This is a genomic window from Bradyrhizobium sp. ISRA442 (genome assembly GCF_038085055.1).
Taxonomy (GTDB): domain Bacteria; phylum Pseudomonadota; class Alphaproteobacteria; order Rhizobiales; family Xanthobacteraceae; genus Bradyrhizobium.
This window is the reverse complement of sequence record NZ_JALGCN010000009.1, coordinates 1-115,343: the sequence shown is the minus strand read 5'-3', so window position 1 is coordinate 115,343 and position 115,343 is coordinate 1. Positions and strand designations below refer to the sequence as shown.

The window sequence follows — 115,343 nt, the reverse complement described above, 5'->3', positions numbered from 1 at the left end:
CGATGCGAAGCTGCGCGGGCAGGTGCGGGCCGAGATCAAGGCGCTGTCGCAGGAGCTCAAGACCACGATGGTGTTCGTGACCCACGACCAGATCGAGGCCATGACCATGGCCGACCGGATCGTGGTCCTGCAGAGCGGTACGATCCAGCAATACGACACTCCGGAGACAGTCTACGAGCGGCCGGCAAACCAGTTCGTGGCCGGCTTCATCGGGTCTCCGGCGATGAACTTCTTTCCGGTCGAATGGCAACAGGAGCGCGCGATCCTTTCGCAAGGCGGAACGGTGCTGCCGTTGGATGGCGCGGCCGCAGACCGGCTGCGGCAAGCCGGCAGCGCCGTGCTCGGCATTCGTCCTGAACATTTTGCCGTTACCACCGATATGGCCGACGGCATCGCCGTGACGGTCAAGCTGGTCGAGCCGCTCGGCTCGGATACGCTGATCCATTTCGATCTCGCCGGCGTGTCGGCCATCGCGCGGATCGATCCGGCGCTGCGGCCGAAGGTCGGAGATCGGCTCAGCCTTCGTTCGCAACCGGGCAAGACGCACCTGTTCGACGCAGCCAACGGGCAGGTTCTGCGGTGAGCTCGCCAGTGAACATTGCAAATCTGTCGGCGCTGGCGGACGTCGCGTCCAAGACGCGTCGCGTTCAGGTCATTTGCCTCGGGCTGTCCGCGCTCGACCAGATCTGGCGTGTCGATCGGCTCTTTGCCGGTGGAAGCGAGAAGATCAAGAGCCTCGACTATGCGACGCTCGGTGGCGGCATGGCCGCCAATGCTGCCGTCGCGGTTGCGCGGCTCGGCGCGTCGGTCGCGTTCTGGGGGCGGGCGGGGAATGATGCGGCCGGGCAGGAGATGCGGTCGGCTTTTGTCGCTGAAGGCGTCGATGTCGAGAACTTCCGGCTGTTTGTCGATGGCCGTTCGTCAGTCTCCGGGATCATCGTCGACAGGTCCGGCGAACGGCAGATCGTCAATTTCCGTGGTCTCTATCCGGAAGCTGCGGATTGGCTGCCGCGGGAGGTGGTCGCCCGCGCTTCTTGCGTGCTGGCCGATCCGCGCTGGGCGGAGGGAGCCGCAACCTTGTTTCGCGAAGCGCGCGCCCGGGGCATTCCGACGGTGCTCGACGGCGACGTGGCCGATGCCGAGGTGTTCGAGCGGTTGCTGCCGCTGACCGACCACGCGATCTTCTCCGAGCCCGCGCTCACGCCCTTCGCCGGGTCGGCGGGGGATGACTCGCTGGCCGCGCTCGCGCGCTTCAATTGCCGCGTCATCGCGGTGACGCGAGGAGAGGACGGCGTGAGCTGGTACGAGAATGGCCGTCTGCATCGGCAAGCCGCCTTTGCCGTCGATGTCGTTGACACCACGGGCGCGGGCGACGTCTTCCACGGCGCCTACGCGCTTGCGATCGGCGTCGGCCTCGACGTGCGCGAGGCGATGGCGTTTTCGGCCGCGGCGGCAGCGATGAAATGCCGCCACGCAGGCGGCCGCAACGGAATCCCTACCATCAACGAGTGTCTTGCATTCATGAGGACGAAGCCATGAGAACGATTGGAAAGAACCGCGGCCTGGCGCGTCTGGCTGACGCGGATGGTCACTTCCGCATGGTCGCGCTGGATCAGCGGCCGCCACTGTTCGACGCCATCGCGAGGGCGAGGGGGATTGCACGGGACAAGGTCGAATACTCCGACGTCACGGCCGCGAAGCGTCTCCTCGTGGAGAACCTCGCCCCGCACTGCAGCTCGATGCTGTTCGATCCGAACTTCGCGGTGCCCGCGGCGATCGATCTCTTGCCGCCGCGCTGCGGTCTCATCATGACGCTCGAGGAGCACCGCGTCGACGAAACCTCCGGCGGACGCAAGTCACGGGCGATCAGCAATTGGAACGTCGAGAAGATCCGCGCCATGGGCGGCGACGCCGTCAAGGTTCTGGCCTGGTACCGGCCGGATGCGGACCCCGTGGTGAACGAGCATCAGAAGCGCTTTGTCCGCGAGATCGGACAGGATTGTGCCCGGCACGACATTCCTTATGTCCTGGAGTTGTTGGTCTATCCGTTCCTCGGCAGTGCCAATCACACCGCGGACTACGTGGAATCGCCCGGCAAGCTTCCCGGTCTCGTCATCGAGAGCGTGCGTGAGTTTGCCAAGCCGGAGTACGGCGTCGATCTTCTGAAACTGGAGAGCCCGCTTGCGGCCAACAGCCTGCCGGCCCGCGACGGCAGCGCGGAGGCGAAAGCCGCGCAGAAGGAATTCGATGCGATCGGCGATATCTGTCGCGAACGAAGCATCCCGTGGGTGCTGCTGTCGGGTGGTGCTGCACCGGAAAAATTCGAACGCGTGCTCGACTTCGCCTATGCCGCGGGCGCGGGCGGATTCCTTGCGGGCCGTACGATCTGGCTCGACGCCGTGCTGAAGAACTTCCCCGACCGCGCGGCAGTCGCCGCGAGCCTGCGCAAGGACGGCCTTGCCGTGCTCGAGCGGCTCAACGATCTGACGACGGCCAAGGCAAGCCCGTGGAAGGCACGCTTTCCGGTGTTCACCGACATCAAGCAGGAAGGCGACTTCGCGCGCGCCTATTGAGACACACGCCCGGCCTCATCGGGCGCAAATTCGATGGTCCGGCTCGAGCCTTCGAAGCCCTGACGAGAGGGACCGAGGTTCTGGCGCTTCAATGCGGAGAACCCGGTCCGTTCGTTATTTGTTGGAGCCGGAATCCTTGCTCCGAAGCTCGGCAGCTCTCTCGAGGTCCCACGCCCGCTGCAGGCGCTCGGTGCTCGTCGAACTCAATATGCGGGTCCAGGCGCTGCCAAGTACCTTGATGCCGTCGCGCAGAGTAGGAGCATTTCCGGCCGACCAATCAGGCAAGGCCATCGGGACGCTTATCGACCAGGACCAACTGTCTCCGGAACGATACACGCTGCCGATCACATGCCCCTCGTAAATGACGACGTAATGGTCCTTGACGTCCGGCCACCGAAGCTTCGCGTTGAGGGAGATGGTTTGTTTCATGAAGCAAGACTTGTGTCGTGGTGACTGGTGACTGAATGACTTCGGTTGCAATGATCCGAGCGGCTCTCGCAATTGGTGCCGAGGTCCGTCAGCAAGTTCGGTCCGAATAATCCGGTCCGTATTCGGGGCGTGCGACACGCCCAAGTCTTGGTTCTTAGGAACGTCTCGGTCTTAGGAAGATCTTGGTCTTAAGAATAGTGATCGTTGGGCAGACGCAGCTACATTGGCGCGCTGCGGAAGAATGAGATCGCGACTTTGGCTGGGGTTTTCCGAACTTGATATGGATGTAGCGATTTGACACTATGCCGGCACATTCGGAGAAAGTCATGTATAAGTCATGCCTTATTGCGATTGCTGCCGCCGCCTGCATGTATGCATCTTCCGCCAGCGCTCTGGGCGGTCCATACCCCTTTGGTGATGAGCCGTACCGGCTGAACTGGTATCCCGAGCCCGAGCCCGAGATCGCGAACGGCTGCTGGAAGTGGAATTGGCAGCAATACCAGTGGGACGACTACTGCCCGGTTTACGTCCGTCCCAAGGCTTACATGTACCCTCGCGCGAGGGCGATCGTCGTTCGCACCAAAGGCTAGCGAGCGGAGCGGATGCGCGGCGCCTCGCGGAGGCGCCGCTTGGGCCAGTCGATCAGTAGTTCTCGATCGTGCAGGCGATCTGGCTGTGCTTGCCGAAGTTGAGCAAGGCATTGCCGCGGAAACCGTCGACCCAAACGCCCGGACCGGCATAGCGATATCCAACCCCCATCGGGACCAGGCGCACATGCACGCCGCCGGAGCGGCCGGTATGTAGCGAGGCCGTAACGACCTCGCCTTCGATCGATACGGCGATCGGACACAGGGGATACTGCCTGCCGTTCTCGCAGGTGAAGACGAGCTCCGAGCAACTGCCGACCGCGCCGGGCGAAGCCTTCAAGGCCATGTCGGCCGCGACGGCCCCGCCGGGATTGCCAGCCAGTCCGGCTCCGAAAAGAACCGCCGCTGTGAGACATTTGGCCGTTAAATTGCGCATCGCCGCCCCCAAAGACATTTTGAAATCACACGCTAAGAGAGCAAAAATCGCCAACAGCGTCAAACGGCGGCGTTGCCGCGACGCCGAGAGGTCGCACTTGGCCTTCACCTGTTGCCGTCACGCGACAGGTCAGGGCGCCGCATCCTGCCCCGTAGCAGGGTATCCGAGGGCAGCTCGCCGAACTCGCTGCGGTAGTCGCGGGCAAAATGGCCGAGATTGCCAAAGCCGCATTTCGCACAGACCTTGGTCACTGTTGTTCGCGAGCCGGCCGCCGCCAGCATGTCGTAGGCGTGCACCAGGCGGATGCGCTTCAGGAATTCGGCGACCGAGGTCCCCCGCAATGCAAAATGCTTCTGTACGGCGCGTAAGCTGACGCCGTGCTGGCGGGCGACGTCGGCGATGACAAGGGGTTTGTCCCACTGGGTTTGCAGATGCTGGATGAAGTGCAGCATCTTCTCGGACGTCCTGCTGCGCTCCCTTCGCTCGGTGATGTCGACATCTATTCCGATCAGATGCGTCACCTGTCCTCGGTCGTCGCCAACCGGGTTCACCGTCTGTCGGGTCCAGCGCACATCGCCATCGCTGGCGAGTTCTCGGTAAGCCAGCATGCCCGCTGCGCCGCTGAGCCCTCGTCTGAGCAGTCCTTGCGCCTGATCGAGATCGTCGGGATGGACGGCTTCGGTCAGCATATCGAATGTGGCCTCAGAGGAGGCCGGAGGCGGTCCTGCGAGCACGCGATATGCGCCCAGTCCGTCGGGCCGTCCCGGCACGCTCCACCGCCAGATCGTCACGCCCGCAAGATCCGAGGCGGCCTCGTCATGCGCCGCAGGCACTTGCTCGAGCAGGCAGCCGATCCACTTGACCGTGCCGTCATCATTCGCGACGCCGGACTGCACGGTTTTCATTCGCACGAAGTGGCCGTTCTTCGCCAAGTAAAGGGCCTCGAAGCGGCACGGATCGGTCGTGCGATTCACGACGCGGCGCAAGTTGGCAAACCACGCGTCACGGTGCGCGGGATGCAGCAGATTGTGCAGGGTGAGCTGATGGAGCTCTTCCGCATCGTACGCCAGAGCCCGTCGCGCAGCATTGTTCGCATACGCGATCCGGCCTGACGCGGCATCGAGCAGCACGGCGCCGATCGAAATGCCATCCAGCAACAGCCGCGGCATGGAGCCGAGATACTCCGGCTTGCTCATGCGGACGCGCAAGAGTTGATATCTGCGTGGCCGACGAGCACACGCAGAGGCCGAATCGCGGTGACGCCGAGATGCGCATTGCTGTATCGGGTTCGAAGCATGAAGGTATTTAAATGCTGTCTGATAGGGAATTAATGCCGCGACGTTGCGATGCGTTGGCTCAAGTTGAGCGAAGCGCATCGTTTTGAGCGAACAAAATCGAGGTACTACTATTGCCTCAATGCAAACGCGCACGATAGCCTTTGGCTAATATTTGGTTAAAGCGATTGCTGTGGGGCTGGGGTGCGTTCTTCGCGAGGCGACTTTATTTCCGCGCCTGATTTGGGCGCCGAAGCGATTTGTGCTCGCGGCACTATCTCCACGTCCGCGCGTCCACGGACGGTGTGTGAGTACGCTCAATCCAGTTCAGCCATTCGCTCGCCAGCCGTTAGTCGCGGCTGCGTCGATACGTATCTTGTGCCGCGTTCTCCAAATTCGAAATTTCAGACACTCTCTCTTAACGGCCGCGCACGTCGGTCGGTCCAACATCGTATCCATTTTCAATAGGGCGGGCGCTCTCAGCAAACAGACAGAATTGAAGGACCAAGCAGCGGGCGCGCCGGGTTCTACGAGCGCTCGCGAATTTCATCGTTACTAAATCTCTCAAGCAGCCGACGAGGCGAGCGCTTTTCGCGACATCGCTCCGGCGTGCTGCCGCATCACCTCTGAGGAGTTAAATTATGGGAACGGCAAAAGGCGGTTTGACGGTTGCAGTCAAATTCACCCCGCAGGCGCAGAACGACAATCTACTTCTGCAGGAAGATGATTTGAGCGACGGAACGCAGTCACTCAGCACCGGCAGCGACCCGAACGAGAACATTCTGGCGAACGACGGTGGCGGAGCGGCCGCCACGATCATGGGAATCACCTCCGACACCGTCGCTCAGGTTCAGGGCAATTTGGCGCACTACGTCGACCTGTCGAACTTCGCCGCGCCGCTGCCCGGATCATCGAGTGTGTCTCTGACCGGACATTCGACCGTCGGGGATATGACCGGAAAAGTCTTGCTCGACGCCACACACAACATCAATTTCGTTTTGGACCCGGCGAACACTGCTCTTCTGCAGCATCTCTCTGCTGGCGAGACCATCGACTTTGGTCAGTTCACTTACATTATCCGCATGTCGAACGGCGCGTTCAGCGTAGCGCAGGCCGACATCAAGGTTGCGGGCGACAACGATGCCGCAGTCATCGTCGCGGCGACCAACACGAGCGGCCCCGACAACGGACCGTTCACGGCGGTCGGGGTGACCGAGGACGCGCAGGGGGACGAGACCGGGAGCGAAACCTCGATCGGTACGCTGAACTTCACTGACGCCGATTGGCACGATAGCCATACGGCTTCAGTCGAACTCAGCGGCAATCTCGGTCATCTCGATGCGATCGTGACCACGGACAGCCAGAATGGCGCGACCGGCGTGATCAGCCTGTCCTATTCGGTGGCCGACAGCGACATCAACTATCTCGGTCAGGGCGAAACCAAGACCGAGACCTTTACGGTCGATCTTGTCGAGAAACACCCCGACGGTACAACCACCACCGACACCACGACGGTAAGTTATACGATCACCGGCACCAATGACGCGGCCGTCGTGACGGCCGGGAGCGACATGAGCGGCGTTGTCGGTCACCCGGTCTCATTCGCTGGGACGGCCGGGGTCACCGAAAATGCAACCGGCGATGACACCACGGGAGTCGAGACTGAGAACGGGACACTCGCGTTCACCGACGCCGACTGGACCGACACTCACTCGATTGACCCGACCACAGGCGTCGTGGCGGCGGCCGGCGATCTCGGTACGTTGACGGCGACCGTGGCGACCGACAGCGGCAATGGTGCGGTTGGTGAGATCGATCTTTCGTATTCGGTGGCCGACAGCTTGATCAATTACCTCGGTCAGGGCGAAACCAAGGTCGAGACCTTTACGGTCAATCTGGTTGAGCATCATCCGGGTGACAACTCGACCACCATCGACCCGATCACCGTCACGTACACGATCACCGGCACCGACGATGCGGCGGTGTTTGCATCGAGCTACGATGATGCGGGCAACCACACGGAAGCCACCGTCACCGACGCTTATACCAGCGACACCACGTCGCCGGTGGTATTCACGGCCGATGGCACGCTCTCGTTCACCGATGCCGATATCCACGACACCCATACGGTGTCGATCGACAACACCAATCATCTCGGCACACTGACAGCAACCGTCGATGACAGCACGGGCACGGTCAGTTGGCACTATTCGATCGACGATGCAAAGATCGATGGCGTTCATACGTCCGACACCTTCCAGGTCGTGTTGAACGACTACAGCATTACAGATCCGCTGCACGCGCATGCGCCGGTCAGCACGACGACCGAGTACGTGACCATCCATCTCGATGGCTCGCTTGATGTCGCCGCGGACACCGGCAAGCCGACCAACATCCTGTTCGCGCCGGATCAGACAGGAAACACCGGGAACAGCCTCGGTCATTTTGTTGCCGTCGATAAGGATAGCACCGACACGTACGCCTGGTCGCTGGCCAGCAACAGTAATAATCAAGGTATCAGCATCGACTCGGCTGGAAATCTGCTCATTGCAGGTAACGCATCGGCCGGCACTCACGACCTGCAGGTGACAGTTACTGATGCTGACGCGCCCGATGGCACGTCGACCACCGTCGAGTTTACCCTGCTGCTCGGCACAAACACGCCTTCGGGCGATACCATGCCGTCTGTACCGCCTTCAACGGCCTACGTACTTTCTCCCACCAACAATATTGAGGCTGGACAAAACGGCGCCGACGGCCTGACCGGCAGCGCTGGCGTCGACTACATCCTTGGCGGATCTGGAAACGACACCATCAAGGGTCTCGGTGGCGCTGACTTGATGGCGGGTGGCAACGGCAATGACAACTTCGTCTTTACCGCTCTTGTCGACTCGACCCATAGCGCGTCGGACACGATCATCGACTTCACGCATGGAAGCGACACGATTAGCTTCCTGAATGGTCTCGGGTTGACCGCTGTCGATACCACCTTCAATTCGACCTTGGCGGCGGGACATGTAGAGTTCGTGCAGAATGGCAGCAACGCCACCATCTACGCTAACGTCGGCAGTGGCAGCGAGGACGCCACGTCCGGAGCTCACGTGATGGAAATTCACCTGACCAATGTCTCGGGTACTTTGAGCTCGAACGACTTCGCCCTGCACGCGTAAGCGGAGGGGACGCTGACTGATCGATGCGGCCAGCTCGATGGTTCGCAAGAAAGTCCGGCCGGGAATATACCCGGCCGGATTTTTGCTGTTAGCGATGCGCGTCTACGCGCTACGCCGTGGGCGAGATCAGGCCCTACTGGCACCTGCGCGCGGTAGGTCCGCCCCCACCTAAATCTTCTGCTGCGTGCCCGGACCGGTCACGTTGACCGTGATCTTCTGAATTTCCGTTCGGCCGCCGGCATATTTGACCTCGATCGTCAGCACGTCGTCGCCGATGAAGTCGGGCTGCGACTTGTAGAACGCGACGTAGGCCGGCACCTCCAGCGCGAGGCAAGATTTGTAGTTGGTCGCTTTCACCTTCGCCGACTTGACGGTCACCTTTCCGGATACGGGCGGATTGACCAGGCGGATCGTGGGGAGGGGCCCTGACGTGCAGTCCGGCAGCACGTTGATGTAGACGCCGATTCGCGTGTCCCTGTTGGGCGCCGATTTGACCGTTCGCTCGACCGGAGCGGGTGCATCCTGGGTCCGTGCCGGCGTGGCGAATCCACACAGCATTACGACGACGGCGGACAATAGTACCTTCATTGTCGCTCCCGATTTGGTGCAACTTTTCCGATCAATTCGCGGCAAGATATTCATTTCTAATGCCTTTTCGGGCGACGCTCACCCATATCAACCAATTTACCACGGTCGACCAAAAAGTCTTCGTTAACTAGTTGATTTCGTTGACCGCTGATGCAGTTAACAATAGCTTAATACCTAAGTTTTTCGGCTTACTTTCTGTTTTTCAAGCGCACAGAGTGTTTGGCAGGGGCAATTAATGAATGCTCAATTTCAGGTGGCTCAGGCCACCGGTTCCGCTGTTCCGACCAATTCCACCCCAGTTCGAACTTTCTCGCTATCGAAGCCGCTGACAGATCAGGCGGTGGTCGTGCATCTTGGGTATGACCAGAAGGTCAAGCTCGATTTTTCGGCAATCGCGAATGAGAAGATCACGCTCGTCCATGTCGGCGAGAAGCTGATCATTCTGTTCGACAACCAGTCGACGGTCACGGTCGATCCCGTCTTCGACTCCCGGCATGACGATGGCGGGCTCCTGTCGATCGAGCTCGCGCCCGGGCGCGATGTCAACGTGCAGGAGTTCGCAAGCCTCTTCCCGATCACGACGGATCAGTCAGTGCTGCCCGCAGCCGGCGACGGCAACGGCAACGCGCAAGCAAGCGGCGCCCACTTCACCGGCAGCGCCGTCGATCCGTTGGTTGCGGGCAATCCGCTCGACCTGCTGGGTCAGGAAGAGCTCGGCAATTTCGCCCTCGGTCCGGAGACATTCACGGCACTGCCTACAACGATTCCGCCGAGCGCTGGCTTCACGCTTTCGGGCACGATAGTCATCCACGACGAAACCGTCGACGTGCAGACCCTCAACGGCGCCAACGATCGGGCCATTGCCGCATTGCCTGCGGTCTTCTCTCCCGTCGGATTGATCGGATGGGCCGAGAGCGCCGTTTCGGAGATCGCATCGTCGAGCGCCAGTTTCGGGAGCGGCGGCACTGGAACGATCACCTATGCACTGACGACGTCGACCGGCGCGGCGTTCGCGGGCGTCGATTCCGGTCTGCAGGCCACGGTGACCGGCCACGCAATCTTCCTGTTCACCGAAGGCAATCTCGTCGTCGGCCGCGAGGGCACCGCCGGTGGTGCGGCAGATGCGAACGGTGCGATCGCTTTCGAGCTCTATCTCGATCCCGTGACCTTCAAGCTTGACGTGGCTCAGTATGAAGCCATCAAGCACGGTACCGCGTCCGAACCCGACACGAGCGAAGGCGCCCAGCTTGCCGACGTCGTGTTCGTGCAGCAGACGGTGACGGACGGCAGCGGCAACACGGCCACTGCGGTTTCGACCGGTTCGCTCGGCGTGTCTTTCCTCGACGACGGTCCGACCGTCACGCGCGGCGAGGGCAGCGAAATGCCTTCCCTCGGGGTGTTGAATCTCGACGAGACGATTGGGCACGGCGATAGCCCGCAGCCCGACACCTACAACACCGGCGAAACAGAATCGAACGGTGGCTTTCCGAACGGCACTCTGGACGACACCGGGGTGACCACCATCACGGTGTCGACTGCACCGACGCAGGCCCAGGCGATCGGGGAGTTGTCGACGCCCGCTGGCGGGCTCATCAATCTCTTCCCCGCGGCGCTCGTCGATTTCGGAACGGATGGTCCCGGTCCGGACGGCGGCATCAGCAACGTCATGAAGCTGGTGCTGTCGAGCGCGACCGTCGGCACGAACCTGACCGCGACGGCGCTTGCCAATACTCCGCTGGAAGGCCTCGACGCAGCGGCCCGATCCATCGTGCTGGTCCAGGTCAACGATACCACGATCGAGGGACGTATCGTCGGCGACGGCGTCGCCAACAATGGCGACGAGTACGTCGCGTTCCGCATCACCCTGGAAAACGCCAACGATCCTGCGACGGCGCACGTCACCGTCGACCAGTTCCTGGCGATCGATCACGGCGATACATCGCTGTTCGACGAGCAGACGCTCCTCCAGCTCACCGGCGCCGGCACGCTCGACCTGCAACTCACGACGACAGTCACCGATGGCGATGGCGACCATGCCAGCTCGACGACCCAGGTCAACCTGATCGGCAGCGAGAATTCATTCGTCGCCTTCGACGACGACGGTCCGACGATCACGCGGGAAGAGGGCGAACATCCGTCGAATCTTGACCGGCTCAATCTCGACGAAACCATCGGCCACGGCGACGGCCCGCAGCACGACACCTACAACGTCGGCGAATCCGAGTCAGGCGGCGGTCTGCCGAACGGCACGGCCGATGATACGGGTGTCACCATCGTCACCGTCGCGACCAATCCCACCCAGGAACAGGCCATCGGCGAACTGTCGACCCCCGCGGGTGATATCGCGGATCTGTTCGACATGGCCATCGTCGACTTCGGAACGGATGGTCCGGGCGCCGGCGGTGGTATCAGCAACGTTCTCACGCTGGTGCTTTCGAGCGAGACGGCCGGTACGAACTTGACTGCGACCGCGCTGGTCGGCACGCCGCTCGAGAACCTCACGGCGGCACAGCGCGCCATCGTGCTCGTTCAGGTCGACGACAACACGATCGAAGGGCGCATTGTCGGCGACGGCATCGCGAATAACGGCGACGAATATGTTGCCTTCCGCATCACGCTGGAGAATGCAAGCGATCCCGCCACGGCGAAAATCACCGTCGACCAGTTCCTGCCGATCGACAATGGCGGCTCGGAGAATCCGTCCCTGTTCGATGAGCAGGCGATCCTGCACATGGCCGGGAACGGGACGCTCAAGCTTGAGCTCACGACCACTGCGACGGACGGCGATGGCGACCAGACCAGCTCGTCGGTTCAGGTCACGCTGATCGGCAACGAGAAATCGTTCATCGCCTTCGACGACGACGGTCCGACCGTCACGGCGTCGGAGATGCAAGGCTTTCAGGTCGTTCACGACGAAACTCTGTTTCTGCAGAGCCCGCCATTCGGCGACGACAACGATATTCTGTTCACGTCTGTCTTCAACGGGGTCGCCAATCCGGGGCACGACCCGCAGGGCCTCTTCGGTCTTCCGCTGGGCTATGCGCAGAGCACCGTCGCGGCGCTCACCATCAACAATGTGGACTACGGCACCGACGGCGCAGCCAAGACGGGCGCCCAGGTGTTCTCGCTGACGCTCACCGATACGCAGGGCAACAGCACGACCGGTCCGGTCGATTCCAACATCACCACGACGGAAGGGAAGGAGATCTTCCTGTTCCTGGAGAACGGCCTGATCGTCGGCCGTTACGACGGATCCGATTCAGGCTCCGACGTGACCAACACCGGCAGCGATCCGGCCGCATTCGCGATCGCTATCGATCCGGTCAGCGGCAAGGTGTCCGTCGTCCAATACGTTTCGCTTCACCAGGACAGCGCCGATGTCGGCGTCGATTCCGATGAGGCGGTCTCGCTGGCAAACGCGCTCGGTCAGGTCAAGGCGACCGTCACGGTCACCGATGGCGACGGGGATCACGCCTCGGCGTCGGCCAACATTTCCGGTGACATTCAGTTCGAAGACGACGGACCGCTGGTGGCGGCTTCCGTCACCCGCGATTTCGGGGTGACCGCGGACGAGACCCCCAGCAACCAGGCCAACGACGTTACTGGCCCGTTGCACGTCTTCGATAACGTGGCCAATCCGGGCAATGATCCGGATGAGCCCGGACCGGTGCTTGCCTATGCGACCAGCAGCAGCGCGGCACTGAGCTTCCTGCCGTATTTTGGTGTCGACGGGCCCGATCCGACGACGCCGGTGAGCTATTCGCTGCACCTCAATTCGTCCGTCTCCGGCGTGAAGTTGACCGACGGAACGGCGATCAGCCTTCATGCGGAGAGCGACGGGTCCGGCAACAGCTGGATCGTCGGCCGCGTCGATTCCGGTGATCTTGAAGGGCAGGCGGCATTCGCGGTCTCGATCGATCCTTCGACCGGCAAGGTGTCGGTCGTCGAATATCTCTCGCTCTATCACCCGAGCAGCTCCAACCCGAACGACACAATCTCGCTCGCATCGGGCTCGATTTCGGCCGTCGTGACGATCAAGGACGGCGACGGCGACACGGCGTCCGCATCGGCAGACATCTCGGGCACGATCCACTTCAGGGACGACGGTCCGACGCTGATTTCCCAAACGTCGATCAACGCCAATGTCGACGAGGACGGTCTCCACACTCCTACGGACCTGTCCAATTCCAATCCGGATCATTCACCTCTGCTGCCCGGTGAAGTGCAGGGCACCAACTCGGCTGTCGCGACCTCGGCCACCTACGGCAAGCTTGACACGCTGGTGAATTTCGGCGCCGACGGCTTCGGCAGTTTCGGCCTGAAGACCATGTTTGGTCCGCAGGACAGCGGGCTGACGTCGAAGGGCGATCACATCCTCATCGTGACCGATGCGAACGGCCTGCACGGCTATGTCGAGAGCGGCACGCCGGGATTCGATTCGAACGATCGCGAAGTCTTTACGCTCACGGTCGGTTCGGACGGCTCCTATGTGTTCGCGCTGCACGACCAGATCGATCATCCGACGCTCAATGGGCTCGCCGGCGACAATACCGAGAACACTGAGGTCATCGATCTCTCGTCCTACGTGATCGCAACGGACGGCGACGGCGACAGCATTCCACTCGGGACCGGGACCTTCACGGTCACCGTGCTCGACGACATTCCCGTCATCACGGCGCGCGCGCCAACCGAGACGGAAGTCACGACAACGGACACCTTCACCTACACGCTCCAGGCCGGCAACACCGACATCCGCGCCATGGACGGTCAGGACAATCACGACATCATTCTGACCGGCGTCGATCTCAACGACAAGGACGACTCCGTCAACACCACGGGCAGCAAGATCGGTGTCGGCGACGGCCAGATCATCGACGGCTACAGCACCAAGCCGCTGTCAGGGCCCGAAATCCTGACGATGGCGTTCTTCGAGAACGTCTCGATCACCGGGAATCCGCAGACTCCGACCGTTAGCCACGGGTCGGCCTACTCCGTCAACACGGCGTCGTTCTCGATCGACGTGGCGGAAGCGCAGGGCGTCGAGACCGCGGTCGTCTTCATCTCGGCGACGGAAGGCGGCCAATTCGTCAACCTGACCTTCACGGTTGACGGTTCGCCCGTCACCGCAACCGCTGTGTTCGACAGCACCACGCACGTGCAAATCGGCTATGTGCTGGACGGCGTGCAGGACCTCTCGACGGTCAAGGTCATCGGAGCGACGCAGTTCGATACGCTAAACGTCGGCAATTACGACAATTTCCAGTTCGACAGCAGCGCCAATGGCAATCCGCAGACGCTGACCGACGGCAATTCGTTCAAGGTCTACGGCATCGAGTCGACCATCACCACGGTCACGACCGTCATCGAGACCTTCAAGGTCAGCGAGGACGAGAGTGCGGGTGTCAATACGACGGCCGATCCGAATCCCGCCAATGACACTTCCGACGCGCCGCCCGCCGCGATCTTCGAGGCAGGCGCCATCGGATATGCCAAGTCCGCGACCAGCGTGCTCGATTCCGGCTCGTTGTTCACCGGCAAGGTGGGCGCCGACGAGCCCGGTACCTATTCGTTTGCCATCACCGACAAGAACGGCAACGCGATTACCGGCCTTGAATCCGGCCTGACCACGCTCGATGGCACGCACATCCTGCTGACCACCGAGGCGAGCGGCGCCGTGGTCGGCATGGCCGGCCAGACCGAGGTGTTCAGGGTCTACGCCGACTCCACCGGATATGTGTGGATCGCGCAGTATCAGGCGATCCACAACGACCTCACCGGATCGAGCCAGGCAGCCTACGACGACATCGCGACCGTCACGGCCGACCTGCACCTCAAGGGCTCGCTGACGGATTTCGACGGCGACACCACCAGTGTGGTTTCGCCGGTCGCCCTGAATATCCAGTTCCAGGACGACGGACCGCTTGCGGTGAACGATCTCGACAGCGTCGCTCATGGCGATCTCGTCGCCACAGGCAACGTGATCACCGGCATCGACATCGCGGGAGGCGATGCCAACACGACGGATGGCGTCGCGGACACCGTGGGCACCGACGGTGCGAAGATCACGGAGGTCGATGGCGTCACGGCTGTGACGACTCCGGTCAATCACGTTTTCACCGTCGCCGGCCAGTTCGGCACTCTCGTGATCAACGAAAACGGCGACTACACCTATACGCGCTTCAACGGCAATCCGGTGGGCGACGTCAAGGATGTGTTCACCTACACGCTGACCGACGGCGACGGCGATTTCTCGACCGCGAAGCTGACGATCAACGTCTCGGACCACGGCGTCAGCATCGCGGACATTGGCGCTCAGAGCGGCGACGAGACGGTGTATGAGGCCAACCTCCCAGGCGGCTCGTCGCCGGACACCCCGGCGCTCACCCAGAGCGGGACGTTCACAATCAACGCGGCTGACGGTTTGGACAGCCTCGTCATCGACGGCCACACGGTCATCAGTGGCGGCGTATTCACCGGCGGCACGTTCACGACGTCGCTCGGAAACACGCTCTCGATTACCGGCTTCGACGGCACCAACCTCAGCTACAGCTACACGCTGGTCAGCAACGAAACTCACGCGCCCATTCAGGGGCCGAACGGCCTGATCGAGAGCTTTGCCGTAACCGCAACGGACGTTGATGGTGACTCGGCCATCAGCTCGATCACGGTCAACATCGTGGACGATGTGCCGACGGCGGCCAATGACGGCCCGTACGGGGTGGTCGAGGACACCCCCAGCAACGCTGTCTCGGGCAACGTGCTGACCAACGACGCGTCGGGTGCGGATGCGCCGGCGAGCTTCGTGGCTTGGGGCGGTGCGGCAGATGCGGCGGACATCGCGGCGCTGAACACCTACGGCACGCTGGTGCAGGACGGCAACGGGCACTGGAGCTACACGCTGGACAACAGCCGTGCGGCGACGCAGGCGCTGACGTCGGCGGATCATCTGAGCTTCACGCTGCACTACACCATGCAGGACGCCGACGGCGACACCTCGCCGGCGACGCTGACGATCAACATCACGGGTGCGGACGACAGCGCTTCGGTGACGACGGCGCAGGCGTCCGGACCGGATGCCACGGTGTACGAGGCCGGGCTGAGCCCGAACGGGTCTGCAGCGGCAACCGATCTGGAGACGACGACGGGCGGCTTCGCGATTTCGGCAACCGACGGGATCAAGGAGATCGTGGTCGGCGGCACGGCGTTCACGCTGGCCGAGATCCAGGCGTTCGGCACGACCCATGGCACGGTGAACACCGGCGAGGGCGTCCTGACGCTGACGAACTACAGCGGCGACAGCTTCGGCGGCACGGTGAGCTTCAGCTACACGCTGTCGGCGACGATCGACAATGACAGCGCGACCCCGACGCCGCCGGACACGGTGGACGGTACCGGGTTCAGCGACCACATCGCGCTGGTGGTGCACGGCATCGGCGGCACCTCGGGAAGCGACGACCTGGTGGTCCGGATCGTCGACGACACGCCGACGGCGGCCAATGACGGCCCGTACGGGGTGGTCGAGGACGCTGCCAGCAACGCTGTCTCGGGCAACGTGCTGACCAACGACGCGTCGGGTGCGGATGCGCCGGCGAGTTTTGTGGCGTGGGGCGGTGCGGCGGATGCGGCGGCAGTTGGCGCGCTGAGCACCTACGGCACGCTGCAGCAGAACAATGACGGCACGTGGAGCTACACGCTGGACAACAGCCGTGCGGCAACGCAGGCGCTGACGTCGGCGGATCATCTCAGCTTCACGCTGCACTACACGATGCAGGATGCTGATGGCGACACCTCGCCGGCGACGCTGACGATCAACATCACGGGTGCGGACGACAGCGCTTCGGTGACGACGGCGCAGGCGTCCGGACCGGATGCCACGGTGTACGAGGCCGGGCTGAGCCCGAACGGGTCTGCAGCGGCAACCGATCTGGAGACGACGACGGGCAGCTTCGCGATCTCCGCGACCGACGGGATCAAGGAGATCGTCGTTGCCGGCACGACGTTCACGCTCGCCCAGATCCAGGCGTTCGGCACGACCCATGGCACGGTGAATACCGGCGAGGGTATCCTGACGCTGACGGGCTACAGCGGCGACAGCTTCGGCGGCATGGTGAGCTTCAGCTACACGCTGTCGGCGACGATCGACAATGACAGCGCGACCCCGACGCCGCCGGACACGGTGGACGGCACCGGGTTCAGCGACCACATCGCGCTTGCGGTGCACGGCATCGGCGGCACCTCGGCGAATGACGACCTGGTGGTTCGGATCGTCGACGACACGCCGACGGCGGCCAATGACGGCCCGTACGGGGTGGTCGAGGACAGCCCCAGCAACGCTGTCTCGGGCAACGTGCTGACCAACGACCAGTCCGGTGCGGATGCGCCGGCGAGCCTCGTGGCTTGGAGCAGTGCGGCGGATGCGGCAGACATCGCGGCGCTGAACACCTACGGCACGCTGGTGCAGGACGGCAACGGGCACTGGAGCTACACGCTGGACAACAGCCGTGCGGCGACCCAGGCGCTGACGTCGGCGGATCATCTCAGCTTCACGCTGCACTACACCATGCAGGATGCCGACGGCGACACCTCGCCGGCGACGTTGACGATCAACATCACGGGCACGGACGACAGCGCCACGGTGACGACGGCGCAGGCGTCCGGACCGGATGCCGCGGTGTACGAGGCCGGGCTGAGCCCGAATGGGACGCATGCAGGAGACGGGTCGGCTGCGACGACGGGCAGCTTCACGATCTCGGCGACGGACGGGATCAAGGAGATCCTGGTCGGCGGCACGACGTTCACGCTGGCTGAGATCCAGGCGTTCGGCACGACCCACGGCACGGTGAACACCGGCGAGGGTATGCTCACGCTGACGGATTACACCGGCACCAGCTTCGGCGGCACGGTGAGCTTCAGCTACACGCTGTCGGCGGCGATCGACAATGACGTGATCCCGACGCCGCCGGATACGGTCGACGGCACCGGGTTCAACGACCACATCGCGCTTGCGGTGTTCGGCATCGGCGGCACCTCGGCGAATGACGACTTGGTGATCCGGATCGTCGACGATGTGCCGACGGCGCATGCCGATACCGACACGACTGTCAGCGGCTCTGCCAGTGGCAACGTCATCACTGCGGTCGGCACCACCAACTCGGGTGCGGATACGCTGGGTGCGGATGGGGCGTCGATCTCGGGCGTCCAGGCCGGCAACAACCCGATACCGATCACCAACAACAGCGGCGTTGGCGCCGGCGTTCACGGGGCGTTCGGCACGCTGACCCTCGGCTCGGACGGCTCCTACACCTATGTCGCCGACGCGAATGCGTCGGGCACGGACGTGTTCTCCTACACGCTGAAGGACGGCGATGGCGATACGTCGGTGACGACGCTGACCATCACCGTCTTCAACAGCCAGCCGACCCTTGTGGCGGCATCGGCGACGACGAGCGACGCGGCGGGCGACGACAATGTCGTCAACTCGAACAGCGATGCGTTCGTGCCGCAGACGCAATCCGGCACCATGAGCTTCAACTTCGGAGGCGACGGCGCCAATCCGACGACGCCGTTCTCCTATGTCTATGACGGTGGATTGGGTAGCGCGTCTGCAACGACGAGCACGAACGGTTTGGGTCAGACCATTCTGACCCTGACGGCCGCAGCCTGGGTGCTGACGCTGAACGAAGCCACCGGCGTATACACCTTCAAGCAGACGGCCGCGTATGACCACGCGGCGGGCACCTCATCGGCCACGGGCATCGTGAACGTCACGCTGACCGACTTCGACGGCACCACGGCCACGAAGGCGCTCACGCTCACGATCAACGACGACACACCGAGCCTCGGCGTGATCGATCACGGCGTGATCGCGAACGAGGCGAACCTGACGCTGGTCGGAAAGATGGCCGTCGATGGCGGCGCCGATCATCCGGTGACGGCGAGTCTTGCCGGCAACGCCGATCCGTCGGGCATTACCTGGAACGGCAACGCCGTCCACTACTATGTCGACTCGGCGAACCCCAGCACGCTTGTGGCGTATACCGGCTCGGATCATACGCTCAACAACGTGTTCACGCTGTCGGTCGATGCAGTGAACGGCGCTTACACGTTCACCGAACTGCAGCCGCTGGATGCTTTCAACAGCGTCAACATTGCGGGTTCGGTAGCAGTCGCCAGTGGGCCGAAGAGCCTTCTGGAACTGACATCAGCAGCGGGGGACAATCTGTCGCTCCTGAGCGGTTGGCACGCCGATGCGGGATTTGTGCTTGCCGACTGGAAGAACGGCATCACCGGATCGACGACGACGGACCATATTTCGCTTCACAACATCAACGGTTCATCTCAGGGATTCGGTGTCGACAGCAACAACATCGGCACCGGCGATATCATGCGTTTCGACTTCGGAACGGTGAACGACTTTGACGGTAGCGGTCCGTACTCGCCGCCGTCGGCGAGCCAGGCCAACGTCACGTCGATTACGCTGACCTTCTCGAAGGTGGCAACGATCGACTACGTCGTTCATTACACAGACGGTAGCTTCGCCTCCAGCAGTTTCACCTCGTCGAGCTCCGGCAACACGATTCCATCAGCCGGAGGAACGAAGTTCATCGACTACGTGGAAATCTACTCGGAAGGCGACGCGGGCAAGGTCACGCTCGCCAAGGAGACGACGGTCACTTCCACCGGAACGAAGGATCTTAGCTTCAACGTGACCGTGACCGACCATGACTCGGATACGACTGCCGGGACGATCAACATCACGGTCGATGGCGATCACTCGTTGACGGGTACTGCGGGAGTCAACAATGACCTCGTCGGCGGCGCGTCGGCCGATACCCTGACCGGCAGCACCGGCAACGACACGCTGACAGGAAACGGCGGGGCCGACAAGCTTACCGGCGGCTCGGGCAATGACACATTCAAGTACCTGGCAACGACTGACAGCACCGTTGCGGCGCACGATGTGATCTCGGACTTCAGCAACACGGACGTGATCGATTTCTCGGCCATCTCCGGGATTACCCACGATGCGACGCTTTCCTCCACGACTCCGACGACTGTGGCGGCCCATTCGATCGTCTACTTCCAGAGCGGAGCGGACACGGTCATCTACGCCAATGCGACCGGCAATACCGAGAACGTTGCAAGCGCCGACATGATGCTGGTTCTGACGGGCATCAACGCCAATACTCTGGCTTCTGGTCAGATCCACCACGCGTGAGCCCGGTGCTTCTGGCGACGTAGGCTGCACGTTTAAATGAAAACGCCGCCGGCACCCACCGGCGGCGTTTTTCTGTCAGCAAGTCCGTCTGTCTCTGCCGCCTCACATCCAGAGCGGCAAGGAGCCGATGCCGCCGCCGCCGCCGAGCGCCTCGTCCCCGGTCCATTCGACCTGATCGCCGCTTTCGGCGGCAGGCGAGGCCGCGATTTCGCCCGTGAGCGGCTGCCGTTTCGCGTAAGGCGTTGCGAACAAGTGGACTCCGTCATGATTGATGGCAAACAGCGGGGTGAAGCTCGTCGCTTCGCCGTCCTCGATCAAGCTGTTTCGCCGGTTGTCCAAAATGAGCCATTGCCCGTCGAGGCGCGCGGCGAGCACGGCGTGGTCTTGGCGCACGGCGCGGTCACGGACCAGCACGAGCCGCAAATCCTCGCGCGGAAATCCGGCTTCGCGCAGCGCGGCATATTTGGCGATCGCGTAGTCCTCGCAATCACCCTTCGTCGTCGCGAAGGTCTCCAGCGGCGAGCTCCAGCGATCGGCTTCGCCGTGCTGGGCAAAGTCGCTGACGTAACGGACAACCATGTTGACCGCCCGGTTGGCCTCGTCCAGCCGCTCGCGTCCCGATTTGGATTTCACCGCGCCGATCAGCCGCAGGAATTGCGCGGCGTTGGAGGGGCAATTGCCGGCATCGGCCTCGCACTGCCTCAGCATCTCCGCGTCCTTGGCGAGTTTGGCCTCGAGCCCCCGCCACTTGCGCCACAACAGCCCGTCGGGCGCGCGGAAGGTGAACAGGCCGAATGGCTCGTCGCCCTTCGGGGCTGCCTGCTTGGGCTCCGGTGCTGCGTCGGTTGCGACGTTGGAGGGCGTCAGCGCCGCAAGGCGGGTCGCATTCGGCCCGCTGCCGCGCATGGCATCGAGCTTCGCCAGCACGTCGTTGATGCGGAAGAACGTCGCCGGAGGACGCGCCGCCGCATCAATGCCGGGCGCGAGATTGTCCTGAGCGTCCGGAGCAATGGTCTCATCGGCCGAGGAGGGCGATGTTGCGCAGGCCACGAACAACGCAACCAGCCCCACGCCGAGCGCGCGCAGGCTTGTTCGCTGCAATTCCAAATGCAGTGCCATAGACGACGTCCCCTGCCGGGAGCGTCGTCAACGTCTATCGCGTCGATCCTCGCCCCGATCCTGTTGTTGGATCGAGACTGCGGTCTGCGACGCTTAGGTGGAGTTAAGGCTGGAGGAGGGCGGGGCGATTGTCGCAAAGGCGGTCAATCGCGCGCTACGAGCGGCCGGCGAATTGTCGGCGAATTGTCGCCCTGGCCTTTGCGTCCTGTTAACCCTGCCGCGGCCTCAGCGCTCGCGCAGGGCTTCGTCCTTCAGGGTACGGGCGGGCTTGAGGATGTAATCCAGGACCGACTTCTCGCCGGTCAGGATTTCGACCGTCGTGACCATGCCGGGAATGATCGGCAGTGGCTTCTCGTCCGTTCCCAGATGGTTCTTCTCCGTCCGGATCATGACGCGATAGAAGCTCTCCTGGCGGTCCGGTGTCTTTTCGGCCTTGTCGTCGACGATGGTATCGGCGCTGATGCGCTCGACCTTGCCCTTCAACGAGCCGTAAACGGACGAGTCGTAGGCGGAGATCTTCACCACGGCGTCCTGGCCGGGCCGGATGAAGGCGATATCCTGCGGCCGGATACGGCCTTCGACCAGCAGCGTATCGTCGAGCGGAACGATGTCCATCACGTTGGCGCCGGGCTGCACGACCGCGCCCACGGTGGTCACGTTCAGCTTGTTGACGATCCCGTGCACCGGCGCCTTCAGGTCGGTTCGCCGGACCCGGTCCTGCGCCGATTTGATGTTTTCATCGAGCACGGCGAGGTCGCCCTTCGACTTCGCAAGATCCTCATCCGCCTGGGAGCGGAAGGAAGAGACCGTGCTCGCGATCTTGGATTGGGCCTCCGCGAGCTGTCCTCTCATCTCCGTCGCCTGACGGTCGAGGCGCAACATCTCGATCTCCGGCACGACCTTCTGCTCGTAGAGCTTCCGCGTCAGCGACAGCTCCCGCTCCAGCAATTTCAGCGTGCCGGTCAGGCGGGTGACCTGCTGGTTCAGGACGTCGACGTCCTGCGCCAGCTTCTGCGCGCGCATCTTGAACACGCTGGTTTCCGTGGCCACGGCCGACGGCACCACCTGGTCGAGTTGATCGGGGAAGCTCACCTCGCTCTTTCCCCTGGCTTCGGCCTCGAGGCGCGCGACGCGTGCGGCCATCGCAGCGCGCCGTTCCCTGATCTCGCCGAATTCGGAAGCGAATTTGGTATCGTCGATGCGCATCAGGGATTGTCCCTGCTGGACGATCGCTCCCTCCTGCACGAGGATTTCGCCGACGATCCCGCCTTCGAGGCTCTGCACCACCTGCATCTGCCGCGACGGCACGACGCGGCCGTTGCCGCGCTTGACCTCGTCAAGGATGGCAAAATGCGCCCAGCTCACGAAGACCACGAGCATGGCGAGGAACGTCATCAGCAGCATGCGCGAGGTTCGCGGCGTGCGCAGCATTGCGGCGGCACGAACGTCATTGGCGAAGGCGAAATCAGAGGACGCCATGGGTTCAGCCCTGTGATTGAGCCCGGGACAAATTGGGGTGAGGCGGGTTCTCGGCGGATGTCCCGTTCGGCTTGCCCTGGAGCAGGGCGAGCACCTTGTCGCGCGGGCCGTCGGCGATGAGGCGGCCGCTGTCGAACAGCAGCAGCCGGTCGACCGCATTGAGCAGCGAGAGGCGGTGCGTCGAGATGATCAGGGTCATGCGATCGCCATGGATCGCCTTCAGCCGCTCGAGAAATTCGGCTTCGCTGCGCACGTCGAAATGCGCGGTCGGCTCGTCCATGAACAGAATGCGCGGATTCCTGATCAGCACTCGCGCAAGTCCGATCGCCTGCTTCTGGCCGCCCGAGAGGCTGCGGCCGCCCTCGGCGATCGGCATGTCATAGCCCATTGGATGTCCGGCGATGAAGCCTTCCACTCCGGACAGACGGGCGGCATGAAGCACTTCTTCGTCGGTCGCCTCGGGCTTGCCGAGGGCGATGTTGTCGCGCAGCTTGCCGAAAAAGAGATCGGTATCCTGCAGCGCAAAGCCGATGCCGGCGCGGAGGTCGGCCGGATCGTATTGTCGCGAGTCGACGCCGTCGACGAGGATCCGTCCCTCCTGCGGTTCGTAGAAGCCCACCAGGAGCCGGCCAACCGTGGTCTTCCCCGATCCGACGCGCCCGATGATGCCGACGCGCTCGCCGCTTTCGATCTTGAACGTCACCTTGTCGAGCGCCTTGCCCGGTGCATTCGGATAGGTGAAGCTGACGTTATCGAAGCTGATGCGCCCCTGGTCGATTTTCCGCGACACGTAGGCGCGCTGTGGCGAGCGCTCCCGCTCCAGCGACATGATGCGGTCGATCGACTTCAGTGCCGACAACGTCTGGGTGCCGCGCGTGATCACCGAGGCGAGGCCGGCGATCGGCGCCAGCACGCGACCGGCCAGCATGTTGGCTGCGACCAGCGCGCCCATCGAGAGCTTGCCGTCCAGAATGAGGAGCACGCCGATCACGACAAGCAGGAGGCTTGTCGCCTGCTGGGCGGTGTTGGTGCTGGTCAGGGCAAGTGAGGCCCAGAAATGCACATCCTCGCCGGAGCGCGCAGTGGCGGCGACGGAGCGCTCCCAGGCCGTTTGCATCCGGGACTCGGCGCCGGTCGCCCGCACGGTCTCGATGCCGGACAGGGATTCGACGAGCACCCCATGCCGCGCCGCCGATTCCGCCTGCAATCGCTTCATGGCGCGATCCAGCGGACGCTGCACCAAAAGGCCGATGATGATCATGATCGGCAACATCGCGAGCGGTATCCAGGCAAGCGGACCCGCGATCGTGAAGAGCACACCGATGAAGATCAGGGCGAAGAGCAGATCGGTCGCCGAAACCACGCTGCCCGAGGTGAAGAACTCGCGGACCGAATCGAAGTCGCGGAGCTGGTTGGCGACGATGCCGACCGACGTCGGCCGCTGCGCCATCTTGACCGACATGATGTGCTCGAAAATGTTCGCAGCCAGCACCACGTCCATGGTCTTGCCGGTCACGTCGATCATCTTGCTTCGCACGGTTCGCAGCACGAAGTCGAACAGGATGGCGAGGCCCATCCCGACCGACAGCGCGATCAGTGAAGGCACGGCGCCATTGGGAACGACGCGGTCGTAAACGCTCATCGTGAACAGCGGCGTGGCGAGCGCGAGCATGTTGACGAGGAGGGCGGCGAGCGCAATGTGGCCGTAGCTGCGCCAATGCACCTTGGCCGTCGACCAGAACCAGTGACTTCGCGGCAGATCGCCGGCGGCGACGGCGCGCGCATTGCTCTCGACCGCGGCCCTGACGAAGAACGCGTATCCGGTATAGCCGGCCGAGATGGTCTGGATCGCGTGAAGCTCCGGGCTGTGGGGCTTCACGGACGGATTGAGGACTTTGACGGCGCTTCCGGACTTGTCGAAGTCCAGGAGGATCAGCGTCGTTCCGTTCTTCATGATCAGGACGGCTGGCAGCACCAGGGCGGGGATGTCGACAATGTCCCGCTTGACGGCTTCGGTCTCGAGCCCTGCACGCCGGGCTGCGCGGTCGTAGAGCGGGACCGACAACCGTCCATCGAGGATCGGGAGGCCGCCCAGCAATGCCTCGCGGGTGACGGCGCGGCCGTGATAGGCGGCCAGGTACATCAGCGATGATGCGAGTGGGTCGTCCCTTTCGAGGTGACCTTCTGCTTGCTTGGGTTCAGCCGCTGCCGTCACCTCAGCAACGGGGCGGACAGGCGCGCGCCTTGACTCGGATGATTGAAACAACAATTGCCAATGCCCAAAATGAAATGATGCGGAGCGAGCAGCGAACCGTCATTCCACCATAGCGGAAAACGCAGAGGAATCATTTGGTTAATCGGCGAAAGCGCGCCTAAAGGTTAATCCCAGGCGCGCCTTACGCCGCTTGGTCAACGTGCCAAGCGCATTCGCGGCCCGACCCCATTCGCTTGGGGGCGGGGCTATCTCTGAACCGGCTCGAATGCCGTCGCCAACCAATGCGGCTTCTTGTCCGCTGCATAGGCGGTGACGGGGGAGGGGGTCAATACGGGCGGATTACTGGTGCTTCGCTGCTGCGTGAGCCACTCGGATGCTCCCGTCATGGTCGGCTGATAGGCCCAACGCTGCCATCTATCCCTGAACAGATCGGCCTCCGGCGTTTCGCTCGCATAGCCCAGGCGCTGCGGAGCCGGTTGGGGTGCAGGCACCGGGACTCTCAGCGGCTCGGAGCCGGTCTGGGGCAGCTTCACGCGCAGCGTGGGTGCCTTGTAGTCCGGGGTGCCGAAAATCCCGAGATCCACCGGTGCCGCATCAACCGGCGGCGGAGCCTTCAGGTACTCGAGCAGTGTACCCATGGCCGCCAGGAGTTGGTAGTCGGCGAACACCACGACGCCGCGCGCCGAGGTCAACGAAACCAGCGTGTTGAAATACTGGTTCTGGGCATTCAAGAGATCGATCAGCGAGCGCTGGCCGAGCTCATATTCCTTCTGGAACGCCGCAATGGTCTTCCGATCAGCCTCGAGTTGCCGCAGCAGCGCCGTGATCCGTGTTGCGGTGACCGTGCGTGCGGCCCAGGCCTTGTCGATGGACTCGATGGCATCACGCTGCAGTCGTGCATGTCGCGCGGTCGTCTCGACATAGCGTTCGGCCATCTCGGACCGCCGCCAGACATCCTGACCGCCCCGGAAGATATCCCAGGACATGACAACCTTGCCGCTGTAATCGTCGTGAGTGACACCGAGGTAAGGATAGGTGTTGTCGTTATGCGTCGCCCGGCCCTCGAGCGAGAAGGTCGGAACGAAAGCGCCGTCCGTCACACGAAACGCGTGCTTTGCGGCGTCGGCGTCGGCCTGTGCGGCCTGAATGGTGGGGTTGAAGCGGACCGTGGTTGCAAGGGCCTCGTCGCGGGTCGATGGCATGCCGCCCAACGGCGCCGGGAAGCGAACGTTGATGGGTTCAAGTCCCACGACCTTGCGGTACTTGGCGCGGGCTTCCTCCAGGCTCCGGCGGAATTCGATGAGCGTCGCTCGCGCAGCATCAACGCGTTCGCGCGCCTGTTCGAGATCACCTTCGCCGGCGCGTCCACCGGCAAAGCGGGCGTTGACGTTGGAGAAGATCTTCTCGTGGGTGGCGACGTTCTGCTCGCCGAGCGTGACCAGTCGCAGATAGCGCGTGACGTCGACATAGGCTTCCGCCGCGTCCAGCGCGATCAATTCTGTCCGCTCACGCACGCGGAAAGCCGCCGCGTTCACGCGGGCCGTCTGTCGCCAGATGTCCTGGATCGATGCGAAGCCGTCGAACAGGATCTGCCGGACGACGACGGATTCCTGCGATCCGTTTCGCCACGCACCATTTCCGGCCACCGGAATGGGTAGGGCGGTACCGCTTGCCACGGCAGCGCTCTGGTCGAATTTCTCGGGCCCCCACCGGGCTTCGACGCGGACTTGCGGAAGCAGTGTGCTCTGGGTCTGTCGAAGCTCACTCTCGGTCGCCCGACGATTGGCAGTCGCTTCGCCGACCCCCGGATTGGTGTGTACCGCCTGCTTCAAGGCATCGTTGATCGAGAACTGCTCCGCCAACGCGCTGCCGCATGGGACGAGAAACAATGCACCGGAAATGAGAATGCGCCCAAACAATTTAACCTCCACCCGCCGCCGCCTTCTACGGACGCGGGGCCCCTGGAAATGCAGGTAAGCTTTGCAGGGACTGACGCGATAATCTAGGCCGAACGCGTAAAAGTTGCGCAAATGGGGCGGGATTGTCGCATTTTTGCCACGTCGGAGACGCCTGGTTGGTTGTATGATACCTCATTACCGGAGAGGTGGCGCACGGCAACTTTATGACTTCATCCAATCTGCCGCGCCGACCAGGATTCCATTGATTCTCTTGCGCTGAATGATAAATCCCATAAGCTATTGATCTAAAAAGAAAATATTTGCGCGCTGATCGTGGATCAGAGCGGGCATTCCAAATGCTGCAAGTGGTAAGAGATTGGCCCAGCTAGGAATGAATACCGTTGCTCCGTAGCCCGTGATGCTTCTCTCGCTACCACCACCGCATTGTCGGAACTCTCTCGGGTGGTACCCGGCGCATACTGCCGGTGAGTCCTAGGAGCCATGTTGTTATTGGTCGTCATTGGCTGTGCCCTCGCTGTTGTCGAAACTGCTTTTCAGTGCTGATGCGCCTGTAGCGTGATCGAAGCAATTCGATCCGGCTCGCATCGTTCGCCGCGCATAGCGATTATGCCAATATTCCTTACCTGTCCGTCGGGGCCACCTCAGGGCCTCCCAGTCGCAAATATTCGACTTTACAGAAATTCGGATTTGTCGTATGTCTCGCCTATCCCGGTCCACCAAGAGGGGCGATCGTACGTCGTCGCGATGCGCGGGCCGGGTTGCGGTGGACGCGGCAGCGTCGGCACGAGAGGCGCGGGTAGGGCGGGTCGTCCCTGTGAGCCTGTGGCTGCGTGCGGATGAGCGGCGCTGTAGGGTTCGTCTCGCCAACATTTCGATGGCTACGTGCACGGCGCCCTCGAACCCTGTGGCGATCAGCGAACGCGCGTACGGCAAAACCGTGTGGTCCTGACCGTCGTTGCTACGGTCAAGCTCTAGCGAAGGTGCACGCGAGCCCAACCGGGCGGACGGCACCGTCAATTTGCAGGGAGCGAGGGAGGCCAGAGGGAAATCGGCTCCCGGGAGAGCACGGCATAAGCCGTCAAACCACTGCGCAGGGAAGGCCGTGTGTTGGGCTTCACCTGTTTGCCGCTGTGCATCTCCTTTGCGCTACATGCGCACAGCGGACCTATGGGTGCCAGCCGGCACCCGGCCTTCCCTGCGCCCTCTTGGCTAGAAGGGGGTGACGAGATGAAGCAAAGCTCGGGCGAAATCCGCCGCGGGATGGCGAAGGTGTGTCTGCGGTTGGATGCGATTTGATCGTGAGTTGGACTAGTCGTTACACCGCACCTTAATCCGTCATTGCGAGCGCAGCGAAGCAATCCAGAATCCCGCCGCGACGATAGTCTGGATTGCTTCGCTGCGCTCGCAATGACGATGTGGAGAGAGCGTGCGCCATACCTCCCCAACGTCGTCCTGGCGAAAGCAAGGACCCCCCGCGCGAGCGCTTTTGCGCTCGTCGATAACCCCAGGCGTAATTTGGCCAAGACCCTCATCGCCACGGACCCCGTGCTGAGGTCCTGGATGAGATCGTTTGGAGTTATCTTGAAGAGTTCTATGCAAGGGGCCGGCAGCTCTGAACAAATCCGGTCTTGCTGCTACGCACAACAGCAAGGTCTCGCGCTGGACAGGCAAACGCCTTGACAGGAGAAATGGTCCGCGCGCAAATTCTTACACTAAGTAAGAATTAGGACAGGGACGGAAATGTCTGAGCAGCCGAGAAGTCGGCGGCAGACGCGTGCGGCCATCTTGGGGCATCTGCTTCAATCGGGCGGCATGTTTCGGCCACCTCTGGCCAAGGCAGTGCGCCTATCCGAGGCGAGCCTGTCGCGCATCCTGTTTGACCTGAAGGCGGAGGGTCTGATCGAAGAGATCCGGCGGCCTGCGCCTTACGTGGGCGGGCCGACAGGCCTCGTATCCTTCGATGGTTCGGTTGCGTTGGCCGCCATCGAGCTCGCGGGTCAACGGTTGAGTGTGGGTGTCGGCGGAATGTCGGGCGAACTGCACTACACCGAGCGGCTGCCGCTGCCGAAAGCGCCGACCGTTGAATCTGTAGACCGCGTGTTTCTCGATGCGCTGACATTGCTGGGTGACTGGACGCGGCGGTGCCGGGTCCGGCTGTCGCAGATCGGCGTCTCCGTCCCCGGCCTTGGCCGGTTGAGCGTATCGGGCAATCCCATCATTCCCTGCGACGTCGGGCGCATTCGCGGCCAGCTTGGCGAGATGTTCGCGGACGTGCCGGTCGCGTTCACCAACTCGGTCGTAGCGCACGCCACGTTTCATCGCTGCCGCACGGAAAACTATCCGTTCAGCGGCGCGCATTTGTTCGTGTTCGTCGGCCAGGGCGTTGCCGGCGCCTGGATGGACGACGCGATCGACGCCGATGCCTTGCAGCCCGTCGAGCTCGGCCACATGGTGTTCGGCGAGGGCGGGCCGCGTTGCCGCTGCGGTCATCATGGCTGCGTCGAAGCCTATACTTCGCTTCCCGCCTTGGCCGGGCTTCTCGGCACGTCGGAGCCGGAGCTGCTCCAGCTCGGCAGCGATTGGGTGACCGTGATCCCGATGTCGCCCCGCGTGCGGCAAGAGCTGCGGCACCGCCTGTACCGGCTTGGCCTCGCGATCGGCAACACGCTGAACGTCAAACCCTGCCGCGGCGTGGCGATCTCCGGCTGGCCGTCGCTTCTTGCGGAGGACGATCGAAAGGCCCTGATCGACGGCATCGACGCCTGCCTGCTCGGCGGGCGCAAGCTCGCGCAGGTGTCGCTTGCTTTCGTGCCGCCGTCGAACGGTAATGATCCAAGGGCTGCACTGGCGTTCGCCGCCTTCTGCCTTGCTTGCCGCGGCGGCATGCCTGCCGCTTCGACGGAGGCCGCCTGAGATGCCGTAAGGCCGCACGGCTTCGCGCCACAGAGTTCACACCCGGGAGGAACCTGCCATGCCGATCACAACAACAAGGCGTCATATGCTCGCTGGATCTGCTGCCACGCTGGCACTGCCGGCCTTTGCCCGTGCGCAAAGCGCGGTCAAGCCGCGCCTGACCGTGATCTCGCAATGGTCTGCAGGCAGCGATGGGGCGGCCATCACTGCGCTCGGTAAGAAATTCGAGGAGAAGGGCGGGATTTGGCAGCACTCGCCCGTCCCCGGGTTCACCACCGAGATGATGAACAAGCTACGCGCTCAGATCATGGCCGGCGATCCGCCGGCCTGTTCGCAGCTCAAAGGCCCCGAGATTGCGGCCTGGTCGAAGATTGCCCCGACCGTCGATCTCGACGCCCTTGTCGCTGCCGCCGGCTATGAAAAGGTTGTCGCTCCAGACCTTGCACGATTACATAAGCCGGGAGGCAAGTGGATCTCATTGCCGTTGCAGATCTACAGCACGAACATGCTGTTTCTCTCCAAACGCGCGATGGATAAAGCCAAAGCCGACAAGATCCCCGCCACATGGGCCGACTTCAACGACCTTGCCGAAAAGATGAAAGCGGGCGGAATAACATATCCGATCGCCAACGGTGGCACCCGCCCCGACGATGGGCAGAAATTCGAGGCCGCTTTCGCCGGCATCAGTCCCGCTTCATACCGCGCAGCCATCATGAACCTCGACGATAAAGCCTTGAAGGGCCCCGAGATAAGGGCTGCCTTCGCACAGGTGCGCAAGATTGCCGACTGGATGAACCCGAACATCGGCGCCCAACACTATTCCACCAACCTGAAGCGCTTCGTCGACGGGGATATGGGCATAATGATCCAGGGCGGGTGGGCGCAGGGCGTGTTGCGCAACGCCGGCTTCAAATTTGACGACTTCATCATCGCGCCGGGCCCCAGCGACAATACCAAGCCGGTTTTCCTGCTAAATGCCGATGCTTTCATATTCTGGCAGCGCAACGAGCCCGATCTGCAGGCCGGCCAGACGCTGATGGCACAGCTTGTCATGGATCCGGCGATCCAGACAATGTATTCGCAGATCACGGGATCGATCCCCGTGCGCACCGATGTCGACCTTTCCGGTGCCGGCTGGTCGGACGGTCAACGGCGAACCGCAAGCGCGCTCAAGGACGCTGTCGCCAACAATCAGGCCGTCCTCAGCCTCGCGCACAACATGGCGCAGGAAAACGGCTTGACCGCAGCGATGATCGACGTGATCACCGAGTACGTGAAGAACAAGACGATTACGCCAGAGCAGGCGGTCACCCGCCTCGCCGAGGCCGTCGAGGGGGCGCGTTGACCGACGCTCTCTCCGCGGCAGCGCGCCCGGGCCATCCGGCGATTTCTGGGGTGGTGCGCCGGCTGCCCGAGTATCTGATGATCTGGGTGCCGCTGCTGCTGTCCGCCGGGCATCTCGTCTCGTTTGCGCTGTGGACGATCTGGATTTCGTTCACGCCATCCACTCTTGTCCCGGTTTCGGGCTGGGTGGGCTTGCGCAACTACACGGCGGTCATGGCGACGCGGAACTGGCACATCGCCTTCAACAATCTGCTGCTGTTTGGCAGTGCTTTCGTGCTGCTGAGTGTGGTGACCGGCCTCGTGCTTGCGATCCTGCTCGATCAGCGTATTCGCGGCGAGAACGTGCTGCGGTCTATCTTTCTTTACCCTCTTGCGGTGTCGTTCGTCGTCACCGGCACCGTCTGGAGTTGGCTTCTCAATCCTGGCATTGGGATCGAGAAGCTCGTCCACGACCTCGGCTGGACCTCCTTCCGGTTCGACTGGCTGGTCGACCGCGACATGGCAATCTGGACCATTGTTATCGCTGCGATCTGGCAATCCTCGGGCTTCGCCATGGCGCTCTTCCTCGCCGGCCTACGGTCCGTCGACGCCGACCTTATCAGGGCCGCGCAGATCGACGGCGCTGGACCGATCCGAACGTACCGGCGCGTCATTCTGCCGACGCTTTGGCCGATCACCGTGACTGTGATCGTCATCCAGCTTCAGTTCGCCATTTCGACCTTCGACCTCGTCCGTGCGCTCACCAACGGCGGGCCCGGAATCGCGACCCAGTTGCCAGCCCTTGTCGTCTACGACCTTATGTTCCAGCGCAGCCTCCTCGGCCGCGGTGCGGCGGCGGCGGTGCTCATGTTGCTTATTCTTCTCGCAGTGCTGCTGCCGTATGCAGCTTGGCGATATTTCCAGCGACGCCGGGCCGCCCATGCGTGACCGAACCTTCGCGCCGAGCCGAATTTTGATCTATCTCGTCGTTTCATTGATCGCTGCAGCCTATCTCGCGCCGCTGGCTGTTGTCGTGCTGAACTCGCTCCGTACCAACGAGGAGATCGCGCAGGCCTCGATGATCGGCTGGCCGAAGCAGTGGGCCTGGAGCAACTACGTCGCTGCGTGGAGCGGTTTCTGCGTCGCGGAGACCTGCGCCGGCATACGGCCGTATATGCTGAACTCCGCGCTCGTCACGATTCCCGCGACGATCATCTCCACCGTGCTCGGTGCGGTTGCCGGTTACGCCGTGTCGCTCTGGCGTTTTCGCGGCGATAGCTGGATCTACGGCATCGTGACCCTTGGCCTCTTCCTTCCCCAACAGATGCGCTTGCTTCCCTGGACCATCGTGCTGCGGGACATCGGTCTCATCAACACGCTGGCGGGTCTTGTGCTGGTTCACACGATTCAGGGGCTCTCCTTCACCACACTATTCTGCCGAAACTACTATGTCGCCATTCCACATGAATTGATCAGAGCCGCGCGCATCGATGGCGCAGGGTTCTTTCGTATTTTCTGGCGCATCATCCTGCCGCTCTCGCCTCCCATCCTGATCGTCACCGTGATTTGGCAGTTCACGCATATCTGGAACGAGTTCCTCTATGGTGTGACGTTCACGACCGGCCAACAGCAGCCCGTCACGGCTGCGCTCATCGCGCTCTCCGCCGCAGTCGCGGACATCCCGCAGCATGGCGTACAAAGCGCCGCGGTGATGATCGCGGCGCTGCCCACTTTGTTGGTCTATCTCCTCGGCGGCAGGTACTTCGTACGCGGCCTTACCGCCGGTGCCGTAAAGTAGGGGCCCGCATGTCAGCTCTCACTATTCGCGATGTTCACAAGAGGTTCGGCGCCATCGAGGTGCTGAAGGGAATTAGCCTCGAGATTGGCCCGGGCGAGTTTACCGTACTGGTCGGGCCATCCGGTTGCGGCAAGTCGACGTTACTCAACATCATCGCCGGCTTGGAGCGTCAAAGCTCCGGCGCCGTCGAAATCGGCGGAAGGGTCGTCAACGACATCCCCCCGAAGGATCGGGACATCGCCATGGTGTTCCAGTCTTATGCGCTCTATCCGTCGATGACGGTGCGCCAGAACATCACCTTCGGCATGGAATGCCGTCATGTTCCGAAGGCGAAGCAGGATGCTGCGGTCGCGAATGTGGCCCGCCTGCTCCAGATCGAGCCGCTGCTCGGTCGCAAGCCGTCGCAGCTCTCCGGCGGCCAGCGTCAGCGCGTGGCGATGGGGCGTGCCCTGGTGCGCGATCCGCTGCTCTTCCTGTTCGACGAGCCGCTCTCGAACCTCGACGCCAAGCTGCGCGTCGAGATGCGGATGGAAATCAAGCGCCTGCATCAACGCATCGGCGCCACCATCGTCTATGTCACCCACGATCAGATCGAAGCGATGACGATGGCGACGCGGATCGCGGTGATGCATCATGGACAGGTGCAGCAGTTCGCCGATCCCGACACCGTGTACCGCTATCCGGCCAATCTGTTCGTCGCGCGCTTCATGGGCTCGCCGCCGATGAACACGATGCCGGCGCGGCTCGAAGCCGAGAATGGCGGACCGGTGGTCGTGATCGGCGCGGGGCGGCCGGATGAGGTCCGCCTCCGCCTGCGGGGATACGATGCGGCGGCTTCGTTTATCGGCCGGGAGGTGGTGCTTGGGATCAGGCCCGAATGCATCGCCGAGGGCAGCCGGGTATTTTCCGGCGATGCGCCCATCGTAGTTAGCGCGCCGGTGGAGATGGTCGAGCCCACGGGTGCCGAGACGATCGTGCTGCTGCGCCTCGGCGGCGAGCCCGCGATGGCGCGCATCACGCCGGATATCCGTCCCAGCTCTGGTGCGTCCGCCGATTTCGCACTCGACACGCGCCGCATCTGCCTGTTCGATCCCGAGACGGAGCGGCTGATCGCATGACCGAGACGAGCTATTCCGGCCTTGCGGGCCGTGTCGTCTTGATCACGGGAGGGGCGAGCGGGATTGGCGCGGCCTTCGTGCGGGCCTTCGCGGCTCAAGGGGCCCGCATTGCTTTCCTCGACATTGATACTGAGGCAGGCGAGGCTCTGGTGGAGGAGGTCGCGGATGCATCCGGCTCCGTGCCGTTGTTCGTGCCGTGCGACCTCCTGGACATCGAGGCCTTGCGGATCGCCATGACGCAGGTTCGCCGAGCGCTTGGCGATGCGGCGGTCCTCGTCAACAACGCGGCCAACGATCAACGTCAGATTCTCTCCGAAGTGACGCCGGCAGAATTCGACTGGATGATCGGCGTCAATCTCAAGCACGTCTTCTTTGCCGCGCAAGCGATCGTGCCGCAGATGCAGGCGCGCGGCGGCGGGTCGATCATCAACATGTCGTCGGTGGCGTGGATGCGCGGCGCGCCGGCGCTGCCGGCTTATGCGGCGGCGAAGGCGGCGATCGTCGGCTTCACCAACTCGCTCGCCCGTCTCGTCGGCCCCGACCGCATCCGCGTCAACGCCATCGCGCCCGGCATGGTCATCACGGAGCGCCAGCGCCGGCTCTGGTTTCCGGACGACCAGAAGATTGCCGAACTACGTGCGCGTCAGGCCATTCCCGACGCGGTGACGCCCGACGACATTGCACGCATGGCGCTGTTCCTGGCGTCCGACGAGAGCCGGCGCATCACGCGGCAGTGCTTCCAGGTCGATGGCGGCCTCGGTTAGACAGGCGACTGCTGTCATCCGGCGGGTTCGGCGAGGGGACGCGGATCCCATGCGGCGAATGACTGAGCCAGAACGAGCGCGGCATCTCGGCACGGAAGGACGCCGGCGGCACGGACGACTTGCAACGTGTTGCCGTGGCTCAATTGCCGAGACGGCGCACCTTGACATGGTTCGTCAGCGGTGCGGGCACCTCCATCGGAGGCGACGCCTCGATCTGCTTGATGTCGGAAGCGACCTTGAGCGTGTCGAACGGCCGTTTGCCGATCTTGACGGTCGGAGGCGTAGGCGTGCCCTCCACATTGGACGGCCGCGCGAAACACCAGTGGTTCATCCCCCAAATCGCCGCCTGGGTCCGGTTCTGAACCCGGATCTTGCGAAGGATCGCCTTGACGTGAGCCTTTACGGTCGCCTCGGCGATGTCGATCTTGCGCGCGATCGACTTGTTCGAGTCGCCCTCGATCAGGCACTGCAGGATCGACTTCTCGCGCGGCGACAATTGCTGTGCCATCTGGCCGTCGGGAAGCCCGGGGTGGCCCTTGTCCTGCCGCTCTGGCTTTCGGTGAGGGTCGCTCCCGGGTTCGAGCGCAAACGACATCAAAGATGCCTGCGGGAAAACGGTTTCGCCCATCATCAGCAGTTCGACGGATTTGATGAAGACGTCGCACGTCATGACGTCGACGAAATAGCCATTGGCACCCGCGCGAAACGCCGCAACCACTTCATCCAACCGATAGTGATCGCTGACGATCGCAATGCGAGCTCTTGGATTGCGATCCCGCAGCAGTTCGAGTTGCTCAATCACCGCATCGAAATCGCCGCCCGTGTGTACCATCAGAGCTAGCTGATCCTGGGGCTGCAGCTTGCTCGGCGGCAGGTCGTCGACACATGATACGGAGCTTAGAGTGCGAAAATTCGCGGATCGCAGAATTCCAGCGATGCCCTCTCTTATTAATACACTTTTGCCAATAACAACCGTTGCGATAAATCGTCGCCTCTGCATTCTACTCTCCCAGCCCTTGACGCAATGACAATCTAGACGGGGCAGTCGACATCCGGCTCTTTATCGAGGGAATGATGTCGTCGTCTTGAAATCCGATATCGGTTCTTGAAATCAGTATTGGTTCTTGAAATCAGTTCTTGGTGGCGAAATCAGTCCATCGGGTAAGATCGACGGCTGTCCTCTCTTCTCTCCTCTGCCTTCCTCCCTTCTCTCATTTTGCCAGAACTCGAACGCTCCACGCGCTGCACTCGTAGAGCAATTGATAAATGTTAGATTCGAATTCCCGATATCCATATATATCTTTGGTTATAGTCGCTTCGATCGCGCGCGATCGAGGGCGATTGTTGGTGCCACGACTTCGGACGGCATAACGTTACCGCTACAGACATGGTGCTGCACTCCCCATGCGTGAGTTAACGACATTGCGACAAACATAGATTGTGTGTCCTTCTTCACAGAACCGGCGAACCTCGTGTGCTATTTCACAAAAATGGGGCGGTTGACCGTGCCGATTTTGCCTTCGAGAGATGCGCCGCCGGCGGGGACGTGGCAGTATTTGCGGAATGAGCGGGGCTGGGGCGCGGTTGATCACGCTAGGGGAGGTGGGGGATCGCCCAGATGGGTCGTATCAGCGTTGTCATAGCGGACCGGCATCCGGTGGTGCTGCTGGGTTTGAGCGGTCTGCTCGAAGCTCATCGCGACTTCAGAATCGTCGCATCCTGCAGTGATGGCGCGCGCTGCATAGAGGCGCTGCGCAATCTCAGGCCGGATATTGCCATCGTCGATGTCGCGCTGCCCGGCCTGTCCGGTCTCGAACTTCTTTCCATTGCGAACTCTGAAGAACTTCACACGCGATTGGTGTTCTTCACTTCATCGGACCGAGACGGCGAATTGGTCGCATCGTCTGCGCTCAACGGTCACAGCATCCTCTTGAAAGAGACAGCGCCGGAGGCGCTTCTGCAGACCTTGCGCCGGATCGCGGAAGGTCGCGCTCCCTTGCCACTGCCTTTGTCCGAGCGTCCGGCGCCTCACGACTTGGCTTCGGAGAATGCCTTGAAGACGCTGACGGATCGCGAACGCCAGATCATGCGTCTGGTGTCGGAAGGATTATCGAACAAGGCAATCGGGCGCCGGCTGAATATCGCGGATGGCACGATCAAGGTGCACCTTCATCACGTCTTCCAGAAGCTCCAGGTCTCCAATCGCACCGTGCTGGCGGCGCTCGCCCTTGCGCGGGTCGGCACCTCGAGTGCACTGGGTCCAAAGAAGAGGCGGCCACGCTTTCGCCGTAGCTGAGTAGCGTTCGTCGCCAGCAGCCCATCCCTCCGATTCTGTCGTGTTCATCGAGCCGACGGCATTGCGTCGCGCGGCGGCATCTTCGTCGCTCTCGGCGACAATTGACGTCGCGTCAAGACCGCACCGTGGCTGTGCGATGACGTGGAACGCGATGCGCGAATGCCGGCCGGTGTCACGGCGGCGAGCGCGCCCGGAAACTCTGACGCGCAACAGGGTTTCCCGTTGGACACGTCACCCGTTTGGCCTTGTAGTGGCGCATCAAACCGGGAGGCGGGGTTTAGCTGTCCGTCAAGATCTCAGCATTTCGCAATTTCGAACAATTCAGGCCCTTTGCGAATACATCGCGCCGCAATACGCGGTCATGCGAGTCAATTGCTGCGGCACGATGATCTAATCTGAGGGATCACATCCATGCCGACAAAGATTGGAAACCGGATCACTCTCGACGGCGATTTCAGCGATTGGACGCTGGCCGATCTCGTTGAAGCACCTCTCAACAGCGTGACGGACTATCAGGTCTTCGGTGCGCTCCTCGCTGATGGGGCGGTCAAGACCTACGTGATCGGCATCGAGGCGGCGGTTGCTACCGATCCGGCCCTCGCCGCCTTCACGCTCATTTATCTCAATACGGATCGAAACACCGCAACCGGCAAGCAGGTGTTCGGCAGCGGCGTGGGCGCCGAGTACTACGTGCAGTTCAACCTTGATCCGGACGGCAAGCTGCGCCCCTACCTGTATGACAGCGCAGGGACCGAGCTCAACAACAATGCGCCGCTCGATTTCGGTATGTCCGGCGACGGAAAGAGTGTCGAGGTCGCGATCCCACAGGCGCTCTTGACGCCGTCGGGCGGCACTGCGCCCACTTCGATTGGTTTCTCGGTCTTGGTCAACAATGGCGCGGGGGAAGCTCTGCCGGGAAGTTTCACCACCGAGCCACTCTACGTCATCACCGATCCCTCGGTTCCGGCAAGCCCCGTCACGATCGGAAACGTGATCACGCTCGATGGTCAGTTTGCGGATTGGCCGGCGGCCGATTCCCTCGAGAGGCCGGGAAACACCGTCGCGAACTACCAGATCGACGGCGCCCTGATCAACGATGCGACACTCGGCAAGAATTATGTAATCGGCATTCAAGCGACCGATGCGACCGATCAGGTGATCGGATCATCGACCGTCATCTATCTGAATACGGATCAAAACTCTGCAACCGGCTTCAAGGTGTTCGGCAGCGCGATCGGAGCGGAATATGAGGTGAAGTTCGAGCTTGACCGGAGCGACGACAATCTCCTTAAGCCCTATCTGTATTCGATCACGTCGGGCGGTATCGAGACCAAGCTCAATAATGGCGCGCCGCTCAATTTCGCCATGTCGGCCGATGGCAAGAGCGTCGAACTGGCGATCCCGCAGGCGCTGCTGGCGCCCGCCGGCGGTACCGCGCCTACCTCGATCGACTTTGCCGTCCTGGTCAACAATGGTGCGGCCCTACTTCCTGCCGGTTTCAGCGGCCCGCAATACACCATCACCGATCCCTCGACGCTGGTCCCGGTAGACCACACGGTCAAGAAGGTCGCCATCATCTATTCGGCAACCACGGCCGCCCTGTATTTCGGCGGTACAGCGGCAGGTCAGACCGCCTATGCCGATCTGTTCATGGCGGCGCAGCATCAGGCGGCGGCTGCCGGCGTCTCCTATGATCTCTTGACCGAGGCCGACCTGACCAATGTCGCGAAGCTGTCGCAGTACAGCGCGCTGATCTTCCCGAGCATGGAAGACGTGCAGTCGAGCCAGGTGTCGGCGATCGTCAGCGCGCTAACCCACGTGGTCTACGACTATCATGTGCCGATCATTACGGCTGGCAATTTCCTGACCAACAATGAGACCGGCGCGCCGCTCCCCGGCGATTCCTACGCCAACATGAAGTCGCTGCTGAACGTCGCGCTGAACTCGTCCGGTACGGCGACCTATTCCGTCACGGCAGATCCGGCCGCGCTCGCCAATCACAATCCTGTGGTCAGCGGCTATACCGCGGGCCAACCGATCGGCGGCGCCAGCGGCCAATTCGCAGGAACAACCCAGGGCCTTTACACCAACACGGGCTATCTCAGCTTCGCCGGCGTGACGCAGCCCGCCACGGTCCTTGCGGACATCAATATCCAGGGCGGAAGCACAATCGCTGGCGTCGTGCAGACCACCACGGGCGGCACAAACACCGTGTTTGGAACCACGGGCATGCTCGGCGACAGCAATCTGCTGCAACATGCAATTCAGAACGCCGTGTTCGGCACGACGCCGAGCCTGACGATCGACATCACGCGGATGGCCGGTATCGTCGACTCCCGCACCGACCTCGATCAGTCCCAATTCCTGTCGGACGTGTCGCCTGAAGGCGGCGGCCCGGGCATCTACGACGCTCTGATCCCCATCCTGCAGCAGTGGAAGCAGCAGTATAATTTCGTTGGCTCGTTCTATGCCAACATCGGCGACCATCCTGCCCAAGGGGAGGCCACCAACTGGGCCGTCTCCGCTCCCTACTACAAGGCGATCATGGCCATGGGCAGCGAGATTGGCAGCCACTCGTATACCCACCTGATCAATCCACCGGACCCCAGTTGGAGTGAGAACACCAACACGCTCTATGTCAGCGCGCCAGCCAATGCGCCGAACTGGACCTTTGCCTACGAGTTCGGGCAGTCGAATACGCTTCTGGATCAGAATCTCGGCATCAAGGTCGCCGGCGCAGCGGTGCCTGGCGCCAACGACACTATCGGAACGTCGGCCAATATCCTGCAATATTACCCGAGCGGCGGCGGCCTCACTGGCTATGTGAACGGCGGCTGGACCGGCGTCGGTTCCGGCTATCCGAACGCGTTCGGCTACATCGACCCGAACCACACCGGCTCGGTCTACATCGCTCCGAACATCACCTTCGACTTCACGGAGATCGAATTCCAGCACAAGACGGTCGACCAGGCCCTCGCCGACTGGGAATCGCTGTTCAATCAGGTCTCGGCAAATTCGCAGACGCCTATCGTCGTGTGGCCCTGGCACGATTATGGTGCGACCGACTGGGATACGAACGGCACCGGCGGGGCGGGCCATGGAGCCGGTTACACCACCCAGATGTTCACCGACTTCATCGCCTATGCCTACAACGCGGGCTATGAGTTCGTGACCTCGGAGGACCTGGCCGCGCGCATTGCCGCGCAACAAAAGGCAACGCTGTCGGAAACCACTAGCGGCAACACGATCACCGCGACGATCACACCCGATCCCAGCGCGCCCGACCTGGGCGCGATGGCATTGAACGTCGTCAACGGCGCCACCGGCCAGGTCATCCAGAATGCCGGCAACTGGTACGCCTACGACAGCAACAGTATCTTCCTGCCTTATGGCGGCGGCCAGTTCACCGTCACGCTCGGCACCACGCAGGACGACGTCACGCATATCGACCTGCTGCCGATGCGCGCCGACCTGTTGTCCGTGACCGGCGACGGATCGAATCTGTCGTTTGCAATGGCGGGCGACGGCGTCGTCGACGTCCACGTCAAGACACCCGGCGCAAATGTCGTGTCGATCCAGGGCGCGCCGACCGCGACGCTGAGCGGAAGCGATCTCAAGTTGACATTCAACGACGGCGCGCTGGCGATCAATCCGAACGGCCCGCAGGGGCTGGCGGTCCAGCACAATGTCGCGGTCTCCGACGGTGCGGTCGCGGTCACTTCCGCTGGCAATGATTGGATCTTTGGCGGGACTGCCGATGACGTCATCACGGGCGGCGGCGGCAACGACGTCATCGACGGCGGTGGCGGCACGAATACCGCGGTCTATTCGGGAAAGACGAGCGACTACAGCTTCGCGCTGAATACGAGCAACGGTGCTTTCACCGTGACCGACTTGCGCACGAACTCTCCCGATGGCACGGACACCGACACCAACATCCAGTTTTATCGGTTCGGGAACGGGACTTTCAGTGAGGCGCAGTTGCTGAACCGCGCCGCCGTGGTGACGGCGCAGGCGACTGGCCCGGATGCGACGGTGTCCGAATCCGGGCTCAGTCCGAACGGTTCGGCTGCCGGGTCGGGCAGCGCGACCACGACGGGCAGCTTCACGATCCTTGCGATCGACGGGATCCAGGATCTCGTGATCGGCGGGACGACCTTCTCGCTCGCGCAGATCGAGGCCTATGGCACGACCAACGGGGTCGTGAACACCGGCCAAGGCATTCTCACCTTGACCGGCTACACCGGGGACGGTTCCGGCGGCACGGTGAACTTCAGCTACACGCTATCGGCACCGATCAATAATGCCACCACTCTGCCCGCCGGCAGCAACGACACCGTCGATCCGAGCGGGTTCAACGACAGCGTCTTGCTGACGGTCGACGGCGTCGGCGGTGTCGCGAAGGCCAGCGACAACCTGGTGATCCGGGTGCTCGACGACGTGCCGACCGCGGTCGCCGATGGCCCCTATGGGGTGGTGGAGAACGGCGTCAGTCTGGTGTCGGGCAACGTGCTGACCAACGACCGCTCCGGTGCGGATACGCCGGACAGCTTCGTCTCGTGGAGTGCAGCCGATGCGACCACGATTGCCGCGTTGAACACCTACGGTACGCTGGTTCAGAACAATAACGGCACCTGGTCGTACACGCTGGACAGCAGCCGTGCGGTGACGCGGGCGCTGACATCGAAAGATGTTCTATCCGAGGTGCTCAACTACACGATGACGGATGCCGACGGCGATCAATCGTCGTCGACGCTGACGATCACCATCACGGGTGCGGACGCCACCGCCGCCGCCGCGGTGGTGACGGCGCAGGCGACCGGCCCGGACGCCACGGTATATGAGGCTGGACTCGCTCCGAACGGCTCGGGGTCGGGCAGCGCGACCACGACGGGCAGCTTCGCGATCTCGGCAAGCGACGGGATCAAGGACCTCGTGGTCGGCGGGACGAACTTTACGCTGGCGCAGATCGAGGCCTTTGCCGCCGCCAACCAAGTCGTGAATACGGGCCAAGGTAATCTGACGCTGACCGGCTACACCGGCGACAGCCTCAGCGGCACGGTGAGCTTCAGCTACACGCTGTCGGCAGCTATCAATAATGCCACCCCGGTGCCCGCCGGCAGCAACGATACTGTCGATGCGACAGGGTACAACGACAGCGTCTTGCTGACAGTGGATGGATCCACCGGCGCGAAGGCCAGCGACAACCTGGTGATCCGGGCGGTCGATGACACGCCGAAGGCGGTCAACGATGGCCCGTCCACCGTGGTGGAAGGCAGCCTCACTCCGCTGACGGGCAACGTGCTCAGCAACGACGCTTCCGGGGCGGATGCGCCATTGAGCTTCGTGTCCTGGGGAGCGAACGATGCGACGGCGATCACTGGGCTGAACACCTACGGCACGCTGGTGCAGAACAACGACGGCACGTGGAGCTATGCGCTTGACAGCAACCGTGCAGCAACGCAGGCGTTGACGTCGACAAGTAACCTGTTCTTCACGCTGAACTACACCATCAAGGACGCGGATGGCAGTCAATCCTCCGCAACGCTGACGATCAACATCCAGGGTGTGGACGGCAGCTTCATCATCGGGACCGCCGGCAATGATACTCTGACCGGCACCTCGACAGCGAATGCGGGGCAGACGATCCTTGGCCTCGGCGGCGATGACATTCTTACGGCTGGCACCGGCGGCAACACCACCCTGGACGGCGGTGACGGCAACGACACGCTTCGCGATGCCGGCAGGACCGCGTCCGCCAGTATCATCGACACCATGATCGGCGGAGCCGGCAACGACACCTATATCGTTACCAGGACAAACGACGTCATCATCGAGCAGGCGACGGGAGGCACGGATACGATCCGGACAAATCTTTCCACTTTCGTGATGCCGGATTACGTCGAGAACTTCGTGTACACGGGCAGCACCGGCGTCACCGTGACCGGCAACGCCTCGGACAATACCTTCAGCGGCTTTGACGGGACCAGCAGGATCAACGGCGGCGACGGAACCGATACGGCCATCTTCAGCGGCCAGCTCGGCCAATATACCGAAACCACAAATTCGGACGGCAGCATCACGCTTACGGACACGCGATCAGGTTCGCCGAATGGCACGGCCACGTTCTCCAATGTCGAACTGTTCCAGTTCAGTGACGGTCTGGTCATGACCGCGGCGCAGCTTGCCGCCGCAGTGATCGTCAACGGAACGGGATCTTCTGACAACCTGACCAGCACATCGCCGGGCGCGATCATCAATGGTCTAGGAGGCGCCGATACACTGACGGCTGGAGCTGTCAATCAGACCCTGAACGGCGGCGCCGGCGCCGATATCCTGAGCGACAACGGTCAAACCGGAATCACCCTGATTGGAGGTACCGGTAACGACACCTTCATTGTCAGCAGTGCGACCACCGTGATCCAGGAGGATCCCGGCGAGGGCACCGATACTGTGCAGACGAACCTGCCGAGCCTGCAGCTCTCGGCCAATGTCGAGCGCTTGGTCTACACCGGAACGGGAAGCTTCAGCTCGACGGCGACGGCCGCAGGAGAAACGATCACCGGAGGGACGGGCGCAGATCAACTCGGCGATGGCGGCTTCGCCAACGTTACGCTTAGAGGAGGCGGCGGCGCGGACACGTTCACCGTGACCAATGCCCAGACCATTGTAACTGAGACAGCCGGTGCGACAGGTTCGACGGTTATGACCTCGCTGGCCAGTTATTCGCTGCCCACGAACGTCCAGAACCTGACCTACACCGGCTCAGGCAACTTCGTCGGCAACGGCAATGGTTTGGCGAACACCATCACCGGGGGCGCCGGCAACGACACGCTCTCGGGCGGAGGTGGCAATGACAGGCTGATCGGTGGTGCTGGCAACGATCTGCTGACCGGCGGCAACGGCAGCGACACCTTCGTTTTCGCGCCGGTCAACCCCAGCACCGCCGGTGGCGTATACGTGGCAGGCTTCGGCAAGGACGTGATCACCGACTTTCTCGCAAACGGCACCAACGCCAGTCACGACGTGCTTGAGCTCTCGTTGTCGATGTTCATGGCCGGCACCACCGCGACCGCACTCGTCAACGGCACCGCCCAAAACGCCGCTGGCGGGTTGGTCACGGTGGCGCAGCAGGGCGCCAATGTGGTGATTACGGTCGATCCGACGGACTCGATCACTCTCAACAATGTGACGCTTGCAACGCTCAAGGCAGGCGCTTCTGTCGACTTCCATCTGGTCTGATGACGGACTTGGAGGAAGAGGGTGGTGCACAAGGAGGGAAAGAACGCGTTGCCTGCTCACCGGAATATGCCCACAATGCGTTGGGGCAAGGGACGTCGTGGAAGCGAGCTATGGCCATCTCAGCACGTCTTCGCTTAGGCCTGCTCGCAGCCGGTCTCTTAGCCGTTCTTGCCAATTGTGGTGCGCTGGCCGCCGCAACGCAGGAGCCGATGCCGGTCAAGCGCGAGATCCTCGCGCTCTATGATGGCGCGCAAGAGGGCAGTGCCGAGCTCTCGCGGATTCATCGCTTTGCCGAACTGCCGCTCAACTATCTGGGCTTCATCGTCAGATTTCGAGACATTGGCACAGGGTTGCCAAGTCCGGCCGAGATGGAGCGCTACCGCGGCGTGATCACCTGGTTCGCCGGACCGGTTGCGAACGGCGATGCTTATCTCGCTTGGGCGAACCAAGTCTCGCGCCAGAACCTGCGCTACGTCATTCTGGGCGACATCGGTGTTACGCCGGACTCGGCCAACCTTCTGGCGGTGAACCGGCTGCTCAGCGGACTCGGTATCCGACACACCGGTGACACCATCGGGCCGACGCTGGGAACGCGCATTGCGTACCGGGATGCAGGCCTGATCGAGTTCGAGTGCCGCCTCGACCCGGTCATCCCCGATTATCCGGTCATTGCGGCGAGCGGACCCGGTACGCAGATCGGACTAATGCTCGAGACGCCGCCCTCCGACGGACGGAGACCGGCGGTTCTCGTGGCGCTCGGTGGGCGAGGCGGATATGCCGCGTTGGGGTATGAGTTCTGCCATCAACGCCCCCCGTTGTTCCAGGGCAGGTGGCTGCTCAATCCGTTTGCGTTCCTTGCTGCGGCGTTCGACGCAAATGGCGAGCCGGTGCCTGATGTGACAACCGCATCGGGCAATCGGCTATTCCTCGGTGTGCTCGACAATGAAGGTTGGACCCGATCGAGCAAGATCGAAGACGCCCGGGAAAACTCTCTGGCGGCTGGCGATGTCGTCCTACGTGACCTGATCGAACCGTTCGACGGCTTGTCGACGACCGTCGAACTTCGCGAGGAGGCGGGCACGAATTTCGGCAGGAGCGCCAGGCAGGCGCAAATCCTGCGGGAACGCCTGCTGGCCTCCAGAAACATCGTTCTGCCGCAACGCCATCTGCGCGCGACGCTCTCACGGTTCGATGCGGAGTATCCGTCGATTTCAAACCTTGCGCCGTTGACCGCTGCAAGCCCCGATCAGATCATCAATATGCCGGTCAGTGATGATAGCTACTACATCAAGGAGGGGCCGATTGGTCAAAATGGGTTTGTTGCGCTGAAGGAAACCCTTCTCAACACGGAAGCACCACGTCGCCTCAAGCCGTTCACCGTGAGCTATCATGCCTATGTCGGCGAATATCCGGCCCCGCTGCGTTCGGTGAGGGATCTGTTGCGCGAGGCGAATTCCGGCGCCCTCAGCCCCGTGTCGGTGGACGGCTATGCGGCCATAGTCGACGGGTTCTTCCGCACGCGAATAGATCGCGTAGGCAGTGAGGCCTGGCGGATTAGCAATCGCGGCGAACTGCAGACGATCCGGTTCGACGCCGCTGATGACCGTGAAGTGGACCTTGAGCGCAGTGTCGGTGTCGTAGGGCAAAAGCGGGCCGGCGCCGCGCTCTATGTCGCGCTCGACCGGACGTTCGAGCAGGCCACTGTCGTTCTACGCCCGGCCGGCACAGGCGCTCGGAGCTTGTCTCTGGTCGAAAGCCGATGGCTCATCGGTCACCTCGTGAAAGGCTCATGTGCGGCGAGTTTCGAGGCGCGCGGCTACGGTAGTGGCTCGTTTCTCTGGTCGGGTGCCGTGCCCGGACACTACACGATCAAGGTCACTCGGGCGGGCGAGGACGTCTGGCAGCAAATTGTGGACGCCGATAATGCCGGAAATTTGAAGTTCGTCGTTCCGGCCAGCGCGATCAATGCGGTCGAGATCAATATGAACTGCGTCGAGCCCGTTCGCGCGCAGGAGCAATAGTCTCGCAGCCGGCACGGTTTATCGTGACCAGACGGTCTGGCTCTCTGCTCTTCGGGATCGCCGACTGGTTGAGGACGATTGTGGCAGCGAGCAGGGCGATGCAGGCAAGAGGAAGGGGGCCTTCAAAGCCCATCTGATGCAAATCAGATATTGGCGTTGGCCGTTGGTGCATTCGATAAGTTAAAATCCATGACATTAAAGGTGATCATCGAAAGACATTTCCTGATTTCGAGCGCTGCTGGAACGTCGACGAGAGCGAAGTTCCTGCGGCGTGACCAATTTCGAAACTATGCGTCATCAGCATGCGGCGGCACCCCGCCCCAATCGCGAATGTGAGGGTGACCGTCGCCGCAATTATGGAGACGGCGAATGAATGAGCTTTCCTTTCCTGGATCTCGGTCTGCGATCAGCCACGCCTATCCTATCTGCGAGCAGCCACCGGCTATCGTCCGCCAGGCGGTGATCATGGCAGGAGGGAAAGGGACACGCCTCCATCCCTATTCGGCCCTGTTTCCTAAGCCGCTGATGCCGCTCGGCGATATGCCAATCCTGGAGCTCCTTCTCCGGCGGATGAGAGCCGCTGGCGTGCGCGAGGTGATCATTGCCGTCAATCACCTTCGACATCTGATCGAGGTCTATTTCGGCGACGGTTCGGATCTCGGACTGAAGCTGTATTACAGCGATGAGGACAAGCCGCTGGGCACCGCAGGCGCGCTCGGCAACATGCTGCCTCACCTGGACGATACGTTCTTCGTGACGAATGGAGATCTCCTGACCACGATGAACCTCAGGAATATGGCGCTGCGTCATATCGCCGAAAATGCCGACGCATCGGTCGGCGTCTACGAGCGCGAGAACAAGATCGACTTCGGCTTGATCGAATTCGACGCCAGGAATCGGATGTGCGCGTACCGCGAGAAGCCCACCAGCAAGTATCACGTCAGCATGGGTGTCTACATCCTCCAGCGCGAGGCGGTGCGGCCTCACGTGTCCAACGTCGATTATCTCGACATGCCAAATCTCTTGCTGAAGATCAACGGCAGTAACGGCAACGTCGTCTGCTATCAGGACGATTGCGTCTGGCTTGATATCGGTCGACCCGACGACTTTGCACTTGCACAGAAGATGTTTGAGGAAGATCGCGAGGCGTTTTTGGGTCATGCGTAGCGCCGTCGTCACGGGCGGTCAGGGCTTCATCGGACGGCATCTTGTCGCCGCGCTTCGCCAGCGCGGCGTGGCCGTCACAACGATCGGTCGCCGGCCGGCGGCCGACGTCACGCATGTTGTCCTTGACGATGCATCCTGGGATTCAGCAGCTCTCGACTGGGCTCTCGAGGATGCGGAGCCCGACTGCATCTTTCATCTCGCAGGGCAGGCGCGCGGAACGCCCGCCGAGCTTACGCACACCAATGCCGATCTGGTCCGTGCCCTGTTTCGGGCGCTCAAGCGGACGGGTCTGCGGCCGCGATTGATCATGGCCGGAAGTGCCGCGGAGTACGGCAGCGCAATCCGGGACGGCGAACCCGTCCCGGAAACGGCAACTTGCGCACCGCTTTCACCCTATGGCGTCAGCAAGCAGGCTCAGACCCGTGCGGCGCTTGCTTACGGCGATGCGACCGGCACACCGGTGCTGGTGGCGCGTATCTTCAATGCGCTGGGGCCCGATATGCCTGCGCACTTGGCGATTGGGGATTTTGCCAACCAGATTGCGGCCATGCCGGGCCATTGCGGGACGCTGCATGTCGGCAACATCGACGTGCGGCGGGACATGATCGACGTCGAGCACATTGCCACGCTGCTGTGCCAGCTCGCGGACAGGCGGGATGTTCGCGGCGTCGTGAACATCTGCAGCGGCCAGGCGCCGCTTCTGCGCGATCTGGTCGAAATGCTGATCGATTTCTCCGGGCGAAAGGTAGACATCGAGGTGGACTGGTCGCGGGTACGAGGCAACGAGCCGCGCACCATCATCGGGAGCACCGATCTGCTCGAAAAGCTCGGCTGTCCGCCACCGCCGACCGACTTCCAAGGCGTGATCGCGCGCATATCTCGCGCAATGGAACAACGCGCATTGCGGGTGTCATGATCGAGGCACGATCCTTGATCGGCCGGTTCGCAGCCGGCCTACGTCGGCCGACACGCCGACGATTTCTGGCCGCGGGTGCAGCCTTCCTGTCTGCGGGGACCAGAGCAGCCCGCTCGATCGAGGCAAGCGCCGTTGCGCCGAAACCCATACGTTGGCTGGCATTCTACGGAGCGACAGCCGAGGAGGCGGTGCTGGCAACCTACGACATTGTGGTGCTGGACCCTGCGTTTCAGGGTTCGATCAGCCTGGTCGCCGACGCTGGCGGAAAGGTTTGCGGATATCTCAGCCTGGCGGAAATCAGGATGTCGGATCCGCTCGTCGCGCGGCTCGATCCCGCGGCGTTGCTTCCGGAGAATCCGGATTGGCCCGGGACCCACCGGGTCGATATCAGGAATCCGACGTGGCGATCGCTCATTCTGGACGTTCGGATCCCGGCGCTCGCAGCGCAAGGCTTCACCGGTCTGATGTTCGATGCTCTCGACACGCCGCCATATCTCGAAAGCCGGGACCCGGTCCGCTATCGCGGCATGCGTGCTGCCGCGATCGAGCTGGTGGCGTCCATCCGTGCCCGCTGGCCGGACATGATGCTGATCATGAACAGGGGCTATGCCTTGTTGCCGGATCTCGCCGGGCAGATCGACGCGGTGATTGCCGAGAGCCTGATGACCTCACCCGGGCCTCGTGGCGAAGGCTTTACCTGGGTCGATCGTCACCAGCTCGACCTGCAACTGGAGTTGCTCCAGCCCGCGACGCGCAGAAATCCGCCGTTGCCGATTCTGAGCCTCGATTATTGGAATCCCGATGACGCCAGCACGATTGCGGAAATCTATCGTCGGGAACGCGAGCTTGGTCATCATCCCTACGTCGCGACGCGATCGCTGGACCTGATCGTGCCTGAGAATCGCTGATTTCCGGACAGTCGCGCGAGAAAGACCGGCCACCGATGGCGCTGACGGCGATCTGATACAGGTCAGAGTTCTTGGTTGGCGTTCTCCAAAATCAGCCGTTACACCAGTGATCAGGCGCTCGCACGTGCCGTCAGATGCGTGCTTTGCGCGATGATCGCATGTGGCCTGAAAAAGGAGTTTGCATCGTCAGGCCGCTGGCGCTCTCTGGTGAGTATCCGGTCATGTCGAGCACTTCGATCAAGAGTGATCTGGCGGTTCCGGCCTCTGTGAGGAATCGCGCTGAGGATCGAAGCGTGAAGACCGGCGACGGCGGCGTGCCGCACCGGGAGCTGCCCCTGCTCGAAATTCTCTCGCTCAAGGAGTGGCGGAGGCTGCTCCTGGAGACGTTCTCGATGCTTGGCGTCATCACGGCCTTGCAGCACTGGCTCGGTACGGTCGACGTCCTCGGGCTGCCGCATCCCTACTGGCTTCCGGTCCTGCTGGCGTCCTGCCAGTACGGTGTCAACGGCGGCCTGATCGCGAGCGTTGCGGCGTCCGCGATATACCTCGCTCAATTGTCGCCGCCTTCTGCGGTCCAGGACTACTACGCATATGCCCGGATGGTCGCGGTCCAGCCCGCAACCTGGCTGGCGACGGCCCTTGTGCTCGGCGGCCTGCGCAACCTGCACATTCACCAATTCCAGGAGCTGGCCGACCAGCTCGCGGCCATGCGTCGGCGCGCCAACGACCTCAGCGGCGGCATCGAGCGCGCCGCCATCGAGATCTACGCGCTTGAACGCCGGTTGGCACTCGAAACCGGCAGTGCAGCGGCGTTCTCGCGAAGCCTCGCACTGATCGATCTAAGCAGTCGGCGGTCCGCAGCGCAGAGCTGTGGCGAGTTGTTTCGCGTCGCGACCGGCGCCTCAACCATGGCGGTCTATCTGAGGGACCGAGGCGGCTACGTGCCGGTGTGGGCCATCGCGGACGACAACATCCGCCCCACCGGGTCGATGCAGTCCCTTTCCGTTCTCGCAGTCGAGGCCATGATCATCGAGGACGAGAGTCGCGAACTCCGCCCTAGCGCGAGCGACCTGGAGCCGCGCCTCGAGCGTCATGTCGTTCGCGTGCCGCCGTCCGGTGATGCCGCGGCGCAGTTGGCGGTGATCGTCTGCGACCTGGATGAATCACGTGATGCAAGCGAGTTCTATCGCCGCGCCGACGAGATCGGACGCGCCTTTGCGACAATTCTGTACGCGTGCCCGGATGCAGCGCCGGAGAAGCAGTCATGACGTCCGCGGCGGCCCTCCAACTCACGGTCGGCCGAAGGGGAATTGGCCAGTTCGTGCGGCGCCTCCGCTGCCTTATCCGATCGACGTGCTGGCTTCTCGTTTTCGGTATTGCGCTGCTCGCGTGTCAGATCGCGCTGCTGGGCGCGCTCCTCGACGGCCAGATCGAGCTGGGGACTTACATCGCGGCAGACGTCTTGGGCAGCGCGGCGCTGGCGGCGGTTCTGGTGTGGCGCGCGCGTCGCGCCGGGAGTGGCAATCGCTACTTTGCGGCGCTTCAGATCGTTGCCTGGTCGGCCGTGGCGGGGCCGTTCGGAACGCTCGTTGCCATGGCTGTTGCCTTCTCGTCGCCGCTCCAATTGGGGATGGCGCGCGACCAAGGCATTGTGCGGATGACAGCGGAGCATACCGAGGTCGAGTACTGCGAACGCGTCCACATCGCCTTGCTCGACCACCGCATGCGCATTGAAGGTGCCTCTCTTATCCATCCCCTGATGGACGCGATTGCCGATGGATCGCAGCCGGCGAAGCTCGAGGCATTAGGCGTCGTTTGGCGGAAGTTCGAGACGCGGCTGGTCGGCGTCCTGAGGCGCGGCCTGCGCGACTCGGACGCGTCGGTGCGCGTGCTGGCGGCGACCGTCATATCCAAGCTCCACGCCGTGTTTGTCGGCAAGGTCGGCGCCTGCCAGACCGCAGCCGCCGCGCACCCCCTGACGGCCCTGAATTGGCGCAATCTCGCGGAAGCCCGTCTTGCCTACGCCGCGAGCGGACTGCTGGAAGGCGAGCAGGCGCGTGCACAGATCGAATCTGCCGTCGGTGACCTGTCGCGCGCAACGGAGCTGGATCCCGCCGATCAGGCGTCTGCCGATCGCCTGGACGCCGCGCGGCGCCAACTATCAAGCCGGAGAACGTGATGTCGTCGTCGTCATCCGCGCATCAGACCGTTTCGACACCCGCGCCAGCGACAGGCACGGCTGACGTTTGCCTGATCGTCGAAGGAGGCTACCCCTATGTGCTCGGCGGCGTGGCGTCATGGTCCGACGCGTTGATGCGCGCCTCGCCGACCCTGACGTTCCACGTCATTGCGATCAGCATTTCCAGCCAGCCACGGCGCCGCAGCTTCGTGCTCCCGGACAACGTCCTTGGCGTCACCGACATCCTCCTTGACGTCTGTCCTCGCGGCCGCATTCCGACCTCGCGCGACGCGGACAGCTTGAAGCGCATCTTCAAGGGCTTGCGGAGCGCGCTGACCACCGGAAACGGAGACGAGTTCGCAGAATTGATCGAACTCGTGCGGATCACAGGCTTCGGGCGGGCAGCCCTGCTGGATTCCAAGGAAGGCTGGCGCGCGATGGAGGAGGCCTATGAGAGCCTTCTGCCCAATGGTCCGCTTCTCGATTTCTTTTGGTCATGGCGCTTCCTCGTGTGCAGCGTGCTCGCCGTGATCACGACCCCGTTGCCACCAGCTCGCGTGTTTCACGCGGTGGCAACGGGGTTCGCCGGGATCGTGGGCAGCTATGCCCGGGTGGCCGCGAAAGCGCCGTTACTGGTCACCGAACACGGAATCTACACGAACGAGCGCCGGATCGAGCTCGCGGTGTCCGACTGGCTGTTTGACTCGGGCGCCGGCGGTTACGTGACGGCCGAGCCGATCGAGCTGCGCTCCACTTGGCTGGAGGCATTCAAGTCCTTCTCGAAGATCAGCTACGACGTCGGCGACGTCATCACGACGCAGTACCGTGCCAACCAGAATTTCCAGCGCAATGACGGCGCGCCTGACGAGAAGTTGCGGATCGTCCCCAATGGCATCGACGTCGCAAAGTTCGCGGCTGTCCCGAAAAGCACGAAGCCACGGCCGCCGACGGTGATCATGATTGGCCGCATCGTGCCGATCAAGGATGTCAGAAGCTTCATCATGGCCGTCGCGCTGCTCAAGGAGCTGGTGCCAGACGTCGTGGCCATTCTGATCGGACCGGAGGACGAAGATCCCGAATATGCGGCAAGCTGCCATCGGCTCGTCGACCAGCTTGGGGTCGGCTCGTCGATGCAGTTTCCTGGCAGGGTACCGGACGTCCTGGCTTACCTCGCCGCGGCCGACGTGCTGGCGCTATCGAGCATTAGCGAAGCCCAGCCCATCGCCGTGCTGGAAGCGGCCGCGATCGGGATTCCGATCGTGTCGACCGATGTGGGATCGTGTCGCGAGATCCTCGAGGGCTTCGACGGCGATCCGGTCAAGGGGCGGGGAGGGTTCGTCGTCGAGCCCTGCAATCCCAAGGCGATGGCTGAGGCACTGGCCACTGTCCTGCGCGACCGCAACATGCAGGCAGACATGGCGGACGTCATGCGCCGCCGTGTCGCCAATTATTACCATAAGGACCGCGTCCGGGCTCTGTATGAAGGACTTTACGCCGATCTCGCGGCGCGATCCGTTTCCGATGGCCAGAGCGATCATGACCGGCATCAACGTCACCATTGAGGCGATGACACGGCGCGGGACGCTGTCGGGCGTGTTTGGCGCCTACACATATGCCGCGCTGCTCGTCGCCGGACCCTGGATATTCACCGTCCTCGGCCTGTTCAGTCTGGGCACCGAATGCACGGGGAACTGCATCGACCTGACGATCTTCCGCTCCGTCGTCATCTACAATTCGATGTATGCGCTGATCGTTACGAGCCCGCTTGCGTTCCTGTGTGGCCGGTTTGTGGCGCAGCAGGTACAGGGCGGATGCTGCGACAACGTGTTTTTCGCGCTCGTCGTTTCGGTCGGTGCTTTCAGCCTGCTCACACTCGTGAGTGTTGCACCATTCTACATTTTTGCAACCACGCTGGACGATACCGAGAAGGTGGTAAGCATCCAGAACGCGATCATGATCGGCTGCTCGTGGTTGCTGATACCGTTCCTCGGTGGGGTACGGGCATACAACGCCGTGCTGGTTGCGTTTGGCGCAGGCGCGATCTCGATGGTGCTTTTTGGCAATGCGCTGCACGAGCCGCGAGCCGCAGCGCTTCTGCTGGCATTCAACGGCAGCTTCGCGATCATCAACCTGATCATGCTTGGCAACGTGGTGTATCGCTTCGGTAGCAGTATAGTCGTCGATGGCAAGTTGAAGGCTAGTTTGATTAGGCACTGGGAACTGCCAGTGGCTGGCCTCACATATGCATGCGGCCTGTGGATCGACAAGATCATCATGTGGCATGCCGCGCCGTCTGGCGGGTTGGTGGTAGCCGGCGCGCTGCAGACCATGCCGAGCTACGATACCGCGATGTTTTGGGCGCAGTTGTCCTCGATTCCGGTCATTGCGGTGTTCTTCGTCCATGTGGAGACACGGTTCTCGGTCATGACCCACAACTATCATACGCGAATGCAACAGCGCGCGACGCTGCGTGAGCTGAATGAGATCGTCAGCAATGTCGGGACTTACGTACTGTCGAGCATGTTCGCGCTGTTCTCGGCACTCGCCATCGTTGCCGGAATGATGATCATGTTCTCCCTGGTATTCATGCCGGAGCTTGGCCTGCGTCCGGCCTACATGGGCACGCTGCGCATTTCGTTGTGCTCGATGGCGTTCTACACCAGCGCGATGTTCTGCTTCACGTTCCTGCTCCATCTCGATCTGCGCCGGCCGGCATTGCTCATCGTGCTCACGTTCCTCGTGCTCAACGCCGCTCTGACTCTGGCGTTCCTGCCCCTCGGTTCGGATTTCTACGGCTACGGAAACATGGCTGCGGCTGCCGTCAGCCTTCTGGTGGGCTTCAGCCTCGTCCTGAAAGAACTGTCCTGGCTGCACTTCCACGCCTTTGTCACCAACAACCCGTCATTGTGAGGAGTCGACAGGGATGTAACTTTCGCCATCCGGCAGCTCGATTGCCGGCTCTTCCGAAAACTTTTCATCACGTATGCGATTTCTGGAGCGGAGGTAAACGATGTGGAAAGGTAAGAAAGTTCTGGTAACTGGTGCGGGCGGCTTTATCGGCAGTCATTTGACCGAAGCGCTCGCTCAGGCGGGGGCGATCACGACTGCCATGGTTCGATACAATTCCTCGTCGTCGATCGGCAATCTCGCGTTTCTCGATGCGAAGACCCGCGACGCGATACGGATCGTCAGCGGGAATGTGGAGGACAGCGACTTCGTCAACCGGGTTGTCGAGGGGCAGGATACTGTATTCCACCTAGCCGCGCTGATCGCCATCCCCTATTCCTATGAGGCGCCGCGCAGTTACGTGCGCACCAACGTCGAAGGCACGTTGAACGTGCTGGAGGCCGCCCGGCGCTACGGCACCGAGCGGGTGGTGCATACCAGTACCTCCGAAGTCTACGGCACCGCACTCAGGACGCCGATCGACGAGAACCACCCGTTGCAGGGACAATCACCGTACTCGGCGACGAAGATCGCCGCCGACAAGCTGGCGGAGAGCTACTACCGGTCGTTCGGGACGCCGGTCACGACGGTGCGGCCCTTCAACACGTTCGGGCCTCGCCAGAGCGCCCGCGCATTCATTCCGACCATCATTTCGCAGGCACTCGAGCGCGACGAGATCCGGCTCGGCTCGCTCACTCCCGAAAGGGACATGACGCTCGTCAGCGACACGGTCGCCGGCTTCATGGCGGCAGGCACAACCCAGGGACTTGAAGGTATGACGATCAATCTCGGCACCGGCAGGACCTACTCGGTCGGCTGGTTCGCCGAACGGATCCTCAAGCTGATGGGCGTCCAGAAACGGCTCGTCCAGGACGACGCGCGGTTGCGTCCGGCACTGAGCGAGGTCATGAAGCTGGTTTCGGATAACACGCGGGCGCGGGAAGTCATGGGCTGGACGCCCACGGTATCGCTCGATGAAGGCCTGCAGCGGACGATTGCATTTTTCCGCACGCATTCGCTGAGCAGCCAAGTGGGGAGCTATGTCAGGTAAGTTCCTGACCGTGCTGCGATGCACGACCGTCTGCCCCGGGTGGCGACACGCGACGTATGAGGTGTCGACATGAAGACCTCGCGACAATTCATTCTCATGGTGGTTGTCGCACTCGTTGTCGCCGCCGTCGTGTTGTTGCCCCGGCGCGAAGAACATACCGCCGTGCTCGCCAGCGAGGGGCGACATGAGGAAGCGATTGCGCTGCTCGAGCGCCAGTCGGCGGACGCTCCCGGGGATCCGGAACCGCTGGCGGCGCTTGGCCGCTCCCGCGCGGCGCTCGGCGACCTGCCGCGTGCAGCCGAAGCGCTTGATGCGTATCTGTCGGTGCGTCCGAACGATGTGGCGGCGCTGCAGAGCGAGGCACAGCTCCTGCTGCTGAGTGGGGCAAGGGATCGCTATCTCGACGTTCAGGCGCGCCTGGTCGCGGCGCAGCCCTCTCCGGCAAGTGTCGCCCGGCTTGTCGCGCTTCTTCGTCTGGACGGACGGCACGAAGACGAGCTGTCAACGTTGCAGACCTATGCGCGCAAGGGGATGCTGGAGGAATCTCAGCTCGAGCGGCTGGGAACGATGCTCGCCGAACGCGGGGATTGGCGCGAGGGGCGCGAGTGGCTGGAATTGGCGGATCAACGGGCGCCGGCCGAAGCCAGCGCCGGGCGTCTCTTGCTGCTCGAGCTGCTGATCGAGGCCAAGGAGAACGCCCGTGCCATCGAACGCGTACGGGCCTGGACGAAAGCCTGGCGTAGCCCCTTCCTGTGCGGGAAGCTGATCCTCAGACTTGCGCGATCTGGCCTCAATACAGGCGCGTCCGAACTGGCATCGGACTGTGCAGAGCTGATGCCGGACGACACGCCGGGAATGATCAATTACCTCGCCAGCAAGGGACGCAGGGACCTTGCGCAGCGGATGCTGCTGCGCTGGGGCGATCGCATGTCGAAGCCCAGCGGGCAGCAATTACGCGCGTTCGTTCAGGCGTCGGCTGCGGTCGGCAATGTCGGTGCACCGCTGACGAAGATCGCGCAGCTTGCGCGTAGCGGCACCGATCCGATTGCGCAGAGTGTGCTGGCCGAGGAAGTGGCAAATGCGTTCGGCAAGCCTGCCTTGGCTGCGATCCGGCCCTTCCTGTCCACCGAGGCGCTGCTCACGCGACCGCTGTTTGCTGCAGAGCTGTCATTGTTCGAAGGCAACAGTGAGTTGGCACGCTGGTTCCTGATCCGGGTTGACCCGGCGCAGCTTCCGGCCGAACGGGCGGCCGACTGGCTTGCGATGCTGCACCGCGTCGAGACCGATGCCGAGGTGGTGACGCACTTGACGACGCTGTGGAGCGAGGGACGTCTGCCTCCCGAATTGCTTCCCCAGTTCGCCGATGAAGCGGTCAAACAGGGGCGCGTGAGGGTCCACGACAGGATTTGGAATTCCATCAAGTATCAAGCGGATGGGCGTAATCCAAGGTAGCGCGTTATGTACCGCTTGGGCACGTTTGCGTGCGCCTCCATCGTTGCTGATGCAGGTCAGAGTTTTGCACTCGCTTTGCCGCTCGCAACCCGTCAGTCTGACGCGTGGCCACAGCCCGTGTCTCCGTGCTGAGTTGCTCGCGTGTGACGGGTAGATGCGATGTCGGAGACCCAGGAGGTTGCTGGGCCACTGCAGGAATGGAGCAGTCCGATGCTCGCGATCGTCAGAAGTTGCGCTACAGTTCTGGTCGCCGTCGCCATGGCGGGTGGCGTGGTCCTCGGTCAAACGAGTCCACCGAGTCCGGCTCAGCGAAGCACCCCCGATGCCGCCAGGACCGCGTCGCCAGGTGAGCCATCGCTTGAGATTGGCGACAAGCTCAAGATCTCGTTCTACGAAACGATCGATGTCGGAGCTGCGAAGCAGGGCAGCCGCGACAAGAGCGAACCGCAGGGCGTATTGCGAACCTTCTATCAGCGTACGGATCTCGGCGGCGACTACACCGTCGAGCCGGACGGCGCGATTTCGATCCCGATGCTTGGACGCTTCGCGGTCCAGGGACGCGGGCTTGAAGAGCTGCGGGCCGATATCGCGGTCTCGTTCATGTCGATGATGGGCCGCAGCGCAAATATCGAGGTCAAGATCGCGGAGCGCGCGCCGGTCTACGTGCTCGGTGCGGTCAAGAATCCCGGCTCCTACAAGCACGTGCCCGGCATGATCGTGCTCCATGCAGTCGCGCTCGCCGGCGGACTCGACCGTGGCGAGAGCAATCTGACCAGCGTGATCGAGGGCGTGCGGGAGATGGAGCGGTTGCGCAGCGCGACCGTTCAGGTCAAGCAGTTGCTGGTCCGTCGTGCACGGCTCGAAGCGGAGCGCGATGGCGCATCGTCGCTGTCGGTTCCAGTTCAACTGGCCTCGCTGGGCGGCGAGGAGGCGGTCGCCAAGACGTTCATCGCCACCGAAAACACCATTCTTCGCGCCGAACAAGCCAGGCGCATGCAGCAGGTTCGGGAGGTCGCTTCCAAAGCGGACTCCGTCCGCAACGAGGTGGAAGCGCTGCGACGCAAGCTCGAGCAGGCCGATGCCCAGCGGGACATGCGGCTCGAGCGTCTCAGCGACTTGCAAAAGCTCAAGGATAAGGGCTGGGTGACGAGCAATAACGTCGTCACGTTACGTACGGAATTGTCCGACATCGAAGCGCGCCGGCAAGACTATCTCGTGGAGATCGCACAGGCCGAGACGCGGCTTGCGGACGCGGAGGAAGCCGGTCCGCGACTGTCTTCGGAGGACGCGGCGAACCTTGCGAAGGCGATTGCGGCCATCGACAGGGAGATCACGGCGGCTCAAGAAACCATGACGTCGGCCAAGGCGCTTGCGACCGTCCTTCAGAGAACGAGCAGCGTAGCGCAGGCGGAAGGCTACGAGATCGTGCGTCAGTCCAGGGAAGGCCCCCAGACGTTCCAGGCGACCGAGACGTCATCGTTGATGCCTGGCGACGTGCTCAAGGTGATCGCGAAGACGACGTCTGCGGTCTCGCCGAGCCTGCTCGGTCCCGCACCGCAGTCCGAGCCTCCTCAGAACCGCACGTACACGCTGAACGAACGGTAAGAGCATTTCCAGGCGTGAGCTTGTCCTGCACTTGATGCGCGCAATGGGTTAGGCTGCGATGAATGAGGTGCGTCAAGGCATGGTGGCTGGGCATCGTCGCTCAATACCTCGGCACTGACGCCGAAGCGTCGGTCGGCACGTCGAGCGCTCTTCCCGAGGAGGAGCGCTCGGTTTTTGTTGGCTGCCCGTGTATGCAATCGGACAATTTGCTCTACGTTCTACGAGAGCGATCTCGCAGCCTTGGTCGCGATTGTGCCTGGACGTCGCGGTCGCCATGTCGGCATGTGTCGGAGAGCGGCATCAGCGTGACAAGCGCATGACCGCTATCGTCGCGATTTGGGGCTACCCCCAAAGGATATTCTCGATGTGAGATGCGGCGCATGAGGTACCCACTCATGACCATACAATCGACGGCTGAGCGTGCTACACTCGGCACTCTACTATAGTGTTTATCCATTCATTTATTTTTCGAGCACTCGTCGCTGACGCGACGTCAGCGCCAAGGCTCCCCAAGAGGGTTCCGCAATGATCCCCCGGCGCAAGCCATTTATTGAAGCAATTTCCCCGACGCATCTCTCTCCAACGCAGCAGTGTTCGTCCACCGCCAACCGGTCGCTCAACGAATCCGAGCTTGCAGGATTTATCGAAGACATCTGTGCGGATGGTGACTGCCTGCACCTCCGCTCTCAGCAGCGCGTTCCGCTTCCCCCGCCGGGGAAGGTGGTGGTGCTGCGGGAGGGCATGCTGGCAATCGACGCAATGCCGGCAAAGGGAAAGCTGCAGGTGCTGGACTTTCTCGTCGCCGGCGACGTGCTGTCGGCCGCGACGGTTCTTCCCGCGCCCGGCGTGTCGCTACGAGCGATCACGAGCGCATCGCTGGTGTCCCTGGATCCGCCTCCCGTCAATCGGGTCGTGCCGTCGCATGATTACTGGACGTTCCTGGTCACGCAGTGCCACAATCAAATGGCACGTGCCAACATTCATCAATTGCTGATAGGTCGTCTTGAGACGGAGCAGCGCGTTGCCTCGTTCCTTTTGGCTCTCGCGCTGAGATTTATTCGCAAGGATTCGCGCGGTGTGTCGGTCGAGCTTCCGATGTCGCGTACCGACATTGCCAACTACCTCGTGATCAACTGCGACACGTTGAGCCGCACGATGATGAGGTTCTGTGACAGCGGCCTGATCGAGCGAGAGAGCAGGCACGCGATCCGCGTCGTCGATATTGATGCGCTGAAGAAGAAATCTCCTCTCGCATCTCTGTTGTCGGCGATGTTCGAGAAGCGCGCGGGCCGGGAGGAGTTCGGCCTTGAGCGCCATGCGGAAGCAAGCACGCCGGCGCCTGCAGACGAAGATCACAGCGTCGCTCCCCTGGCGCTGACAGTCGCCGGATTGGCGCGATCGCCCGCGAGATACCCGTACTCTTCGCGCGGCGGATTGTAGATCGTCGGAGATAGATCATGTGTGGAATCGTCGGTTTCGTCGGGCAGGGCCCGGCTACTGCGCCTATTCTGGACGCGTTGAAGCGGCTTGAGTACCGCGGATATGATTCTGCTGGTATTGCGACCCTCGAAGGCGGTTTGCTGACGCGTCGTCGCGCGGTTGGCAAGCTTGTCAATCTCGAGAGCCGGCTTGCATCGGAGCCCCTCATCGGGCGGATCGGCATCGGTCACACCCGCTGGGCCACACACGGCCGTCCCAATGAGAACAACGCGCATCCGCATGCCGCCGACGGCGTCGCGGTCGTTCACAACGGGATCATCGAGAACCATCGTGAGTTGCGCCACGAACTCAAGGAGGCCGGAGCGCATTTTGCCACCGAGACTGATTCCGAGGTGGTTGTGCATCTCGTTAGTCGCGAACTGAAAAACGGATGCGATCCGGTCGGAGCAGTACGCAAGGCATTGCCGCGGCTGAACGGCGCGTTCGCCCTAGCATTCCTGTTTGAGGGGCACGACAATCTCCTGGTCGGCGCGCGAAAGGGCTCGCCGCTTGCCGTTGGCTACGGGCACGGCGAAATGTTCCTCGGCTCCGACGCGATCGCGCTCGCGCCTCTGACCGACATGATCAGTTACCTGGAGGACGGCGATCTTGCGGTGATTACACGAGAAGGAATCGAATTTCTCAACGTGAAAGGCAAGCACCTGCAGCGCACGCCGGCCAGGATAGTCGGTTCGGCAGTGGTCGTTCACAAGGGCGAGCATCGCCACTTCATGGCCAAGGAGATTCACGAGCAGCCGAAGGTGCTCGGACAGACGCTCGCGCAATACATCGATGCTTCGGACGGCACGATCCGGCTGCTGGAGCACTCCGATCTCGATTTCCGCGAGATCAACCGCGTGTCGATCACGGCCTGCGGCACGGCCTTCTATGCTGGGCTGATCGCGAGGTACTGGTTTGAGCGCTACGCCAAGCTGCCGGTTGAAATCGATATCGCGTCCGAATTCCGCTATCGGGACGTACCGTTCGGTGCGGGCAATCTGGCGATCTTCGTATCGCAATCCGGCGAGACGGCCGATACGCTTGCCTCCCTGGAATTCGCCAAGACGCATGGTCAGCGCGTACTTTCAGTCGTCAACGTGCAAACCTCGACCATGGCCCGTGCCAGCCAGATCGTATTGCCGACGCTGGCCGGCCCGGAAATCGGGGTCGCATCCACCAAGGCGTTCACCTGCCAGCTCGCGACGCTGGCCTGCATCGCAATCGCGGCCGGCCGCGATCGAGGCGTGCTCGCGGCCGAAGACGAGAAGTTGCTGGTCGGGGCGCTCGCTGATATTCCGCGCTATGTGACGCGCGCACTCGAGTTGGAACCGAAAATCGGCCAACTCGCGCGCAAGATCTCCGCTTCCCGTGACGCCCTGTTCATAGGCCGCGGGACCAATTATCCCCTTGCCATGGAAGGCGCGCTTAAGCTCAAGGAAATAACCTACATCCATGCAGAGGGCTATGCGGCCGGCGAGCTCAAGCACGGGCCGATCGCGCTGATCGACAAGGACCTGCCAGTGATCGTGATCGCGCCGGGCGACATGACGTTCGAGAAGACCATGTCGAACATGCAGGAAGTGATTGCCCGAGGCGGCCGCATCATCCTGCTGACCGATCAGAGAGGCGCCTCGCTGGCGCCACCAGACGCCTGGTCGGTGCTCGAGTTACCGGACGTGCCGCAGATCGTGGCGCCACTGGTCTTTGCCGTACCGCTGCAGCTCTTGGCCTATCACACCGCGGTCGTTAGGGGAACCGACGTCGACCAGCCGCGCAATCTCGCGAAGTCCGTGACGGTTGAATAGATTGCGCGAAGGAGAGGGAGGCGGCACGCATCATTCGTAGTCCTTCGGCGTGCCGCCAACGGTTTGAAAGGTCGAAACTGCCGATGCTCTTTAGCGCGCGCCCCTCGGTTTCGAGCCGAGCAGGTCGTGCGTCCCGCTGATGCTCACCGTTCCCGAGCACTCGAACCCGCCGAAAATCCCGCAGGAGCCGGTGACCGTGACGCGCAAGTCCTTGCGCTGGTACATGTCGACCGAAATTCCCACGCGCGAAAAGTCATTCGCGCTGTTCGGCAGGATCAGGTCGATGTGTTCGGCCGCCCAACGCGGCAGATGCGGGTTGCTCTTCCAGAACAGTTCATTGCCGGCGTGGTGCGCGAAGTTCGGTCCGACCGTGAGCTCACCGTCGACGCCCTCGAACACGAAGCCCGTTTCGTCGATGTGAACGTTCACCCGATCGGGTGCTACCGCGAAATGCAGCGAGGTGATGTCTTGCGGTTGCGGGTCCTTGCCGAATTGCGAACTGTAGGCGTCGCTCCATTGCCCGCGGTCGCGTCCAAGGCCGAAGCCGTGCCGGCCTGGGAGGTCTCGCGTTGAGAGTGGTCTCTCGGAGAGCGTTGGGCGCCAGATTTCCCGAAACCCCTTGCCGATCGTCGCAGCCATCGACAAATCGAGGGCCCAATGCGACTGTTTCTCCGGGCTTTGCCCTTCGGCGAAGGCGTCGAACCCGTCCGTCGTCTTGGCAATGCGCAACTTCTTGATCAGGTCTTCCCAGTCCCTCGGCAGGAAGGTGACGCCGTCGAGCGTGTTCGTCGCGGCAGCGACACCGTACTTCTCGAGTTGGTGTCGGATGTAGGGCTTCTCGTCGTAAAGGCGCACATCCGGGTTTGGCCCCGCGAAATACTGCGTCAGATCGATCTGCGGCCGAAACATGGTTAGCCGCGCCGCGATCTTCCGGTAAGTATCGGTCGTCGTCGGGTTGGTGGTCATCGCGGGCCGCCTCCGAGTCAAACGTCGTCTCCGATTGGTGTAGCCCTGACGTGTCCGGGTTCAATGCCGGCCCTCATTCGCACTGGATGGCTCCTCGGCCAGCAGAGCGCATCAGGCAATCAACAACCCGAGCTTGCCAACCATCGCAAGCGAACGTTCGACGCTCTGTCGGGTCGACAACAGCAACGGCTCGGCAGGCTGCCCGGCACTATCGGTCTGGACGATCCGGGTGGTTGGGCCAAATCTTTCAGTCATTTCGGCAATGATCTGATCGATGGTCCGGGCTCCATCGAGCAGTTGCAGGAAATGTCGGGTCCGATCGTCCTCTAGCTGCACTGTCTGGTGGAGGAGGTTGGTGACCAGCGGACCAGTTTGCGCCTGTCTTCGCGCGAGCAGGCTCGCTTGCGGACGGTCGGTAGCTTCTTTCAGCAGAAAGGGCCGTGATCCCAGGAAGGAGACTTCGCCGCTGCAAGCCAGGATGAACATCGCCTCCGTCAGCACCCGTTGATCATCGTCCGCGCGCCGGCCGCCCAGCAGCATGCGGGCGCCCTCGAGCAGTTCGTCAAATGACAATGCACGGGGCCAGGCCCGGCCGAGGCACAGATGCGCGGCTTTCAGGAGCGGATTGGTCACCGTGATCCTGCTGCCGTCCTGGTTCTCGAACTCCATCGCAGAATCGTCGGTCACGCAGGCGTCGGGATCAACCGGGCTTGTGGTGCTCAGCAAATGGAACCGGGTGACGAAATCAAGGTCGATCTGACGGGACAGCGAAATGCTGTCGTGGCAGAGCAAGGTACGCCGAAAGCCGTTACCGTCGATAAAATCCTGATACTGATCGCGCGCCATGAACTCACTCTCCGGGAAGCGCTGCAGCGTCGCGCGGACCTCCTCGGAATAGCCGGCGAGATAGCGTCGCGAGAAATCAGCGTCGCTCAGATATTGCAGGCCATGGCGGCCTGCATCGTCGACGACTTCATGCAGCAGGAAGGCCTCGGCGCCCTCGTCGAGATCGTCGTGAAACAACAGCTCGTCGGGGGCCTTGAGAACGCGATTGCACTGGTCGCGCATGACCGCACCGTGCACCGAATTTGCCTTCGAGCCCTCGCTCAGGAACTTCAGGATGGCGCGGGCCTGTCCTACCTTCTCCTTCATGCCGGTGAGGTGGCGGGTGTGATACCGCATCATGTCGCGGACCATGTCGCGAAGATGCGAGAATGGGTGCGCGTTGTAGCTGACGTAGCAGACCCCCCGCGGCGCCAGGTTGTGCTTGAAGATCGTCATCATCTTCTCGCGCACCGCCGGCGGCACCCATGAATACACGCCGTGGGCGATGATGTAGTCGAACTGCCCGAAACTTGCGTCGACATTCATGATGTCGCAATGCAGGAGCTTGATGTTACTCACGCCCAATGTGGCGATATTTCGCTGGCCGCGCTCGATCGTCACGCCGCTCAGGTCGACGCCGATGAATTCGCTGTCCGGATATTGAAAGGCCATCGGCAATAGATTGCCGCCAACGCCGCAGCCGAGCTCCAGAACCCGGCAGCGCTCGACCGGAGCCGGTTGCATGCCGTAAACGGCGGCAATGGTTGCGAGGTGGTTGGGGTGAGTGAGCCCGTAAACGTGGCCGGGGTAGAAGACCTCGTCGTATGGTGTGGGGCCGGTGATCGGCTGGCGATGCTCGGTTTGAATGTTCATCGTCCTCAGGTCCACGAATATGCGAATTTGTGGTCCTCGATCGAGACCCGGGCCTGCTTGATTTCCTCCTTGGCAAGCGATTTGCTGAGAAATTCGCGGGACAGCTCCGGCAGCAGGGTGTTGGTGATGATGTTGTCGATCATGCGCCCGCCGGAATCCGGATCGTTGCAACGCGACACAATGTGCTCCACGACCGCATCGTCGTAGCTGAAGGCCGCGTTGTGATTGTCACGCAGACGCCGCCCGATCCGGTCGAGCTGCAGCCGGACGATCCCGGCGAGCATCTCGTCCGATAGCGGGAAGTACGGAATCGAGACGATGCGTCCGAGCAGCGCCGCTGGAAACACCTTCAGCAATTCCGGTCTCAGCATCCTGGCGAGCTCCTCCGGCTCGTTGCGATACTTTGGATCGCGCGACAGGCCCATGATCAGATCAGTCCCGACGTTGGTGGTCAGAATGATCAAGGTGTTCTTGAAGTCGATCCGCCGCCCGTTACCGTCTTCCATGGTTCCCTTGTCGAACACCTGGAAGAAAATCTCGTGGACGTCGGGATGGGCCTTCTCGACCTCGTCGAGCAGGATCACGCTGTAGGGCTTGCGCCGGACCGCCTCGGTGAGACGACCGCCTTCGCCATAGCCGACATAGCCGGGAGGTGCACCCTTCAGGGTTGAGACGGTGTGTGCCTCCTGGAATTCCGACATGTTGATCGTGATCATGTTCTGCTCGCCGCCGTAGAGGGTCTCGGCAAGCGCCAGGGCGGTTTCAGTTTTGCCCACCCCGGACGGTCCGGCCAGCATGAACACGCCGATCGGCTTCGACGGGTTGTCCAGCTTGGCGCGGCTGGTCTCAATTCGCTTGGCGATCATCGTCAGCCCATGGGACTGGCCGACGACGCGGCGGTTGAGGATCTCCGGCAGCTTCAGCACGGTTTCGATCTCGTCGCGCATCATCCGCCCGACCGGGATGCCGGTCCAGTCAGATACGACGGACGCTACCGACTGCTGGTCCACATGGGCATAGACCATCCGCTTTTCCGGATTGATGCTTTCCAGCGTCTCGAACTTGCCGCGCAGCTCGGCGCGCTTGGCAGCCGGATCCTCGCCTTCCTCGGGTTCGGTCAGGATCTCGCGAATGCTGCGGATGTCCTTGACGAGCTTCTGCTCTGCGGCCCAATCGGTCTCGAGGCTCGTCAACCTTTCCTTCAGTGCTGCGATGTCGCCGTCGATCGCGACAATGCGCTCGCTGTCCTCGACCCCCAGATCGCCATCGCTCACTAGCGCTGATCTTTCCGCCTCTCGAGCGGCAATCGCGACGCGGGTATCCTCGATCAGGGCTGGCGTCGCGCTCTGGCTGATGGCCACGCGCGCCGAGGCAGTGTCGAGCAGGCTGACCGCCTTGTCCGGCAACTGTCGCGATGGAATGTAGCGGTGCGAAAGGTTGACTGCTGCAACGATTGCAGCATCCGAGATGCGGACTCCGTGGTGCTTCTCCATCGGACCGAGAAGTCCGCGCAGCATGGTGCAGCAGGTGTCGACATCGGGTTCATCGATTTGGATCGGCTGGAAGCGCCGCGTAAGCGCGGGGTCCTTCTCGATATACTGGCGATACTCTGCCCATGTGGTGGCGGCGATCGTGCGCAGCGTGCCACGGGCGAGGGGAGGTTTCAGGAGATTGGCGGCGTCCCCGGTGCCGGCCGCGCCGCCGGCGCCTATCAGCGTGTGGGCTTCGTCTATGAACAGGATAGTGGGAGTGGGTGAGCTCTGGACCTCATCGATCACCGAGCGCAAGCGCTGCTCGAATTCGCCCTTCATGGAGGCGCCGGCCTGCATCAGGCCGATGTCAAGCGCGCAGAGCCTTACGTTGCGCAGAGGTGGCGGAACGTCGCCCGCGGCGATGCGCTGGGCGAAGCCCTCGACCACGGCCGTCTTGCCGACGCCGGCCTCGCCGGTGAGGATTGGATTGTTCTGCCGCCGGCGCATCAGCACGTCGATCAGTTGGCGGATTTCCTCATCGCGACCGAGGATCGGATCCATCTGGCCTGATTTGGCCTTGGCGGTGAGATCCTGGGAGAACCGGTCGAGCGGTGTCGTCCCCTTGGGACCCGCCTTGTCCGCACCTTCCGTGCCGGCGCCGACCAATCCCGAGCCGTCCATCGGCCGCATGGTCTCCTCGTCGGAGCCGGCCCAGACGGCGCGACGCTCCGCGGCCAGTGCGTCGACGTTGACCTTGGCGAACTCCTGCGAGATGTTGTTCAGCGTGCGACGGATATCGTTCGATTTCAGGCCTGCCACCAACAGATGGCCGGTGCGGATCTGGGTTTCGCCGAAGAAGAGCGTCGCATAGTGCCAGCCCCGATCGAGGAGATCGATGACCGAATTGGCGACGCCCGGCATGTCGGTTTCGTTCTTGCGAAAGCCATTGATGACGCCGGCGAGGTCCGACAACAAGCGTGCCCGGTCGAGCTTATAGTGATCGACCGAGAGGCTGAGGTCGTTGCGTTCCTGCTGCAGGATATGAAACAGCCAGTGCGCAAGCTCGACGTTGCGGTTACCGGCGCTCTTGGCGTGGCGCAGGGCCTGTATGAAGGCATCATAGCCGGCCCGGTTCAGTTTGCCTGTTACGGCTTCAAGGCTGATGTCGGTCACAGCGGCCCCTCCTGCTCACTTGCTCCGTGGATGCCCGGCATCAAGCGGAGATTTTGCCGCGAATCCCATAGTGTTAGGACGATCGGCGCGGCGGATAGGTTCAAATCGCCGCGGCATCGGCAGCGCTGCTCCGACGGGCCCTCAAGCGCTCGCCGAGCTGAAAGCGCGCATCGCGGCGATATTCTTCGGTAGAGGTCCAGTTGGGCGACACCCATGTGGTCCATCCGAGTCGTCCGCTCTGTCCGAGCCTGACCGGGACGACCTCTCCCGCTGGGATGGCGAGTTCCACCTCCCATTCCAATTCGTCGCCGATATAGAAGAACACGGCGTCCGCCAGTGGCTCCGACAAGTTGCGCGTTTCCGTCGGTAGGAATTGCTCGTACTGGGCAAAATTCTTGACGAAGAGTCGAACCCTGATCTTGTCCTCGACGCTGAACACGCGTGAGCCCAGAAGAGCGTCCCGGCCGAGCCTGGCATGGCTCCCGCCGAGCCGGCTGCAGTGACTCGGGTCGAACGAGAGCCACGTGCCGACAAATTCGTCGATCTCAACCGTGACGTCGAACAGCCCCTGCAGCAACCGCGTCAGCCGTGACGCACACTTTGCCCTGGGCGCGACCAGTCCGGCGAAGCTGAGCTTCGCCATGTCCGGTACGGTATCTCGATTGGCGAAAACGTCGGATCCCAACCCGGCGAAGGAGCCGACATAGGCGATGAAGCGATCCTCCGCCGGCCGGTCATGCTGCGCGATCGGCCGCGCGTCGGCCCAGGCGCGAAAGAAAAGCTGCAGGAAGCGCCCATTGAGGAGGTCGAGAAAGCGCGGGAAGGCGTCGTCCCGCATCAGCCACCAGCCGAGGCTTTCATCGGTGGTGGCGAGCGGCAGCGCGCCCTGAGGGCCCAGCAGGCCCAGAAATTTGACCAGTATCCTCAGCCGGCCATCCTGGCCGTCGACCGCCGCGAGGTTGGACGCGGGAAATTCCAGATAAGGAACCTGGCCGAGGTCGACATACTCCTCGCGGCGTGCGGCGCTGTCACCGATCCGCGGTCGATCCGGATTGGCCCGCTCGAGCTGGCGCAGCGTGTGAAAGAAATCGAACCGCCAGGGCTCGGCCTTCATCTGCTCGATCAGCGTCACAGCGGTCTCCGCGTGCCCATGCGAGGCGGCCACCGCATGATCTCGCCACGCTCCGGTGTTGAGATGACCGTCTGGGTGAAGGTGTTGAAGCCCGAGTATTCGGCGAAGAAGCGCTCCAGCACGGCGCTGAGCAAGAACACACCGCTGCCCTCGAATGCTTTCTCGTCGAGCGTAACGGTGATCTCCAGGCCGCGCGCAGCGCCGCTACCGGTGCGCTCGCGCACCCGCCGTACGACGGGACGGCTTTCTATGCTGCGTACGCCGCGGATCTTGCGTTCCGTGGCGTCGTCGAACTGATCGGCGAACAAGGACAGCATCTCGCGCAGCGCGCCGGCGTTCTTGCCGCCACCGCGCTCGACCAGACCAAGATAGTTCAGGCTCAACATGTTGATCAGCCGCCAACTGACGATTCCGCTGTTGGCGATCTCGTTGCGGCTGCGTAGCTGGGCCACCACCGGCTCGCGTGGACGGGTGGGACCAGCGACGCAGATCAAATCAAGAGAGGTGTCGTCCAGCAGGCGGAAGTCGGCGCCGCCCTGGCCGACCGGCAAGTGCTCGGTGAGATGCCGGTTGGAGCACAGCGCCCGGACGCTGAGTTCGGCGACGGAGCCTTCGCCACTCAGTTCACCGGGCTCGAGCAGTGACAGGAACATGTCCGTCCCGGTGTAGTCGGAGGATGTGCCGTACGTCGTCTCCTCTACAGTGCGGCGGCGGGGCAACCGGCGGACGGTGAAATAGAGCCCTTCGACCGATCCGCTGGTCCGTTCGACGGCGGCCGAATACAGCGAGCGCACCGGCCGCTTGTCTTTTTCCGCCGGAAAATGCGCATAGACTTCGAGCACCTGGTGCGGCTCGTATTCGAGATAGCGGCTGCGATCGGGCACCACATGATACTCGTGGGTATTCGACTTGACAGGGATACGGTCACTCGTCTTCTCGAACAGGTTGATCGCAGGCGCAGTATAGAGCTTGAAGGTATCGGGACGCACCGAGGCGGCAAGCCGCGAATTGTGTTCATCGAAGGCGAAGACGATATCGATCGACTTGCTGCGCAGCCGTGGCATCAGGCCGCGAAGTCCGGTCAGGTTGATGCCAAGGAACTTGCGTGGAAACACGAAATATTCCCGTAGCAGCTCCGAGCCCCGAAAGATCCGATTGTCGTTGGGAAATAGTGACTCGTTCTCGTCGAAGCCGACTTGCTGCACGCAGTCCTGGGGCGCGCGAGTGACCACCGGATCGCCGAAGTCGTCGAGATGGCGGAAGTAGACGCCCCTGCAATTCGAGATCAATTGCTCGTAAAGCGCGATGGCGTCGGATTCCGCGCCGGACAGGTAGATCGGGAGTTCGCTCACGCGGCAACCCGCAAACCAGGTTTCCGGCTTGGTCCGGGCCTCTGCGTCAGGCAGTTCTTCGTCGATCCGGGCTGCGGTACGATGGGTCAGTGATAGCCTGAGCCCGGCGATGACGTCGCCGCCGACCGGAATCCCGAGCGCCTGCAGCGCGCCCGCCGTGGAGAAGTATTCCGCGCCGGTGACGTCAAACGGCCAAAGTACGATTTCGCGGCAAAGTCGAAATCGGCAGGAAAGGCTTCGTTCTCTCTCGCGGTAGGTGGCATCGAAATAGGCGCCGCGCGCGATCTTCCTTCCGTCGCGCAGCGCCGGGTCGGCATAGGGCGGGCGTGCCGTGACGAGCATGGCGGAAGGGGTGGGGGCAAGGTAGTTCGGAACCAGTTGCTCGAGCAGGTTTGCGGTGAATTCCGGGAATTCGTGCTTGAGCTTGAGCTGAACGCGGGCAGCGAGAAACGCGGCACCCTCCAGCAGCCCCGTGATCATCGGATCCGAGCGATCCCGGATCAGGCCGCCAAGGCGCTCTGCGATGCCAGGATATTCTTCGGCGAAATCTCCTGCCTGCTCGTACAGCAGTGACAGTTCACGATTGTAGAAGTCCAGGAATTCGCGGTTCATGTTAAAGTCGGTTGATCTGGATATCGCCGCTGTCGAGGTCGACATCGGCGACGAATTCCACGGGAACGTTGAGCGGCTCGGCCTTCAGGTCGGCGTGAACGATGAAGCGCAGCTTGAGCTGCTCGGGGCCGACAGAGCCGTCGCGGCGGACCCGGATCGTCTTGCGATCGAGCCTTGGTTCGTACGTCGTCAGCGTCGCGCGTAGCGCGTCGTTGAGCTCGTCGTCCGTGACCTCGTCGATCGAACGGTGCGCGATATCGGGGAAGCCATAGTTCAGGATCGATGTTCGGACGCAATTCCGGCCGCTCAGGTCCAGGGTCGATTCCAGAGCAATGGTATTGAGGAGCGATTCAATGTCATGGGAGACTTCGCGCCGAAGCAACGTTTCGGAGATCGGAAAACGGCCTGCGCTGCGCCGCCCGGCAATGACCCGCTCGCCGAACTCATCGCGCAGATTGAGCTTCTTGCGCGCATCGCGCGCTTCATGAGCCGAACGAAAGGCCAGCATCAATGGGGGGCAGAGCCGATCCCTCTTTGGTGTAATGCTCATTTGCGGTCCCCGTGACGCCCAACCCGCATACAATTCCGGGGACGCCCATTGGCGTCCAACTTGACGTCGTGTCAGCAGGCGGTCGGGCCGGCCGACAGGTGCGATCGCAATCGCACCGCTTGGCGCCGGTTCCCGCTATTCGCAACCGGCGCCAGGCGAGGAGCCGACAATCAGGCCCATTCCTTGTTGGCTGCAACGTCCCAGCCGAAGGTCGGCGACGCGCCGGCAGCGCCTTTTTCCGTTTGGGTCTTGTAGATCATCTTCACCTTCTGGAAGTTCAGGCTCACGTTCTCGGTGAGGCGATCTTCGCCGTGCGATCCGCCGGTCGACACGCTGGTGACCAGAACGTTCTTCATCTCGACCTTGAGATATTCGAGCGGGTTTTCGCCGGCCTTGCGGACCGTCAGGATCGCGCTATCGATATGCTTGCCGTTCGCGCAGACCTTGAAAAGCTCCGGCGTGGCCTTGTCGACGAAGTGCGTGAAGTGGAGATCCTGCACGCTGACTTTGCCGGCGCCGCCGCCCGAGCCGCTGTGGAAAGTGCCGGTCTGGCTCTCGCCGAAAGACCAGCTCAAAATATCGATTTCGTCCTTGTGCTTGTCGTCCAACGACTCGCCTTTGATCGGGTCGAGTTTCAAGAAGATGTCGACAGCCATAGCATAGTCCTCTCAAAATTATGCATGTTTGCGGTTGCGATGATGCAACGTCAGGAGCTGGGGCCAGGCAGGCGCGAAACCAGACTGAGGCCGACATCCATCGCTTCCAACTGAAAGTGTGGACGGAGAAAGAAGCGCGCGTTGTAATATCCCGGGTTCTCCTCGTTTGCTATGACCTCAACCTTCGCAGCGGCCAGCGGCTTGCGCGCTTTCTGAGCTTCTGACGACAGGGCTGGGTTGGCATCAACGTACTCGTTGATCCAGGTCTGCAGCCAGACCGTCAGCTCATCCTTCTCCTTCATGGATCCGATCTTGTCGCGAACCATGCACTTCAGATAGTGCGCAAAGCGGGACACTGCGAACATGTAGGGCAGACGTGACGACAGGTTGTCGGACGCGGTTGCATCCACGCCCTTCTCGCCGAAATACTTCTTCGGCTTATAGAGCGACTGGGCGCCGATGAAGGCGGCCTTGTCGGTGTTCTTGCGATGGATCAGCGGGATCAGGCCCGCCTTTGCAAGTTCGTGCTCACGGCGATCGCTGATGGCGATCTCGGTCGGGCATTTCAGATCGACGCCACCGTCGTCGGTCGGGAATGTGTGCGTCGGCAGGTTGATGACCTCGCCACCGGACTGTACACCGCGGATGCGCGTGCACCAGCCGAACTCCTTGAAGGCGCGGTTGATGTTGACCGCCATCGCATAGGAGGCGTTGATCCAGCCGTATTTGTCGCCGGTGTGCCCATCCGTCTCCTCTTCGAAGGCGAACTCTTCCACGGGCTCCGATTTCGCGCCGTAGGGGAGGCGACCCAGCACGCGCGGCATGCACAGGCCGAGATAGCGCGAGTCGTCCTGATCACGCAGTCCCTTCCACGCCGCATATTCCGGCGTGTCGAAGACCTTGCCGATGTCACGAGGGTTGGAGAGCTCGGTCCACGAGTCCATTCCCATCAGCGTCGGCTCGGCGCCGCTGAAGAAGGGCGCGTGGGCGGCGCCGGCGATCTTGCTGAGATCGCGCAACAACTGCACGTCGGTGGGAAGGTGGCTGAAGTAATAGTCGCCGATCAGGCAGCCGAACGGCTCGCCGCCCAACTGGCCGAATTCGTACTCGTAGATCTGCTTGAACAGCGGACTCTGATCCCAGCGCGCATCGGGGTAGAGCCGCAGATTGCGATACAGCTCGTTCTTGGAGACGTTCATCACCCGGATCTTGAGGTTGGCGTCCGTCTCGGAATTGAAAACGAGGTAGTGCAGGCCGCGCCAGGCACTTTCGATCGCCTGGAACTCAGGTGCGTGAAGTATCTCATTCATCTGCGCGGTCAGCTTCTGGTCGATCCGCGCGATCATCTCCTCGATGGTGTCGAGCACGTCCGACTTGATAACGCTGGTATCCTTCAACGCTTCTTGAACGAGCGTGGATACCGCGTTCTCGACTTCGGTCGCTGCACGTTCAGTGCGCGGCTTGAAGCTTTGCTTCAGCAGAGCAGCAAACTCATCAGCTTCGACGGTCCCGACCTGGGTGGTGGGCTCTTTATGGACAGCTTCTTTTGCCATGGTCCCCGTTCCTTCCCTTAGCTCTCGGTGTCGGGTTCAGTAGACTGGGCGCGCTCCCGCAGCGCGGCCATCAGTTGAGGATCGGCGAGAAGTTTCTTGAGCTGATCCTCGGCGGCCACCTTGCCATCCATATAGCGCAGCAGATTGGCGAGCCGTTCGCGCGCCTCGAGCAGCTTGGCCGTAGCCGGCACCTGCCGGGCCACCGCGACGGGGGTGAAGTCGGACATCTTGTTGAAGCGCAGGTTGACGGAGATTTTATCGTCGGACCCTTCGCTGAGGCGATTGGCGACGCGCGCCGTCACGCCGGGCTGGATCGCCGCCATGCGGCTGTCGAAGTTGTCCATGTCGAACTCGAGGAATTTGCGTTCCTCGACTTTCGTCTTCTCGACGCCGGGGTTGTTGCCGGAAAGGTCCGAGAGGACCCCCATGACGAACGGCAGTTCGATTAGCCGCTCGGCGTCGTAAGGGTCTTCGTATGTGATGTGCACGCGCGGTGCGCGGTTTCGCCGAATGAATTTTTGTCCGCTATCGGTAGCCATGGTTCCCCTCTTTACGAAATCGCTTTAGAGGCCGACTTGCACGACGCAGGTTGATAAGGCGCTTCAACTCGCGGTCGGCAAAGCTCCCTTATGTCCAGTTAGTCCCCTCGAGCGAAACGCGGGTTCAATGCGATTTGTCGATTGTCTTCAACGCGCCCTCGGGCAAGACGTCGTTTAAGAGGCTGAGGAAGTCTCGTTGTGCGAGATCGCGCGCGCGATCGACCAAGAGCGGGATAGGGCTGGATGGCTCCGCGGCTCGGAAGAACGCCGCCACCTTCGTCAGCAGGCCCAAGGCCTGCGCTCTATTTTCTACTGAAAAAACAATATCTTGAGTGTTGTCCTCGGTCGTGGATGAGAGCGAGGTGGCGAGCTCCGCCATGCGTTCGATCGGCAGGTCGAAGACTTTGTCTCGTCCAATGTTGATCGCAGCGCTCTCCACGTGGGAGGGCACCAGCATTCGCATCACCTCGATGAACGATTTGCCGACCATCTCCTGTGCCTGACGCACCAGCAGCAGCGCCGGATTGGATGGTTCCATTCGGGCAAAATAGTCGCCCGCCGCGGCAAGTGCTGCGGAGGCCTGCGCCGGCGAAGTCAGCGCGCCGGTCGTGTCCGGCGCGGCTTGTGCGTCGACCGGAGCGGCATCTTCCGCAGGCGCGACGATTGCTGCCGGATCACGCGCCGTGACGAGACCCGCAAGCCAAGCAGCCATGCCGTTCACCAAGCCGGACAGCCTGTCGAGACTGATGGGCTGCCCCGAGTTCAACTTTTCGTGCCAGGTCGCCTTGATGCCTGCGACTTCAGCGGCGACCGCTGAGCACCGCGCGCTGACGGTCTTGAGAGTGTCCAGGTCCGTTTCGCCGACGATGCGCTCGATGGTCGCGAGATCGGGGCCATCGACGTCGGCGTCACCGGCGGGTATTTCGCCCTTGGCAACCTGATAGGCACGGTAGTTGAGGCTGCCGTGCCTGCGGTTCTCGATCAGGGGAAGGAATTGGAGCGGGTTGATCACGGTCGGAAAGACGTCGATGGCTTCGACCGTGACGGCGCGAAGCGCGTAGTCGCCGTCCTCACCCCTCGGATGCACCGCTTCCCACTGCTCGCGCAGCAGCAGGTTGGTCGCCTTCAGGCAGCTCAGAAAGCCGTCGAGATCGCGGTTGAGGATGGAAAACTTGGCCAGCAGCATGTTCAGGCGCAGATCGCGGGTGCGTGCCAGAAGGGGCTGCGCGGCAGCGAACTGGCCTGCAAAATCGACCGCCTTCGGATCGAAGCGTCCGCGCTCTCCGTTGGCGTTGACGACCTCGAAGAACGACATCGGCAGCAGGGATTCCGCACCTGCGAAGAAGTTGAGATATTGGACGTCTCCGATGGCGTCGAGATCCGGCCCGCAGGGATCGTCGGCGGCGATGGGCTGCGTCAGGGTGGCGACATCAAGCATGCGAGATCGTCCATCTGCTCGGCCATGGCCCCTCTGCCGAGCCCGTGACATCTGGCGGATCATGCAGGGGGGATCATGATCCGATTGCCTTATGGGTCAGACGCCTGCTGGTCTCGGTTCATTCCCGATGATCATGACATTTTCGCGTGAACCGGCAAGCTTTTGGAGCCGACTACTTGAGGGCCCGGGTGGTTCTTTGGACGGCTGCTGTGGTGCGTCAGGAGGCCCGGCTCCGGGGCGGACTTGCCGGCGTTGCCAGTGGCGGGCAGGATATCCGCGGTTCTTGCAAGACGCCTGATCTGCTCTTTGCAGCCGATCATGCGGGCGATGAGGGAGTTTAACGCCCACATGGGCCAGCTTACCCAAGATACCCGCCTCTGCGAACTCAAGACGCCTCTCGGCAAGGACGTTCTGGTTTTTGTTGGCTTCGAGGGCTCGGAAGGTCTCAGCGAACTCTTCGAATATCGTGTCGAATGTCTCAGCGAGGATGCCGACCTCGACTTCGACCGTGCGATCGGTCAGCAGTGCACGCTGACCATAAAGCTGCATGAGAAGGAGCGCGAGTTCAGCGGCATTCTGACGGAAGCCCAGTGGCTCGGGGTGAAGAACGACTATTTCAGCTACCGGATTGTCCTGAGGCCATGGTTGTGGCTGTTGTCGCGCACCACCGATTGCCGGATCTTTCAGGATAAGAAGGCGCCCGACATCATCAAGGAAGTCTTCAACGAACGCGGCTTCACTGACTATGAATCCAAGCTGACCGAAGAGGGCTCCTGTCCGAAGCTCGAATATTGTGTTCAGTACCGCGAGACCGACCTGAGCTTTGTTTGCCGGCTGATGGAGCAGCACGGCATCTACTACTTCTTCAAGCATGAGGGCGGCAAGCACACGCTGGTGTTGGCGGACTCCAAATCGTCGCACAGCCCGATCAGCGGTCTTGCCACGATTCCGTACATCCCGCTGACGGGAGCCGACCGTCGAGCGGAGCAGCACATCTACGAATGGGTCTCGGAGCGCCGGTTTCGCACCGGGAAGATTGAGCTCAACGATTACAACTATCAGAAGCCCAACGCGCAGATGATCAGTGACGCCAAGAGCTCCGAGCATTACACGCGGTCGGAGATGGAGTTTTACGACTATCCCGGCAAGTTCAAGGAAAAATCCGACGGTGAGCGCTACGCGAAGATCCAGCTTCAGGCCGAGCAGGCGATGGATCGGCGGCGCCGCGGCAACGGCGACGCCGTCAACCTGTTCCCCGGTGGGCTGACGAAGCTCGAAAAGCACTCCAAGGACTCGCAGAACGTCGAATATCTCGTGGTGCGGGCCACGCATTCGTTCTCGATCGAATCCTACCGCACTGGTGGTCCCAGCGACGCCGGGCAACACGTCTATTTCGGAAGCTACGAGTTTCTGCCCAGCGATCGGCCGTTTCGAGCGCTGATGATGACGCCGAAACCGAGGATCAACGGCATCCAGACCGCCAAGGTGGTGACCAAGGACGACAATTCGAGCGAGGAAATCGACGTCGAGTCGCTGGGCGAAATCTATGTCCGCTTTTTCTGGGATCGGAAGAAGAAGCGGTCGTGCCGGTTGCGCGTGGCCCAGGTCTGGTCTGGCAAGCGCTGGGGCGGTCAGATCATTCCGCGCGTCGGACAGGAGGTGGTTGTCGAATTCCTGGAAGGGGATCCGGACCGGCCCCTGGTGATCGGCACCGTGTACAATGACGAATACAAGCTGCCCTACGATCTGCCGTCGAAGAAGACGATCGCGGGATTGAAGTCGGACTCCACCAAAGGTGGCAGCGGCTACAACGAGTGGAACTTCGAGGACAAGAAGGGATCCGAGAAGATCACGGTGCATGCCGAGAAGGACCACGACGTGACGGTCCGCGACACCGAGACACGGACCATCGGCGAAGCTGCATTCGGCGGCGACACCCGCAAGACCACGCTCAAGAACGGCAATGACAAGCTCGATATTGAATTGGGCGGTCAGCACATCACGCTGGCCATGGACCAGTCTGTGAATGCGGGCATCAGCATCACGCTCATGGCCAATGCCAACATCACGCTGCAGGTTGGTCCCAGCCAGATCATCCTGACCCCGGCGGGCATTGTCATCAACGCGCCGACGATCGCCATGACGGCGCAGGCCGCCATGGCGCTTTCAGCCGGTGGTCCGCTTGCCGCCCACGGCACTCCAACCCTTGTCGGCTGACGGCTATGGCGCAGGTTCGGTTCGGCACGGTTCAGGATCTGCTTCAAGCCTATCCCATGGCGCGCTATGATGTCGGCAAGGCCGACGCCGACAAGCCTTCGCTGGATTTCCTTCAGGAGGCCGCCGACGCGCGCAACTGGCACCAGGCCGTATCCTTCTGCGCTTATTTGCTCCCAAGGCGCGTGGCCATTGCCTGGGGATGTCGCTCGCTGCGACGGATGTTCGACCATTTCGACACCAACGACAGCAGGTCACTTAACTTCGCCGAGACCTGGGTCCGCCAACCGGAGGAGCAATCCCGGAACAAGGCCCTGGCCGTCGGCAATGCCAACGATCCCGAGCAGCCGGCGACATGGCTGGCGCTGGCGGCCGGCTGGTCCGGCGGAAGCGTGGTTCCGGCGGAGTTCGCGCCGGTCGAAGCCAAGCCCGATCAAACCGCGCGGGCGGTGCGTGCAGCCCTGCTGATCGGCCTTTGCCGGCTCCCCCGCGACTCGAGGGACCGGATAATGACGGCGTGCCTGGAGGATGGTATTCAATTAGCTCGCGGTGAACCGCGTCCTTCACGGTAGCGGGACGATGTGATGGTGCTTCGCTTTCATATCGAGAACGAACCGAACCTTCCCGACGGTGGGCCTGTGTCATTTACGGTCACCGGCAGGCGTTCGGTCGACATTGGCCGGGACCGTCACCTCGACTGGACTTTGCCGGATCCGGCGCGGATGATTTCCGGAAAGCATTGCGAGGTGCACTTTCGCGACGGCGGCTATTGGCTGCATGACGTCTCGACCAATGGCACCTTTCTCAATGGTGCCGACCAGCGCCTGCGGGGGCCGCACCGGCTGCGCGATGGCGATCGCCTTACCATCGGCCATTACATCATCGCAGTTTTCCTGGAGGATGAGGCTGGCGCGCGTGCCCCAAACCACGAGGCGCAACTGCAGGCACCTCTCGTCCAGCAGCACGCGAACTACGGGGAGCTTTGGGCAGCCGACCGTGACGTGCCGCCGCCGATCGACCCGCAACAATTGAAGAAGCCACGCGAGGCCGCACGGCCCATCAATCCGGAGTTTCTGGATTGGGCGGCGAGCGTTCCGGCGCCGGTTGTAGATCCTGTTCGACGTTCATCGTCGATGCCTCCGTACCAGCCATCCGTGCAGGATGACATGAGCTGGGCAGCCGGTCCGGTCGCGGCGCCGAAGGCGCAAGTCGAGCGCCCGCCCGCCATGCCGAGCCCACGCCGGCCATCGGTGTGGACCGATGACGAACCAGCGGCTGGCAAGCCGCCGCCATCGCCATCGCCACCGCAGGCCGAAATGCTCCGCCCGGCGCAGGCGGCAGACGAGGGACCCGACACCGCCATGTCAGCCGGTGGTACTGAGTTCGCGCGGCTGGTGGCACGCGCTGCCGGATTGCCCGACAACTTCTTTGCCCGCAAGACCGATGCCGAGCTCGCCGAACAGCTTGGCATCATCTTACGCATGACCGTGGATAATCTGATGGCGCTGCTGCAGGCGCGAACCCAGGCCAAGCAGCTCACCCGCAGTACCAGCCAGACCACCGTCCAGGCCATCGAGAACAATCCGCTGAAATTTTCGCCGACGTCGGAAGAGGCAATGCGCATTTTGTTCGGACCGCCGACGCGCAGTTACCTCGACGCGCAACGCGCCTTTGCGCAGGGCTTCAGTGACCTCAAATCACATCAGTTGAAGACCTACATGGCGATGCAGCACGCGGTCCATGAGCTGATCGCCGGTATCGATCCGACACTGATGGCACGCGAGCTCGAGCTTCAGCGCGGCGCAAGCTCCTGGCTCGGCACGAACAAGAGCAAGCTCTGGGACGAATTTTTGACGCGCTGGAAGGCGCATCTCGGTCGCGACAACAGCGCACCGATCGATACCTTCATGTTGCATTTTTCGGACTATTACGACCGCGCGGACAAGGTCGGTTCAAAGTGAACTATCGGCGGCCACGTGGTCGCCGGAAAATTGCTGAGTGGATGCAGGAATGTCTTGGTATAGCAAGGTTTTCTGGTCAGAAGGTCTGTTTCTGCGACCGCATCATCTGCAGCAGAACGATCGCTACATCGAACATTTGCTGGAAAAGCGCGTTCGCTACACAACGCCATATCCCTGGGGATTTGCCCAGCTCGAGATCGACAAGGACCTTACCGAACAGAGCAAATTCGCGGTGCGCAATGCGTCCGGCGTCATGCCGGACGGAACGCCGTTCGATATTCCTGCAGACAGCCCGATCCCCGAAGCGATCGAAGTGCCGGAGACGGCCGCAGGCCAGATCGTCTGGCTGATGATGCCAGTCGCAGCGCCAAACACCCGCGAGGTGGACGAGGACCGCACCGACAGCGCCAGTCGCTATGTTCGCACGTCGGAGACCTTCATCGACTCGACTTCCGCGCTGCGCATCGAAGAAGAGATCGACATCGCTTATCCCAGGTTGTCGTTCGAACTGCGCAAGACCAGCAAGCCCGGATACATGGGCCTCGGCATCGCACGCATTCTAGAGGTGCGCGACAAGAACGTCCTGTTCGACGACAAGTTCGTACCGCCGATGCTCGTCTGCGCCGCACATCCGATCATCGACGGCTGGCTCAACCGCATCATCGGCTGGGTCGAGACCAAGCTCGACGAGCTTGCGCGTTATGCGGTCGATCCGTCGTCCGGTGGCGGCTTGCAGAGCGTCGACTATCTGGTGCTGCAAGTGCTGAACCGGACCATTCCCGTGCTGACTCATTTCCAGCGTTCCGGCAGCGTGCATCCCGAGCGGCTATACGAGGAGCTGCTGAGGTTCGCGGGTGAACTTGCGACGTTTGCCACGGCGGAGCGGCGCGCGCGCAACTATCCGGCGTACGATCACGACGATCTCGAGAACATTTTCACACCGCTGGTGAGCGACATCCAGGACTTCTTGAGCGCGCGCCTGGGCCGGCGGGCGATCCGCCTGGAGATCATCGAACGCGCACAGAATGCGTTCGTATCGCCGATCCGCGATCGGGCGCTGTTTCGAAATGCGACCTTGGTGCTGGAGGTTGCCGCACGGCGGCCGCTGGTGGAGATCCAGAACGATTTCCCGCACCTGTTCAAGGTCGGACCGAACACCAAGATGAACGAGATCGTGCACGCGAACCTGCCGGGGTTGACGTTGGTGCATTTGCCGACGCCGCCGCCGCACATTCGGGCCATCACGGACCACGTCTATTTCTATCTCGACCGCAAGTCGCCGCTATGGCCGGAGTTCAGCACGGCGGCCTCGATTGGAATGCACTTCTCCGGCGACTGGCCGGAGCTTGAGCTGTACCTTTGGGCTATCCTGGAAGACAGGCCATGAGCGACAGGGACAAGCCGGTCAATCCTTTCGGTCGGGGCGAGCGGACGATCATCCGTCCCAACCCCGGCGGGAAGTTGCCGCCGGCTCCGACCCCTCAGCCTTCGGCGGGCGAGGGACCAGTTGCCCGGCCCGCCTATTCGCCGTCGCCCGTACCTTCTCCCGGCGCACCTGCGCCGTCACCCTTTTCTCCGGTCCCGCAGGGCCCGGGCTATGCCGCCGCGCCAACCAGCCATCCGGCTGAGGAATGGATCTCGACGCCCGCGCCAGCCCAGGCGCCGCAGCCGATGCTGCCGCCGGGGCCACCATTGCGTGTCGATGATCTGGTCGCGCCTAACGCAAATCCGGTGATGCGCGCCGCGGGCCCGCTGCTGCAATTGCTTGGCCGCTTGCGGGTGGCGCTCATGCGCGCGTCATTCGCGAGCCTGATGGAGCAGGTCGCCGACGCCATCAAATTCTTCGAGAAGGATATCCGTTCAGCGGGCATTTCCGAGCACCAGGCCAACACAGCGAAATACATCCTGTGCGCCACGGCCGACGATATCGTGCAGCACATCCCGACCGAGGAGCGCCACGTCTGGACGCAATACTCGATGCTGAGCCGGTTCTTCGGCGAGCGGATCGGCGGCGTCCGCTTCTTCGAGATACTCGACCATCTGAAGGGCGATCCGCTGGTCAACTATCCGGTGCTCGAACTTCAGCACGCCTGCCTTGCGCTCGGCTTCCAGGGCATTCACCGCACGTCGGCGGGTGGGCTTGCGAACCTGCAGGTGATCCAGCGCAACCTCTACGAAACGCTGCGCCGGGTCCGGCCCAAGACGATGAGCGATCTGTCGCCCAACTGGCGCGGGCAGGCGCTGGCTGGTCGCCGGCAGCGTCTGCGTGTTCCGGTCTGGCTCGTGGCGGCCGTGGTCGCCGCGCTGCTGACCGGGTCCTATTTCGTCCTGCGGACGCTCCTGGCCGGCCGGGCAGAGAATGCTGCCGAGGTGGCGCTTGCGCTGCATCCGGCCGATCCGATCGAGCTCAAGCGCCGTGTCGTTGCACCACCGCCACCGCCGCCACCACCGCCGCCACCGGATCGTATCACCCAGCTCCAGCGTATTCGCAACGCGTTGGCCAAGGAGAACACCGCCTGTGCCATGACCGCGGACCAGACCGCGAGCTTCATCGTGATCAGGGTTTGCGACCTCGCGCTGTTCGCGTCGGGCCAGGCCACCATCCTCGACGGCTTCAAGCCGGTCGCAGCCCGCGTGGCGGCAACCCTCGACAAGGAGCCGGGACGAATCCGGGTCGTCGGCCATACGGACAGTTCGCCGATCCGCACAGTGCGCTTTCCTTCGAACTTCGAGTTGTCGGTCGAGCGCGCCAAGGCGGTTGCCGGCGCACTGAAGCCGGGCCTCACCGATGCCTCGCGCGTCGACGTCGAGGGCAAGGGAGCCGATGCGCCAATCGCCAGCAATACGACACCTGAAGGACGCGCCAAGAACCGGCGCGTCGAGATCTTTATCGAACGCAGCGAATAGGCAGATACCGCCAGCTCACGCGGTTTGCGACAGGTATGGTTAGATGCTTGCCAAGGACATTCTCCGCATCGTTCTCTACGGAGTCGGGCTCAGCTCGCTCGGGGCGGTGATCTATCTCGCCGGTCCCTTCGTCGCGTTCGGCGACTGGCGGCCGCTGGAGAACCATATCGTCCGCCAGATCGCGATTCTTCTGCTCACCACGGCCGTGGCAGGCGTCGTGGGCCTCAATCTGTTCAAGCGCCGCAAGAATGCCAAGGAAATTGCCGACGGCATCACCGGTGCGGATCAGCCCGTCAGTGACGAGCCGGTGCTCAAGGAGCGCATGAAGGATGCGCTCGCGACGCTCAAGACCGCCAGCGGCAACAAGTCGGGCTATCTCTACGATCTACCCTGGTACGTCATCATCGGTCCGCCCGGCGCCGGCAAGACCACGGCGCTGGTCAATTCCGGGCTCAAATTTCCGCTCGCGCGGGGGACGACGCCGGCGGCGATTGCAGGGGTCGGCGGGACCCGCTACTGCGATTGGTGGTTTACCGAGGAAGCGGTGCTGATTGATACCGCCGGCCGCTACACCACCCAGGATTCCAATAGCAAGGCCGACAAGGATAGCTGGCTGGCGTTTCTGGACATCCTGAAGAAGAGCCGGTCGCGCCAGCCGATCAATGGCGTCCTCGTCGCCATCAGCATCGAAGACGTGCTGACGCTACCGAAGCAGGAGCTCGCGCTTCACGCCGATGCCATCAGGATGCGCCTGCTCGAGCTGCATCAAAAGCTCAGGGTCAGCTTCCCGGTCTATGCGCTATTTACCAAAGCCGATCTCGTTGCCGGCTTCACCGAGTATTTCGCCTATCTCGGCGACGCTGGCCGCCGACAGGTCTGGGGCGCCACGTTCCAGACCGCGGACAAGACCCAGAATCTGGTCGGGCAGATCCCGCTCGAGTTCGACCGTCTGCTGGAGCGCCTGAGCGAGGAGACGCTCGACCGTCTGCAGGACGAGCCGACGCCGCAGCACCGCGTCCAACTGTTCGGCTTCCCGGCGCAGATGGCGCGGCTCAAGCCCCAGATCCACGATTTCCTCAACCAGATATTCGAGCCGACGCGCTATCACGTGAATGCGAATCTGCGTGGGTTCTACTTCACCTCGGGTACGCAGCAAGGCACGCCGATCGACCAATTGATCGGATCGCTGGCGCGTACGTTCGGCGCGGAGGAGGTCGGTTCCGAATCCTATTCGGGAACGGGCAAGAGCTACTTCCTCGCCGATCTGATTTCCAAGGTCATCATCGGCGAGGCCGACTGGGTTTCGACCGACCGCGCCGCGGTGCGCCGCGCATTGATCCTGAAGACCGCAGCGCTGTCATTGATCGGCCTGGTCTCGATCGGACTGATCGCAGCGTGGCTGACGAGCTACAAGCGCAACTCCGATTTGATCGAGCAGAGCCTGCAGGCGGATAGCGAATATGCGGCCGCCGGAGCACCACTCATCAAGCAGACGCTGATCGCCGATCATGATCTCGACAAGGTGCTGCCGCTGCTCTACCGGCTGCGCAACGCCCCGGCGGGTTACGGATCGCGCAACGAGCCGGTGCCACTGTCGGCGCGCTACGGGCTCAGCCAGCACGCCCGGCTGCTATCGCCCTCGAAGGCGGCCTATCATACGGCACTCGAGCGCATGTTCCGGCCGCGCCTGCTGTATCGCCTGGAAGAGCAGCTCAATGCGCGCATCAACGAGCCTGCCTTCGTCTACGAGGCGCTGAAGGTCTATTTGATGCTCGGCGGGCTGCAGTCGCCGGACCGCGAGCTGATCCGCTCCTGGATGCAACGCGACTGGGCGGACAACCTCTATCCCGGCGCAACCAACGCGGAAGGGCGACGTCTACTCGATGAGAACCTCGTGGCGATGTTCGACCTCGAGACCGAGCAGCCGCCGCTGGTCGAACTCGATGGTCGGTTGATCAAGCAGGCACAGAGCTCCTTGGCGCGCCTGAGCGTGTCGCAACGTGCGTACGAGTTTCTGAAATCGGAGGCGCGTGCATCGACCGCCGGCGACTGGATCGCCAGTCGCCGCGGGGGCCCCGACATGGCCGTCGTGTTCGAGACCACGACGGGGCAGGCTTTGGACGCCGTGCGGGTGCCCGAGTTCTTCACGTATAACGGCTTCCATCAGAAGTTCATCGCCCGGCTGCCCGGCTTGTCCGAGCGGATGAAGCGGGAGCGTTGGGTCCTGGGTGATGCCGGCCAGCAGTCGGCCATCGACCAGCAATACGACAATCTGGCCGGCGATCTGCTCAACATCTATTCCAATGATTTCGTAACGAGTTGGCGAACGGCACTCGGCAGCCTGCGCCTGAAGAAGCTGCTCGCCGACAAGCCGAAATACGAGGTGCTGAGGGCCCTTTCGGCGCCGACATCGCCGATGCGGCAAATTCTGGAATCGGTGCGCGACGAGACGATGTTGACAAAGGAACGGGCGAAGCCGGCCAACGCTGCTGCTGCCGTGGCCGCCGCTGCACCGGCGCCGGCACTCTTCACCAATGCCCAGGATGGACCGCCCGGCGCGACGATCGAAGCACAGTTCAAACCTTACCATGCGGTGCTAGAAGGCGAGAGCACCCATAGGCCGATCGACTCGACCATCGCCAACCTGAACGACATCGCGCAGAACCTGACGCTGATCATCGAGAATCCGCAACTGACCGCGCAGGCGAGTGCTGCGCTCCAGGCCCAGGTCGCAGCGCTCCGCAACAATGCCTCGCGCATGCCACCGCCATTTTCCGACATGTTGCGTGCGGCGGCCGGGGAGTTCGAAGGCAGCATTGCAGCTTCGACCGCCGGACAGATCCTGCAGACGTTGCGCGATCAGGTCACGCCGGTGTGCCAACAGACGGTGACCAACCGCTATCCGTTTGTCCGCAGCAGCAATCAGGAGGTGCCCCTCGCGGATTTCGCCAAATTGTTCAGTCCGAATGGGGTGATGGACAAGTTCTTCACTCAGTACCTGGCACCTTACGCCGACACGTCGCGGTCGGATTGGGTCTGGCGAAAGGAGAGCCCCGTCGGCCGTTCGTTCTCGCCGGACACCCTCAAGCAATTCCAGAATGCGGCCTATATCCGCGATGCCTTCTTCCAGACGGGCGGCGGTGTGCCGGCGGTATCATTCGCGATCCGCCCCCCTGGGGCATCCGGGCCAGGCGTGACCGTCAAGACCGAGATCGGCGGCACCACGATTACCAGCCCAACCACTCCCGGACCGGCCGCTTCGCCCTTTTTCGGCGGTCCGCCACCGCCGCCACCGCCACCGCCGCAGAGCAACGCACCGACGACCGTCCTGTGGCCGGGTCCTTCGCCGCGGACGGCGATTTCGGTCAGCAACGATACCGGCCCGCCGTCCGTGCTCGAGCGCATCGGTCCCTGGTCGTTGTTCCGGATGCTGGAGGCAGGCTCGTTGGTGGCGAAGGCGGAAACCGCCAGCGCGACTTTCATCGTCGCCGGCCGCGAGCTCAACTATCAGATTTCGACCGGATCGTTGCGCAATCCGCTGAACCTGTCAGTGCTCCGCGAGTTCCGTTGCCCGACCGGAATATGACCATGCGTTGCGGTTTATTCGGCAAGATCGGCGCGAAGCGCGATTTCATCGCGATCGCGACCCCGCGCAATTTCCTGGAAGCCTGGGAGCCGTGGCTACAGGCTGCGCTGTCGGCAAGTCGCCACCAGCTTGGCTCAGGCTGGCAGCAGGCCTTTTTGACCGCGCCGGTTTGGCGATTCTGGCTCGGAGCCGCGATCTGCGGCACCACGGTGACAGGTGCAATCATGTCCTCGGTCGACGGGGTAGGGCGGTACTATCCACTGACGCTGCACGCGGTGACGGACGATGACGCCTCGCTGGCGCCGCCGAATGTCGACCCGCAAGACGAATGGTTTGGGCAAGCCGAGACATTCCTGCTCACCACTCTGGATCGGGCCGCAACCTTCGAGCAGATCTCCGACGAACTCGATCGTTTCGCGGTGCCGCGACTGCAGGCGACCGTTGCCGACGGCACGCCGATCGGATCGGCGGCGGGGACGGTCTCGGCGGTCGACGCATTCGCCGGGTCGTTTGCTACACTTTGCTCCACCAATCCACAGGTCTATGCCGCGGCCAGCTTCTGGTGGACCGCCGGAGGCGAAGGCTTTCCACCGATGGCGCTGTGTTACCGCGGATTGCCTGATCCGTATCACTATTCCATGCTGCTGACCGGGAATCTCGATCGCTCGGCATGCGGGACGGGATGACACGCGATGGTACACGTCCCATCCTTGTTCGATGTCGGTAGCGTCACCCATCCCGGACGGGTGCGGGCGCGGAACGAGGATTCATGTCTGGTACGAACCGATGCCGGCCTTTGGGCCGTCGCCGACGGTATGGGTGGTCATGAGGCCGGCGATCTCGCCAGTCGCATCGTGGTGCAGTCGCTCGATGCGATCGGTATGCCGGAGTCAGCCGCGGACCTGTTGGCGGAGTGCGAGGAGCGGCTGTTCAGCGCGAACCAGCAGATATTGGCGCTGAGTCATGAACGCCAGGGTGCCATCGTCGGTACCACAGCGGCGGTTCTGCTCGTGCGCGACGGCTATTATGCCTGCATATGGGCGGGCGACAGCCGGGTCTACCTGATCAACCGCGGCGGCATCAAACAGGTGTCTCATGATCACAGCGAACTGGAGGAGCTGATCGCCGAAGGAGCGCTGTCGCGCGAAGACGTCAAGGATTGGCCTAGCAATGCCATTACCCGGGCCGTCGGCGTCGCCGATGATCCGGAGTTTGAGGTGGTGACGGGGCCGGCCGAGCCGGAGGACATCTTCGTGATCTGTAGCGACGGCCTGACCAAGCACTTGCAAGACGACGAGATCCTTCAACACGCGGCCACGCGGCGTGCCCAAACGGCCTGCGATGAGATGCTCGCTCTGGCTCTTGATCGCGGTGGGCTCGACAACGTGACGATCGTGGTTGTGCGGCTGCTGATGCCGCAATCCCGGGAGCCGACAAGATCGCCGCTCGATTGGGAGCCGCAGCCATGACTGCGAACGATCCGTTCCGATCCCCCTATCACGGCGTGCCGCCCGGCACCCGGCTCAACGGCATCTACGAGATCGAAGCGGTGATCGGCGCGGGTGGCATGGGTGAGGTCTACAAATGCCGCGAGATCCAGACCGGATCGCCGGTTGCGGTGAAAATGCTGCTGCCCGACATGGTCGAAAACGAGGCGGCGCTCGCGCTGTTCCGTCGGGAGGCCGCGGCGCTCCACAACCTTCCGCACGACGCGATCGTTCGCTACTTTCTGTTCACCGTGGAGCCGGTGCTGCAGCGCCCCTATCTCGCGATGGAGTTTGTGAACGGCCGCTCGCTCTCGAACATGCTCGAGGAGGGGCCGCTGACCTTCGAGGCGCTGATCAAGCTGATGCAGCGCGTCGCATCGGGATTGGAGGCCGCCCACGAGCACGGCATCATCCATCGCGACGTTTCGCCGGACAACATCATCGTACCGCTCGACGATGTCAGGCGGGCCAAGATCATAGACTTTGGCATCGCCCGGTCGACCCAGATGGGTGACAAGACCATCATCGGTTCGGGCTTCGCGGGCAAGGATAACTACGCATCGCCGGAACAGGTAGGGCTGTACGGCAATGATGTCACCGCGAAGTCCGATGTCTACAGCCTAGGTCTGGTGCTGTTCCATGCGCTGACTGGACAGAAGCTCGACATGGGCGGCAGCCAGTTTCAACTGGTGGAGAAGCGCCGGCGTGTGCCCGATCTCGGTGCGGTGGACATGCGCATCCGGCCTTTGCTGGAGCAGATGCTGCAGCCTGATCCGGCATTACGTCCGACTATGGCGGAGGTCGCTAACTGGATGCCGGTTGGTTCGGCTCAGATACCCGCCGCGCCGTTGCGTGGCTTCGATCCGCTGCGGCGGCCGGAAAGCGCGCCGCCGGTGCTGCAGGACAGGATGCCATCGACCGCGCAGAGACCGCGCAGCCTCTGGCTGGGTGCGGGTGCAGCAGCGCTGCTCCTCCTGCTCGGCGGCGGTGGTTATGCCTTCTACAAGCTGGTTTGGTCAGCGCCCCGCGTGGCGGTCTTGCCGCCACCTCCGAAACTCGCCGGAACGGTCGCGCCGCCGAAGGTCGAGCCCGCCGGACCTCAGCCCGGACGCCAGGAGCAGGTGAAGCTGCCCGCGCAGCCGACGGCGACGCCGTCTCCGGCACTCGATGGGCCGGGGCGAGCCGAGCGCATCCGCAAATATGTGGCAAATTATTCTGGCGGTGACTGCTTCTTCATCCTGCCGGTTGCCGTGAGCCAAAATGCCGCTGTCATCGAAGGCTTCGGCGCCTCGACCGCTCCGTTCGACACCTTTGACAAGGCGTTCCGGCGCGAACAGGGCTTCGAGGCATCGGTCGGCGTCCGGCAAGTCACTCAGGCGCAATGTCCGGCCGTCAAGTTCTTGAGTCAGGTCGGGAGCGATCAGGCGCGGGCGCCGCGCATCAGCCTGTCAGCGACAGAGCTGAAAGCCGGCGAAGCCCTCAATGGCACCATCGAGAACTTCGCCAACCGCGTGGTCGAACTGCTCATGGTGTCGGATCGCGGCGAGGTCCAGAGCCTGTCTTATCTTCTTAAGCCGGGCATCGACTCGCTTTCGTTCACGCTCCCGACAGCGCGCGCGAGCGGTCCGCAACTGCTGTTGGTCGTGGCAACTCCGCAGGTTCTGGATTCGTTGCGCCAGCCGCGACCGATGGCTGCCGACACGTTCTTCCTGCAGGCGATGAGCGAGGCTCAGCGCAGCAAGGTGACAATCGTCGCAGCCGCGCGCTACGTGCTGCTCACGAACTGATAGACACGCTCAGAATTTTCCGATCACCAGGATCTTCAGGTCGGCATCCGGCTTGAAGTCGCTTGCGGTATATTCAAGCATGCTTCCGGCGGCGGATGCCTTGAGCCGCCCCGAGCAGAAACTCACCAACCGATCGCTGCCGCCTGGGTCGATCGTCAACTTGAACGAGCGGATCGGCCCAGCCCAGTTCGCGCCGGTCTTGAGCACGTATGATATCCGCCGCTCCTGCAGCTTCGCGGTGTTGGCCTGGCTGTTGCCTGCGCGCTTGTCGAGCTCGGTGAGGAACGCATCCTGGACGCAGTACTCCTTCCGATAACGCGCGACTTCCTGACTGAGAGCGCTGCTGCGGCGCAGGCTCGAGCGCAGGATGGTGTCAGGGCTGGAGCCGACGCTCGGCCGATACTGGTGTTCGACGGTGACGGTGCGCGTGGGCGGAAACACCTGCTGGCGCACAGCCGACGTCTTGGTGATCCAGCCTGGGGCATATTGCTGGCGACCGTTGTCGCTCATGCCGGCAGGCATCAGAAGCCCGTCGTCCACGAGCCGGGTTCGGGTCGCCGCGGGCAGGTCGGCCACCCGGATTTCGCGTCCGCCGATCGGCAGCAGCGGCAGCTTGAACTCACGGAGCAGGGCGCTGACATCCTTGTTGCCAACCATCGCACGCTGATCGATGGTCAGCGGCGCCAGGCTGCCGTCGACCTTGGTCTCGAAGTCGACGAAGTTGACCGGATCGTTTGACGGCAGCGCAATGCTCTCCGCCTCCGACAGGTCGATGTCGGGCAGTGGAAAGGCAACGGTAAGCGTGACCGGCTTGGTGGTGGTGTTGGTGAATTGGTAGCGAACACTGATCCTGTCGAGTGCGATACGAAGGTCCTCGCTTTCCATGGCCACGTCATTGGTGCGAACGAGCTGGAGCCCGCCGATCGACAATTCGGCCGCCGAGTCGTTGGCCTGCGCGGGCCAGCCGGTCGCAACCAGCAGCGCGGCCATCAAGGCTCGGCTCCGGAATGACGGCGGGGTGGACGGTCCGTTCACCATGCTAGCCTCCATACGGCGTCGCAGCATATGCCGGTTCCGTCCGGCGATGGGTCAGTCGATCGCCTGGTAAAGATCGCCCCACTCGGACTTCCAGACACCGTCTGGATCGCACACCACGATTGCGAGCTTGACGTCATTGGCTAGCCGGATCGCGCCGCGAAAAGCATCCTGGGCCGGCAATTGGGCGCTAACCTGGTCAGTGGTCAGCCGCCCCCCACTCGCAGCGGCCGGCAGCACGATCGATCCGGAGGCGCCGTCATTGTCGCGTTTCAGGACCAGCGTGATCGCGTCGGGCTGGACTTCATTGACCTGCTCAAATCTATTCCTGGCCATGATTTTGCACCGCAAGCTGGAAGAAGTTCGGACTATCACCGTCCAGTGATAGAATTGAACGCGATTGAGATTGATCACCACTAATTGACGCGCCGCATTTAACGGCATCTCGGATTAGTCGGTCCGACGCGGCGATCGGTTCGGGGTACATTGAGGCGAACATGCTTCGTCCAACTCATTGGATCCGGTTATTCGCCTTTGGCGCTGGCATTTTCTTTGGCGCTGGCATTTTCGCAACCAGAGCGCAGGCTGACGATACTGTCGTACGTAGCTTTGCCGGCGGTTCGGCTGCTTCTATGGTCGGCATCGTCCCCGCCAGCGAGGACGTCGAGCTCGCAGGTCCGCAAGCGCTCAGCGCCGACGGGCAGGGCAACCTGTTTCTGCTCGATCAGGTCAATGGCCGCATCCTGCAGTTCAATCCCAAACAGCCGAATTCTGATCCTGACGTGCTCAGGATGCCGAAGGACGTTCAGCCGACCGACCTCGTCGTCCACAACGACGACATCATGGTTTGGGACGGCGGCGTGCGTACCCTGAAGGCGGCGCCAGGGCAGTCGACGCGCGGACTCGGCGGCGACGTGATCCAGCTTGAGGAAGTTTCGAGCCGTGGTGCGGACGATCAGGTCGCTGTCTCGGCCTTCGCCCAGATGGGATCGCAGGCGCCCGGCAGCGCGATCGACTTGCTTGATCAGAACACCCGGGCGGCCATCGTCAGGACGACCCGGCAGCCCGACCGGCAATATGTTGCTTCCCGAAGCAAGGGCTCGGTGATCGCCGACATCATTCCAGACAAGGGCAATGCCGCCGTCCGGATCGAGATCCAGACCATGGTCACCAACGAGACCATTGGCCAGCTCGGCTTACGCGTGCGCAACCAGCTTGGGACGGTCGAGTTTCTCGAGATTGACAACAGCGACCGCTTCTACGTGTTGGCCGAGGACATTCCGCCATCGGGGAAGAACGCGTCCACATTTGTCGCGCGCTATGCCGCGAACGGACGTCTTGAGGGAATCTACGAGCTGCCGCTGGAAAACACCCCGTTGACCAGGCGGTTCGTTACGGTCTCCGGCGATGGCGACGTCTATTTCCTGCGGACCAAGCCGGACGGCATTGAAGTGGTCGGCGTCGGCTTCCGGTCTCTAGGCAACGTTTCGGTTATCGACGTGCGGCCGTCGCGAACAGCGGTCGCGCCACCGCCGCAGCCTGACGTTAAATTCAACGCGACAGCGGCCGTGCGGCCGTCCAATCGCCAGCAGGCGATCGAGGCTGCATTTGCGTTCGAGGGTATCCAGTGGAAGCTGACGCAGGCGAACTACGGCAGCGATCCGGACAGCCAATGCAGCGGCTTCAATCGTATTCGCCGGCCGTGGTATCTCCAGGGCAAGGTGAACCAGGAGGTGCGAGGCGTACCCTATTGCTGGGGCTGTCACGGTTCCCTTGCGAACTTCCGGCAGCGGATCGAGAGTGGGACGCTGGCTGGCAATGTCTGCACCCGCAACGCACCGCGGCCGGATGTGGCGGGTGTCGACTGTTCGGCATTCGTCAGCGCCGCGTGGGGACTTTCCGTCCACTACACGACTGCTGCCATCCCCGCGATTGCAGCGCCCGTGGCAAATCCCTGGGATCTGAAGCCCGGCGATGCGCTCAACAAGCCGGGCTCGCATGTGATGTTGTTCCTGCGGTTCACGCCTGACCGCAAAGCGGAGGTGATGGAATCCTCGACCGGTGGCTGCAACGGCCGCGTCTGCCGCAACGTCTATCCGTTGGCGAGCCTGCTCGCGCGTGGCTACGTTCCGGTCCGCTTTCGCGCCTTCGCGGATGATCAGACGACAGTTTCGGCGAGCGCCTATCAAGAGACCGAAGCGCCGGCGGGCCGCAGGACGGCAAGCAAGAGGCGCTGAACCCCGTGTGTCCTTGGCGCTACAGAATGGGTAGGCATGAAGTCGAGGTGGATCACGATGCGGGTGCCCAGAGGACTTGATTGCAAGATCGGGTGGCTGTGCGCCACTATCGGGCTCGCTGCGTCGATTGGCCTGACGGTCCCGTACGCACATGCGGCAGGAGGACTGTCGATCAGCAATCCGGACGGGGCGGCCGTACGTGCGCTCGTGATAGGCGTCGACGACTACCAGCACGTGCGCAAGTTGAAGGGCGCGGTCGCCGACGCCACCGACATCGTGACCAGCTTGAAGTCCATGGGTGTCGGCGACGTCGTCGAGCTGACCAACGCCCAAGCCGACAGGGCAAGCGTCCTGCGCGAGATCAGCGCCCTGGTGGAGCGGACAAAGAACAACGACCTCATCTTTCTGTCGATCGCCGGTCATGGCACCCAGGAGCCGGAGCGCGTCAAGGGCTCCGAGCCGGATGGGATGGAGAACGTGTTCCTCCTGCCGGGCTTCGAAACCACGCCGACCGGGTCGGTCGAGCGTATTCTGGGCAGCGAGTTCAACCATTTCATCCGGCAGTTCGAACTGCGCGGCGCGAAGGTGATCTTCGTGGCTGACACTTGCCACGGCGGCGGAATGGTGCGCGACATCGATCCGCGTGCCGAGGAGATGAGCTTCCGGCAGGTGCCGCGCTACACGCTGCTGGTCGATGAACTGAAACCGGTATCGGACAGCAACGATCCGAAGTCTGAGCTCGATTTCGACCACACCGCGTTCCTGGCTGCGGTTGATCGTTACACCAAGGCGCCCGAAGTGCGGATTCCCGGAATCGATGGCCTGCGCGGGGCTCTCAGCTATGCGATCGCTCGGGCGGTGGAAGGCAGTGCGGACATCAATCACGACGGGAAGGTGACGCTCAAGGAGCTCTTCAGCAATGTTCGCCAGGTGGTCTATCAGCTCTCGGATCAGCGCCAGAACGTCGTGACGATATCATCGCCGGCTCAGATTCCTGAAACCGACATCGCGTTCGAACTGACGCGCGGCGTGGTGCTGATCCAAGGGCCGGCCGCGAGAGCGGCGTCTGGTCAGACCGGAGCAGCGGCGCCCGTCGAGGGGCAGGTGCCCGCGCCGTCGGCTGTCACGGCCAAGGCGTCAACCGTTCCGACCCTTGCCGCTGCGACCAATGCCGCTCCGACCAGCGTCGCGCCGACGTCTCTCCGCCCAGCGGCGCCGATCCGACTGGCCGCGCTCGACGGCAAAACGAACTATTTTGCGGGCGTGGCGCCAAAGGATGTCACGGTGCAGGCTGTTCAACCGACGGACAATCCCGACCTGATCTGGGACCCTGTGTCCCACGACGTGATCGCGTGGGGCGATGTGGTCGCCTATGGGGTGGATGTTGCCAGCTTGCCGACTGTGGTTGACCGGACGGCAGCAATTCGTGAGCTCAAGCGCATGGCGACCCGGTCGCCGCAGATCATGCGTATTTGGCCAGACGATCGTCAACAGCGCGCTGGCCAGACCGTCGAAGTGGACTTGTCTGATGTGGCATCACGGGCGGTGCTGCTATTCAATGTCGCCGGCGATGGCACTATCCAGGTGCTGTATCCGGTGGGTTCTGATGCGGCGCTGGCCCGGTCGGCGAGCTTGCGGCTACCGCTCAGGGTGGGCGAGCCGTTCGGTGCGGAGCAGGTCGTTGCAGTGACCTCGCAGCAACGCATGGTTGATCTTGAGACGGTTCTGATGCAGCTCAATCGACGCCGTGCCTCGGGGCAGGTGATCAAGAGCCTCGAGCGTTACTTGCCTGCGGACGCGCGGATCGCCTCGATCGGCTTCTTTAGCGCTCCCTGACTTTTGGGGGAAGCAGGCCATGCCGTCATCGCAGCCGATCCGCACGGAGCGACCATGGTTCGCATTCCTGCTGCTGTTGGGTAGTGGGGCTGCGTCTGCAGCACCGCTGCCACCGGCATCGCTGCATGTCGGTACAGCGCACGCACCATGGCTCTGGTCCGTACAGGCCGCGCGCGGGCAGACCAATGCCGCAAGTGTGTCTCTTGAGATCCTGCCGAGTCAGACCGTCAGCGTCGGCGGCAAGGTGTCTTTCGGCGTGACCGCCAGGAAGCCGGGATATCTCATTCTGGTCGATGTCGATGCCGAAGGGCGCATGTCCCAGATCTTTCCGACTCCCGAGCTGTTGGCGCAGTCGGGCGGCGGCGACATCAATCTCGTCAAGCCCGGCGTCGAATTCGTCGTTCCGACCCCGGCAGCACGGCAGCGGGGATTTGAATATGTCGTCGCACCGCCGACCGGGTCCGCGGTGATGATTGCGATCCTGAGCGAGCGGCGTGTGCAACTGCTCGACTTGCCCGACTTGCCCCGCAAGCTGCAAGGCCAGGCCGAGGCGTTGAGCTATCTTTCTGCCTGGACCAGTGAGCTGCGCGTGCCGGACAAAAGCAGCGGAAAACTGATGTCGAACAATTGGTCGTTCGACATCAAATCTTATTCCATCAAGTGAGCCAAGGATCTGCCAGGCCGGAGCGTGGCAAGGCTACAGTTTGCTCAGCCGGCTGAAGAAGCCGCCCCGGGCGATCATGTAGTGAATGTCCTTCGGAAAGGGGAAAGCGTCGCGAACGTTGGAAATCGCGTGCTGGAGGAATTCCCCGTGCTGTGGCGCCGGCTTATGGTTCAGCCGGGGCTGGTCGGCGACCTGCGGAATCATGAAGCGATCCACGAAGGCCGGATCCAGATCGTTGACCCTGACCATCTGACCGAACGCCGGAAACGAGTCGTAGTGACCCAGGCTTACGCTGAGATTCTTGAGGGCAGGGCGCTGTGGCTGAGCTCGATCGCCATCGATCGTGGCCAGCCCACGTCCGATCAGATCCAGCTTCACAGATTGCGGGAGAGTTGACGGACCATACACGATCTCGAGCGCGCAGCCGTTCTGCCCAGACAGCCATTGATACCAGAATGTCGCATCGTCGGGTTGTGCTCCGGCACCGTAGAGGCAGTCAAATCCCCAACATGCCGTCAGGTTCGACTGATACTTTCCGAGGCTCCCGACAAGATTGCGCATGGCATTACCGCCGCCGGAGTGGCATGCGATGACGAGCTTGCCGACCTGGAGCTGAGGAATGGAATTCGAGGAAGCACCCAGGAATTTTGCAAGAGCCCCAAGGATCTCCTCGAGGTAGCGTTCGCCCCATTTCGGGGCTGCCAAATCCTTCACGTTATAATTTCCGGCAAAGCTGTGGCCGACGGCATATTCGTAGCCCAGGAACGGCGCAATAAGCACTACGTCCTTGCCGGAATCCCGGACCTGTTCGCGCAGCCGTGCAGGATCATTGTGGAACAGGAATTCGTGGTCCCTGACGTAGAAGCCGTGCAGCCAGATCACGACATCGAACTTGGTGGCGGCCGTTACGTGTTTCGGCGGAAGATAGACCGCTGTGGGCTTCATGCCGGGCGCTTGCCGCTTCGTGAAGAGCGTCACACCCGGAAAGGCGTTGAGGTCCTTCTGCTCCAGCTCACAGGCCACCACGCAGGTCGCTCCGCTTCCGCCACGTCAGGTACAGGATACGGCCGAACTGACGTTATGCTCGGTCGTTCGCTGCACTCATGATACCAATTCCGCGCGGCCCAATGGCTGCCGATGAGCCTGCGGCAGCTTTGTGCCGTGCTAGTGACAGACCTCGACATTGCCAGTGTTGCCGCCGGGACCGCCACCGCCACGGTACTCAAGGTGACAGCCGCTCCTGACCTGACGGCACAGATATTGATCACAAACGATCTGGCCGCTCCCGCCGCTGGACTTCGCAGTCGCCTGTCGCCGCGGAACCTCCGCAGTCGGGTTCGGCCTCTCGCGAGGCGAACGGTCTGCACGAAACGGACGCTCGTTGGTATTGCGCTTTGCAACGGGCTTCTTCCCGCGCCGCGTCTCGCATTCATTGTCGTCGTTGAGGAACGAGCCCTCTGCACAGGTGATCCTGCTGCACTGGTCGCCGTCAGCCCTGTAACCATGATCGCAGATCAGGGGACAGACCCGCGACGCTTTGAGCTTGATCGCGTCAAGCGCGTCCAGACTTGCAAGCTTGGCGTCAAATTTGGTTCCCGCGTGCCGATTGAAGAGGGCCAGCGAGCGCTGTGAAGCCGCATTCCATTGACCGTCGATGGCACCGCTGAAACAGCCAACGCGGCTCAATTCGCTTTGGATGGACTTCGCGATATCGGCCTTGGCGATATCAGTCTGTTGCGGTCCCGTGCTCAGCGCAGCAAGCTTGGCGCCCTGGTCATCCTGAACAGGCGCGGCAGCTTCGGAACTAGCCGCGACGTTATTTTCAACGGCCGGCTTAGTCCCGGAGAGCGCGGCGACTATCGCGGCTTCCGATGCGGTCCGCTTTCGCTCGGCCTCGGCTGCCTGCTCCTGCGCCGCTTGCTTTGTCCTCTCGGCAGCAATACGGGCCTCTTCCGCCACCTTCAGATTCGCAGCCGCCTTTTCCTGGTCGGCACGCTGGGCGCCTTCGGACTTGAGCCGCGCTTGCTGCTGCTCGGCCTGCCGCGCCTTCTCTGTCGCTGCGATGCGCGCGTCCTCGGCATCGAGTTGGTTGAGCTGAAGCTTGGCCAGACTTGCGTAATACCCGTCCGGATGCTGGGTCAGGAACGCACTCAGCGCGGCCTTATTGCGGAGCTGCAGGGCCAGTTCGTAATCGCGACGTATTTCCGACTGGGGGTTGGCCGCTTGCGTCGGTTCCTCTGCCATGGGAGCAGGAACCAGCGCAACGTCCTCGCCGCCCAGCGAGCCGTAGACATACGGCTCCTGTCGGTTGCCCGTGGCTTGCAAGACGTCGTCGCGGACGAAGCCGAAAGCCCTGCGCAGGTCGAGTCCCGGCTTTGCGATATACTTCACGAGAGCCGTGGCGTACGGACTATTCTTACTGTTGCCGTCAAGCGCCGTTAATCCGGCCTTTGCCGCAAACGCGATTAGCGTGTTGGACACGGTGGGCTCGACCCTGGCCAGCCCACGGCTGATCGACCTCGAGGCAACCGTTCGTTTCATCGTGTCGGCAAAAGGATTGTTGCGGCATGCGTCGACAATCACAACGCGCAACTGTCGCGCAGGCTCGATCGCCAGCAAGACACGGTCAAGCGAGAACGCCTCGTCATAGATGTCAGTGTCACGTTCAAGCTTGGCGTCTGTCGGGATCAGATAGTTTGTCCCATCGATCTCGATACCGTGACCTGCATAGTACACCAGGGCGATGTCGGCCTCGCGCGCTTGATCGGCGAATTCTCTCAATGCCCGCCGCATGTCGGTCGCCGCAAGGTTGAGCCTCGAGTCAACCACATCAAAACCTGCACCTCTCAACGTTGTGGCGATGGCTGCAGCGTCGTTGGCCGGGTTCGGAAGCAGCGGGGCGTTTTGATAGCTGGAATTGCCGACCACCAAAGCCACGCGCTTTGTCGCCCAGGCGGGCTGAGAGGCCAGGAATAGCGAAGCGGCAAGGAGAAGACAAAATCGGAGACGCCTATAGAAGCTCATGGCGAAACATCCAGCATCTGCCCAAAGAATGGTAGTGTCGCGAAAATGGCCGCGCAGAATTCTCAATTGAATATTCGTAGGCTACTGGCGACTACCAATCTCCGTACAGTAACAATCTCGAGCCCAGTCCACTCTCCTTGTTGTCGTTTGGCGCAATGAACGCGTTCAAGGCCGCGCCGAAGATTGTGGCAGGTCAACTGGCTCGACTAGGCGGTACCCCCGTTCGGTGATCAATCGTTGCGGCGCAAGATGTTGATATAGCTATAGTTTGCGCTCTTGATCGATCCGCTGGGGGACGGCGCGCCCATAGCGAGCGAACGATGTGTCGACGGGGCCATGTGATGGGCTGGAACCGCCGCCTTAGAGGACAGTGCGTGAGGGTTCCCATGCCGGTGATCGGGCCGAGCCAATCTGCGATCGAGATTCATGTCCGCGCAAGCTCGCATGTCGAATGCTGAGTCAGTGCGGCATGCCGAAGCAAGCAGTTCACCGCAGCTTGATCTACAAGTCGTTGTCCAACATCATTTGCTCGCAATGCATGGGAGATGAAGTCGAATCTAACTTTGGAGAACCTTATGTCCATTCCGTTGAAAATTTACATCACGCCATTTGCCGAGAGAGGCGTTCCCGAGTCTGGAAAATGGAGTTGCGACACGGCCAAAAAAGCACTCGATGTCGTCAATACGATCTGGTCGAAGGCCAAGATTGCGTTCGTGATCAATGATTGCCTGATAGACAAGCCGCTCGATATGGCAAAGAGCGCCCGCAACAATGACCAGCGGATGCTGGATGTTCTCAGCCTCCGCCATGCTCCGGATAATGCAGTCCATATTTATCTGGTCAATCCGATCGAAAATCTCTCCGCGGGTGGGAGCTCATACCTTCATAGCGATCCCGAGCCGGCCAGCTTTGTCCAGTGGTATGGCAATGACTTCGCCAATGGACGCGCCTGGGCCCATGAGCTTGGTCATCTCATGAGTGTTGATCACGTCGAGATAGACTACACCAACGAGAGGCAGGCGGCGGCATTGGGCGGCAACCTCATGACGAAAGGATTGAGCGTCGGCAGCGACTTGACCAAGCAGCAAATTGAGACAGCGAAGAGCTCAAAACTGGTCAAGCGATTTGGCGGCTGACGATCGCGTCATACCGCTTGGCTGTCAGGCCTCCGGAGTCAGCCAGCCGGATGCCGCGTCGCCTGCATCGACGCCCACGTGTCGAAGCTGGCAAACCGGGCGGCGGATTGCGGATGATATGGTCCCGCATCGCCGCATGAACATGGATTTCAGGCGAACGCTCCGGGCGCCTCCAGCCAGGCAAACCTAGAGCCGCACGCCGGTCGTAGCAAACGCCTGGGCAACAGGCTCCTGCACCTGATCCAAGATAGCCATTGCCGCAATTGCGATCACAACGGCCGCTCCGCAGCCGAGCAGAAAGGCCTTCATCGGCAAATCTCCATCGTTAAGAAGCTGCATCTTACGAAGGAGGCTTGAGGTGAGCAACTCAGGCGGGCGCTCTAACCTCGTTGTCATGGGCTCTTAAAGATCGGCTCGACCGAGAACGCATCGCTGATCAATCCCAACGATTGAAGTTCGGCACTGTGCAAGTCCACCTCCAAGACGGCGACTAGCAGCCCGAGCACGATGACGGCCATGATGAGGAGAGGCGAGGCTTGTTGTGTCGCAGGATCCGGTGCGACCATGAGCACGCGAACGGCGCGCAGTCGTGAGATCATCCGCAGCAATCGTCCGGATCGCCCCTGCATGCCGTCTTCCTTGACGTGACGAGCAAAGACGTGACGAGCCAAGGCTAGGACTGGCGCCGCCGCCATTCAAGGAAGAAATGCCACGACCGGCTGGCTGATACATTGTACATCGAGGAACGGATAGCGATCCCTCCTCGTTTGAGATGGGGCCACCGAATGAGGATCTCGCGTGAAAGCACCAACAGCCGCCTTATGTTGGGCACGCGTTCGTTCAGTCCGTTCGGGCAGGCTCCGGCTGAAGTCCGCAGGGTCCACTGGAATGCAGACGGCGCCAAGGGCTCACCCCAAAGACAATAGCGGCCAGAGAAGTAGCTGCGGCGCCGCGGACATTTATTCAGGTCAGCACTTCGGGCATTGTTGAGGACATGGCGATAACCGTGGCCGGCAAAGACTGATGGGATTGGCTTCGCGCGCAAGGGTCGCGGTGGCCGTCGTTGCCGCCCTAGCTGCGTTCGCCGCACATGCCGAGATGGCAGGCCACGGCGGCGCCGTTCGGGCACTCGCAGTTTCGCCTGATGGGGAAAGCCTATTGTCGGGGAGCTTCGACACGGCGGCCGTCCGCTGGTCGCTGAAGACTGAAGCGGCCAACGAGGTGCTGCGGTATCATGTTGATGCCGTCAATGCGGTCGCTTTCCTGAAGGACGGTCGGATGATCACGGCGGGCGCCGACGCCCGGATTGCGGTGTGGACGGCGGGCCGGCAGCAGCCCGACCAGATCCTTGAGGGGCATACTGGCCCCGTCGCCGCACTCAGCGTCTCGCCGGATGGATCGGAGCTCGCATCGGCCTCGTGGGACCACAGCGTGCGGCTCTGGTCCTTGGCCGATGGTTCATCCCGCGCATTCGAGGGCCACGCACTGAATGTCAATGGCGTTGCCTTCGCTCCCGATGGCAAGTCGCTTGTGAGTGTCGGCTACGATCTTGCGTTGCGCATCTGGCGTTTGCCGGACGGCCAGTCGGAGACTGTGGCATTGCCGGCGCCACCAAACGCGGTCGCTGTCGCGCCCGATGGCGAGATCGTCGTGGCAAGTGCCGACGGCAAGCTGCGCATGCTGACGGCGGATGGAAAGCCATCCGGCGAGGCAGCGGCAGGCTCGGCACCGATCATCGCCCTGGCGCTCTCCGATGACGGGGCACTGATCGCCGCCGCAGGCATCGGCGGCACGGTCGCCATTGTCGAGCGCAAGTCCCGGAGTGTGCTGCGGACGCTCGTTGGACCTGAGTCTCCTGTTTGGTCGGTCGTTTTCCTGCATGATGCAGCGACGCTCGTCACCGGAGGTGCGGACGGAAAGATCCGCCGCTGGAATGTGCAGAGCGGCGAGCCGGTCGGTTCGAACTTGTTTGGGACGCCAGCCGATCCGCTGGCTACCTATGCAGGCGACCGCGGCGCCGAGGTCTTTCGCGCCTGCGTTGCCTGCCACACCCTGTCGGCGAAGGAGGCGCAACGTGCAGGTCCAACGCTTGCCGGATTGTTCGGCCGAAGAATCGCCTCGCTCCCCGGCTACCGGTTTTCCGAGGCGCTCAAGAAGATGGAAATCGTCTGGACCCCGGAGACCGTCGCAAAGCTGTTTGAAGTGGGGCCGACTGCCTACACGCCCGGAACGAAGATGCCGGAGCAGCGAATTGGCTCGGCCGAAGACCGCCGCGCGCTGACGGATTTCCTCTCCCGCGCCACCTCGCAATAGGCGAGGACGCAGGGGTTATTAGGCAAGAGTCCGCGTCTTAGGTCTTGCTCTCCGATCGGGGCACGTAATCCTCGGCGGTTCGGGGCGGGGCGCGTTCCGGCACGCCCTCGAAGGGATCGAACTGCTGTTCGCTCATTACCGTCACGCGGCAATCCGCGCACATTCTGATGGCGTCGAGGCGCTTGTCGCCGGCCGGATACATCCAATGCCGGCCCTCCAGCTTTGCCGCGATCCGATCGATCGTGCTCTTCACGCCGAACGCCGTGCCACAGCGGATGCAAAACGCAGGCTCTTCCTCCTTGATCACGATCGCGGGCGCGCGGCCGGCGCGGAAGTCGATCTGCGGCTTAAGCGTGATGACCTTCTCGGGACAGGTGCTCTGGCATAACCCACATTGCACGCAGGCATCTTCGACGAATTTGAGTACCGGACGGTCGGGATCGTCGCGCAGCGCACCGGTCGGGCAGGCCGAGACGCAGGAAAGGCACAGCGTGCATCCGCCGGTATCGACGCTCACCGCGCCGATCGGCGCGCCGTGCGGCAGCGCGATGACGTCAACTGGCTTCGGTGCAAGGCGATGCAGTTCGCCCAACGCGAAGCGAAGCAGGTCACGCCGCTTGCCGACAGTCTTGAACGTCGCAGGCGTCTTCACCGCAGCTAATTGTCCGATGTCTTTCAGTTGACCCAGCAACGCATCGGGATCGTCCGTATCGATCGTCGTAACTCGACGCTCATCAAATCCGAGGCCCGCAAGGATGGCCTCCGCCATGCCAATGGTTTGCATGAGGCCGGTCACGTCATGCCGCGGCTTGGCGCGGAGTAGAATCCGCAGCGCGGATGCGCCGTAGGCAAAGGCCCCGATGATGGCCTCAAGCCCAACCTGTGTCACCTCGTTGACGGCCAGCGGGATGACCCGGGCAGGCAGCCCGTCTCCGTGACGGGCGAGGGCGTCGATGAGGGGCGCGCCATGCTGTCCCTCGTGCAGCAACAGGATGGGATTCGATCCGCCCGCCTGGTGGTAGGCGAGCAGCATGGCGCGGATGGTCTGGAGTTGCGCGTCCGCGGGCGGCAACGTGTACGATGCCGCTCCCGTGGGACAAGCCGCGGCACAGTGGCCGCAACCGGCGCAAATTTCGGCGTTGATGGCAACATGATTGCCGGCCGGTGTGATCGCGCTCGTTGGACATAGATCGAGACAGCGATGGCAGCCGATCAAGTTCGAGCGCGCATGAGCGCAAAGGTCGGGCGTGAATTCGATATATTTGGGCTTGTCGAAGCGTCCGACGAGATCTCGGGCGCTCAGGACGACGCGCAGCATGGCGCTCGGGTCCTTGGGATCGGCCCGCAGATAACCATCGCGCAGATCATGCGCCGGAAATAGCGGTCTCGCTCCCGACAGGTCGAGGACGATGTCGCAGTGCGAGGTGGCGCCGCTGCGCGGATTTTCGAAAACGTAATGGTCGCGCGAGGAGGGACGCGGGCGGGCGTAGTCGTCGATCGTGAGCTCGAAAGCGCCCAAATGTCCGCTGGCGGTACGGATTGTTCCCTTGACGACCGGGAAGGGAGTTGCCCCAGGCGGAGTGATTTCGCCCGGCTCGGTCAGCATCACTGTCACATCGAGGTGATCTGAAAGCAGCCGCCCGGCTTCAATCGCCGCCTCGTCTCGGCCGTAGATCAGGACGACCCCATCGCTAGCAAGCGTAACCAATGGATAATCGGGCGCCTGCACCGCGCTCGCAGCGAGCAACGCCGCCATTTTGGGGCCGGCTTGCGCGCCTTCGGACGACCAGCCGGCCGTCTCGCGAATGTTCACAAAAGCGACTGGCGCGGAGCGCTCACCCGCTTCCTCCGCAAACAATGATTGCTGATACGTGCAGGCAACGGTCAGAGGGCCGTTTGCCTTTGCAACTTCGCGAAAGTGGTCGAGCTCGACCCCGCACAGGTGACGAAAGCAACTGATGTCGCTGTTGCCGCATCCGCGCTTGATCGCGGCAACATCAAGCCCCATCGTGTCTTCACACGAGCAAATCAGGACGGTCTTTGCTGGCTGCTCCAGGTTCATGCCTCCCTAGACGGCGGCGGACGACGGACTCGCACCAATCCTTCGCCTCGTATAAATATTGTCAATCAGGCAAAAGGAGAGTGGAGGACGGCCTGCGGTCGACCCCAACCAGCCACGTTTCCACGGCGGAACCGATCCAATTGCCGCCACCCTTTACGCTGGTCCGGTTACGGGAGAGCGGGGACGCGTTTGCTCATGCATGCCGCATTGCACCCGAAAGCGGTGCCGGCACTCTGGTCTATGTCGGGCGCTTCGAGCTTGCCGAGTTCGCCGTGGTGCTGGAGCCGGCCGAGCCGCTGACGACCGCGCGCCGCGCTCTCTACGCCTGCATGGTTGCCCTAACTGACGCTCTGCGCGCCTATGCGCCGCCGACCAAGGAGATTGCGATCGGCTGGCCAGACGCAGTCAGGATCGACGGCGGGCTGGTCGGCGGGGGGCGGATGGGTTGGCCCGCGTGTGCGGACGAAGATGAGCCGCCCGGGTGGCTGGTCTTCGGAGCCATGATCCGAACCGTGGCGATGAGCGACGGCGATCCCGGTGTTTATCCCCTTGCTTCCGCCCTCGATCAGGAGGGATTTGGTGAAGCAGGAGCGGTGCAGGTGACTGAGAGTTTTGCGCGTCACCTGATGCGGGCGTTTCACACATGGCAGGTCGATGGATTTGACGGCATCGGGCGCGAATTTCTCAGCCGCGTCCCACGCGAGCGGCGAATGCAGCGGTGCATCGACGATCGCGGCGATCTGCTCACCCGCCGCACCGGCAGTGACACGACCGAACGAGCGGTCCTTGTTGAGGCGCTAGCCGTGCCATCCTGGCTTGATCCAGCGCTTGGAGGGCCAAGGCTGTGACAAAGGCCGTGAAACTTCTGCGCACCATCGCGCTCGATGCCTCCGACACTTTCGTGTTCGACGTGCCGGCGGTACCGGGCGAATGGGCCGTCTCCGGCGGCTTCCGCTTCTGCGATCATGATCCGGCGAAGCTGAGCGGAAAGGGCCGCGCCGCCTTCCGCGCCGGCTTTCTCGGCGTGCAATCCTGGGGCTGGTCGACGCTGGCGCAGATTGTTCCGGCGACGGGGCACGATGTTGAGGCGCTGATCGAGCTTCTTGCCAGGCAACTCGTCGATCTTTTCGGCGCACCAGATTTGGCAATTGCGAGGGCCGCTGCGGAAGAGGAAGTCGCCTTCGCGCAGTCGCTCTGCACGCATCCGATCGGCTCGCTGATTGCCGTCCACCGCTCGGTAAGCGGAGGCGAAGTCCGCGAGGCCTTCCGCAGGCTGCAACTCCGCGAAGGGCAGGGGCATGGCAAGGCATTCTCGTTCATGGAAGTCGAGGACGATGTCGAAGCCGATAGCGGCCTCAATTTCGCGAACATGGGCCAGGAGCCGCGCCACCGATGAATGATTTCTGGATCGCATGCGGCCATCATCTGCTCGATCGTGACGAGAGCGGCGGACTTCGCGTCACCGACGAATTCTTGAAGGCCTATTTTGCCCGTCCCGAGCTGATGCCGCCGAAAGATGCGTGCCCGATCGAACGAAGCCTGCACCGCGAGATGCTTGCCGATCCGCGCCGGCCGGTCGGCGCGCAGCAAGTCGCTGCAATCGCCGATGAGGACGCGCGGGAGAACTGGCGTTTCGTTCTGGAATTTCGTGATCTCATCCTGCGCCACCCGACGCTCGAAGCTGCGTACCTCGCAACCGTGCGTTCGCGATCGAACGATTTGCCGCCGCTGTTCATCAATCAGCTCGTCCACGTGATCCTGCGTAACGCCCTTGACGGCAGCCAGGACCCATTCGTGCTGCGAGCCGCAGAGCTGTTCTACCGGCCGCAACGGATCCTGCCGCATGAACAGGCTCTCCTGCTTGGCGATGAAGAAACTGTCGGCGGCAGCAGCCCAACACCGATGTTGTCGCTGATCTCAATGCTGGGCGCGCGGACGGACGCTCAGCTCGATGTGCTGAGCGAGGAGAACGCCGCGAGCTATTGGAAGCGGAGCGACCTGTTCGACATGGCGCTCGATCTCACTGCCGACGGGCGAGGCTCGCGGGCGCTGACGGAAGTGATGACCCGATGGATCTCCCACCTGCTCGGGATCGACGTTGCCATCAAACCATTGGCAGAGTTACGCGAGGTAAGGCTGGCCTGGTATATTGGGCTGGACAGTGAGGCCACCAAAATGGGCGATCGGCTCTGGCATGGCGATAAGCTTGACGAGCGCAGCGCAGGGCGGGTGCTCTCGCTATTTCGCCTGACCTTTGCGGATCCGGCCCTGGCCATGGAGATCTTGCAGGGGGAGCCGGTCTATCTGATCCTGGCAATGACCGCCGATCAAAAGCTCCGCATGAAACCGCAGAATCTGTTGACGGGGCTCCCGATCAAGCGCCTGGAAGCCATCTCATGAGCACCGCGGCCCTGCCTCTTCTGCGCATCCCCGTCGGCGTCCTCGTCGAACGTGGCCGGGCGGAGTCGGCCTGGGCGGATTTCATCTGGCGCTCTATAGCCGTATTGCCTGACAAGACGGACACAAAGCCATGGACCATTCTGCGCGAGCAGGACGGCACGACGCTGTTCTACGCCGGCAACGCAACGGTTGATCTGTACGTATCGGAAACCGCGCGTTACCGTGACAATCTCGCCTCTGGCCTGCCGAGCATCTGGGTAATCTTGAGTCCATCCGAGGGGCCTTGGCCTTATGCCGTCGCCGCCGCGACCGCTGATCCCGCGGAGGGTGAGGGATTTACCGAAGCGGCTGACAATCTGGTTGAAGCCGTGCCGATGCCCCAGACGTTGCGCGAGACGATTGAAAGCTTCATCGCCGAACACCACGTCGAGAGGGAATTCGTCAAGCGCGAGCGACGGCGCGCCGATCCCGAGGCCTTGGCACGTCGGCAGCATGAAGGCGGGCATGAATGACTGAGGAACAATTCCTTGCGCGCTGGTCACGCCGCAAGGGCGAGTCAAAAGCGAAGGCGTCGCCTCCAGAGAAGACCAGGCCTGCCCGCGAGGCATCGGCGCCAAGCCCGACCGCTGAAGGCGAGTCCGAGCTCGATCTTTCGAGCCTGCCGTCGATCGATTCAATCACCGCCATGACCGACGTTACCGCGTTCCTGCGCAGTGGTATTCCACCGGAATTGACGCGTGCGGCTCTTCGCCGCGCCTGGTTGGCCGATCCGGCGATCCGCGATTTCGTTGGACTTGCCGAGAACGCCTGGGACTTCAATGATCCGAATGCCATGCCGGGGTTCGGGCCTCTCGACTGCTCGCAGGCCGAGCTGGCCGCCTTGGTCGATCGCATCGTCGGCGGTGTGCGCGAGGCTGCGCAAGTCCTGCCTAACACGCCCACACGGCCGCAAGACTTCCCGGAGACCAGTCCGGATCCGGCGCTTGTGCACTCCGCTGTACTTACAGGGCGACCGGATCAAGCAGTCGTCACGGACATTGCAACGCCCGTCGCATTGCAACCGAACACGGAAGGCGAGCCCGTGCGGCGCCGCACACATGGCGGCGCGCTGCCGCGCTAGTTTCGACCAAAGGCTATAGCCCCAAACTATGCCGCGCGATTGACCGTCTGCGGAACCAGGTCTAGGCTTTCCTAGCGCTTTGTTACGAAAGCAATAAATCGTCCATTCGGGTCTCGTCGACGGAGGTCCATGTGCGTGATGCTGGGCTTGATCGCGCCATTAACGCCGCAGGCGGCGTGGCCCAGCTTGCGCGCGAAATTGGTATCAGCCAGCCCTCGGTTTCAAACTGGCGCATGATACCCGCTCAGCGAGTAATTGCGGTCGAAGCGGCAACCGGAGTTCCCCGCGCCGAGCTGCGGCCTGATCTCTACGGCGAACTGAAGGTATCGCAGGATAGCATCGATCCGATCGATGTCGCGCGAGCGCAGGAATACACCCTTCTCGCTGCCTTGTTGGCGGCTGCGCCGTCCAAGAGACTGCTCGATCGCCTTGCAGCTTTGAGCGGAGACGCGACGCTTCTCGGTCAGGCTCACGCCGCCTTGGCGGAAGCCGCTTCACGCGCGATCGCAGGCCAAGTCGAACGCGAATACTTCGAGCTGTTCGTGGGTCTTGGCCGCGGTGAGTTGCTGCCCTACGCCTCCTATTATCTGACTGGTTTCCTCAACGAAAAGCCGCTGTCACGGCTCCGGGCCGATCTCGATGTGCTCGGCATAGCGCGCGCCGAGAACAATCCCGAGCCGGAGGATCATGCCGCTGTGCTCTGCGAGATCATGGCGGGAATGGCTGATGGCCGCCTGGAAACGTCGTTCGGCACGCAGCGCGATCTGTTCGAAAAGCACGTGGCGCCGTGGATGGGGCGTCTGTTCGCCGACATGGAGCAGGCGGCAAGCGCAAAATTCTATCGGGCGGTCGGAACGCTTGGTCGTCTGTTTATCGAGATCGAAAGGCAAGCATTCACGTTCGCCGAGTGACCAGCCGCGTTTAGGTCCGGGAGATGTGTAATGAACCACGAAAAGAAAACGACCGTCGGACGGCGGGATTTCCTTCGCAAGGTCGGCATCGGCACGGTGGGTGCGAGCGCCACGCTGGCGACGCCACTCGTCGGCTCCGCTCGAGCCGATAGCGAGAACAATGATGAGAAGCGCAAGGCGCGCTACAAGGAATCCGATCACGTGAAGGCCTTTTATCGCGTCAACCGCTATCCCGCCTGAGGGAGGCTGCCCGTGCTGATCAAGCGAACACATCATCATTCCGGATCCGACCGCCGCGGCTCTGCCGCGGACTCTCTGGCAAGCCACACCAGCGGTCTTGATCGCCGCACCTTCCTGCGCCGGTCCGGTCTTGCGGGTGGGGCGCTCGCGGCGCTCGGCGTCATGCCGATTTCCGGCGTGCGTAAGGCGGAAGCCGCCGTGGCGGGTCCGCTGACCGCAGGTGCCACCGTCAGGAAAAGCATCTGCACGCATTGTTCGGTCGGATGCACCGTGACCGCGGAAGTGTTGAACGGGGTCTGGATCGGCCAGGAGCCGAGCTGGGAGTCCCCGATCAATCGCGGATCGCACTGCGCAAAGGGAGCTTCCGTGCGCGAATTGGTGCACAGCGAGCGACGCTTGCGCTATCCGATGAAGCTCGTGAACGGACAATGGACGCGCGTCTCCTGGGAGACCGCGATCAATGAGATTGGCGACAAGATCGTCGAAGTTCGCGAGAAGTCGGGTCCCGATTCCGTTTATTGGCTCGGATCGGCCAAGATGACCAACGAAGGCGCCTATCTATTTCGCAAGCTCGGCGCGTTCTGGGGAACGAACAATACCGATCATCAGGCGCGCATCTGTCATTCCACCACCGTCACCGGCGTGGCCAACACCTGGGGCTACGGCGCGATGACCAACAGCTACAATGACATTCGCAATGCCAAGACCCAAGTCGTGCTGGGCGGCAATCCCGCGGAGGCGCATCCGGTATCGCTGCAGCATCTGCTGGAGGGCAAGGAGCTGCAGCGGGCCAATTTTATCGTCATCGACCCGCGCATGACGCGGACCGCGGCGCATGCGACCGAGTATGTGCGCATGCGGCCGGGCACGGATATCCCGGTGCTGTATGGCATGATGTGGCACATCCTCAAAAACGGTTGGGAGGACAAGGAATTCATTCAGCAGCGGGTCTACGGCTTCGACGATCTCCGCAAGGAGGTGGAGAAGTGGACTCCGGAAGAGGTCGAGCGCGTCAGCGGCATTCCCGGCGAACAGCTCAAGCGCGTTGCCAAGATGTTCGCGACAGAGAAGCCGGCAACCCTGATCTGGGCCATGGGCCAGACCCAGAAGACGGTCGGCACCGCCAATGTACGCGCAAGCTGCATTGCATTGCTGATGACCGGAAACGTCGGCAAGGCCGGCGCGGGTGCCAACATCTTCCGCGGCCACGACAACGTGCAGGGCGCGACCGACGTTGGCCTCGATATCGTGACACTGCCATTCTACTACGGCCTCGCCGAGGGTGCATGGAAGCACTGGTCGCGGGTCTGGGAGGTCGACTACGATTACTTGAAGTCGCGCTTCGATTCCAAACAGATCATGGAAACGCCCGGCATTCCGCTCACCCGCTGGTTCGAGGCGGTGACGCTGCCGAAAGATCAGGTCGCGCAGAAGGACAATGTGCGGGCGGTGTTCGTGCAGGGGCACGCTTCAAACAGTATCACCCGCATTCCGGAATCTCTCAAAGGCCTGAAGGCGCTCGAACTGCTCGTCATTGCCGACCCGCATCCGACCACTTGGGCCTCGCTTTCGGTCGAAGCGGGACGCAAGGACGGCGTCTATATTCTGCCGGTTGCGACGCAATTCGAGTGTAAGGGCTCGCGCGTCGCATCGAACCGATCGCTCCAGTGGGGCGAGCAGATCGTCAAGCCGGTTTTCGAGTCGAAAGACGATCTCGAGGTTATCTATTTGATGGCGAAGAAGCTCGGCTTTGCCGACAAGATGTTCAAGAACATTAAGGTCGAGAACAATCTTCCCGAGGCCGAGGACGTCCTGCGCGAGATGAACCGCGGGAGCTGGTCGACCGGCTATTGCGGGCAATCGCCGGAGCGGCTCAAGGCGCACATGAAGAACCAGGCGAAGTTCGACATGCTGACGATGCGGGCGCCCAAGGACGATCCCGAGGTCGGCGGCGACTATTACGGTCTGCCGTGGCCGTGCTGGGGATCACCAGAGGTCAAGCATCCCGGTACGCCGCTGCTCTACAACACCAATCTGCACGTGATGGACGGCGGTGGCACGTTCCGGCCGCGCTTCGGCATCGAGCGCGAGGAAAAGCTGCCGGACGGAACCACGCGCAAGGTCAGCCTGCTGGCAGACAAGTCCTATTCCAAAGATTCCGAGATCCAGGATGGTTATCCCGAATTCACGCTGGCGAGTCTGAAGAAGCTCGGATGGGACACAGATCTCACTGAAGCGGAGATGGCTACGATCACGAAGGTCAATCCCGCCAATCCGGACGCGGTGTCGTGGTCGCTCGATCTTTCAGGGGGAATCCAGAGGGTCGCGCTCAAGCACGGGTGCGTGCCATATGGTAACGGCAAGGCGCGCATGAACGCCTTCGGCTTGCCGGATCCGATCCCGGTCCATCGCGAGCCGATCTACACGCCACGCGTCGACCTCGTCGAGAAATATCCGACGCTGCCCGATGCCAAGCAGTTCCGCATGCCAAATATCGGCTTCTCCGTGCAGAAGGCTGCGGTGGAAAAGGGAATTGCAAAGCAGTTTCCGCTCATCCTCTCCTCGGGGCGCTTGGTCGAGTATGAGGGCGGCGGCGAGGAGACGCGTACCAATCCGTGGCTTGCCGAACTGCAGCAGGACATGTTCATCGAGATCAATCCTGCCGACGCCGCTGATCGCGGTATCAAGGACGGCGGCTGGGTCTGGGTCACGGGCGCCGAGAACAATTCGAAGGCGCGGATGAAGGCGCTCGTCACCGAGCGTGTCGGCAAGGGTGTCGCATGGATGCCCTTCCACTTCGGCGGCTGGCTCGCGGGCAAGGATCTTCGCGGCGCCTACCCGAAGGGGACCGATCCGATCGTTCTTGGCGAAAGTGCGAACACAATCACGACCTACGGATATGATCCCGCGACGGGCATGCAGGAGCCCAAGGTCACTCTTTGTCAGATCGCGGCGGCATAAGGAGCAGCGACGATGGCACGTATGAAGTTCCTCTGCGACGCCGACCGTTGTATCGAATGCAATGCCTGCGTCACCGCTTGCAAGAACGAGCACGAGGTGCCCTGGGGCATTAACCGGCGCCGCGTCGTCACCATCAATGACGGCAAGCCAGGCGAGCGTTCGATCTCGATGGCCTGCATGCACTGCACCGACGCCCCCTGTGCGGCCGTGTGCCCCGTGAACTGCTTTTATACCACCGCCGATGGCGTCGTGCTGCACTCCAAGGACCTCTGCATCGGCTGTGGTTATTGCTTCTACGCCTGTCCGTTCGGCGCGCCGCAATATCCAAAAGTCGGAAACTTCGGCTCACGCGGCAAGATGGACAAATGCACCTACTGTGCCGGCGGTCCCGAGGCCGACGGCAGCAAGGAGGAATACGAGAAGTACGGCGCGAACCGGCTGGCCGAGGGCAAGCTGCCGCTGTGTGCCGAAATGTGCTCGACCAAGTCGTTACTCGCAGGCGACGGCGAGATTATTGCTCAGATCTACAGGGAACGCGTGATGAAGCGCGGCTACGGCTCCGGGGCGTGGGGCTGGAAGACCGCGTATCGCGAAACGATCGAGTCCTGACCCGGACCGCAGTCAAGGGCGCGACATCGGGAGGCGCAGATGGCGTCATTTGGAAGATTCATTCACCTGGCATTCGGTGCATGCGCGCTGCTCCTGGTGATGACGGCGACCCCAGCGGGTGCCCAACAGGTCAACCCGACCGCAAGCTCCGTCAAGGAGCAGCAACTGCTGCAGGAGCTGAATCGGATCCAGGGCCGCGTCAGCATTCCTGATCAGAGGTCGGGCGTGCTCGAGCAGCCGCAGGGGCGCGAATGGCGCGAGTTTCGCAACGTCACGCTGCGTTGGATCGGCGGCGTCGCGATTATCGGCATGCTGGCTGTGCTCGTGATCTTCTATCTCACCCGTGGCATGGTGCGTCTCGAAAGCGGTCGATCGGGACGCTCCATCGTGCGCTTCACGCTGTTTGAGCGCTTCGTGCATTGGATGACGGCCACCTGCTTCATCATTCTGGCCATATCAGGACTGAACATTACCTTCGGGCGGCCGCTGCTGTTGCCGTTGATCGGCTTTGAGGCCTTCTCTGAGTGGTCCCAATGGGCGAAGTACGCCCACAACTATCTGAGCTTCCCGTTCACCATCGGCGTCGTCCTGATCTTCCTGATGTGGATCGCCGGAAATATCCCGAACAAGGTGGATGTTGCATGGCTCAGGCGGGGAGGGGGTATTGTCGGTCATGATCATCCGCCGGCGTATCGCTTCAACGCCGGCCAGAAGATGATTTACTGGATCGTCGTGATCGGAGGCGGTCTCGTTGCTGCGACGGGATACGAACTAATGTTCCCGTTCTATATCAGCGGCATCGAAGGCATGCAGATGGCCCAGATCGTTCACTCCGTCGTGGCCATGTTGTTCGTGGCCGCAATGATCGCGCACATCTATATCGGCACAATCGGAATGGAGGGCGCGTTCGAAGCCATGGGCTCAGGCGGCGTCGACCTCAATTGGGCCCGCGAACATCACAGCCTCTGGCTCGACGAGCAGATGGCGCGAACGGGACCGAACGACCAACGGCCGCAACGCGCAACCGCTGCCGCGGAATGAAAGGGAGTGCCCGAAAGAGGCTGGTCCAGTAAGCTCTACTGTGTCCGCTCTTTCGCAAACACGACTGACCGGTCCTCGATCTTCTGCTCGGGCAGGGTGCTCGCTCGACCTCTCTGCAGCTCTTGAATGTCTGGCATGCCGCTCTGGGCAAAGCGAGAAAGTCCATGCGATCTGAGCATGCTGGTGGCCGCACTGATCACAAGCAGGCCCGCGACAAGCGAAAGCATAAGGCGTTTCATGGGACATCTCCGTCTGGAGTTGCATCCGCCAGAACGGAGTAAGCCTTAGTGTGTCCCGGTCATGTGAGCCGCCTCACATCTTCCGAGCTTTTTTCTTCCGAGCTTTTTTCGAGTTCCCTCCGTTGGACAGAGTGCGCTCGATTCAGGAGCTTTGAAACGACGATTTCCGCAACCCGGCCCGATCAGTCCTCAGTCCTCGTCCGGTTCGCGCACAACCGCCGGTTCGTTGGGGTCGTTGCGGTCGTCGTCCTCCTCGTCGTCGTTCTCGTCTTCTTCGTCGTCATCAGGGTCCCGGGGCGGTGACGTGTTGCCCCTGGTCGCGGAGGAGTTCAAGCCGACCGATCTGAAAGACTCGTTGGGAATTGGGTAAGTCATGTCATTGGCCTCGGTGGGAAACTGGTTTGGGACTCTGCGTTTTGTTCCGGATAATGGGGTGTCCCGGGTGAGATCGGTCGCGCTTAGTGACCTGATATCGGCTGGTCCGGCGCACGGTCCAGTGGCGCGTGAGGTTTCGCGAGGCCCATCGTACCGGGCGGGGTCTCGTTGTCGACCTTTCTGGTTCCAACCCGCTCAAACGTCGTGGCGAACGCTGCGACGAGCGCGACTATCACTGCAATGGCGGAAAATGCGATCGCGGTACGGTGGTTATTCCGCTCGACGCTCATGACGGACTCCACTCTGGGGTAAAAACGTCAGGCGGCGTCGCTGGTTCCCGCGCAACTGGTTTGGCGAAGACAGGACTGCCTGGAGCGGAGCAGGAATGGGCTCGGGCTTGGCCACGGCCGCCGCCGCTGGTGAAGTGGGGAGGCGCGCGTCGGACCGGCGAATATGCACGTCAAGGAGTCGCTGGGGCAGGGAATAGATGAGCGTTGAGCTGTCGCGACGATCGGAGATCGAAAGCGTCACCTCGTCAGCGCGCAGCTCCCTTGATCGAAATTGGGTCTCCCACAATGTCCGTCGCAGATACAGTCGAAATCTGGTGGCTCATGCCGCAGAAGCGCCTTTGTCCTCGATCGCTCCATCTAGGTCTTGCGCGAGCGGTTCGAGATGTTCGACCAGCTCCGCCGTATCCGACGGTACATTCAACCGATGATTCATCGCCCAAATCGCCGCTTGGGTACGGTTGGTCACGCCGATCTTGCGAAAGATCGCTTTCACGTGCGCTTTGACGGTAGGCTCCGCGATTTTGAAATGTCGCGCCACGTGCTTGTTCGAATCGCCTCGGACGATGCGATCGAGAATAGCGATTTCGCGCGCGGAGAGTTGTTTGAAAACGTGTGATTCGGTGTCAACAACAGGGTCCCACTGCGACACAGTTTGCGCTGGCAGCGAGAATCGACGGTCGAGATGCAGCTCGATCTCGGTTGACCAAAGACGCGCGTCGATAACCGTGATCTGTCCGCTTGTTACGGTGTGCAGCGAGCTCACGAGAACTCTCGGCATGATCGAGCTGAAGATCGCCGCGTTAGCTCCCTCATCCAACGCGCTCTTCAGATGTTGCGCACTGCTCTCGTCGCCAACAGCAACGATGAACGACAGCGGGCAACGAGTTCTAATTCGCTTACAGATGAAATCTCGGCTCGGCCCTACGCGGACGATGACCAGGAAAGGCTTATCACACGGCAGCGCGCCGAGATCGTCGAGTTCAATTCCGCAACACTGTGGACGGAAACAAGTTCTGGATAGGATGAGGCGGAGACCCTCTCGAAATAGTCCATCGTCCTCAAGGATGAATGTTGGCACCACCGGCTCATTTGACATACTCAACTCGCCTCAAATGGAAGTAGAACCTTTATCAGTTCCCCCTTCGGAAGAAGGTGCTCCCTTGCAGTTTCATTGCCAAGTTTTCCTAATCTCTTTGTGCAACACATCCGATCCGAAAAAGGCGGGACATATCAAATGTTAATAAAGTCAGAGTTCTGAAAACAAAAGTTGTTACAAGTTTCTCGAAAAGTGTAGGAGCGGAACCTTGTGTCGATTAGACGGTGATCCAAATCCGAGAGTCTAATTAAACCGAATGAGCTAGTCCTTTCCAGATCGGCGTCGACGGTTGCACCAACCGGAACAGCTTTCAAATGAGCCAGTGAGGTTCACGTTTTCAAAGTTGGCCCTGTCACTCGAGCTAAGTTGGCGACAGCAGCAATGGGCGCCAAATGGACGAGGGAGGAAACACCGCGGGTCGTGGCCGGTTCCTGCGAATCGCATCTTTTTTGTTCGACAAGCCAATCCAAGGTCGTATGCATTTGCCATCGTGAAGTCTGCTCAACGTGTGTTTTGAGCGGCGGAAATTCGCTGACGTTCGCAGAGATCGAGGCAAACTAGTGTTCGCGCTGACGGGCGAACGGACCGCTGCAGCGTAAGGACGAGATTTCCAAACCGTCGGCGGTGCTTACAGGCCGACAGGAGTACTTCCCCATCTCCTGACGATATCCAATCGATGGG

The 115,343-nt window shown here is 62.2% G+C and carries 81 protein-coding genes (1 of these 81 running past the window's edge); 51 read left to right on the top strand and 30 right to left on the bottom strand.

Annotation, left to right across the window (positions count from 1 at the left end):
• The 3 genes in view from MTR72_RS20190 to MTR72_RS20180 are tightly spaced (at most 8 nt apart) and all read left to right on the top strand, a layout consistent with a single transcriptional unit that may run on beyond the window.
• On the top strand, window positions 1–583 hold the 3' portion of the coding sequence (locus MTR72_RS20190) for an ABC transporter ATP-binding protein (protein WP_280964756.1). It extends 491 nt beyond the left edge of the window; the window shows 583 of its 1,074 coding nt (coding positions 492–1,074); the start codon falls outside the window, past its left edge; the stop codon is at window positions 581–583.
• 8 nt (window positions 584–591) lie between these two features.
• A complete protein-coding gene (locus MTR72_RS20185; protein WP_341510869.1) occupies window positions 592–1,539 on the top strand; it encodes a sugar kinase in 948 nt (315 codons plus the stop codon).
• Window positions 1,536–2,573 (top strand): tagatose 1,6-diphosphate aldolase, encoded by a 1,038-nt coding sequence (locus tag MTR72_RS20180; RefSeq protein ID WP_280964754.1) that lies wholly within the window; start codon window positions 1,536–1,538, stop codon window positions 2,571–2,573. The genes MTR72_RS20185 and MTR72_RS20180 overlap by 4 nt, the downstream gene beginning before the upstream one ends.
• Window positions 2,574–2,687: 114 nt before the next feature.
• Here MTR72_RS20180 and MTR72_RS20175 read toward each other — a convergent pair whose 3' ends face one another.
• Window positions 2,688–3,002 carry a hypothetical protein gene (locus tag MTR72_RS20175; RefSeq protein WP_280964753.1) on the bottom strand — a complete coding sequence of 105 codons (315 nt, stop codon included), beginning with the start codon at window positions 3,000–3,002 and terminating at the stop codon, window positions 2,688–2,690.
• A 326-nt stretch (window positions 3,003–3,328) separates the two neighbouring features.
• Between MTR72_RS20175 and MTR72_RS20170 the strand changes: the two genes are divergently transcribed.
• Window positions 3,329–3,592, top strand: a complete 264-nt coding sequence (locus tag MTR72_RS20170; protein WP_280964752.1) for a hypothetical protein — start codon at window positions 3,329–3,331, stop codon at window positions 3,590–3,592.
• Between the two features lie 52 nt (window positions 3,593–3,644).
• On the opposite strand, the gene MTR72_RS20165 is transcribed toward MTR72_RS20170, so the two are convergent.
• Both MTR72_RS20165 and MTR72_RS20160 read right to left on the bottom strand, forming a co-directional pair.
• Complete coding sequence (locus tag MTR72_RS20165; protein ID WP_341510868.1) at window positions 3,645–4,133, bottom strand: hypothetical protein; 489 nt, start codon at window positions 4,131–4,133, stop codon at window positions 3,645–3,647.
• Window positions 4,130–5,221, bottom strand: a complete 1,092-nt coding sequence (locus MTR72_RS20160) for a helix-turn-helix transcriptional regulator (RefSeq protein WP_280964750.1) — start codon at window positions 5,219–5,221, stop codon at window positions 4,130–4,132. Before MTR72_RS20160 ends, MTR72_RS20165 begins: the two co-directional genes overlap by 4 nt.
• Window positions 5,222–5,940: 719 nt before the next feature.
• Between MTR72_RS20160 and MTR72_RS20155 the strand changes: the two genes are divergently transcribed.
• Entirely contained in the window at window positions 5,941–8,469 is a 2,529-nt protein-coding gene (locus MTR72_RS20155) for a M10 family metallopeptidase C-terminal domain-containing protein (protein ID WP_341510867.1), read from the top strand.
• A 168-nt stretch (window positions 8,470–8,637) separates the two neighbouring features.
• Here the strand turns inward: MTR72_RS20155 and MTR72_RS20150 are convergent, their stop codons facing one another.
• Window positions 8,638–9,057 carry a hypothetical protein gene (locus tag MTR72_RS20150; RefSeq protein ID WP_280964748.1) on the bottom strand — a complete coding sequence of 140 codons (420 nt, stop codon included), beginning with the start codon at window positions 9,055–9,057 and terminating at the stop codon, window positions 8,638–8,640.
• Between the two features lie 235 nt (window positions 9,058–9,292).
• Between MTR72_RS20150 and MTR72_RS20145 the strand changes: the two genes are divergently transcribed.
• Window positions 9,293–20,275 (top strand): DUF5801 repeats-in-toxin domain-containing protein, encoded by a 10,983-nt coding sequence (locus MTR72_RS20145; RefSeq protein ID WP_341510866.1) that lies wholly within the window; start codon window positions 9,293–9,295, stop codon window positions 20,273–20,275.
• 102 nt (window positions 20,276–20,377) lie between these two features.
• Here MTR72_RS20145 and MTR72_RS20140 read toward each other — a convergent pair whose 3' ends face one another.
• The 4 genes from MTR72_RS20140 to MTR72_RS20125 all read right to left on the bottom strand — a co-directional run bounded on the left by MTR72_RS20140 (window position 20,378) and on the right by MTR72_RS20125 (window position 27,007).
• Window positions 20,378–21,394: a transglutaminase-like cysteine peptidase gene (locus MTR72_RS20140; RefSeq protein WP_280964746.1), complete on the bottom strand. Its 1,017-nt coding sequence runs from the start codon at window positions 21,392–21,394 to the stop codon at window positions 20,378–20,380.
• Between the two features lie 225 nt (window positions 21,395–21,619).
• Window positions 21,620–22,873, bottom strand: a complete 1,254-nt coding sequence (locus tag MTR72_RS20135; RefSeq protein WP_280964745.1) for an HlyD family type I secretion periplasmic adaptor subunit — start codon at window positions 22,871–22,873, stop codon at window positions 21,620–21,622.
• Window positions 22,874–22,877: 4 nt separating this feature from the next.
• Entirely contained in the window at window positions 22,878–25,019 is a 2,142-nt protein-coding gene (locus MTR72_RS20130; protein ID WP_445819614.1) for a type I secretion system permease/ATPase, read from the bottom strand.
• A 314-nt stretch (window positions 25,020–25,333) separates the two neighbouring features.
• Window positions 25,334–27,007, bottom strand: a complete 1,674-nt coding sequence (locus tag MTR72_RS20125) for a TolC family outer membrane protein (protein WP_280964743.1) — start codon at window positions 27,005–27,007, stop codon at window positions 25,334–25,336.
• Between the two features lie 1,740 nt (window positions 27,008–28,747).
• Here MTR72_RS20125 and MTR72_RS20120 point away from each other — a divergent pair.
• The 6 genes from MTR72_RS20120 to MTR72_RS20095 all read left to right on the top strand — a co-directional run bounded on the left by MTR72_RS20120 (window position 28,748) and on the right by MTR72_RS20095 (window position 34,923).
• Window positions 28,748–29,920, top strand: a complete 1,173-nt coding sequence (locus tag MTR72_RS20120) for an ROK family transcriptional regulator (RefSeq protein ID WP_280964742.1) — start codon at window positions 28,748–28,750, stop codon at window positions 29,918–29,920.
• 58 nt (window positions 29,921–29,978) lie between these two features.
• Window positions 29,979–31,265: an ABC transporter substrate-binding protein gene (locus MTR72_RS20115; protein ID WP_341510865.1), complete on the top strand. Its 1,287-nt coding sequence runs from the start codon at window positions 29,979–29,981 to the stop codon at window positions 31,263–31,265.
• Window positions 31,266–31,342: 77 nt separating this feature from the next.
• Window positions 31,343–32,191 carry a carbohydrate ABC transporter permease gene (locus MTR72_RS20110; protein WP_445819613.1) on the top strand — a complete coding sequence of 283 codons (849 nt, stop codon included), beginning with the start codon at window positions 31,343–31,345 and terminating at the stop codon, window positions 32,189–32,191.
• Complete coding sequence (locus tag MTR72_RS20105) at window positions 32,184–33,041, top strand: carbohydrate ABC transporter permease (protein ID WP_280964739.1); 858 nt, start codon at window positions 32,184–32,186, stop codon at window positions 33,039–33,041. Before MTR72_RS20110 ends, MTR72_RS20105 begins: the two co-directional genes overlap by 8 nt.
• Window positions 33,042–33,049: 8 nt before the next feature.
• On the top strand, window positions 33,050–34,159 hold the full coding sequence (locus MTR72_RS20100; RefSeq protein WP_280964738.1) for an ABC transporter ATP-binding protein: 1,110 nt from the start codon (window positions 33,050–33,052) through the stop codon (window positions 34,157–34,159).
• Window positions 34,156–34,923, top strand: coding sequence for an SDR family NAD(P)-dependent oxidoreductase (locus MTR72_RS20095; protein WP_280964737.1), 768 nt, complete (start codon window positions 34,156–34,158; stop codon window positions 34,921–34,923). The genes MTR72_RS20100 and MTR72_RS20095 overlap by 4 nt, the downstream gene beginning before the upstream one ends.
• Window positions 34,924–35,062: 139 nt before the next feature.
• Here the strand turns inward: MTR72_RS20095 and MTR72_RS20090 are convergent, their stop codons facing one another.
• A complete protein-coding gene (locus MTR72_RS20090) occupies window positions 35,063–35,755 on the bottom strand; it encodes a LuxR C-terminal-related transcriptional regulator (RefSeq protein ID WP_280964736.1) in 693 nt (230 codons plus the stop codon).
• Between the two features lie 786 nt (window positions 35,756–36,541).
• Here MTR72_RS20090 and MTR72_RS20085 point away from each other — a divergent pair.
• The 15 genes from MTR72_RS20085 (at window position 36,542) to glmS (ending at window position 61,990) form a co-directional block, all read left to right on the top strand.
• The gene (locus tag MTR72_RS20085) at window positions 36,542–37,219 is read left to right on the top strand and encodes a LuxR C-terminal-related transcriptional regulator (RefSeq protein ID WP_280964735.1); all 678 of its coding nucleotides are present in this window, start codon (window positions 36,542–36,544) and stop codon (window positions 37,217–37,219) included.
• A gap of 411 nt (window positions 37,220–37,630) precedes the next feature.
• Window positions 37,631–44,461 (top strand): VCBS domain-containing protein, encoded by a 6,831-nt coding sequence (locus MTR72_RS20080; protein ID WP_341510864.1) that lies wholly within the window; start codon window positions 37,631–37,633, stop codon window positions 44,459–44,461.
• A gap of 110 nt (window positions 44,462–44,571) precedes the next feature.
• Window positions 44,572–46,482: a hypothetical protein gene (locus MTR72_RS20075; RefSeq protein WP_280964733.1), complete on the top strand. Its 1,911-nt coding sequence runs from the start codon at window positions 44,572–44,574 to the stop codon at window positions 46,480–46,482.
• A gap of 369 nt (window positions 46,483–46,851) precedes the next feature.
• On the top strand, window positions 46,852–47,649 hold the full coding sequence (locus tag MTR72_RS20070; RefSeq protein ID WP_280964732.1) for a sugar phosphate nucleotidyltransferase: 798 nt from the start codon (window positions 46,852–46,854) through the stop codon (window positions 47,647–47,649).
• Window positions 47,642–48,565, top strand: coding sequence for an NAD-dependent epimerase/dehydratase family protein (locus MTR72_RS20065; RefSeq protein WP_280964731.1), 924 nt, complete (start codon window positions 47,642–47,644; stop codon window positions 48,563–48,565). Before MTR72_RS20070 ends, MTR72_RS20065 begins: the two co-directional genes overlap by 8 nt.
• Window positions 48,562–49,473: an endo alpha-1,4 polygalactosaminidase gene (locus MTR72_RS20060; RefSeq protein ID WP_341510863.1), complete on the top strand. Its 912-nt coding sequence runs from the start codon at window positions 48,562–48,564 to the stop codon at window positions 49,471–49,473. The genes MTR72_RS20065 and MTR72_RS20060 overlap by 4 nt, the downstream gene beginning before the upstream one ends.
• A 293-nt stretch (window positions 49,474–49,766) precedes the next feature.
• Entirely contained in the window at window positions 49,767–50,741 is a 975-nt protein-coding gene (locus MTR72_RS20055) for a hypothetical protein (protein WP_280964729.1), read from the top strand.
• Entirely contained in the window at window positions 50,738–51,652 is a 915-nt protein-coding gene (locus MTR72_RS20050; RefSeq protein ID WP_280964728.1) for a hypothetical protein, read from the top strand. The genes MTR72_RS20055 and MTR72_RS20050 overlap by 4 nt, the downstream gene beginning before the upstream one ends.
• Complete coding sequence (gene pelF / locus MTR72_RS20045) at window positions 51,652–53,214, top strand: GT4 family glycosyltransferase PelF (RefSeq protein ID WP_280964727.1); 1,563 nt, start codon at window positions 51,652–51,654, stop codon at window positions 53,212–53,214. The genes MTR72_RS20050 and pelF overlap by 1 nt, the downstream gene beginning before the upstream one ends.
• Window positions 53,189–54,562: an exopolysaccharide Pel transporter PelG gene (pelG, locus tag MTR72_RS20040; RefSeq protein WP_280964726.1), complete on the top strand. Its 1,374-nt coding sequence runs from the start codon at window positions 53,189–53,191 to the stop codon at window positions 54,560–54,562. The genes pelF and pelG overlap by 26 nt, the downstream gene beginning before the upstream one ends.
• 100 nt (window positions 54,563–54,662) lie before the next feature.
• Window positions 54,663–55,649, top strand: coding sequence for a GDP-mannose 4,6-dehydratase (locus MTR72_RS20035; RefSeq protein ID WP_341510862.1), 987 nt, complete (start codon window positions 54,663–54,665; stop codon window positions 55,647–55,649).
• Window positions 55,650–55,718: 69 nt separating this feature from the next.
• Entirely contained in the window at window positions 55,719–57,101 is a 1,383-nt protein-coding gene (locus tag MTR72_RS20030; protein WP_280964724.1) for a tetratricopeptide repeat protein, read from the top strand.
• A gap of 210 nt (window positions 57,102–57,311) precedes the next feature.
• Window positions 57,312–58,706, top strand: a complete 1,395-nt coding sequence (locus tag MTR72_RS20025) for a polysaccharide biosynthesis/export family protein (protein WP_280964723.1) — start codon at window positions 57,312–57,314, stop codon at window positions 58,704–58,706.
• Between the two features lie 525 nt (window positions 58,707–59,231).
• The gene (locus tag MTR72_RS20020) at window positions 59,232–60,146 is read left to right on the top strand and encodes a Crp/Fnr family transcriptional regulator (protein WP_280964722.1); all 915 of its coding nucleotides are present in this window, start codon (window positions 59,232–59,234) and stop codon (window positions 60,144–60,146) included.
• Window positions 60,147–60,163: 17 nt separating this feature from the next.
• Entirely contained in the window at window positions 60,164–61,990 is a 1,827-nt protein-coding gene (glmS, locus tag MTR72_RS20015) for a glutamine--fructose-6-phosphate transaminase (isomerizing) (RefSeq protein WP_341510861.1), read from the top strand.
• A 90-nt stretch (window positions 61,991–62,080) separates the two neighbouring features.
• On the opposite strand, the gene MTR72_RS20010 is transcribed toward glmS, so the two are convergent.
• The 10 genes from MTR72_RS20010 to MTR72_RS19965 form a co-directional block, all read right to left on the bottom strand.
• On the bottom strand, window positions 62,081–62,956 hold the full coding sequence (locus MTR72_RS20010) for a hypothetical protein (protein ID WP_280964720.1): 876 nt from the start codon (window positions 62,954–62,956) through the stop codon (window positions 62,081–62,083).
• Between the two features lie 111 nt (window positions 62,957–63,067).
• The gene (locus MTR72_RS20005; protein WP_280964719.1) at window positions 63,068–64,654 is read right to left on the bottom strand and encodes a methyltransferase regulatory domain-containing protein; all 1,587 of its coding nucleotides are present in this window, start codon (window positions 64,652–64,654) and stop codon (window positions 63,068–63,070) included.
• 5 nt (window positions 64,655–64,659) lie between these two features.
• Window positions 64,660–67,299 (bottom strand): type VI secretion system ATPase TssH, encoded by a 2,640-nt coding sequence (tssH, locus tag MTR72_RS20000; protein ID WP_280964718.1) that lies wholly within the window; start codon window positions 67,297–67,299, stop codon window positions 64,660–64,662.
• Between the two features lie 100 nt (window positions 67,300–67,399).
• Window positions 67,400–68,464 carry a type VI secretion system baseplate subunit TssG gene (gene tssG / locus MTR72_RS19995; RefSeq protein WP_280964717.1) on the bottom strand — a complete coding sequence of 355 codons (1,065 nt, stop codon included), beginning with the start codon at window positions 68,462–68,464 and terminating at the stop codon, window positions 67,400–67,402.
• The gene (tssF, locus tag MTR72_RS19990; RefSeq protein ID WP_280964716.1) at window positions 68,428–70,395 is read right to left on the bottom strand and encodes a type VI secretion system baseplate subunit TssF; all 1,968 of its coding nucleotides are present in this window, start codon (window positions 70,393–70,395) and stop codon (window positions 68,428–68,430) included. Before tssF ends, tssG begins: the two co-directional genes overlap by 37 nt.
• A gap of 1 nt (window position 70,396) precedes the next feature.
• Window positions 70,397–70,945: a type VI secretion system baseplate subunit TssE gene (gene tssE, locus MTR72_RS19985; protein WP_280964715.1), complete on the bottom strand. Its 549-nt coding sequence runs from the start codon at window positions 70,943–70,945 to the stop codon at window positions 70,397–70,399.
• 170 nt (window positions 70,946–71,115) lie between these two features.
• Window positions 71,116–71,601: an Hcp family type VI secretion system effector gene (locus MTR72_RS19980; protein WP_280964714.1), complete on the bottom strand. Its 486-nt coding sequence runs from the start codon at window positions 71,599–71,601 to the stop codon at window positions 71,116–71,118.
• 50 nt (window positions 71,602–71,651) lie between these two features.
• The gene (tssC, locus tag MTR72_RS19975; RefSeq protein ID WP_280964713.1) at window positions 71,652–73,154 is read right to left on the bottom strand and encodes a type VI secretion system contractile sheath large subunit; all 1,503 of its coding nucleotides are present in this window, start codon (window positions 73,152–73,154) and stop codon (window positions 71,652–71,654) included.
• A gap of 17 nt (window positions 73,155–73,171) precedes the next feature.
• Complete coding sequence (gene tssB / locus MTR72_RS19970) at window positions 73,172–73,693, bottom strand: type VI secretion system contractile sheath small subunit (protein ID WP_280964712.1); 522 nt, start codon at window positions 73,691–73,693, stop codon at window positions 73,172–73,174.
• 124 nt (window positions 73,694–73,817) lie between these two features.
• The gene (locus MTR72_RS19965; RefSeq protein WP_280964711.1) at window positions 73,818–75,131 is read right to left on the bottom strand and encodes a type VI secretion system protein TssA; all 1,314 of its coding nucleotides are present in this window, start codon (window positions 75,129–75,131) and stop codon (window positions 73,818–73,820) included.
• 348 nt (window positions 75,132–75,479) lie between these two features.
• On the opposite strand from MTR72_RS19965, the gene MTR72_RS19960 reads away from it, so the two are divergent.
• From MTR72_RS19960 to MTR72_RS19920, 9 genes are read left to right on the top strand one after another with little or no spacing between them, the layout of a single operon-like run.
• Entirely contained in the window at window positions 75,480–77,348 is a 1,869-nt protein-coding gene (locus tag MTR72_RS19960; protein WP_280964710.1) for a type VI secretion system Vgr family protein, read from the top strand.
• Between the two features lie 5 nt (window positions 77,349–77,353).
• The gene (locus MTR72_RS19955) at window positions 77,354–77,917 is read left to right on the top strand and encodes a DUF6931 family protein (protein ID WP_280964709.1); all 564 of its coding nucleotides are present in this window, start codon (window positions 77,354–77,356) and stop codon (window positions 77,915–77,917) included.
• 12 nt (window positions 77,918–77,929) lie between these two features.
• Window positions 77,930–79,306 (top strand): type VI secretion system-associated FHA domain protein TagH, encoded by a 1,377-nt coding sequence (tagH, locus tag MTR72_RS19950; protein WP_280964708.1) that lies wholly within the window; start codon window positions 77,930–77,932, stop codon window positions 79,304–79,306.
• A 49-nt stretch (window positions 79,307–79,355) separates the two neighbouring features.
• A complete protein-coding gene (gene tssK, locus MTR72_RS19945; RefSeq protein WP_280964707.1) occupies window positions 79,356–80,693 on the top strand; it encodes a type VI secretion system baseplate subunit TssK in 1,338 nt (445 codons plus the stop codon).
• Complete coding sequence (gene tssL / locus MTR72_RS19940) at window positions 80,690–82,213, top strand: type VI secretion system protein TssL, long form (RefSeq protein ID WP_280964706.1); 1,524 nt, start codon at window positions 80,690–80,692, stop codon at window positions 82,211–82,213. Before tssK ends, tssL begins: the two co-directional genes overlap by 4 nt.
• A gap of 43 nt (window positions 82,214–82,256) precedes the next feature.
• Window positions 82,257–85,799 carry a type VI secretion system membrane subunit TssM gene (tssM, locus tag MTR72_RS19935; RefSeq protein WP_280964705.1) on the top strand — a complete coding sequence of 1,181 codons (3,543 nt, stop codon included), beginning with the start codon at window positions 82,257–82,259 and terminating at the stop codon, window positions 85,797–85,799.
• Window positions 85,796–86,485 carry a type VI secretion system-associated protein TagF gene (tagF, locus tag MTR72_RS19930; protein ID WP_280964704.1) on the top strand — a complete coding sequence of 230 codons (690 nt, stop codon included), beginning with the start codon at window positions 85,796–85,798 and terminating at the stop codon, window positions 86,483–86,485. Before tssM ends, tagF begins: the two co-directional genes overlap by 4 nt.
• Window positions 86,486–86,491: 6 nt before the next feature.
• Complete coding sequence (locus tag MTR72_RS19925) at window positions 86,492–87,268, top strand: PP2C family protein-serine/threonine phosphatase (RefSeq protein WP_341510860.1); 777 nt, start codon at window positions 86,492–86,494, stop codon at window positions 87,266–87,268.
• Window positions 87,265–89,073 carry a serine/threonine-protein kinase gene (locus MTR72_RS19920; protein WP_280964702.1) on the top strand — a complete coding sequence of 603 codons (1,809 nt, stop codon included), beginning with the start codon at window positions 87,265–87,267 and terminating at the stop codon, window positions 89,071–89,073. Before MTR72_RS19925 ends, MTR72_RS19920 begins: the two co-directional genes overlap by 4 nt.
• A gap of 9 nt (window positions 89,074–89,082) precedes the next feature.
• Here the strand turns inward: MTR72_RS19920 and MTR72_RS19915 are convergent, their stop codons facing one another.
• Both MTR72_RS19915 and MTR72_RS19910 read right to left on the bottom strand, forming a co-directional pair.
• Window positions 89,083–90,111, bottom strand: a complete 1,029-nt coding sequence (locus MTR72_RS19915) for a DUF4424 domain-containing protein (protein WP_280964701.1) — start codon at window positions 90,109–90,111, stop codon at window positions 89,083–89,085.
• A 51-nt stretch (window positions 90,112–90,162) separates the two neighbouring features.
• A complete protein-coding gene (locus MTR72_RS19910) occupies window positions 90,163–90,444 on the bottom strand; it encodes a hypothetical protein (RefSeq protein WP_341510859.1) in 282 nt (93 codons plus the stop codon).
• Between the two features lie 161 nt (window positions 90,445–90,605).
• Between MTR72_RS19910 and MTR72_RS19905 the strand changes: the two genes are divergently transcribed.
• The 3 genes from MTR72_RS19905 to MTR72_RS19895 are packed head-to-tail and all read left to right on the top strand — an operon-like array spanning window position 90,606 to window position 94,845.
• Entirely contained in the window at window positions 90,606–92,345 is a 1,740-nt protein-coding gene (locus MTR72_RS19905; protein WP_280964699.1) for a hypothetical protein, read from the top strand.
• A gap of 57 nt (window positions 92,346–92,402) precedes the next feature.
• On the top strand, window positions 92,403–94,181 hold the full coding sequence (locus tag MTR72_RS19900; RefSeq protein ID WP_341510858.1) for a caspase family protein: 1,779 nt from the start codon (window positions 92,403–92,405) through the stop codon (window positions 94,179–94,181).
• A gap of 19 nt (window positions 94,182–94,200) precedes the next feature.
• On the top strand, window positions 94,201–94,845 hold the full coding sequence (locus MTR72_RS19895) for a DUF4384 domain-containing protein (RefSeq protein ID WP_280964697.1): 645 nt from the start codon (window positions 94,201–94,203) through the stop codon (window positions 94,843–94,845).
• Window positions 94,846–94,878: 33 nt separating this feature from the next.
• Here MTR72_RS19895 and MTR72_RS19890 read toward each other — a convergent pair whose 3' ends face one another.
• A complete protein-coding gene (locus tag MTR72_RS19890) occupies window positions 94,879–95,871 on the bottom strand; it encodes a hypothetical protein (protein ID WP_341510857.1) in 993 nt (330 codons plus the stop codon).
• 138 nt (window positions 95,872–96,009) lie between these two features.
• Window positions 96,010–97,869, bottom strand: coding sequence for a caspase family protein (locus MTR72_RS19885; protein ID WP_280964695.1), 1,860 nt, complete (start codon window positions 97,867–97,869; stop codon window positions 96,010–96,012).
• A 575-nt stretch (window positions 97,870–98,444) separates the two neighbouring features.
• On the opposite strand from MTR72_RS19885, the gene MTR72_RS19880 reads away from it, so the two are divergent.
• Entirely contained in the window at window positions 98,445–99,005 is a 561-nt protein-coding gene (locus MTR72_RS19880; RefSeq protein WP_280964694.1) for a hypothetical protein, read from the top strand.
• A gap of 186 nt (window positions 99,006–99,191) precedes the next feature.
• On the opposite strand, the gene MTR72_RS19875 is transcribed toward MTR72_RS19880, so the two are convergent.
• Entirely contained in the window at window positions 99,192–99,314 is a 123-nt protein-coding gene (locus MTR72_RS19875; RefSeq protein WP_280964693.1) for a hypothetical protein, read from the bottom strand.
• 83 nt (window positions 99,315–99,397) lie between these two features.
• Window positions 99,398–99,634, bottom strand: a complete 237-nt coding sequence (locus MTR72_RS19870; protein WP_280971373.1) for a hypothetical protein — start codon at window positions 99,632–99,634, stop codon at window positions 99,398–99,400.
• A gap of 394 nt (window positions 99,635–100,028) precedes the next feature.
• Here MTR72_RS19870 and MTR72_RS19865 point away from each other — a divergent pair, with 394 nt between their 5' ends.
• Complete coding sequence (locus MTR72_RS19865) at window positions 100,029–101,318, top strand: c-type cytochrome (protein WP_280964691.1); 1,290 nt, start codon at window positions 100,029–100,031, stop codon at window positions 101,316–101,318.
• A 37-nt stretch (window positions 101,319–101,355) separates the two neighbouring features.
• Here the strand turns inward: MTR72_RS19865 and MTR72_RS19860 are convergent, their stop codons facing one another.
• Window positions 101,356–103,326, bottom strand: a complete 1,971-nt coding sequence (locus MTR72_RS19860) for a 4Fe-4S binding protein (RefSeq protein WP_280964690.1) — start codon at window positions 103,324–103,326, stop codon at window positions 101,356–101,358.
• Between the two features lie 194 nt (window positions 103,327–103,520).
• Here MTR72_RS19860 and MTR72_RS19855 point away from each other — a divergent pair, with 194 nt between their 5' ends.
• From MTR72_RS19855 to MTR72_RS19810, 10 genes are all read left to right on the top strand, one after another.
• Window positions 103,521–104,228 carry a biotin/lipoate--protein ligase family protein gene (locus MTR72_RS19855; RefSeq protein WP_280964689.1) on the top strand — a complete coding sequence of 236 codons (708 nt, stop codon included), beginning with the start codon at window positions 103,521–103,523 and terminating at the stop codon, window positions 104,226–104,228.
• An 8-nt stretch (window positions 104,229–104,236) separates the two neighbouring features.
• Window positions 104,237–104,776, top strand: a complete 540-nt coding sequence (locus MTR72_RS19850; RefSeq protein ID WP_280971021.1) for a DUF6505 family protein — start codon at window positions 104,237–104,239, stop codon at window positions 104,774–104,776.
• Window positions 104,773–105,780 carry a DUF6352 family protein gene (locus MTR72_RS19845; protein WP_280964688.1) on the top strand — a complete coding sequence of 336 codons (1,008 nt, stop codon included), beginning with the start codon at window positions 104,773–104,775 and terminating at the stop codon, window positions 105,778–105,780. Before MTR72_RS19850 ends, MTR72_RS19845 begins: the two co-directional genes overlap by 4 nt.
• Window positions 105,777–106,292 carry a DUF3305 domain-containing protein gene (locus MTR72_RS19840; RefSeq protein WP_280964687.1) on the top strand — a complete coding sequence of 172 codons (516 nt, stop codon included), beginning with the start codon at window positions 105,777–105,779 and terminating at the stop codon, window positions 106,290–106,292. Before MTR72_RS19845 ends, MTR72_RS19840 begins: the two co-directional genes overlap by 4 nt.
• A complete protein-coding gene (locus tag MTR72_RS19835; RefSeq protein ID WP_280964686.1) occupies window positions 106,289–106,900 on the top strand; it encodes a DUF3306 domain-containing protein in 612 nt (203 codons plus the stop codon). Before MTR72_RS19840 ends, MTR72_RS19835 begins: the two co-directional genes overlap by 4 nt.
• 131 nt (window positions 106,901–107,031) lie before the next feature.
• The gene (locus tag MTR72_RS19830; RefSeq protein ID WP_280964685.1) at window positions 107,032–107,811 is read left to right on the top strand and encodes a molecular chaperone TorD family protein; all 780 of its coding nucleotides are present in this window, start codon (window positions 107,032–107,034) and stop codon (window positions 107,809–107,811) included.
• A 30-nt stretch (window positions 107,812–107,841) separates the two neighbouring features.
• On the top strand, window positions 107,842–108,051 hold the full coding sequence (locus MTR72_RS19825; RefSeq protein WP_280964684.1) for a twin-arginine translocation signal domain-containing protein: 210 nt from the start codon (window positions 107,842–107,844) through the stop codon (window positions 108,049–108,051).
• 12 nt (window positions 108,052–108,063) lie between these two features.
• A complete protein-coding gene (locus MTR72_RS19820) occupies window positions 108,064–111,012 on the top strand; it encodes a formate dehydrogenase subunit alpha (protein ID WP_280964683.1) in 2,949 nt (982 codons plus the stop codon).
• A gap of 12 nt (window positions 111,013–111,024) precedes the next feature.
• On the top strand, window positions 111,025–111,621 hold the full coding sequence (gene fdh3B / locus MTR72_RS19815) for a formate dehydrogenase FDH3 subunit beta (protein ID WP_280964682.1): 597 nt from the start codon (window positions 111,025–111,027) through the stop codon (window positions 111,619–111,621).
• A 39-nt stretch (window positions 111,622–111,660) separates the two neighbouring features.
• Entirely contained in the window at window positions 111,661–112,662 is a 1,002-nt protein-coding gene (locus MTR72_RS19810; RefSeq protein WP_280964681.1) for a formate dehydrogenase subunit gamma, read from the top strand.
• A 35-nt stretch (window positions 112,663–112,697) separates the two neighbouring features.
• Here the strand turns inward: MTR72_RS19810 and MTR72_RS19805 are convergent, their stop codons facing one another.
• The 4 genes from MTR72_RS19805 to MTR72_RS19790 form a co-directional block, all read right to left on the bottom strand.
• Window positions 112,698–112,901, bottom strand: a complete 204-nt coding sequence (locus tag MTR72_RS19805; RefSeq protein WP_280964680.1) for a hypothetical protein — start codon at window positions 112,899–112,901, stop codon at window positions 112,698–112,700.
• A gap of 189 nt (window positions 112,902–113,090) precedes the next feature.
• A complete protein-coding gene (locus MTR72_RS19800; RefSeq protein WP_280964679.1) occupies window positions 113,091–113,276 on the bottom strand; it encodes a hypothetical protein in 186 nt (61 codons plus the stop codon).
• 83 nt (window positions 113,277–113,359) lie between these two features.
• The gene (locus MTR72_RS19795; RefSeq protein WP_341510856.1) at window positions 113,360–113,566 is read right to left on the bottom strand and encodes a hypothetical protein; all 207 of its coding nucleotides are present in this window, start codon (window positions 113,564–113,566) and stop codon (window positions 113,360–113,362) included.
• A 319-nt stretch (window positions 113,567–113,885) separates the two neighbouring features.
• A complete protein-coding gene (locus MTR72_RS19790) occupies window positions 113,886–114,662 on the bottom strand; it encodes a response regulator transcription factor (RefSeq protein ID WP_280964677.1) in 777 nt (258 codons plus the stop codon).
• Between the last annotated feature and the right edge of the window lie 681 nt (window positions 114,663–115,343).

Bases quoted from the DNA above. Each gene is read 5' to 3' on its own strand.
- MTR72_RS20180 (WP_280964754.1), top strand. From the start codon at position 1,536: ATGAGAACGATTGGAAAGAACCGCGGCCTGGCGCGTCTGGCTGACGCG.
- MTR72_RS20175 (WP_280964753.1), bottom strand. From the start codon at position 3,002: ATGAAACAAACCATCTCCCTCAACGCGAAGCTTCGGTGGCCGGACGTC.
- MTR72_RS20170 (WP_280964752.1), top strand. From the start codon at position 3,329: ATGTATAAGTCATGCCTTATTGCGATTGCTGCCGCCGCCTGCATGTAT.
- MTR72_RS20160 (WP_280964750.1), bottom strand. From the start codon at position 5,221: ATGAGCAAGCCGGAGTATCTCGGCTCCATGCCGCGGCTGTTGCTGGAT.
- MTR72_RS20155 (WP_341510867.1), top strand. From the start codon at position 5,941: ATGGGAACGGCAAAAGGCGGTTTGACGGTTGCAGTCAAATTCACCCCG.
- MTR72_RS20150 (WP_280964748.1), bottom strand. From the start codon at position 9,057: ATGAAGGTACTATTGTCCGCCGTCGTCGTAATGCTGTGTGGATTCGCC.
- MTR72_RS20145 (WP_341510866.1), top strand. From the start codon at position 9,293: ATGAATGCTCAATTTCAGGTGGCTCAGGCCACCGGTTCCGCTGTTCCG.
- MTR72_RS20140 (WP_280964746.1), bottom strand. From the start codon at position 21,394: ATGGCACTGCATTTGGAATTGCAGCGAACAAGCCTGCGCGCGCTCGGC.
- MTR72_RS20135 (WP_280964745.1), bottom strand. From the start codon at position 22,873: ATGGCGTCCTCTGATTTCGCCTTCGCCAATGACGTTCGTGCCGCCGCA.
- MTR72_RS20120 (WP_280964742.1), top strand. From the start codon at position 28,748: ATGTCTGAGCAGCCGAGAAGTCGGCGGCAGACGCGTGCGGCCATCTTG.
- MTR72_RS20115 (WP_341510865.1), top strand. From the start codon at position 29,979: ATGCCGATCACAACAACAAGGCGTCATATGCTCGCTGGATCTGCTGCC.
- MTR72_RS20110 (WP_445819613.1), top strand. From the start codon at position 31,343: ATGATCTGGGTGCCGCTGCTGCTGTCCGCCGGGCATCTCGTCTCGTTT.
- MTR72_RS20105 (WP_280964739.1), top strand. From the start codon at position 32,184: ATGCGTGACCGAACCTTCGCGCCGAGCCGAATTTTGATCTATCTCGTC.
- MTR72_RS20100 (WP_280964738.1), top strand. From the start codon at position 33,050: ATGTCAGCTCTCACTATTCGCGATGTTCACAAGAGGTTCGGCGCCATC.
- MTR72_RS20095 (WP_280964737.1), top strand. From the start codon at position 34,156: ATGACCGAGACGAGCTATTCCGGCCTTGCGGGCCGTGTCGTCTTGATC.
- MTR72_RS20090 (WP_280964736.1), bottom strand. From the start codon at position 35,755: ATGGTACACACGGGCGGCGATTTCGATGCGGTGATTGAGCAACTCGAA.
- MTR72_RS20085 (WP_280964735.1), top strand. From the start codon at position 36,542: ATGGGTCGTATCAGCGTTGTCATAGCGGACCGGCATCCGGTGGTGCTG.
- MTR72_RS20080 (WP_341510864.1), top strand. From the start codon at position 37,631: ATGCCGACAAAGATTGGAAACCGGATCACTCTCGACGGCGATTTCAGC.
- MTR72_RS20075 (WP_280964733.1), top strand. From the start codon at position 44,572: ATGGCCATCTCAGCACGTCTTCGCTTAGGCCTGCTCGCAGCCGGTCTC.
- MTR72_RS20070 (WP_280964732.1), top strand. From the start codon at position 46,852: ATGAATGAGCTTTCCTTTCCTGGATCTCGGTCTGCGATCAGCCACGCC.
- MTR72_RS20065 (WP_280964731.1), top strand. From the start codon at position 47,642: ATGCGTAGCGCCGTCGTCACGGGCGGTCAGGGCTTCATCGGACGGCAT.
- MTR72_RS20060 (WP_341510863.1), top strand. From the start codon at position 48,562: ATGATCGAGGCACGATCCTTGATCGGCCGGTTCGCAGCCGGCCTACGT.
- MTR72_RS20050 (WP_280964728.1), top strand. From the start codon at position 50,738: ATGACGTCCGCGGCGGCCCTCCAACTCACGGTCGGCCGAAGGGGAATT.
- pelF (WP_280964727.1), top strand. From the start codon at position 51,652: ATGTCGTCGTCGTCATCCGCGCATCAGACCGTTTCGACACCCGCGCCA.
- pelG (WP_280964726.1), top strand. From the start codon at position 53,189: ATGACCGGCATCAACGTCACCATTGAGGCGATGACACGGCGCGGGACG.
- MTR72_RS20035 (WP_341510862.1), top strand. From the start codon at position 54,663: ATGTGGAAAGGTAAGAAAGTTCTGGTAACTGGTGCGGGCGGCTTTATC.
- MTR72_RS20030 (WP_280964724.1), top strand. From the start codon at position 55,719: ATGAAGACCTCGCGACAATTCATTCTCATGGTGGTTGTCGCACTCGTT.
- MTR72_RS20025 (WP_280964723.1), top strand. From the start codon at position 57,312: ATGCTCGCGATCGTCAGAAGTTGCGCTACAGTTCTGGTCGCCGTCGCC.
- MTR72_RS20020 (WP_280964722.1), top strand. From the start codon at position 59,232: ATGATCCCCCGGCGCAAGCCATTTATTGAAGCAATTTCCCCGACGCAT.
- glmS (WP_341510861.1), top strand. From the start codon at position 60,164: ATGTGTGGAATCGTCGGTTTCGTCGGGCAGGGCCCGGCTACTGCGCCT.
- MTR72_RS20010 (WP_280964720.1), bottom strand. From the start codon at position 62,956: ATGACCACCAACCCGACGACGACCGATACTTACCGGAAGATCGCGGCG.
- MTR72_RS20005 (WP_280964719.1), bottom strand. From the start codon at position 64,654: ATGAACATTCAAACCGAGCATCGCCAGCCGATCACCGGCCCCACACCA.
- tssF (WP_280964716.1), bottom strand. From the start codon at position 70,395: ATGAACCGCGAATTCCTGGACTTCTACAATCGTGAACTGTCACTGCTG.
- tssE (WP_280964715.1), bottom strand. From the start codon at position 70,945: ATGAGCATTACACCAAAGAGGGATCGGCTCTGCCCCCCATTGATGCTG.
- MTR72_RS19980 (WP_280964714.1), bottom strand. From the start codon at position 71,601: ATGGCTGTCGACATCTTCTTGAAACTCGACCCGATCAAAGGCGAGTCG.
- tssC (WP_280964713.1), bottom strand. From the start codon at position 73,154: ATGGCAAAAGAAGCTGTCCATAAAGAGCCCACCACCCAGGTCGGGACC.
- tssB (WP_280964712.1), bottom strand. From the start codon at position 73,693: ATGGCTACCGATAGCGGACAAAAATTCATTCGGCGAAACCGCGCACCG.
- MTR72_RS19965 (WP_280964711.1), bottom strand. From the start codon at position 75,131: ATGCTTGATGTCGCCACCCTGACGCAGCCCATCGCCGCCGACGATCCC.
- MTR72_RS19960 (WP_280964710.1), top strand. From the start codon at position 75,480: ATGGGCCAGCTTACCCAAGATACCCGCCTCTGCGAACTCAAGACGCCT.
- MTR72_RS19955 (WP_280964709.1), top strand. From the start codon at position 77,354: ATGGCGCAGGTTCGGTTCGGCACGGTTCAGGATCTGCTTCAAGCCTAT.
- tagH (WP_280964708.1), top strand. From the start codon at position 77,930: ATGGTGCTTCGCTTTCATATCGAGAACGAACCGAACCTTCCCGACGGT.
- tssK (WP_280964707.1), top strand. From the start codon at position 79,356: ATGTCTTGGTATAGCAAGGTTTTCTGGTCAGAAGGTCTGTTTCTGCGA.
- tssL (WP_280964706.1), top strand. From the start codon at position 80,690: ATGAGCGACAGGGACAAGCCGGTCAATCCTTTCGGTCGGGGCGAGCGG.
- tssM (WP_280964705.1), top strand. From the start codon at position 82,257: ATGCTTGCCAAGGACATTCTCCGCATCGTTCTCTACGGAGTCGGGCTC.
- tagF (WP_280964704.1), top strand. From the start codon at position 85,796: ATGACCATGCGTTGCGGTTTATTCGGCAAGATCGGCGCGAAGCGCGAT.
- MTR72_RS19925 (WP_341510860.1), top strand. From the start codon at position 86,492: ATGGTACACGTCCCATCCTTGTTCGATGTCGGTAGCGTCACCCATCCC.
- MTR72_RS19920 (WP_280964702.1), top strand. From the start codon at position 87,265: ATGACTGCGAACGATCCGTTCCGATCCCCCTATCACGGCGTGCCGCCC.
- MTR72_RS19915 (WP_280964701.1), bottom strand. From the start codon at position 90,111: ATGGTGAACGGACCGTCCACCCCGCCGTCATTCCGGAGCCGAGCCTTG.
- MTR72_RS19910 (WP_341510859.1), bottom strand. From the start codon at position 90,444: ATGGCCAGGAATAGATTTGAGCAGGTCAATGAAGTCCAGCCCGACGCG.
- MTR72_RS19905 (WP_280964699.1), top strand. From the start codon at position 90,606: ATGCTTCGTCCAACTCATTGGATCCGGTTATTCGCCTTTGGCGCTGGC.
- MTR72_RS19900 (WP_341510858.1), top strand. From the start codon at position 92,403: ATGCGGGTGCCCAGAGGACTTGATTGCAAGATCGGGTGGCTGTGCGCC.
- MTR72_RS19895 (WP_280964697.1), top strand. From the start codon at position 94,201: ATGCCGTCATCGCAGCCGATCCGCACGGAGCGACCATGGTTCGCATTC.
- MTR72_RS19885 (WP_280964695.1), bottom strand. From the start codon at position 97,869: ATGAGCTTCTATAGGCGTCTCCGATTTTGTCTTCTCCTTGCCGCTTCG.
- MTR72_RS19880 (WP_280964694.1), top strand. From the start codon at position 98,445: ATGTCCATTCCGTTGAAAATTTACATCACGCCATTTGCCGAGAGAGGC.
- MTR72_RS19875 (WP_280964693.1), bottom strand. From the start codon at position 99,314: ATGAAGGCCTTTCTGCTCGGCTGCGGAGCGGCCGTTGTGATCGCAATT.
- MTR72_RS19870 (WP_280971373.1), bottom strand. From the start codon at position 99,634: ATGCAGGGGCGATCCGGACGATTGCTGCGGATGATCTCACGACTGCGC.
- MTR72_RS19865 (WP_280964691.1), top strand. From the start codon at position 100,029: ATGGGATTGGCTTCGCGCGCAAGGGTCGCGGTGGCCGTCGTTGCCGCC.
- MTR72_RS19860 (WP_280964690.1), bottom strand. From the start codon at position 103,326: ATGGGGCTTGATGTTGCCGCGATCAAGCGCGGATGCGGCAACAGCGAC.
- MTR72_RS19845 (WP_280964688.1), top strand. From the start codon at position 104,773: ATGAATGATTTCTGGATCGCATGCGGCCATCATCTGCTCGATCGTGAC.
- MTR72_RS19840 (WP_280964687.1), top strand. From the start codon at position 105,777: ATGAGCACCGCGGCCCTGCCTCTTCTGCGCATCCCCGTCGGCGTCCTC.
- MTR72_RS19835 (WP_280964686.1), top strand. From the start codon at position 106,289: ATGACTGAGGAACAATTCCTTGCGCGCTGGTCACGCCGCAAGGGCGAG.
- MTR72_RS19825 (WP_280964684.1), top strand. From the start codon at position 107,842: ATGAACCACGAAAAGAAAACGACCGTCGGACGGCGGGATTTCCTTCGC.
- fdh3B (WP_280964682.1), top strand. From the start codon at position 111,025: ATGGCACGTATGAAGTTCCTCTGCGACGCCGACCGTTGTATCGAATGC.
- MTR72_RS19810 (WP_280964681.1), top strand. From the start codon at position 111,661: ATGGCGTCATTTGGAAGATTCATTCACCTGGCATTCGGTGCATGCGCG.
- MTR72_RS19805 (WP_280964680.1), bottom strand. From the start codon at position 112,901: ATGAAACGCCTTATGCTTTCGCTTGTCGCGGGCCTGCTTGTGATCAGT.
- MTR72_RS19800 (WP_280964679.1), bottom strand. From the start codon at position 113,276: ATGACTTACCCAATTCCCAACGAGTCTTTCAGATCGGTCGGCTTGAAC.
- MTR72_RS19795 (WP_341510856.1), bottom strand. From the start codon at position 113,566: ATGAGCGTCGAGCGGAATAACCACCGTACCGCGATCGCATTTTCCGCC.
- MTR72_RS19790 (WP_280964677.1), bottom strand. From the start codon at position 114,662: ATGTCAAATGAGCCGGTGGTGCCAACATTCATCCTTGAGGACGATGGA.